This is a genomic window from Rhizobium sp. P2_G2 (assembly GCF_056403555.1).
In genome coordinates this window covers 1-107,192 of record NZ_JBFUFF010000016.1, presented here as the reverse complement: position 1 = coordinate 107,192, position 107,192 = coordinate 1, and the positions used below count along the sequence as shown (strand labels likewise).

The 107,192-nt window shown below is 58.5% G+C and carries 105 protein-coding genes, 1 tRNA gene and 2 pseudogenes; 55 read left to right on the top strand and 53 right to left on the bottom strand.

Features of this window, described 5'->3' with window-relative positions:
- Positions 1 to 157, bottom strand: a 157-nt coding sequence (locus tag AC1D06_RS14995; protein WP_477969758.1) for a transposase, incomplete at its 3' end; no start/stop codon positions are given.
- Positions 158 to 271: 114 nt separating this feature from the next.
- Between AC1D06_RS14995 and AC1D06_RS14990 the strand changes: the two genes are divergently transcribed.
- Together AC1D06_RS14990 and AC1D06_RS14985 are read left to right on the top strand one after the other, a co-directional pair.
- A complete protein-coding gene (locus AC1D06_RS14990) occupies positions 272 to 736 on the top strand; it encodes a hypothetical protein (protein WP_477986811.1) in 465 nt (154 codons plus the stop codon).
- On the top strand, positions 720 to 1,058 hold the full coding sequence (locus AC1D06_RS14985; protein ID WP_477986810.1) for a hypothetical protein: 339 nt from the start codon (positions 720 to 722) through the stop codon (positions 1,056 to 1,058). The genes AC1D06_RS14990 and AC1D06_RS14985 overlap by 17 nt, the downstream gene beginning before the upstream one ends.
- A gap of 6 nt (positions 1,059 to 1,064) precedes the next feature.
- Here AC1D06_RS14985 and AC1D06_RS14980 read toward each other — a convergent pair whose 3' ends face one another.
- From AC1D06_RS14980 to AC1D06_RS14970, 3 genes are all read right to left on the bottom strand, one after another.
- The gene (locus AC1D06_RS14980; protein WP_477986809.1) at positions 1,065 to 2,744 is read right to left on the bottom strand and encodes a GGDEF domain-containing protein; all 1,680 of its coding nucleotides are present in this window, start codon (positions 2,742 to 2,744) and stop codon (positions 1,065 to 1,067) included.
- 273 nt (positions 2,745 to 3,017) lie between these two features.
- The gene (locus AC1D06_RS14975; protein ID WP_477986808.1) at positions 3,018 to 5,177 is read right to left on the bottom strand and encodes a putative bifunctional diguanylate cyclase/phosphodiesterase; all 2,160 of its coding nucleotides are present in this window, start codon (positions 5,175 to 5,177) and stop codon (positions 3,018 to 3,020) included.
- Between the two features lie 251 nt (positions 5,178 to 5,428).
- Positions 5,429 to 6,805, bottom strand: a complete 1,377-nt coding sequence (locus tag AC1D06_RS14970) for a TadE/TadG family type IV pilus assembly protein (protein WP_477883230.1) — start codon at positions 6,803 to 6,805, stop codon at positions 5,429 to 5,431.
- Between the two features lie 667 nt (positions 6,806 to 7,472).
- Here AC1D06_RS14970 and AC1D06_RS14965 point away from each other — a divergent pair.
- From AC1D06_RS14965 to AC1D06_RS14955, 3 genes are all read left to right on the top strand, one after another.
- Complete coding sequence (locus tag AC1D06_RS14965; RefSeq protein WP_477986807.1) at positions 7,473 to 9,374, top strand: HAMP domain-containing methyl-accepting chemotaxis protein; 1,902 nt, start codon at positions 7,473 to 7,475, stop codon at positions 9,372 to 9,374.
- Positions 9,375 to 9,704: 330 nt separating this feature from the next.
- Positions 9,705 to 10,688, top strand: coding sequence for an AraC family transcriptional regulator (locus AC1D06_RS14960; protein WP_477986806.1), 984 nt, complete (start codon positions 9,705 to 9,707; stop codon positions 10,686 to 10,688).
- Positions 10,689 to 10,828: 140 nt separating this feature from the next.
- Complete coding sequence (locus AC1D06_RS14955; RefSeq protein ID WP_477883236.1) at positions 10,829 to 11,845, top strand: helix-turn-helix transcriptional regulator; 1,017 nt, start codon at positions 10,829 to 10,831, stop codon at positions 11,843 to 11,845.
- 36 nt (positions 11,846 to 11,881) lie between these two features.
- Here AC1D06_RS14955 and AC1D06_RS14950 read toward each other — a convergent pair whose 3' ends face one another.
- Both AC1D06_RS14950 and AC1D06_RS14945 read right to left on the bottom strand, forming a co-directional pair.
- Positions 11,882 to 12,304 (bottom strand): hypothetical protein, encoded by a 423-nt coding sequence (locus AC1D06_RS14950; protein ID WP_477883237.1) that lies wholly within the window; start codon positions 12,302 to 12,304, stop codon positions 11,882 to 11,884.
- A 107-nt stretch (positions 12,305 to 12,411) separates the two neighbouring features.
- Positions 12,412 to 16,767: a glycosyltransferase gene (locus tag AC1D06_RS14945; RefSeq protein ID WP_477986805.1), complete on the bottom strand. Its 4,356-nt coding sequence runs from the start codon at positions 16,765 to 16,767 to the stop codon at positions 12,412 to 12,414.
- A 291-nt stretch (positions 16,768 to 17,058) separates the two neighbouring features.
- On the opposite strand from AC1D06_RS14945, the gene AC1D06_RS14940 reads away from it, so the two are divergent.
- Genes AC1D06_RS14940 through AC1D06_RS14925 form a run of 4 tightly spaced genes read left to right on the top strand, consistent with a single transcriptional unit; the run spans position 17,059 to position 21,363 of the window.
- Complete coding sequence (locus AC1D06_RS14940) at positions 17,059 to 18,708, top strand: caspase family protein (RefSeq protein ID WP_477883241.1); 1,650 nt, start codon at positions 17,059 to 17,061, stop codon at positions 18,706 to 18,708.
- Entirely contained in the window at positions 18,705 to 19,427 is a 723-nt protein-coding gene (locus AC1D06_RS14935; RefSeq protein WP_477986804.1) for a formylglycine-generating enzyme family protein, read from the top strand. Before AC1D06_RS14940 ends, AC1D06_RS14935 begins: the two co-directional genes overlap by 4 nt.
- A 58-nt stretch (positions 19,428 to 19,485) precedes the next feature.
- On the top strand, positions 19,486 to 20,298 hold the full coding sequence (locus AC1D06_RS14930; RefSeq protein ID WP_477986803.1) for a formylglycine-generating enzyme family protein: 813 nt from the start codon (positions 19,486 to 19,488) through the stop codon (positions 20,296 to 20,298).
- Positions 20,299 to 21,363, top strand: coding sequence for an NAD-dependent epimerase/dehydratase family protein (locus AC1D06_RS14925; RefSeq protein ID WP_477986802.1), 1,065 nt, complete (start codon positions 20,299 to 20,301; stop codon positions 21,361 to 21,363).
- 148 nt (positions 21,364 to 21,511) lie between these two features.
- Here the strand turns inward: AC1D06_RS14925 and AC1D06_RS14920 are convergent, their stop codons facing one another.
- From AC1D06_RS14920 to AC1D06_RS14905, 4 genes are all read right to left on the bottom strand, one after another.
- Complete coding sequence (locus tag AC1D06_RS14920; RefSeq protein WP_477986801.1) at positions 21,512 to 22,003, bottom strand: GNAT family N-acetyltransferase; 492 nt, start codon at positions 22,001 to 22,003, stop codon at positions 21,512 to 21,514.
- Between the two features lies 1 nt (position 22,004).
- On the bottom strand, positions 22,005 to 22,277 hold the full coding sequence (locus AC1D06_RS14915) for a type II toxin-antitoxin system TacA family antitoxin (protein ID WP_477986800.1): 273 nt from the start codon (positions 22,275 to 22,277) through the stop codon (positions 22,005 to 22,007).
- Between the two features lie 93 nt (positions 22,278 to 22,370).
- Positions 22,371 to 22,991, bottom strand: coding sequence for a TetR/AcrR family transcriptional regulator (locus AC1D06_RS14910; protein ID WP_477986799.1), 621 nt, complete (start codon positions 22,989 to 22,991; stop codon positions 22,371 to 22,373).
- A gap of 84 nt (positions 22,992 to 23,075) precedes the next feature.
- The gene (locus AC1D06_RS14905; protein WP_477986798.1) at positions 23,076 to 24,020 is read right to left on the bottom strand and encodes a nucleoside hydrolase; all 945 of its coding nucleotides are present in this window, start codon (positions 24,018 to 24,020) and stop codon (positions 23,076 to 23,078) included.
- A 99-nt stretch (positions 24,021 to 24,119) separates the two neighbouring features.
- On the opposite strand from AC1D06_RS14905, the gene AC1D06_RS14900 reads away from it, so the two are divergent.
- From AC1D06_RS14900 to AC1D06_RS14885, 4 genes are all read left to right on the top strand, one after another.
- A complete protein-coding gene (locus tag AC1D06_RS14900; protein WP_477986797.1) occupies positions 24,120 to 25,139 on the top strand; it encodes an isopenicillin N synthase family dioxygenase in 1,020 nt (339 codons plus the stop codon).
- A 127-nt stretch (positions 25,140 to 25,266) separates the two neighbouring features.
- Complete coding sequence (locus tag AC1D06_RS14895; RefSeq protein WP_477883257.1) at positions 25,267 to 26,124, top strand: ABC transporter substrate-binding protein; 858 nt, start codon at positions 25,267 to 25,269, stop codon at positions 26,122 to 26,124.
- Between the two features lie 133 nt (positions 26,125 to 26,257).
- Positions 26,258 to 27,205 carry an amino acid ABC transporter permease gene (locus AC1D06_RS14890; protein ID WP_477986796.1) on the top strand — a complete coding sequence of 316 codons (948 nt, stop codon included), beginning with the start codon at positions 26,258 to 26,260 and terminating at the stop codon, positions 27,203 to 27,205.
- Positions 27,198 to 28,004 carry an amino acid ABC transporter ATP-binding protein gene (locus AC1D06_RS14885; RefSeq protein ID WP_477986795.1) on the top strand — a complete coding sequence of 269 codons (807 nt, stop codon included), beginning with the start codon at positions 27,198 to 27,200 and terminating at the stop codon, positions 28,002 to 28,004. The genes AC1D06_RS14890 and AC1D06_RS14885 overlap by 8 nt, the downstream gene beginning before the upstream one ends.
- Before the next feature lie 183 nt (positions 28,005 to 28,187).
- Here the strand turns inward: AC1D06_RS14885 and AC1D06_RS14880 are convergent, their stop codons facing one another.
- Together AC1D06_RS14880 and AC1D06_RS14875 are read right to left on the bottom strand one after the other, a co-directional pair.
- Complete coding sequence (locus AC1D06_RS14880) at positions 28,188 to 31,469, bottom strand: EAL domain-containing protein (RefSeq protein WP_477986794.1); 3,282 nt, start codon at positions 31,467 to 31,469, stop codon at positions 28,188 to 28,190.
- A 667-nt stretch (positions 31,470 to 32,136) separates the two neighbouring features.
- On the bottom strand, positions 32,137 to 34,947 hold the full coding sequence (locus AC1D06_RS14875; protein WP_477986793.1) for a BT4734/BF3469 family protein: 2,811 nt from the start codon (positions 34,945 to 34,947) through the stop codon (positions 32,137 to 32,139).
- A 667-nt stretch (positions 34,948 to 35,614) separates the two neighbouring features.
- Here AC1D06_RS14875 and AC1D06_RS14870 point away from each other — a divergent pair.
- The 3 genes from AC1D06_RS14870 (at position 35,615) to AC1D06_RS14860 (ending at position 37,441) form a co-directional block, all read left to right on the top strand.
- Complete coding sequence (locus tag AC1D06_RS14870) at positions 35,615 to 35,980, top strand: WYL domain-containing protein (RefSeq protein WP_477986792.1); 366 nt, start codon at positions 35,615 to 35,617, stop codon at positions 35,978 to 35,980.
- A gap of 77 nt (positions 35,981 to 36,057) precedes the next feature.
- Entirely contained in the window at positions 36,058 to 36,912 is an 855-nt protein-coding gene (locus AC1D06_RS14865) for a hypothetical protein (RefSeq protein WP_477884267.1), read from the top strand.
- A 142-nt stretch (positions 36,913 to 37,054) separates the two neighbouring features.
- A complete protein-coding gene (locus tag AC1D06_RS14860) occupies positions 37,055 to 37,441 on the top strand; it encodes a WYL domain-containing protein (RefSeq protein WP_477884265.1) in 387 nt (128 codons plus the stop codon).
- Here the strand turns inward: AC1D06_RS14860 and AC1D06_RS14855 are convergent.
- Both AC1D06_RS14855 and AC1D06_RS14850 read right to left on the bottom strand, forming a co-directional pair.
- Complete coding sequence (locus tag AC1D06_RS14855; protein ID WP_477884263.1) at positions 37,422 to 38,129, bottom strand: hypothetical protein; 708 nt, start codon at positions 38,127 to 38,129, stop codon at positions 37,422 to 37,424. The genes AC1D06_RS14860 and AC1D06_RS14855 overlap by 20 nt on opposite strands.
- Positions 38,130 to 38,187: 58 nt before the next feature.
- Positions 38,188 to 38,607, bottom strand: coding sequence for a hypothetical protein (locus tag AC1D06_RS14850; protein ID WP_477884261.1), 420 nt, complete (start codon positions 38,605 to 38,607; stop codon positions 38,188 to 38,190).
- A gap of 97 nt (positions 38,608 to 38,704) precedes the next feature.
- Here AC1D06_RS14850 and AC1D06_RS14845 point away from each other — a divergent pair, with 97 nt between their 5' ends.
- Entirely contained in the window at positions 38,705 to 39,127 is a 423-nt protein-coding gene (locus AC1D06_RS14845) for a hypothetical protein (RefSeq protein ID WP_477884259.1), read from the top strand.
- Between the two features lie 47 nt (positions 39,128 to 39,174).
- Here AC1D06_RS14845 and AC1D06_RS14840 read toward each other — a convergent pair whose 3' ends face one another.
- From AC1D06_RS14840 to AC1D06_RS14830, 3 genes are read right to left on the bottom strand one after another with little or no spacing between them, the layout of a single operon-like run.
- Positions 39,175 to 39,672 carry a hypothetical protein gene (locus AC1D06_RS14840; RefSeq protein WP_477884257.1) on the bottom strand — a complete coding sequence of 166 codons (498 nt, stop codon included), beginning with the start codon at positions 39,670 to 39,672 and terminating at the stop codon, positions 39,175 to 39,177.
- Positions 39,673 to 39,694: 22 nt separating this feature from the next.
- Complete coding sequence (locus tag AC1D06_RS14835) at positions 39,695 to 40,105, bottom strand: hypothetical protein (protein ID WP_477884256.1); 411 nt, start codon at positions 40,103 to 40,105, stop codon at positions 39,695 to 39,697.
- Positions 40,106 to 40,148: 43 nt separating this feature from the next.
- Complete coding sequence (locus AC1D06_RS14830; protein ID WP_477986791.1) at positions 40,149 to 40,610, bottom strand: hypothetical protein; 462 nt, start codon at positions 40,608 to 40,610, stop codon at positions 40,149 to 40,151.
- A 169-nt stretch (positions 40,611 to 40,779) separates the two neighbouring features.
- Here AC1D06_RS14830 and AC1D06_RS14825 point away from each other — a divergent pair, with 169 nt between their 5' ends.
- Together AC1D06_RS14825 and AC1D06_RS14820 are read left to right on the top strand one after the other, a co-directional pair.
- The gene (locus tag AC1D06_RS14825) at positions 40,780 to 41,142 is read left to right on the top strand and encodes a hypothetical protein (RefSeq protein WP_477884252.1); all 363 of its coding nucleotides are present in this window, start codon (positions 40,780 to 40,782) and stop codon (positions 41,140 to 41,142) included.
- A 167-nt stretch (positions 41,143 to 41,309) separates the two neighbouring features.
- Positions 41,310 to 41,828 (top strand): calcium-binding protein, encoded by a 519-nt coding sequence (locus tag AC1D06_RS14820; RefSeq protein WP_477884250.1) that lies wholly within the window; start codon positions 41,310 to 41,312, stop codon positions 41,826 to 41,828.
- Positions 41,829 to 41,944: 116 nt separating this feature from the next.
- Here the strand turns inward: AC1D06_RS14820 and AC1D06_RS14815 are convergent, their stop codons facing one another.
- Positions 41,945 to 42,556, bottom strand: a complete 612-nt coding sequence (locus AC1D06_RS14815; RefSeq protein ID WP_477884248.1) for a recombinase family protein — start codon at positions 42,554 to 42,556, stop codon at positions 41,945 to 41,947.
- Positions 42,557 to 42,762: 206 nt separating this feature from the next.
- On the opposite strand from AC1D06_RS14815, the gene AC1D06_RS14810 reads away from it, so the two are divergent.
- From AC1D06_RS14810 to AC1D06_RS14800, 3 genes are all read left to right on the top strand, one after another.
- Positions 42,763 to 44,145 (top strand): AAA family ATPase, encoded by a 1,383-nt coding sequence (locus tag AC1D06_RS14810; protein WP_477986790.1) that lies wholly within the window; start codon positions 42,763 to 42,765, stop codon positions 44,143 to 44,145.
- A 1-nt stretch (position 44,146) separates the two neighbouring features.
- Positions 44,147 to 44,998 carry a DUF4435 domain-containing protein gene (locus tag AC1D06_RS14805; RefSeq protein ID WP_477986789.1) on the top strand — a complete coding sequence of 284 codons (852 nt, stop codon included), beginning with the start codon at positions 44,147 to 44,149 and terminating at the stop codon, positions 44,996 to 44,998.
- A 547-nt stretch (positions 44,999 to 45,545) separates the two neighbouring features.
- Positions 45,546 to 46,739: a calcium-binding protein gene (locus AC1D06_RS14800; RefSeq protein ID WP_477986788.1), complete on the top strand. Its 1,194-nt coding sequence runs from the start codon at positions 45,546 to 45,548 to the stop codon at positions 46,737 to 46,739.
- 430 nt (positions 46,740 to 47,169) lie between these two features.
- On the opposite strand, the gene AC1D06_RS14795 is transcribed toward AC1D06_RS14800, so the two are convergent.
- Together AC1D06_RS14795 and AC1D06_RS14790 are read right to left on the bottom strand one after the other, a co-directional pair.
- Positions 47,170 to 47,310, bottom strand: coding sequence for a hypothetical protein (locus AC1D06_RS14795; protein ID WP_477884424.1), 141 nt, complete (start codon positions 47,308 to 47,310; stop codon positions 47,170 to 47,172).
- Positions 47,311 to 47,341: 31 nt separating this feature from the next.
- Entirely contained in the window at positions 47,342 to 48,640 is a 1,299-nt protein-coding gene (locus AC1D06_RS14790; protein ID WP_477884422.1) for a pilus assembly protein TadG-related protein, read from the bottom strand.
- A 538-nt stretch (positions 48,641 to 49,178) separates the two neighbouring features.
- Here AC1D06_RS14790 and AC1D06_RS14785 point away from each other — a divergent pair.
- Positions 49,179 to 49,499 (top strand): hypothetical protein, encoded by a 321-nt coding sequence (locus tag AC1D06_RS14785; RefSeq protein ID WP_477986787.1) that lies wholly within the window; start codon positions 49,179 to 49,181, stop codon positions 49,497 to 49,499.
- A 55-nt stretch (positions 49,500 to 49,554) separates the two neighbouring features.
- Here the strand turns inward: AC1D06_RS14785 and AC1D06_RS14780 are convergent, their stop codons facing one another.
- On the bottom strand, positions 49,555 to 49,770 hold the full coding sequence (locus tag AC1D06_RS14780) for a hypothetical protein (RefSeq protein ID WP_477986786.1): 216 nt from the start codon (positions 49,768 to 49,770) through the stop codon (positions 49,555 to 49,557).
- Between the two features lie 194 nt (positions 49,771 to 49,964).
- Complete coding sequence (locus AC1D06_RS14775) at positions 49,965 to 50,222, bottom strand: hypothetical protein (RefSeq protein ID WP_477986784.1); 258 nt, start codon at positions 50,220 to 50,222, stop codon at positions 49,965 to 49,967.
- Positions 50,223 to 50,438: 216 nt separating this feature from the next.
- Between AC1D06_RS14775 and AC1D06_RS14770 the strand changes: the two genes are divergently transcribed.
- Together AC1D06_RS14770 and AC1D06_RS14765 are read left to right on the top strand one after the other, a co-directional pair.
- Positions 50,439 to 50,882, top strand: coding sequence for a helix-turn-helix domain-containing protein (locus AC1D06_RS14770; RefSeq protein WP_477986783.1), 444 nt, complete (start codon positions 50,439 to 50,441; stop codon positions 50,880 to 50,882).
- A gap of 116 nt (positions 50,883 to 50,998) precedes the next feature.
- Positions 50,999 to 51,214: a hypothetical protein gene (locus AC1D06_RS14765; protein ID WP_477986782.1), complete on the top strand. Its 216-nt coding sequence runs from the start codon at positions 50,999 to 51,001 to the stop codon at positions 51,212 to 51,214.
- A 79-nt stretch (positions 51,215 to 51,293) separates the two neighbouring features.
- Here the strand turns inward: AC1D06_RS14765 and AC1D06_RS14760 are convergent, their stop codons facing one another.
- Together AC1D06_RS14760 and AC1D06_RS14755 are read right to left on the bottom strand one after the other, a co-directional pair.
- On the bottom strand, positions 51,294 to 52,190 hold the full coding sequence (locus AC1D06_RS14760; RefSeq protein WP_477986781.1) for a M10 family metallopeptidase C-terminal domain-containing protein: 897 nt from the start codon (positions 52,188 to 52,190) through the stop codon (positions 51,294 to 51,296).
- A gap of 33 nt (positions 52,191 to 52,223) precedes the next feature.
- Positions 52,224 to 52,691, bottom strand: a complete 468-nt coding sequence (locus AC1D06_RS14755; protein WP_477986780.1) for a superinfection immunity protein — start codon at positions 52,689 to 52,691, stop codon at positions 52,224 to 52,226.
- A 102-nt stretch (positions 52,692 to 52,793) separates the two neighbouring features.
- On the opposite strand from AC1D06_RS14755, the gene AC1D06_RS14750 reads away from it, so the two are divergent.
- Complete coding sequence (locus tag AC1D06_RS14750; RefSeq protein WP_477986779.1) at positions 52,794 to 53,054, top strand: helix-turn-helix domain-containing protein; 261 nt, start codon at positions 52,794 to 52,796, stop codon at positions 53,052 to 53,054.
- Between the two features lie 14 nt (positions 53,055 to 53,068).
- Here the strand turns inward: AC1D06_RS14750 and AC1D06_RS14745 are convergent, their stop codons facing one another.
- The 3 genes from AC1D06_RS14745 to cpdR1 form a co-directional block, all read right to left on the bottom strand.
- Positions 53,069 to 54,067, bottom strand: a complete 999-nt coding sequence (locus AC1D06_RS14745; protein ID WP_477986778.1) for a tyrosine-type recombinase/integrase — start codon at positions 54,065 to 54,067, stop codon at positions 53,069 to 53,071.
- A gap of 106 nt (positions 54,068 to 54,173) precedes the next feature.
- Positions 54,174 to 54,248, bottom strand: a tRNA-Val gene (locus tag AC1D06_RS14740).
- A gap of 112 nt (positions 54,249 to 54,360) precedes the next feature.
- Positions 54,361 to 54,726: a response regulator CpdR1 gene (cpdR1, locus tag AC1D06_RS14735; protein ID WP_477986777.1), complete on the bottom strand. Its 366-nt coding sequence runs from the start codon at positions 54,724 to 54,726 to the stop codon at positions 54,361 to 54,363.
- A gap of 445 nt (positions 54,727 to 55,171) precedes the next feature.
- On the opposite strand from cpdR1, the gene AC1D06_RS14730 reads away from it, so the two are divergent.
- The 3 genes from AC1D06_RS14730 to AC1D06_RS14720 all read left to right on the top strand — a co-directional run bounded on the left by AC1D06_RS14730 (position 55,172) and on the right by AC1D06_RS14720 (position 57,744).
- Positions 55,172 to 56,056 carry an N-formylglutamate amidohydrolase gene (locus AC1D06_RS14730; protein WP_477878176.1) on the top strand — a complete coding sequence of 295 codons (885 nt, stop codon included), beginning with the start codon at positions 55,172 to 55,174 and terminating at the stop codon, positions 56,054 to 56,056.
- 366 nt (positions 56,057 to 56,422) lie between these two features.
- Positions 56,423 to 57,196 (top strand): histidinol-phosphatase, encoded by a 774-nt coding sequence (gene hisN, locus AC1D06_RS14725; RefSeq protein WP_477986776.1) that lies wholly within the window; start codon positions 56,423 to 56,425, stop codon positions 57,194 to 57,196.
- 95 nt (positions 57,197 to 57,291) lie between these two features.
- Positions 57,292 to 57,744 carry a hypothetical protein gene (locus AC1D06_RS14720; RefSeq protein WP_477878174.1) on the top strand — a complete coding sequence of 151 codons (453 nt, stop codon included), beginning with the start codon at positions 57,292 to 57,294 and terminating at the stop codon, positions 57,742 to 57,744.
- A 110-nt stretch (positions 57,745 to 57,854) separates the two neighbouring features.
- Here the strand turns inward: AC1D06_RS14720 and AC1D06_RS14715 are convergent, their stop codons facing one another.
- The 5 genes from AC1D06_RS14715 to AC1D06_RS14695 all read right to left on the bottom strand — a co-directional run bounded on the left by AC1D06_RS14715 (position 57,855) and on the right by AC1D06_RS14695 (position 62,319).
- On the bottom strand, positions 57,855 to 58,103 hold the full coding sequence (locus AC1D06_RS14715; RefSeq protein WP_477878173.1) for a hypothetical protein: 249 nt from the start codon (positions 58,101 to 58,103) through the stop codon (positions 57,855 to 57,857).
- Positions 58,104 to 58,144: 41 nt separating this feature from the next.
- Positions 58,145 to 59,113, bottom strand: coding sequence for an alpha/beta fold hydrolase (locus AC1D06_RS14710; protein ID WP_477878172.1), 969 nt, complete (start codon positions 59,111 to 59,113; stop codon positions 58,145 to 58,147).
- A gap of 132 nt (positions 59,114 to 59,245) precedes the next feature.
- On the bottom strand, positions 59,246 to 59,509 hold the full coding sequence (locus AC1D06_RS14705) for a MafI2 family immunity protein (protein WP_477986820.1): 264 nt from the start codon (positions 59,507 to 59,509) through the stop codon (positions 59,246 to 59,248).
- Between the two features lie 257 nt (positions 59,510 to 59,766).
- A complete protein-coding gene (locus tag AC1D06_RS14700) occupies positions 59,767 to 60,786 on the bottom strand; it encodes an NAD(P)H-dependent flavin oxidoreductase (protein WP_477878171.1) in 1,020 nt (339 codons plus the stop codon).
- A 312-nt stretch (positions 60,787 to 61,098) separates the two neighbouring features.
- Complete coding sequence (locus AC1D06_RS14695) at positions 61,099 to 62,319, bottom strand: adenylate/guanylate cyclase domain-containing protein (RefSeq protein WP_477986819.1); 1,221 nt, start codon at positions 62,317 to 62,319, stop codon at positions 61,099 to 61,101.
- A 356-nt stretch (positions 62,320 to 62,675) separates the two neighbouring features.
- Here AC1D06_RS14695 and AC1D06_RS14690 point away from each other — a divergent pair, with 356 nt between their 5' ends.
- The gene (locus tag AC1D06_RS14690) at positions 62,676 to 63,845 is read left to right on the top strand and encodes a calcium-binding protein (protein WP_477878168.1); all 1,170 of its coding nucleotides are present in this window, start codon (positions 62,676 to 62,678) and stop codon (positions 63,843 to 63,845) included.
- A 177-nt stretch (positions 63,846 to 64,022) separates the two neighbouring features.
- Here the strand turns inward: AC1D06_RS14690 and AC1D06_RS14685 are convergent, their stop codons facing one another.
- On the bottom strand, positions 64,023 to 64,562 hold the full coding sequence (locus AC1D06_RS14685; protein ID WP_477878167.1) for a P-loop NTPase family protein: 540 nt from the start codon (positions 64,560 to 64,562) through the stop codon (positions 64,023 to 64,025).
- A 200-nt stretch (positions 64,563 to 64,762) separates the two neighbouring features.
- On the opposite strand from AC1D06_RS14685, the gene plsY reads away from it, so the two are divergent.
- Both plsY and AC1D06_RS14675 read left to right on the top strand, forming a co-directional pair.
- Positions 64,763 to 65,443: a glycerol-3-phosphate 1-O-acyltransferase PlsY gene (gene plsY, locus AC1D06_RS14680; protein ID WP_477986817.1), complete on the top strand. Its 681-nt coding sequence runs from the start codon at positions 64,763 to 64,765 to the stop codon at positions 65,441 to 65,443.
- A 321-nt stretch (positions 65,444 to 65,764) separates the two neighbouring features.
- Positions 65,765 to 67,318 carry a methionine--tRNA ligase gene (locus tag AC1D06_RS14675; protein ID WP_477986816.1) on the top strand — a complete coding sequence of 518 codons (1,554 nt, stop codon included), beginning with the start codon at positions 65,765 to 65,767 and terminating at the stop codon, positions 67,316 to 67,318.
- Positions 67,319 to 67,521: 203 nt separating this feature from the next.
- Here the strand turns inward: AC1D06_RS14675 and AC1D06_RS14670 are convergent, their stop codons facing one another.
- From AC1D06_RS14670 to AC1D06_RS14660, 3 genes are read right to left on the bottom strand one after another with little or no spacing between them, the layout of a single operon-like run.
- Positions 67,522 to 68,157 carry an HD domain-containing protein gene (locus AC1D06_RS14670; protein ID WP_477986775.1) on the bottom strand — a complete coding sequence of 212 codons (636 nt, stop codon included), beginning with the start codon at positions 68,155 to 68,157 and terminating at the stop codon, positions 67,522 to 67,524.
- 28 nt (positions 68,158 to 68,185) lie between these two features.
- The gene (locus AC1D06_RS14665) at positions 68,186 to 68,557 is read right to left on the bottom strand and encodes a Rieske (2Fe-2S) protein (protein ID WP_477986774.1); all 372 of its coding nucleotides are present in this window, start codon (positions 68,555 to 68,557) and stop codon (positions 68,186 to 68,188) included.
- Complete coding sequence (locus tag AC1D06_RS14660; RefSeq protein ID WP_477986773.1) at positions 68,557 to 69,642, bottom strand: amidohydrolase family protein; 1,086 nt, start codon at positions 69,640 to 69,642, stop codon at positions 68,557 to 68,559. Before AC1D06_RS14660 ends, AC1D06_RS14665 begins: the two co-directional genes overlap by 1 nt.
- Before the next feature lie 172 nt (positions 69,643 to 69,814).
- Between AC1D06_RS14660 and AC1D06_RS14655 the strand changes: the two genes are divergently transcribed.
- Positions 69,815 to 70,666: a LysR family transcriptional regulator gene (locus AC1D06_RS14655; protein WP_477986772.1), complete on the top strand. Its 852-nt coding sequence runs from the start codon at positions 69,815 to 69,817 to the stop codon at positions 70,664 to 70,666.
- A gap of 8 nt (positions 70,667 to 70,674) precedes the next feature.
- Here the strand turns inward: AC1D06_RS14655 and AC1D06_RS14650 are convergent, their stop codons facing one another.
- From AC1D06_RS14650 to AC1D06_RS14640, 3 genes are all read right to left on the bottom strand, one after another.
- Entirely contained in the window at positions 70,675 to 71,739 is a 1,065-nt protein-coding gene (locus AC1D06_RS14650; RefSeq protein ID WP_477986771.1) for an FAD-binding oxidoreductase, read from the bottom strand.
- A gap of 192 nt (positions 71,740 to 71,931) precedes the next feature.
- Positions 71,932 to 72,873: a choline ABC transporter substrate-binding protein gene (locus tag AC1D06_RS14645; RefSeq protein ID WP_477986770.1), complete on the bottom strand. Its 942-nt coding sequence runs from the start codon at positions 72,871 to 72,873 to the stop codon at positions 71,932 to 71,934.
- Between the two features lie 67 nt (positions 72,874 to 72,940).
- A complete protein-coding gene (locus AC1D06_RS14640; protein ID WP_477878160.1) occupies positions 72,941 to 74,611 on the bottom strand; it encodes a choline dehydrogenase in 1,671 nt (556 codons plus the stop codon).
- A 191-nt stretch (positions 74,612 to 74,802) separates the two neighbouring features.
- Here AC1D06_RS14640 and AC1D06_RS14635 point away from each other — a divergent pair, with 191 nt between their 5' ends.
- The gene (locus AC1D06_RS14635; RefSeq protein WP_477986769.1) at positions 74,803 to 75,402 is read left to right on the top strand and encodes a TetR/AcrR family transcriptional regulator; all 600 of its coding nucleotides are present in this window, start codon (positions 74,803 to 74,805) and stop codon (positions 75,400 to 75,402) included.
- 124 nt (positions 75,403 to 75,526) lie between these two features.
- On the top strand, positions 75,527 to 76,255 hold the full coding sequence (locus tag AC1D06_RS14630) for an SDR family oxidoreductase (protein ID WP_477986768.1): 729 nt from the start codon (positions 75,527 to 75,529) through the stop codon (positions 76,253 to 76,255).
- 42 nt (positions 76,256 to 76,297) lie between these two features.
- On the opposite strand, the gene AC1D06_RS14625 is transcribed toward AC1D06_RS14630, so the two are convergent.
- Entirely contained in the window at positions 76,298 to 76,726 is a 429-nt protein-coding gene (locus AC1D06_RS14625; RefSeq protein WP_477878157.1) for a cupin domain-containing protein, read from the bottom strand.
- A gap of 35 nt (positions 76,727 to 76,761) precedes the next feature.
- Between AC1D06_RS14625 and AC1D06_RS14620 the strand changes: the two genes are divergently transcribed.
- Together AC1D06_RS14620 and AC1D06_RS14615 are read left to right on the top strand one after the other, a co-directional pair.
- Entirely contained in the window at positions 76,762 to 77,610 is an 849-nt protein-coding gene (locus AC1D06_RS14620) for an AraC family transcriptional regulator (RefSeq protein ID WP_477986767.1), read from the top strand.
- Between the two features lie 112 nt (positions 77,611 to 77,722).
- Positions 77,723 to 78,391: a GNAT family N-acetyltransferase gene (locus AC1D06_RS14615; protein WP_477986766.1), complete on the top strand. Its 669-nt coding sequence runs from the start codon at positions 77,723 to 77,725 to the stop codon at positions 78,389 to 78,391.
- A gap of 142 nt (positions 78,392 to 78,533) precedes the next feature.
- Here the strand turns inward: AC1D06_RS14615 and AC1D06_RS14610 are convergent, their stop codons facing one another.
- Positions 78,534 to 79,079 carry a DUF6428 family protein gene (locus AC1D06_RS14610; RefSeq protein WP_477986765.1) on the bottom strand — a complete coding sequence of 182 codons (546 nt, stop codon included), beginning with the start codon at positions 79,077 to 79,079 and terminating at the stop codon, positions 78,534 to 78,536.
- A 42-nt stretch (positions 79,080 to 79,121) separates the two neighbouring features.
- Between AC1D06_RS14610 and AC1D06_RS14605 the strand changes: the two genes are divergently transcribed.
- The 6 genes from AC1D06_RS14605 to AC1D06_RS14580 all read left to right on the top strand — a co-directional run bounded on the left by AC1D06_RS14605 (position 79,122) and on the right by AC1D06_RS14580 (position 82,737).
- Positions 79,122 to 79,478, top strand: coding sequence for an ArsR/SmtB family transcription factor (locus tag AC1D06_RS14605; protein WP_477986764.1), 357 nt, complete (start codon positions 79,122 to 79,124; stop codon positions 79,476 to 79,478).
- Between the two features lie 77 nt (positions 79,479 to 79,555).
- Positions 79,556 to 79,996 (top strand): arsenic resistance N-acetyltransferase ArsN2, encoded by a 441-nt coding sequence (arsN2, locus tag AC1D06_RS14600; RefSeq protein WP_477986763.1) that lies wholly within the window; start codon positions 79,556 to 79,558, stop codon positions 79,994 to 79,996.
- The gene (locus tag AC1D06_RS14595) at positions 79,993 to 80,694 is read left to right on the top strand and encodes an aquaporin (protein WP_477986762.1); all 702 of its coding nucleotides are present in this window, start codon (positions 79,993 to 79,995) and stop codon (positions 80,692 to 80,694) included. Before arsN2 ends, AC1D06_RS14595 begins: the two co-directional genes overlap by 4 nt.
- Positions 80,691 to 81,122 carry an arsenate reductase (glutaredoxin) gene (gene arsC / locus AC1D06_RS14590; RefSeq protein WP_477986761.1) on the top strand — a complete coding sequence of 144 codons (432 nt, stop codon included), beginning with the start codon at positions 80,691 to 80,693 and terminating at the stop codon, positions 81,120 to 81,122. Before AC1D06_RS14595 ends, arsC begins: the two co-directional genes overlap by 4 nt.
- A gap of 3 nt (positions 81,123 to 81,125) precedes the next feature.
- Positions 81,126 to 82,340 (top strand): arsenite efflux MFS transporter ArsK, encoded by a 1,215-nt coding sequence (arsK, locus tag AC1D06_RS14585; protein ID WP_477986760.1) that lies wholly within the window; start codon positions 81,126 to 81,128, stop codon positions 82,338 to 82,340.
- A 259-nt stretch (positions 82,341 to 82,599) separates the two neighbouring features.
- Entirely contained in the window at positions 82,600 to 82,737 is a 138-nt protein-coding gene (locus tag AC1D06_RS14580) for a hypothetical protein (RefSeq protein WP_477986759.1), read from the top strand.
- Positions 82,738 to 82,787: 50 nt separating this feature from the next.
- On the opposite strand, the gene AC1D06_RS14575 is transcribed toward AC1D06_RS14580, so the two are convergent.
- Positions 82,788 to 83,429, bottom strand: coding sequence for a dihydrofolate reductase family protein (locus tag AC1D06_RS14575; RefSeq protein ID WP_477986758.1), 642 nt, complete (start codon positions 83,427 to 83,429; stop codon positions 82,788 to 82,790).
- A 146-nt stretch (positions 83,430 to 83,575) separates the two neighbouring features.
- Here AC1D06_RS14575 and AC1D06_RS14570 point away from each other — a divergent pair, with 146 nt between their 5' ends.
- Together AC1D06_RS14570 and AC1D06_RS14565 are read left to right on the top strand one after the other, a co-directional pair.
- Positions 83,576 to 83,932: an ArsR/SmtB family transcription factor gene (locus AC1D06_RS14570; RefSeq protein ID WP_477986757.1), complete on the top strand. Its 357-nt coding sequence runs from the start codon at positions 83,576 to 83,578 to the stop codon at positions 83,930 to 83,932.
- Positions 83,916 to 84,392: an SRPBCC family protein gene (locus tag AC1D06_RS14565; RefSeq protein WP_477986756.1), complete on the top strand. Its 477-nt coding sequence runs from the start codon at positions 83,916 to 83,918 to the stop codon at positions 84,390 to 84,392. The genes AC1D06_RS14570 and AC1D06_RS14565 overlap by 17 nt, the downstream gene beginning before the upstream one ends.
- 93 nt (positions 84,393 to 84,485) lie before the next feature.
- Here the strand turns inward: AC1D06_RS14565 and AC1D06_RS14560 are convergent, their stop codons facing one another.
- Entirely contained in the window at positions 84,486 to 85,031 is a 546-nt protein-coding gene (locus AC1D06_RS14560; protein ID WP_477986754.1) for an isochorismatase family protein, read from the bottom strand.
- 229 nt (positions 85,032 to 85,260) lie between these two features.
- A complete protein-coding gene (locus tag AC1D06_RS14555; protein ID WP_477986814.1) occupies positions 85,261 to 85,497 on the bottom strand; it encodes a hypothetical protein in 237 nt (78 codons plus the stop codon).
- 279 nt (positions 85,498 to 85,776) lie between these two features.
- On the opposite strand from AC1D06_RS14555, the gene AC1D06_RS14550 reads away from it, so the two are divergent.
- The gene (locus AC1D06_RS14550; RefSeq protein ID WP_477986753.1) at positions 85,777 to 86,346 is read left to right on the top strand and encodes a pyridoxamine 5'-phosphate oxidase family protein; all 570 of its coding nucleotides are present in this window, start codon (positions 85,777 to 85,779) and stop codon (positions 86,344 to 86,346) included.
- Between the two features lie 6 nt (positions 86,347 to 86,352).
- Here the strand turns inward: AC1D06_RS14550 and gcvA are convergent, their stop codons facing one another.
- On the bottom strand, positions 86,353 to 87,231 hold the full coding sequence (gene gcvA / locus AC1D06_RS14545; protein ID WP_477986752.1) for a transcriptional regulator GcvA: 879 nt from the start codon (positions 87,229 to 87,231) through the stop codon (positions 86,353 to 86,355).
- A 126-nt stretch (positions 87,232 to 87,357) separates the two neighbouring features.
- On the opposite strand from gcvA, the gene AC1D06_RS14540 reads away from it, so the two are divergent.
- Positions 87,358 to 88,062 carry an SDR family oxidoreductase gene (locus AC1D06_RS14540; RefSeq protein ID WP_477986751.1) on the top strand — a complete coding sequence of 235 codons (705 nt, stop codon included), beginning with the start codon at positions 87,358 to 87,360 and terminating at the stop codon, positions 88,060 to 88,062.
- 240 nt (positions 88,063 to 88,302) lie between these two features.
- Here the strand turns inward: AC1D06_RS14540 and AC1D06_RS14535 are convergent, their stop codons facing one another.
- Positions 88,303 to 89,241 (bottom strand): phytanoyl-CoA dioxygenase family protein, encoded by a 939-nt coding sequence (locus AC1D06_RS14535; protein WP_477986750.1) that lies wholly within the window; start codon positions 89,239 to 89,241, stop codon positions 88,303 to 88,305.
- 127 nt (positions 89,242 to 89,368) lie between these two features.
- Between AC1D06_RS14535 and AC1D06_RS14530 the strand changes: the two genes are divergently transcribed.
- The gene (locus AC1D06_RS14530; RefSeq protein WP_477986749.1) at positions 89,369 to 90,226 is read left to right on the top strand and encodes a helix-turn-helix domain-containing protein; all 858 of its coding nucleotides are present in this window, start codon (positions 89,369 to 89,371) and stop codon (positions 90,224 to 90,226) included.
- A gap of 91 nt (positions 90,227 to 90,317) precedes the next feature.
- Here AC1D06_RS14530 and AC1D06_RS14525 read toward each other — a convergent pair whose 3' ends face one another.
- Positions 90,318 to 90,911 (bottom strand): TetR/AcrR family transcriptional regulator, encoded by a 594-nt coding sequence (locus tag AC1D06_RS14525; RefSeq protein WP_477986748.1) that lies wholly within the window; start codon positions 90,909 to 90,911, stop codon positions 90,318 to 90,320.
- Positions 90,912 to 91,067: 156 nt separating this feature from the next.
- Here AC1D06_RS14525 and AC1D06_RS14520 point away from each other — a divergent pair, with 156 nt between their 5' ends.
- The 4 genes from AC1D06_RS14520 to AC1D06_RS14505 all read left to right on the top strand — a co-directional run bounded on the left by AC1D06_RS14520 (position 91,068) and on the right by AC1D06_RS14505 (position 94,938).
- Entirely contained in the window at positions 91,068 to 91,466 is a 399-nt protein-coding gene (locus AC1D06_RS14520) for a RidA family protein (RefSeq protein WP_477986747.1), read from the top strand.
- 191 nt (positions 91,467 to 91,657) lie between these two features.
- Complete coding sequence (gene gap, locus AC1D06_RS14515) at positions 91,658 to 92,692, top strand: type I glyceraldehyde-3-phosphate dehydrogenase (protein WP_477986746.1); 1,035 nt, start codon at positions 91,658 to 91,660, stop codon at positions 92,690 to 92,692.
- Positions 92,693 to 92,705: 13 nt separating this feature from the next.
- Complete coding sequence (locus AC1D06_RS14510) at positions 92,706 to 93,932, top strand: MFS transporter (RefSeq protein ID WP_477986745.1); 1,227 nt, start codon at positions 92,706 to 92,708, stop codon at positions 93,930 to 93,932.
- Positions 93,933 to 93,987: 55 nt separating this feature from the next.
- Positions 93,988 to 94,938, top strand: a complete 951-nt coding sequence (locus AC1D06_RS14505) for a GlxA family transcriptional regulator (RefSeq protein ID WP_477986744.1) — start codon at positions 93,988 to 93,990, stop codon at positions 94,936 to 94,938.
- A 78-nt stretch (positions 94,939 to 95,016) separates the two neighbouring features.
- Here the strand turns inward: AC1D06_RS14505 and AC1D06_RS14500 are convergent, their stop codons facing one another.
- The 5 genes from AC1D06_RS14500 to AC1D06_RS14480 form a co-directional block, all read right to left on the bottom strand.
- Entirely contained in the window at positions 95,017 to 95,775 is a 759-nt protein-coding gene (locus tag AC1D06_RS14500; protein ID WP_477986743.1) for an SDR family oxidoreductase, read from the bottom strand.
- A 152-nt stretch (positions 95,776 to 95,927) separates the two neighbouring features.
- Entirely contained in the window at positions 95,928 to 99,086 is a 3,159-nt protein-coding gene (locus AC1D06_RS14495; RefSeq protein WP_477986742.1) for an adenylate/guanylate cyclase domain-containing protein, read from the bottom strand.
- A gap of 233 nt (positions 99,087 to 99,319) precedes the next feature.
- Complete coding sequence (locus AC1D06_RS14490; RefSeq protein WP_477986741.1) at positions 99,320 to 101,482, bottom strand: hypothetical protein; 2,163 nt, start codon at positions 101,480 to 101,482, stop codon at positions 99,320 to 99,322.
- A complete protein-coding gene (locus AC1D06_RS14485; protein WP_477986739.1) occupies positions 101,419 to 102,024 on the bottom strand; it encodes a nuclear transport factor 2 family protein in 606 nt (201 codons plus the stop codon). Before AC1D06_RS14485 ends, AC1D06_RS14490 begins: the two co-directional genes overlap by 64 nt.
- 26 nt (positions 102,025 to 102,050) lie before the next feature.
- Positions 102,051 to 103,451 carry a gluzincin family metallopeptidase gene (locus AC1D06_RS14480; RefSeq protein WP_477986738.1) on the bottom strand — a complete coding sequence of 467 codons (1,401 nt, stop codon included), beginning with the start codon at positions 103,449 to 103,451 and terminating at the stop codon, positions 102,051 to 102,053.
- A 412-nt stretch (positions 103,452 to 103,863) separates the two neighbouring features.
- Here AC1D06_RS14480 and AC1D06_RS14475 point away from each other — a divergent pair, with 412 nt between their 5' ends.
- The 3 genes and pseudogenes from AC1D06_RS14475 to AC1D06_RS14465 all read left to right on the top strand — a co-directional run bounded on the left by AC1D06_RS14475 (position 103,864) and on the right by AC1D06_RS14465 (position 106,513).
- Positions 103,864 to 104,496, top strand: a complete 633-nt coding sequence (locus AC1D06_RS14475) for a CatB-related O-acetyltransferase (protein WP_477986737.1) — start codon at positions 103,864 to 103,866, stop codon at positions 104,494 to 104,496.
- A gap of 394 nt (positions 104,497 to 104,890) precedes the next feature.
- Positions 104,891 to 105,037, top strand: a pseudogene (locus tag AC1D06_RS14470) (DUF4236 domain-containing protein); the annotation flags it as partial.
- A gap of 108 nt (positions 105,038 to 105,145) precedes the next feature.
- The gene (locus AC1D06_RS14465; RefSeq protein WP_477986813.1) at positions 105,146 to 106,513 is read left to right on the top strand and encodes an SH3 domain-containing protein; all 1,368 of its coding nucleotides are present in this window, start codon (positions 105,146 to 105,148) and stop codon (positions 106,511 to 106,513) included.
- 448 nt (positions 106,514 to 106,961) lie between these two features.
- On the opposite strand, the pseudogene AC1D06_RS14460 reads toward AC1D06_RS14465, so the two are convergent.
- Positions 106,962 to 107,192, bottom strand: a pseudogene (locus AC1D06_RS14460) (IS630 family transposase); the annotation flags it as partial.

Below are 107,192 nucleotides of genomic sequence, written 5' to 3'. Positions count from 1 at the left end.
TTGCTATAACGTCATGACGACGCGCAACATCAACAACACGAACACCGGGCTGAAAGCTTTCCGCTACAATCCGAGCCTTAACGTCATCCGGCCAACGCCGATTTCCCCGGCGCGGCTCGACAACTTCGTAGCGACCCACAAATCCATCTTCTGCCATGCAAATCTCCAGTTAGTCCTGGAAACCTTCTCGCACACGCAGCAAGCCTCAAAATATAGCCAATCCAATGGGGCGGAGACGGCGCTTACTCCTCACCGGAGCGCATCGCACCAAATGACCGACTACCCCCTTCATACCACCCACCTCGTCCCCGGCATCTGGACTCGCATCCAGCACCGGTTCCGCACGCGCATGACCGAATGGCTCCTGGCCCTCATTACGGCGCTTTGGGGCGTGGTGATCCTGCTGCCCGGCGATGCCTTCAACGAGCCCGCCTTTTCCGGCTTTCGCTCGATCTTCGGCAGCGAAGCCTATCTCGGCTCCGGCATGCTGATCCTCGGGCTCATGCGCATTGCCGGACTGATCGTCAACGGCGCCCGGCAAAACGTCACGCCTCACATTCGCATGCTGTCGGCCGCCTGCGGCTGCCTGATCTTTTTCGGCATATCCTATTGCTACATGCTTTCCGGAATTGTGAGCACCTGGCTCGCCATCTACCCGCCCTTCGTGCTGGTCGAGCTCGTCAACGCCTATCGCGCCGCTCACGATGTCGGAGAAAATTATGGAAGAACTCATTGAGTTTGTCGGCCACCTGCCGGCGCCGGCGGCGGTCGCCTTTGCTGCCGTGCTCGCCGCCGTCATCGGCGTCTCCTGGCGCGGCATATTGAAGGGCAGGGAGGGCGATGCGGGGCGGGATGCGGTAGGAGCACAGGCGGCTGCCGTGGTGCTTGATCCCTCTGCGCTCAATGCGCTGACTGCGGCGGTGTCCAAGCAGACGAGTGTGATGGAAGAGATGCTGGAGACCGGCAAGGACCTGGCCAAGACCTTCGATCACATGGCAATCGAGCTCGACCGCGTGCGCGAGGAGATGCGCATCCAGCGCGAGGTGCGGCGGGGATAGGGTCCGTTACGCCACGACCCGATTGCGGCCGCTTTTTTTCGCCGTGTAGAGGTTCTGGTCGGCGATCTCCAAGATCGCGTTTGGGGAGCTGGCGGACGGGGTGCCGGCGATGCCTATGCTGATCGTGACCTTCAGTCCGTTGCAGATTTCCGACCAGTCCCAGTGCTCCACGGCCGAACGCAACCTCTCGCAGACATCGGCGGCGGCTCGCGGCGTGCCGGCCATGAGAACGACGAATTCCTCGCCGCCGAAGCGGATGGCCTGGTCGGTCGGCCGAACCTCGTTGCGCAATATGGTTCCGATGGCGCTGAGGACCTGGTCGCCGATCATGTGAGAGAAATTGTCGTTGATCGACTTGAAGTGATCCGCATCCAGCATGGCGATGCAATAGGGACGCTTTTCGGACGCCAGTTCCTTGAAGCGGCTGTCGAGGAATTTGCGGTTATAGAGCCCGGTCAGTGCATCCAGGTAAACGGCACTGGCGAGGATGTCGGTCTGCTCCTGCAGTTTCTGATAGGAGGCTTCCAGCGTATCGGCGCGCTTCGATTCCGTCTCGGCGACCTGCTTGAACCRCCTGGTTTCATAGTAGATCTCGGCGAGCCGGGCGCGTTGCTGGGTTTTCTCGGCACTGTGGCGCAGATAGGCCTGATGGTATTTCTTATGCGCCTCCAGCGCCAGATCGAAATACCCCAGACCCTCATGGGCTTGCGACAGGTAAAGATAGATCTGGATGCCGGAATCGAAACTGCCGCCCTCGTCGATCAGCGCCTCCGCCTCGATCAGCAGCACACGGGCTTCTTCGAATTTTCCGCAGCCATTGTAGATCTCGCCCATTGTATAGAGATATTGCTGCCTGTCGCGGAGATAGCTGTTCTCCTGAAACAGCTGGTAGCGCAGCATGCACTGCAGCGCCTCGTCATAGGCGCCGAGGTGATTGTGGTAATCGGCTTTGTTGCCGAGACAGAGACGGGCTGCCCAGTTGTCGCCGATCTCGATGGCGAGGTCGAGCGCCTGATCGGTCAGTTCCAGCGCTATGATCAGCTTCTGGTGGCCTTCCTCGGGCTGGCCGAGCGCCTGCGCGATATAGCCGCCTTCCGAATGCGCACCGCCGAGATTGATCAGCCACCAGCATTCAAAGGTCTTGTCGCCGATCGACCTGGCGAGCTCGACGGCCCTCTCGCACATGAAGATCGCCCGCTCCGGTTGCTTGTTGCACCAGAAGATGATGCCGATGACATTGGTGGCGAGGCTCTGTGCTTTCGGGTCTGCGCTCCGGTCCGCCAGATCGAGCGCACGGGTGGCCTCTTCGATGGCTTCGTCCGCCAGGCCCAGTTCCAGGAGCAGCCAGCCGAAATAGGCTCGGGCAAAAGCTTCCTCAGCAAGCTCTCCGCTCGCTTTCCAAAAATCCACCGCCCGGCGGACATGCGTCAGTCCAAGTTCGGCTTTGCCGATTTGGAAACAGTACCAGGCCATATCGGTGTCGCATCGCGCGGCGAGCCGGTCGTCGCCGCACGCCATGGCATGGCTGAGAATTTGGCCGGCAAGTGCGAGTGCCTCGACGGAGCGGCCTGTGCAACCAAGGCGCCACGCCTGTTCCAAGCTGAAATTTGACTTTTGAGAAATTGCCTCAGTATCAACAACTTGCATCGTGAGCGCCAACGTTGGTCTTTTGGATACCGATAGCATCAGAAGTTTAACAATGATGCAAACGGACAACAAAACGTCCGAAAAGCCGGTCCTTATTGTGTCTCGTCGGCGGGGCTGTCCCGACGTTTCTATCGGCGATGCCGAAGCACATCGCGATCTCCGGGATGCGCCGCCCAGTGCTTTTGCCATGTCTCCCGAAACCGCTGACCACTTTCGGGCGACACGCTTTTGCTCAAGCGAGCAGGATTGATTACGGCGGTGGCGGCCACCCGTGCGGATGAAGTCAAAGGTTCAGGGCGCTCGAAGGCGTCCCTATGCCGTGGTCACTTGCGCCGCCCTGGCAGCCTTGCCGCAGACCAGTTGGCCGGCTTCTTCCTGCGGCATCGGCCTGGCAAAGAAATAGCCCTGGCCCAGGTCGCATCCCATCCGAGCCAGTATCGCCAGCGTTTCCGCATCCTCGACGCCCTCGGCGACGGTCCGGATATTGAGGCTCCTCGCCAGGATCTGGATGGCATCGACGATCTTTTCGCTTTCCGGCTGCCGGGCCACCGAAGCAACGAAGGAGCGGTCGATTTTCAGGCAATCGAATTCAAGTTCGCGCAGGTAGCCGAGGCCGGAATAGCCGGTGCCGAAATCGTCGAGCAGGACTTTGATGCCGACGCCGCGGAGCGCCGAAACCACTTTTTTTGCCCGGGAGAAATCCTTGACCAGCGCCTGTTCGGTGATCTCGATACTGAGGCGCTCGGCCGGAAAATCGCTTTCGCACAGCACCGCCAGGATACGCAGCGGCAGCGCCGGATCGCAGACCTCGTCGGCCGAAATATTGACGGCGACCGGAATATGGGCGGGCCACTGAGCAGCCGCCAGGCAGGACCGGCGCAGCATATAGATGGAGAACTGGCTCATCATGCCCGCCTGTTCGATGATCGGCAGGAAACGATCGGGCGCGATCGGGCCGAATTGCGGATGCGTCCAGCGGGCCAGGACCTCGAAACTCGACACCGCGCCGGTTCTGATATCGACAATCGGCTGGAAATAGGGTTCGATCTGCTCCTCGGCGACGGCGCGCCGGACATCCGCCACCAGCCGTGCCCTTGCTTCCGCATCGCGCCCGACATCGGGGGAATAGATCTGGGCAAAGCCGCGGCCGTTCTGCTTGACATTGTACATGGCGATGTCGGCATGACGGACGAGCGTCTCGGCATCCGTGCCATGCTCGGGATAAAGCGCAATGCCGATGCTGGCGCCGACATCGGCGTCGATATCCCCCAGGGGAATCGGCACCCCGAGCGCCTCGATCAGCGCGCGCGCCTGGCGAACCGCCTGTTTTGCAGCCTCTCCCGCATCGGCAATCGGCATGACCAGCCCGAATTCGTCACCGCCCATGCGGGCGACCAGAGCGCCATCGAAGGCCGCTGCTTCCAGCCGCGCCGCCGCCTGCCGGATGACGAAATCGCCGACGGCGTGCCCCAGGCCGTCATTGATCGGCTTGAACCGGTCGAGATCGACAAGCAGGACGGCGCAGCCCTCGTCAGGCCCGGCCTCGACGCTGATCCGGCATGAGATTTCCTCGACAAACACCCGTCGGTTTGCCAGGCTGGTCAGCGGATCCTTGCGCGCCATGATATCGGCCACCTGATGCGCAGCTTCGGCGGCTGCATGTGCCTCGGCAAGTTCGGCCACATGCTGGCGGTGCGCCGCGGCAACCTCTTCCGCACGGCGCCTTTCCTCCTCCTTCATCTCGGTGATGTCGATATCGGTTCCGATCAGCCGCGTCGGCACGCCATTGCCGTCCCAGGCGACGGCTCGGCCGCGCGCGAGAATCCATATCCATCTGCCGTCGAGCCGCTGCCCCCGATATTCGAAGTCGAACCGGTCGATCTCGCCGGCATTGTGGGCACGGACATGCTCCATGACGTCAGCGATGTCATCGGGATGCACGCGCTCTTCCCAGACATCGATCGTGTCGCAGATTTCGCCCTCGGGCGGAAAGCCGCGGATCTTGCGCCATTCCTCCGAATAGAACCGCGCATCGGTCAGCGCATTATTTTCCCAGACGCCGTGGCCGGCCGCCTTCATGGCATGGCGCCAGATGCTTTCCTGGTATGCCAGCGTATCGCGCTCATGGATCAGTGCGCCGACATCGGTGATCTGGACGAAGCAGCCATCCTCTGCCGGACTCGTCTGCAATGTCAGCCAGAGACCAGCGCCATCCGCTTTGCGAAAGCTGCGCAGGCCGAGATCGAGAGGCGCGTCGCCGTTCATCACGCGCAGGCCCGGCAGTTCGAACACATCGTCGAGGTTTCTTCCGACGATCTCGTCCTGCCGGAAGCAAAGCAGCATTGCGAAGCCCTCGGTGATGTCGGTGATCCGCCACTGCCGGTCGCAGAGCGCCAGCGCCAGAGAGGATCGGCCGACGGATCGCCACGGATTTACGTCTAAGCCATTATGAATATTAGAAATTTCTATCATAAAATTCCCCTTTTACGGATAATAGGCGCCCGATCCGTTAAAATTGTTGCCATCGGCATCCCTGGAACGCCGATTGATCTCCGGGGGAGATCGATTGATGCGCAATCTGGATAAAAAACTGCGCCGGACGGATAGGTGCATGCCTCCGTAAGATCTTCAAATCGCAGATGAATCAGGCTTGTGTGATCCCGGTAGAGTGGCATCCGGCCCCGCTGACGGCAGATTATTGCGATAGCGCATGCTGTTCTTCATCACTGCGTCAGATGCACGCTTCCGGCATATTGGGTGAACAGGGATGACAGCCCCGATTCGATCTCGTCGGGGTCGTTTGCCATGAGGAACATGTCTTCGGTGGAGGCGCAGTCCTTAAGGGCATAGGGAATATAGGCCTGGCGGGTGGTGCTCGAAGAAACGCCGCTGCGCATGGTCGCATTCCAGGTCGATTTGTAATTGCTCGATGCCATGGTGGCGCCCACGGTGGCGTTATAGCCCCAGTCCGCCGTGACCGGCAGATATTCGGTATAGAGCACGCCGATCGTTGCGCCGTTGGTCTTCATGCCTTTGCACCAATTGGGGTTCAAGGGTGTCACGACATTCCAGATCTTCTTCTTCGTGGCGTCGGACTGGCTGGAGGTCCAGTTGAGGACATTGTAGTTCGGCTGCAGCCACCAGAGGACCCAGTTTCGCTCGGACTGGATGCCATCGGTGAGCAGCAGGACCAGCTTGAGCGGGGAGGCCGCCGAGGTGCCGTCGCCGGCCACGCCGACCTTCTTCTGCAATGCCGTCAGCGAGACGTCGAAATAGGTCCCGGCTTCCGATGTGGCGCTGGTCAGCCGCGTGTCGCTGCTGAGCGTGCTCTCGGCTTGAGAGATGGACGTCGTCGGGGCGAGAACCTCGGTGATGTTTTCCCCGAGCGTATAGAGGCCGACCTTGATCCTCCCGTTGGAAGTGTCGGCGGCATCGATGACATCGAGCACCTCGGAGACGGCACTCGCCGCGACATCGGCTCTGAGCGAAGCGCCATACTTCGCTTTGATATAGTCATAATAGCTGTTGGCGAGCTTGGTGGTGGTGCCCTTCTTATAGACCGGATCGGTTGTATCGTGGCAGGCGAACTCGCATGTGATGTTGGCGTCGGCGCGCAATTTGGTCTGGTAAGCCGTCGTCGAGGCCAGCAGCATCGACGCCGACTTATCGATGACGATATAGACTTCCATGTAGGCGGTGGCCGGGCCTGCAACGGCAGACGTCGCGGCGACATCGACCGTGTTGATATTGGCAATCTTCAGGAAGGAGGTTTCAATGGTGCCCGTCGCCGATGCCTGGATGGTCCTGTCGGTCTTGGTCACGGAAATGCTGACATTGGACAGGGAATAGGTCGCATCGCCGAGATTGGCTTGCGCGGCGAACCATTGGGCGACTTTTGCCTGAAGCTTGTCTTCGGTAAGCGAATCCACCTCTTTGACCGCCGCAATCAAGGCCGCATCGAGGTCGCTCTGCATTTTCAGCTTGGTGTTCCAGGCGCGAACGAAATCGACGCTGCAGCCAATGGCGATGATCATCGGGATCAGAAGGATTGCCGCCGTTATGGCGAAATTCCCTGATTTTTCCTTGATCAATGCAGACATCCGATTCCCGAACATCTTCATCGGCTTTGCTACCAAGAGAAAGACCTCGTGCATTCGCTTCCTACTTCCTTTTCGCGGTGCAGGGGGATTTGATGAGCGCTCGGAGCAATCCGTCGCGAGTGAAGCGCGTTGCGATCGCCGGGATCGCCCGGCACGTCCTGTGCCTTCGCGTTACGCAACGTTCATGCGGCGTGGTTAACGAAACGTGGATTCCGGAAAGGGGAAGCTTGCCGCGAACGGTTTGCTGCGGATTGTGGATAAGTCGCGCGGCTCTTGGATAGGAACAAGACCGGAGGCGTTTGAAATGCCGGTAAACGACTCATCCTTTGATATGTCGGYCAGGAGATGCACTGGTTGCGCGCCGCCGGTCTGTCGGAGGGAGGCGGTGATTCGCTTGTGCTTATCCTAAAAATTGATAAAACGCATTTAAGTTGTTGTCACCCGTTCACCAGAAGAATATTTCAGCCTCTCAAGACCAGTCTGCTGGCCTAGGCTATGAACAGCTGCTGTTTAAGCATCCCGTTGTGAATATCCATGATACGCAGGAATGTCCGCAATGCGCTTCTTCCTTGGCCGCGGGTGGGCAGGTTGTCGATCGATTTAGCGGTTATTAACCTCATTATTCGGAAACATACATTGGTATTCATTTTCTAATCGGAGATTTTACATGAAGCGCCCGTCAATCAAGGTCGCCCTCGTTTCATGCCTTCTGGGCATGTTCACCATGACTGGCGGACTTGCCTATATGTCCGTTTCATCGCTGATGACGATCGACTCCCATAATGACCAACTGGTCGATGACCTCATGCCATCAGCTCTGCTGATGAAGGAGATCAACGTCAATATGGGCGATATCAGGATTGCGCTGCGCAACCATGTGCTGGCCGTTACGGACGACGAACAGACGGCAGCGGAAGCGCAAATCACGGACGCGAAGAAGATATTCGAGACCAATATGGCCGTCTATAAAAGGGACCTCAAGCCGGGCGAGGAGCAGCAAAGGTTCGAACTGCTGGAGCAGGATTACGCCGCCTACGTGAAAGCCGCCGATGGCATGCTTGTCTTCTCCCGAAAGAACCAGGACGACCAGGCCAAGAAAGTCATCAATGGCGACATGAAGGCGCTTGCCGGTAAAATCGACGAGCAACTCGATGCACTGGTTGCCTTCAACGCAAACGGCGCGAAAGCCGCCGGCGCCGACAACCAGTTGACGTTGCAATACACGATCAATGGCACGTACACCATTGTCCTGGGTGCATTCTTCATTGGCATCGGTGTGATCGCCTTTGCCCTGACCCAGATCTCGCGGCCGATCAACCGTATTACCGACGCCATGCGCCGGCTCGCCGGCGGTGCCCTCGATCTTGAAATCCCCTATTCGGGACGCGCCGACGAGATCGGTGCGATGGCGGGAGCCGTCGATGTCTTCAAGCAGGCGGCGATTGCCAATCGCAGGCTGGAGGCGGAGACGGAAGCCACCCGCCGGCAGGCCGAGGCCGACCGCATCGCCGCCCAGGAACAGGCCGAAGCCCAGGCGACGGAACGGCTGCGTGTTGCCACTGCCGGCCTGGCGGACGGCCTGCAGAAATTGGCCGCCGGCGATCTCTCGTTCGAGCTCAGGGAGGCTTTCGCGCCGGATTTCGAAGCGCTGCGGCACAATTTCAACCAGTCCGTCGAGCAGCTCGGCGAGGCCCTTCGTGCGGTGACAGGCGGTTTCAGCACCATTGACAGCGGCACGAGCGAGATCGCGTCCAGCGCTGCCGACCTTTCCAAGCGCACCGAGCAACAGGCTGCGGCGCTGGAAGAGACGGCCGCGGCCCTGGATCAAATCACCGTCAATGTCAGCAATTCCACCCAACGCACCCAGGAAGCGCGATCGGTGGCCGTCAAGGCCAATCAATCGGCCCTGGAATCGGCCGAAGTGGTGTCGCAGGCCGAGAATGCGATGCAAAAAATCGAGACGAGCTCACAGCAGATCGCCAACATCATCAGTGTCATCGACGAGATCGCCTTCCAGACCAACCTGCTGGCGCTCAATGCCGGGGTCGAAGCGGCGCGTGCCGGTGAAGCGGGCAAGGGTTTCGCCGTGGTCGCCCAGGAGGTGCGCGAACTGGCGCAGCGATCCGCCAACGCCGCCAAGGAGATCAAGGCGCTCATCCAGAACTCCACGGCAGAGGTCAGCAGCGGCGTTCGCCTGGTGCGCGGCGCCGGTGTCGCACTCAAGACGATCGGCCAATACATCGCCGAGATGAACAACCATATGCAGGCCATCGCGGTGTCGGCGGCCGAGCAAGCCACCGGCCTGTCTCAGGTCAATGCCGCCGTCAATCAGATGGACCAGACGACGCAGCAGAACGCCGCGATGGTAGAGGAAACGACGGCCGCGAGCGCAAGTCTGGCAACCGAGGTCGACAGCCTCAAGCGCCTGCTGCAGCAATTTCAACTTGGCCGGGGCTCTGGGGCCACCTATCGGCCGACGCCTGCCGCATATGATGCCGCACCGGTCGCCTCACCGAGCCGGCAGATGATGGGCCGGATCGCGCAGGCCTTCGGCAGCGGCCGGCGATAGGCCGGATCTGCAATGCCGGACACCACGGCGATCCTGATGCCCGCGGTTTTCGCCGCGGGCGACGTGTCGGAAACTATGCCCGCAGCACGCATTTCGAAGGTGACGGGGCGTGGGTCTCGCAGGATGAGGCCGGTTCTCTGCAACTTTCTGCGGATTGTGGATATTTCACGCGCCTCCTGGATAGGAAACTCAGCGAAGATATTCGAAATGCCTGCGCAAACCCCTTATCGCTTGATAGGTAGGTCAGGAGATGCGATGGCCGCGTGCCGCCGGTCCTGTCAACGGCAGGCGGGGCGCGGCCAATAAATCCCCATCAGATGACAGAGGACAATGGCTACAAGACCGCTGGTTTCCCGCTATAAATTCGTCGAGACCGATATCGACCAGGTCGGAGCCAGCATGCCCAAGACCCGAACCTGTGTTCGGTTGAAGCCGATCGGCGATACATCCGTGCTCTCGATCGAAGGCTGTCAGTTCTCGGTGCCGGGCTTCGACATCTGGAGGACCGGATGCCGGACCGGCCTCGAGGCACGGTTCACTGATCCGCCGGACGCCTATGCGCTCTATCTCCCCCTCGATGGCGCCATGGAAGTCAGCTGTCACGGCAAGCCGCTGGTGTCGAATTCCGGCCGGTTGATCGTTTCCGAATTTGCCCGCACCGACTTGACGCGCAAGCATGGCGGCCGCTCGCATATCGGCATCAGCTTTGATCGAAATTCCGTCCGGCGCCAGCTCAGCGAACTTCTCGATGCGCAGATCGGCCCGGATATCGACCTGGCTCTGGAGGTCGAGAGCGGCACCCGGCCCTTCGAACAGCTGATGTCGCTTGGCGGTCTGCTCTGGACAATGCTCGCCAGAGACCCCGAGGAAGAATTGTCGCTGCACTCGACCGTGCAACTGTTCAAGACGATCCTGGTGACGGTGCTCGACAGTTTCCCGCATCGCTATTCCGCGGCGTTGGCCGGACCCGTTTCCGCCGCGACGCCACGTCACGTTAAACGGGCGATCGACTTCATGGTGGAAAATCTTGGCAGCCCGCTCGAAATGCAGGACATAGCCAGGGAGGCTGGTGTCAGCACGCGCGCCCTGCAAGCCGCATTCCGGCAATTCAAGGATATGACGCCGCAGCAGCATTTGCGCGAATTGAGGCTCAATGGCCTTCGGCGTGATCTCATCGAAGGCAAGGGTGAATCCATAGCGGAACTTGCCAGGCGGCAGGGTTTCAATCACATGGGCCGCCTTTCGGCGCTTTACCGTGAGGCTTTTGGCGAGTTTCCCGCCGAGACGCTGCGCAGACATCGCAGGGCGCCGTGAATGCGACGGGATAGGTCGCCGACTGACGTGTCGGAAAACCGGGCAGCGATCTCAATCCAGCGCCGCATTTCACCCGGTACACAAAATTGCTATGGATTGGCGATCCGAGTCTGCTGCGTTTTCACAGAGAACACCACGAGATGCGAAAATCCCGGTTCGAGGTCGTAGAGGCAGACGTCGAGCAATTGCGCGATCACTACAGGCGAACGCTAAAGCCCGTTCAGGTGTTTCCTATCGCTCGGGCCAGCAAGGTGTCGGTCGAGGACCTGCACTTCTCCGTCGGCGAATTCGATATCTGGTCCGGCCGCTGCCGATCGGGAATGGAGGTCAGTTTCACCGAACCTCCGGATGCCTTTGCGATCTATCTGCCAAGCTCAGGTGCGATGGAGCTGGCATCGGGCAACAAGTCGCTCGCCTCCACTTCCAAAAGCATATTGGCTGCCGATCTTGCGCGTTGTGAACGTCTGAAACTGCATCAGGAGCGTTCTCATATCGGCATCGCATTTTCACGCGCCGCGATGAAGCGCGAGCTCAGTGCGCTCCTGGATGGCCCGGCTGTGCATGACCTCGACATAAGTTTGGAAATTCCGCCGGGCCAGGCGGCGCATGACCGTCTGGCGGAACTCGGCCGGTTCCTCTGGAAGAATCTGCAGCAGGATGGCGACGACGCGCTGTCGTTGCGCTCGACCGAATATCTGTTCCGCACGATCATGATAGCCCTGCTCGAAAACGTGCCGCATCGCTATTCCGGCGTGCTGGAACGCCCGGTGATCGCTGCCGTGCCGCGGCAGGTCAAACGCGCCATCGACTATATGGCGGCCAATCTCAGCCGGCCGCTCGATGTCGACGACATCGCCCGCGAGGCCGGCGTCAGCGTACGGGCGCTACAAGTCGCCTTCCAGCAGTTCAAGGGCATGACGCCGCTCGAATTTCTACGCCTGCTTCGTCTCCAGGCGGTGCGCGAGGAGATCGCTTTCGGTGCGGCGGGCACCGTTTCGGAAATCGCCCGGCGCTGGGGTTTTGCCCATATGGGTCGTTTCTCGGCTTTGTATCGTCACGCATTCGGAGAGCTGCCGCTGGAGTCGCTGCACCGCAACAGACATTCCGGGCCGCCACGCCCACGCGGAAGAGCTCGCTCCGATGACGGGGAGCGATAAAGGGCCGATAAAGTATTCGGCTATTACTGACGGCCTTTAATACTGGCGCCCTTGGCCCGACTCGGTTCTTTTCGGCGGGGCAGACTCTGCCTGGCCGATTTGCGCCAGTATCGAGCGCGGAATGGCGTTGAGCTGCGCCGGCGGCAGCCGCATGACGAGATGCCGGTTGACGCGCGCCAGCACGTTCGGTGGAAGCGCCGACAGCATGGCCGGAATGCAGGGATCGTCGGGCGCATGGCGCAGGACCGAATTGACGGCGGCGGGGCTGTTGCTGGCAACAGCGGCCGAGCAGCGATCCCTGTCGGCCATCGGCGCATGTCTGGCCTCCTGGTCGGCATGCATATGTCTGGCTTCTGGGCCGGAATTCGTGGTGCACCCTGCCGTCAGCAGGCCGCCCACCGATACCGACAAAAGCAGCGATCTCAGCGCGCGCGCTTTGTTTTTATCCTGGTCACCCATGCCGCCACTACCTTTCGGCTCAAAACCGGTATGCCAACATCTGCCAAGTAGAGTTACGGCATTGCTTTGGGAAGTCAAGTCTGCAAGCGCAGCGCGGCAATTCAACATCACGTGTTGCCGGACTGTCCTTCGTCCGAAAATGGGGAAGGTGAGGCGTCAGGCGCGATATGCACGCCACGCTCCGCCGCAACCGACAGCAGCCGGTCGGCGAACGCGGTTGCGAATTCGGAATTGCCTCGGTGCCCTGGTCCGGCGGCAAGATAGGCTTCGATCCTGGCGCGGGCAGCGGCCCTGATATCATCGGATTTGCCCAGGCGTATGGCGGTTTCGACATAGTCGTCGACCGTCAAGGCAACCTCCAGACCGGCCTGCCTGACCCAGGCAGCGCCTTGCCTCGCCCTTTGGGTGGCCCCTTCCAGCGCGACCACCGGGCAGTTCTGCTCCAGCGCCTCGACGACCGTCGTCGCGCCGGCATAGGGGAAACTGTCGAGGTAGACATCGGCGCTGGCCAGGAGATCCGCGACCTCCTCTCGCGACAGCGGCGCCAGGATGCGGATGCGCTCCGCCGGGAGGTTTCGCGACGCCAGCGCCTCTCTGACGATGCGCCGGAAAGCGGCGGGCGAGAATTTCGTCAGCCAATTGGCTGCGAAAGGATAGAGGACGATTGTTGCGTCATCGACGTCCTGCAAGATCCTGGCAAAGGCATCGAGAAGGTCGGAGCCGATCTTCTGCACCATCGCGCCGCTGACATAGAGCGTGGCGTCCGGCGGCAGGCCATGCAGCGCTCTGATTTTTGTCCGGAAGTCCGGAGTTCGAAGGACCTCGGATGCCGGCTCATCCGGACCAGGCTGACCGAAGCGCTGAACCGGGCCGGGGAGCCGGATGATCCGCTCGCAATAGCCCGGCGGCGCCGAGCTTGGGTCCAGTTCCTCGCTGGTCAGCATGCCGTCGAAGGATGAAAACCCTGTCGATGTCGGTGAAATCGCCGCCATGGCCAGTTGCACCGGTGCCAATCTGTGGGCGGCGATGGTCGCCAATTGGTCGAGACCGAGGAAATAGGAGCCGAGCAGGACGACGTCCAGTCGTGCCGCGCGGATGGTGTCGACGGCTTCTCCCACAGCGAGCCCGTCGAGATTGATGACCGCGTCGAAATCGCCGCTGTCGAGCGTCGGATCGGGCGTCGTCAGCGTGATCCGCACTGTCTGCAGGCGCGGGTCGGCGGCGGTGAACAGTCCGGCAATGATCCGCGGTTCCGGCGCATGGTCCCAGGCGCGCATGACCACGCCGACACGCAGCCTGGAGCGCGCGCTATCGGGGACCGGCGAAAGCCAGGCGAGCGGATAGTTTTCCTGGAGCAACTGGCGCTCGATCGCTCGCCCCATGGTCGCGACGGTGGAAACCGCCGTGCCGGTGGAGAACAGAAGATGCCGGGGCTGAAGGCTGCGAATGATCTCGGTTGCCAGCAGGTGCAGCGCAGAATTTTCGGGTTGCCGTGCCAGGCATTCGTCGGCGCTGGCCACCAGGCGTTCGACGAAGCGGGCATAGGCCTCCCGGTCTTCCGGTTCCGGGATATGCGACGGCGATCGCGTCAGAAACCCGGCCAGCGCCGGAACGTGCCAGAGGAGTTGCGGCGGAAAGCCGGTGAGGTCGGCCAATGCGGCGCTTGCCCAGGCCGGGCCGCCGGCGAGCGCGATCAGGGCCCGTCCCAGCGCCTCGGTCGGCTCGCCCGGCCATTGGTCGAGTCCGTCCGCATGCACAGTGTCGCCGCAGACCATGTCGATCGATGACTGGAGGCGAAAAATCTGCCTCAGCGTCGTCTCACTGGTGAGAATGCCATTGAGGCCGATGTCTCCCAACCGGGAAAGTGCGGCAATCAGCTTGCTGCGAAATTTTATGAGCGTGTGCGCCGAGGCGTCGCTATCGGAGCCTTCGAATTCCCAGGCCGGCATATTGTCGATGAAGGCCACGGCCGCCGACAGGCAGGCTTCGACGCTTCCGGCCCACAGGGCGTGGTCTTCGCCGGCGGGCTGGGGCGCTGCGAAGATCGCCGATGCCGGATGGTCGGGCATTGCGCCTGCGAAGTGGATGCTTTCGAGACGGATCGGGCCGGGGCGGATGCTGTCATCGCCATCCGCCACCAGGAAGGAATGCAGCGACAGTTCGACGGCACCCTGCCTGCGTCCGACCAGACCGGCCAGCGGAACGTCGATTTCGGCGGCGCCTTCGAGCAGCGTCTGCACCAGCAGATGGCCGTCATGCGACACGCCGATCACATGCTTGAGCCCTTCCATCGGATCGAGAATAGGTGTCACTTCCATGACCGCGCTCGCGGGCCCGCCGCGTCCCGGCAGACGCAGGATGAGGTCGGCCGTGCCTTCGGTGGCGACAGGCATCATTTCGTGATCCTGGTGCCAGCCCTTGGCCAAAGCCGCCTGGGCCGGTGAATCTCGGAAGAAGTTGAAATGCTGGCCTGGATTGACCGAGGGCGCGGCAATTGTCGCGCCGGTCTGCAAGCCGAGATGATATTCGCTGCGCGTCTTGCGGAAGGCGATCGCCGCAATCACCGGCCGGCGCATGTCGAGCATGTCGCTGGGCTTGAAGGCGAATGTCAGCACTATCAGCCGATTGTCGACGCCGGCCATGGCTGGCAGGTCGATCTCCAGCCGATCCGCCACCCCCCATTGACCATAGTAAAATTCCCGCCCGTCACCGCTGATGCGCATGAGACCGGATGGTTGCTCCGGCGGCAGATGCAGGGTGAGGACGAAAGGCGCTTGCGTCGTGAGAAGCGACAGCCGCGCCTGGCCGCTGGGTTCGCTGAGTTCGCCCGATCCGGATGGGAGGGCGACAAATCCGGTTGACTGCCCGGCATCGAGCAGGTCGGCAAAAGGGCGCAGTGCGCCGTCTTCGATATAGGCCGAGCGCCAGAGGGTCTCGGCGCGCTCGACAGTGATGCTTTCGAGCGCGATGGTCGGCACGGCCGCCCTGAGACGGTGAAGCCGGTTGCCGCCGCGCGCGGCTTGTTTTTCAAGCTCCAGTTCCAGCAGAACCTCGCCGCCATGCGCCGTCGCCCGTTCCGGCAGCGGCACCTCGACCAAGCAAGCGCCTGAGATCTCCGAGGAGACCAGGACCTGGCCGTGCAATCTCACCAGCAGCCGCATCGATATGTCCGGCCGGGCATGATGGGGCAGGACCGAAAGCTTGACCACATGCGCCGCAGGCGAGGGGTTGAAGCAGATCGACAATTGCGCCCTGGTGCCGGTCATCGAGGCGAAATCCGGCAGCGAGTGCATGCGCCAGCCATGGCGCAGGATCGGCAGGCCTTCTGTCGTCTCGGTAAAGTTATAGCTCCGGCCGGGCACTTGCGGTGCGCGCCAGCGCGGAACGCCGGCGTCGCGTCGGAAGGCGGCAAAATCCTGGTAACCGAGACGATCGAGCACCCAGAGCACCGCGGCAGGCCTGTGGCCCGGTTCCACCAGCCAGCGCCGCAAGGTTGTGGAGCGTTCGGCCAGCAGCGACGTGGCGTAAAGCGCTGTGGGCAGGCCGAGCCTGGCGCGCAACGGCAGCGAGGCGCCGGCAATCCTGCGGCCCAATCGCCTCAGCGCTCCGCCGGTCGCATGCATGTGGTCGAAATTGGCGGCACGGCCGGCGCGGGCGCGAATGCCGGATGTCATCAGCACGATGGCATTGGCATCGCGCTCGTGCCGCTCGTCCTCAGCGGCGCCTGCCGAGCCGAAGTAGCGCGGCGCGCCGGCAAATCCCTCGGCCAGATCCGAGAGGTCGCGCATGCCGCGGCGGTCGCGCCAGAGATCGGATGCGCCCTGGATATAATAATTGTTGTTGGGGTGGATGCGGTAGGCGGCCAGTGTACGGCGAACCGGCATGATCCGGCCTTCGATCGCCGCGGCCCTGAGCAGGACCGCATCGGCGCAGATGCGCCAGCGCGCTTCTTCCATGGGCATCAGACGCTCGAGAACCCGTCTGGCAAAGACATTGCCTGATGTCGGGAGGAAATCGAAGCTGGCGGTGTTGAGGAAGATCTGGCGGTTGTCGATATCATGCGGCAGGATGTCATATGCGCCCATGTGGCGGCCGCCGGCATCGATCAATTCGAGGCCGAAGCACAGCGCCGCGAGGCTCTCGTGCCATAGACTGGTGACGGTTTCCACGAGCTCCGGCCTGGCAATGTCATCGGCATCGAGAAAGTAGACGAGATCGCCGCGCGCCGCCGCAAATCCGGCGTTGAAAGCCGACGCCTGACCGCCATTGGATTTGCCGATAACGTGAATGTGACTGCCGAACTCTTCGAGCACCTCCATGCTGCCATCGGTCGAGCCATCGTCGACGACGATGATTTCCAATGCCGGGCGCGTCTGGCGTAGCGCACTGCCGATGCACGCCCCTAAATAGTTGCCGTAATTATAGTTTGTGATGACTATGCTCAGGGATGGATGTTTGCGCATCGACTTGTCGGGGGCTCTCCTCGAAAGATTGCATGCGGAACGTCCGAGACAATCCCACCGACCTGAGCTGCCGCCGCTGTTCCCGATGTTACTTTATGCTTTCCCTGAACTGTGGTAAGAGTTACGTCCTAAAGTCAAGCCGGAAAACCGAGCAGAAAGACGAGAGTCGAGCAGGAAACGGCCATGCAAGATCGTCGGTTTTATCAGTTCAAACCTTGCGGCAGTGATGGGATTGGAGACGACTTGAGGCGCGATCACAGTGGTTTCCGATTTGCGGTTTGGAACGGCAGCTTGCTCAGAAGTCTATTAGCGCTGGTTGCTTTCACGCAATTGCTTTTCCTGTTTTTGGTCAGTCCTGCTCTCAGTGCTGTTCTGGACAAGCTTCCGCCCGGCTCGCGCGTCGCCCTCGTCATCGGCAACGGCGCCTATGAGCAGGTTCAGCATCTGCCAAATCCGCGCAATGATGCCGAGGCAATCGCCAAGGAATTGCGTTCGATGGGTTTTGTGGTCCAAACCGCGCTTGACGTCGATGCACAGGGCTTTCGCGGCGCGCTGCAGAAGTTCGAAACGGTTGCCGACAAGGCTGATATCGCCCTGTTCTTCTATGCCGGGCACGGCCTCGAAATGCATGGCGTCAACTATCTCATTCCGACGGATGCCCGGATTACGCGTGCCAGTTCGGTGCAGGACGAAGCGATCTCGCTGCCACGGGTGATTTCGGCCCTGGATGGTGCGCACAAGCTCAGACTGGTGATCCTCGACGCGTGCCGGAACAATCCGTTCCTGGCAAAAATGCAGGAGGACGGGGCGTCGCGATCGGTGACGCGCGGGCTTGCGCGGGTCGATCCCACGGGCGTGACGCTGGTGGCCTTTGCGGCGGATGCCGGTGCTGTCGCCATGGATGGCCAGGGCAATCATAGTCCTTACACGACCGCACTGCTGAAAACCCTGAACGAGCCGGGTCTCGAACTAAATTTCGTGTTCCGCAAGGTTGCCGCCCGGGTGCGGGAAGAGACCGACAACGAGCAGACGCCCGTCACCTATGGCACGCTCGGGGAAGACGAGATCTATCTGGTTCCCAAGCCCATCGAGACCGCGAAAGTGGAGGACCATGGCATATCGAAAGCCTGGGATGATGCCTCTCGCGCCGGGACCGAGACTGCGATCGTGGCGTTTCTGGGAGAATATCACGACACGTTCTACCGCTCGCTGGCGCTCGACCGGCTGGACTCGCTGCGCACATCCGACAAGCAGCGCGACATGTCCGCCGCCTCGCTCGACGATGTCTATTGGATGACGATTCGCACCAGCCGCAATCCGGAAGATTTCAGGGCCTATCTGCGCCGGATGCCGTCCGGTCCCAATGCCGACCTGGCGGAGGCGCGGATCAAGGCGCTTGAGCGGGCGGCCCAGATCAGGACCGAGCTCGACACGAATTCGGACACGCCGGAAGATCTGGCGAGCGCCATACAACACCGCGCCGACACGCTGCCGGTCAATATCATCCAATATGGATTGGATGCGCTGGGCTATCCGCCGCAGGACATCAACGGCGTGCTCGACCGCTCGACGAAACAGGCGATCAGGGCCTACCAGGCCAGCATCAATGAGCCCCAGACCGGGCGCCTGACCTCGCAGCAGGTGATTGATCTCGTGGTCGCCGCCGCCGCCACGGGCGAGACGCATGCACAGACGGCAGTCGGCGTCATGCTGGCGAGCGGCGACATCTGGGACAAGGACTATGTCGTGGCGCGCGCCTGGCTGGAGCGCGCCGCCGACAAGAACAATCCGACCGCTATCGTCAATCTTGCCATCTTCTATCGCGACGGCCTCGGCATCGGCAGAAATCTCGGACAGGCACGGCGGCTGCTGATCAAGGCGAAGTCGCTGGGCGCTTCCGAAGCGGATCCGATGCTGGCCAAGTTAGGGTCACCCTCATGAAATATGCATTCTGGCCCCTGGGGCTGCTGCTCTGTGCCATCGCACAAAGCTGGTTGGCGCCTGCCTTTGCCGACGACTTCGTGCTGCCACGCGCCAAGATCGTGACCAGCAGCGATTGCAATGATGTCTGCCCGGTCATGGTGACCTTGCCGAGCGGGCTGCGCATGAGCCAGACGCAGATCACCCGGGCGCAATACGGCTTTTTCATCCACGAGACGAACTACCAGCAGCAGGACTGGGGATGCCGGTGGAATTATCCGGGCATCGCCCAGACCGACAAGGACCCGGTCGTGTGCCTGAACCTGCCCGATGTCGAGGCCTATCTGAAATGGCTGAGCGCCAAGGCGGGCGTCACCTATCGCCTGCCGACCGTGGCCGAATATCGCTATGCCGCGATGGCGGGCGAGGATGGGCCCTACTGGTGGGGGCAAAGCATCGGCGAGGGGAGAGCCAATTGCCTCGCCTGCGGCTCGGCCTTCGATACCAAGGGGACGTCGCCGGTCGGCAGTTTCGAGCCGAACCCGTTCGGTCTGGAAGACGTTGTCGGCAATGCCTGGCAATGGACAGCGACCGCCGTCAACAATGGCGCCGACCACTATCTCATCGGCGGCAGCTGGGCCAGTCCGCCGGCCGACTTGCGTGTGTCGAGGGCGATCTGGAACAGTCCGAAAATTCGCTTCAACACCTATGGCCTGCGTGTCGTCACCGACCCGCAATGAGGTGCAGGGATCTCGCTAAAAATATATGATGCGCTTGGGTGCCGTGAGGGAGACGACTTTGAGACGTAAGACATCTGTGGCCCGCTCCGCCGGGCGGGGCCGGCCGTTTCGCACGGCAATGACGCTTCTGGCCATGGTCTCCTGGACGACAACCACCAGCGCCGCCGAGATCATCAAGGACTGCAGCGATTGTCCCGAATTGATTGCCCGCAAGGACGGCACGGCGATCGGCCAGACATTGGTGACCCGCAAGCAATTCGCAGCCTTCGCCCAGGACACCGACTTTGTCGCGAAAGGCGGCTGCCTGCTCAATGACGGCGTCAACTGGAACAATGATGACAAGGCAAGCTGGCAGTCTCCCGGTTTCGAGCAGACCGACGACCATCCCGTCGTCTGCATCAGCTGGCTCGATGCCGTCGCCTATGCCGACTGGCTGACGAAGAAGACCGGCAAGCCCTACCGGCTGCTGACCTTCGCCGAATCCGACGCCATGGCGCATCCGAACAAGACGAAATATCCCTGGGGGAAGAAACTCGGCAATGTCTGCGCCCGCGGCAACATCGCCGACGAGAGCTACAAGAAGGTGTTCGCCAAGGACCCGCGGCCTGTGGTCCGTTGCAGCGACAAGTATGTCTATACTTCGCCGGTCAAGGCTTTCCCGCCGACCTCCGAAGGCTTTTACGATGTGGCCGGCAATGTCTGGCAATGGACCAATGACTGCCTGAAGGGCGACTGCTCCAATGCCGTGTTCCGCGGCGGCGGCTGGAACGACCCGGAGACCAAGCGCTTCGGATTGGGCGACAGCTGGGCCGATCGCATAATACTCAAGAATTTCGTCATCGGCACGCGCGTGATGCGGGACAAGAACTGAGTGGCATCCTCGATTGCAGTCATCACGGGCTCAGCCGGCCTTGTGGGCGCCGCCGCCGCGCGCCGGTTTCACGCCGAAGGCTTCGATATTGTCGGCATCGACAGCGACCGGCGAAGCCACTTCTTCGGCGACGCCGCCAGCACCTTGCCGGAACGGCAGCGCCTCGAACGCGACCTCGCCCGATACCGCCACCATGACGTCGATATAAGGGATGCCGAGGGCATCGAGGCGATCTTCAAATCGCTCGGCAAGGACATTGCCGTCGTCATCCACGCCGCCGCCCAGCCGTCTCACGATTGGGCGGCCGGCGATCCCGTGCAGGATTTCGCCATCAATGCCGGCGGCACGCTGAACATGCTCGAAGCCACGCGCCGCCAGGCGCCGTCGGCCACCTTCGTCTTCCTCAGCACCAACAAGGTCTATGGCGATCACCCCAACCGGCTGCCGCTGCGGCCGCAGGGCCGGCGTCTCGTTCTCGACGAGGCGCATCCGTTCCACGCGCGCGGCATCGACGAGAGCATGTCGATCGACAATACCGCACATAGCTTGTTCGGCGTCTCCAAGACCGCGGCCGACCTCTATGTCCAGGAATATGCCTCGCGCTTCGGCCTGTTCACCGTCTGCCTCAGAGCCGGCTGCCTCACCGGCCCCGGCCACCGCGCCGCCGAACTGCACGGTTTCCTCGCCTATCTCACCAAGGTGGCGGTCAGCGCCGGCTGCTACCGGGTGATCGGCCACAATGGCTTCCAGGTGCGCGACAATCTCCACGCCGAAGACCTCGCCGACGCCCTCTGCCGCATCGCCAGCGAACGCGTGCGGCCCACGATCTACAATATGGGCGGCGGCGCTGCGCTCTCTTGTTCGGTCAACGAAGCCCTGGATACTGTCGGTGAGATGTTGGGCCGGCGGATCGACAGGGTCGAAGAACCTGTCGAGCGCTATGGTGATCATGCGTGGTGGATTTCCGATACGAGCCGGTTTCGGGCGGATTATCCGGGCTGGCGGTTGCGGCATGACCTCGATGGGATATTTGCGGAGCTGATCGAGGGGGCTCGGCGGGATTAGGCTCTCTCCCAGAGRAAGAATGAAATCCCGACAAAACGGGCGTGCTCTAAAGCGTGTCGCGTGAAATGGGATTCGGGCGACACGCTTTAGCTCTTTGTTTTAGCATGTCTTTATCCCGAAACCGGAGGCCACTTTCGGGAGACATGCTTTAGCTATCCAGCAGGCCGTCCATGGCTGTGATGGGCAAGACGAGCCGGTTCGCGGTGCCGGCCAGGCGGTGGAAACCAAAGCCCTGGTAAAATCTCGCGGCGTTCTCATCCTTAGCATCGACGACCATTCCGAGGATGCCGACAGCCTTGGCCGTGGTCCGCGTCGTCTCAAAGGCGTGGACGATCAGGGCGTCGCCATAGCCTTGACCCTGCCATTTGCTGGCGACCGCGAGGCGACCCGGCAGAAGAAAGGGGAGTTCCGTGTACGCGCCGACACGCATCGTCTCCGGCAGAGCATCGCGCGCCACTGCATGTGCACTGAGCGAATAGTAGCCGATGATCTCCGCGTCGTCGGCCAGCACATAGACCCGCGTCAGACCGCGGGCGATATCCTGGCCAGCGAAGCGCTGCAGATAGGTATTGAGCGCGGCGACGCCGCAATCGAAACCCTTGCGATCGTGGCGTTTCGGATCGAGCGCCAGGAATTCCATGTCAGGCCGAGATGTCGCGGAATTTTTTGGCCGCCTTGCGCATGCGCTCTGTCGGCGGCGCCGGTTGCTCCAGCGCTGCAAAGAAGGAAAGCCAATCCCCGCCGGTGAAGCGGGTGCGTTCGTGTTCGGCGATCACCGCAGCCGCCTTCTCTCGCACGCTTTCGCGGATGAATTTGCTTTTGTCGAGGTTGAGATAGGCGCGTGCGGCATCCATCATGGCAAGTGTCTCGCCATCCATCCGCACTTTCAGCGCATCGTCTCTACTCGTTTCCATCGGCTTGTTTCCAGATCCCATAAGATCAATATACCCACATTTGTGGGTCTTTCAACCGTTGCCCATCTCGGCGCACTGAACTTGTCTCACAGGTCAGGGGCTTTTCCCCAACGGTCCCAGCAGCACATCCCCGAATAGCGGCTGATAGCTTTGGCGGACAAGCGGATCTTCCTTGAACGACAAGGCGTATTGGCCGATCTGGTGGAAATAGGTGATGCGGGCCCTCACGACGCTTTCATCGTCCGGATAGCCCATCTTGAGGAAGGCGCGGACGAGAAGCGAGATGCGCAATTCGTCGATAGCGGTCACTTCGGCATTGAGCTCTTTCGAGCCCCGCGCCCAGTCCCGGACCGCCAGATCGAGCTTGGGGCTGAAGGGTTTTTCGTCGACCCAGACATGCACGATATCGCTGAAGAACTGCACCCCGTCGGCGACCTCGATGTCGACCATGGCCTGGAACGGCTGGCAATTCGTTCGTCTCCAGTCGTCCAGCAGAGCCTGTTGCAAGGCTTTGAGGCTCGAGAAGTGAAAATAGAAGCTGCCGCGGGTGATTTTGAAATGACGTGCGAGGCGATCTATCTTCACCTCGGCAATGCCGCGCTTCTCCAGCGCCTTGCGCGCGGCCGCGATCCAATCCTCGCGCGTCAGCGTTTGCCGGGGGGCGCTCTTCTTCGATTTTGCGGCAGCGTCACGTGACGGGTCTGATTTTGCCAAGGGTTCTTCTGCTCTCCAGCCTGCAACGTGGCTGATAACGGCGGATGTCTGTCCTACAGCCGTTATCAACAAGGGTAAGCGGAATCAAGGAAGTGCGCTGATCCGCTCCAGCATCAGTGCGAAGAACGGCGCCGGATCGATGCGGCGCAACACATTGCAATTTCTTGGTTGTTTGGTGACGTGCCACCAGTCGACCACCGTCATGCCGATCGTCACTGGCGACGAGATATCGACGGTGACATAGCACTGTTTCCTCTCGAAGATTTCGGGTGCGAGAAGATAGCCCGTGACGCAGGCATCGTGGATCGGCCGGGCTTCGGTGGGAAACTTGTGCGATCCATATTGGCGGTAGAAGTCGGCGAGGTTGGCGGCTTCGATCGCGGCCCGGCTGCCGGTCCGGCGCAGCGTGTCCAGCCATTCAGGCGTCATCTGCGCCGTATAGGTGCAGTCGATCCCCGCCATGGTCACCGGCACGCCCGAGGCGAACACCTTGTGTGCGGCATGCGGGTCGACATAGATGTTGAACTCCGCCGCCGGCGTGGCGTTGCCGCCTTCGAAAAAGCCGCCGCCCATGAGCACGACCTCGCGGATTCTCGGGATGATGCGCGGCTCCATCACCATTGCCATGGCCAGATTGGTCATCGGGCCGAGCGTGCAAATCGTGATTTCGCCTTCCGGCGCGGCCATGATCGCACGCACGATGTAGTTGACTGCGTGCTCGGCCTGCAGCGGCGTGACCGGATCCGGCAGATCGGCGCCGTCGAGGCCCGTTTCGCCATGCACATATTCCGCCGTCATCAGCGGCCGGACCATTGGCGCCGGGCAGCCGGCATAGACGGGGATATCGGGCCGGCCGGCCAGTTCGACCACTTTCAATGCATTCACCGCAGTTCGGGCAAGAGGCACGTTGCCGCCGACGGTCGTCACGCCAACCACCTCCAACTCCTTGGGAGAGCCGAGCGCGAACAGGATGGCGAAAGCGTCGTCCTGCCCGGGATCGGTGTCGATGATGATCTTGCGTGGGGTCATTGCGGTGGGCTTCCGATCATTGAATATTAGCTATTGCCGATATCATTTTCCTGTGTAGAAATACAATACAGTATCGTATGTTCAATAGAGGAGTTGGCGATGAACCCGAACGACCGAGGCGATTTTTCCGAGATCCCGATCCTCGATGTCTCCCCGCTCTATGGCCAGGACGAGGCCGCCATCCGCGCCACGGCTGCAACGCTGCGCACCTATCTGGAACAGATCGGTTTTCTCTATGTGGTCGGCCACCCGATTCCGCGCGCCGATGTCGAGGCGGTGCGCGACGCCAGCAAGCGTTTCTTCGCGCTTCCGGACGAGCAGAAGCTCAGGCTCAAGATCGACAGGAATTTCCGCGGCTTCCTGCCCTTTGCCGGCTCGACCATCGTCACGTCGTCGGTTGCCACCGTCAGCAAGCCGAACCAGAGCGAGTCGATCTTCTTCATGCACGAAGTGGATGCGAACGACCCCAAGGCGTTGGCCGAAAAGCCGCTCCAGGGGCCGAACCAATGGCCGGAGGAGGCTCTGCTGCCCGGCTTCCGCGACACGGTCGAGCATTATGTCGACGAAATGAGCACGCTGGCGCGCAAGATGGTCGGCGCGATCGCCCTTTCGCTCGGATTGCCGTCCGATGACCTCGACCGCTATTTCGACGACCCCACCACCTTCCTGCGCCTGCTGCACTATCCGACGCAGCCCCAGGAAGAAGGGCTGTTCGGCTCTGCGCCGCATACGGACTATGGCTTCATCACGCTTCTGGCGCAGGACGATGTCGGCGGCCTCGAGGTCAAGAACAAGGCCGGCGAATGGGTGCCGGCCCCGCCTGTGCCGGATTCCTTCGTGATGAATGTCGGCGATATCCTGGCCCGCTGGTCCAACGACCTGTTCGTGTCGACGCCGCATCGCGTCATCAATCGCACCGGTCGCGAACGCTATTCGCAGCCGTTCTTCTTCGACCCGTCCATGGACGAGATGATCGAGGCGCTGCCGGTCTGCGTGCAACCGGGCGCGACGGCCAAATATCCGCCGGTGCTCTATGGGGACTATCTCATGGAGCGGATCGACAAGAATTATCACTATCGCAAGCAGCAGGCGCAAGGCGCCATGGCCGCGCGACACTGATGCGCCGGCCGGCGGGCCGAGGTTTGGGAGGATTCGACCGGTGCGCCGGATCGGACATCGCGAGGGACGGGCAAAGCCAAAACCTTCGCAGCTGGGAGTGACAACAACAATGAGAGGAACGTCTGACATGAGAAGACATCTGGTAGTGGCAGGCATGACGCTTGGCGCGCTGCTTTCCGTATGGAGCGGCCCGGCGACTTCGGCGGAGGTCAAGCGTTCGCCCGATGTCGAAAGCTCCGGCAAGCTCTCCGTCGCCAACACGCTTGATTACGCTCCGTTCGAATATATCGACGCCGATGGCAACCAGGCCGGCATCATCATCGAACTGGCGGGCGAAGTGGCCAAGCTGGTCGACGCCAAGCTCGACATTCAGCGCACGCCCTTCCCGTCAATGATCCCGGGCCTTGCCGCGGGACGGTTCAAAATCGCCTGGGAGACTTTTTCGGCCAAGCCGGAGCGGCTGCAGCAGGTCGATTTCGTCATGTTCATGAAGGCCGGCGTGGCGGCGTCGACCACACCCGACAAGAAGGCCAGCTTCTCCGGCGACCTGCCGCTGTGTGGCAAGAAGATCGGCGTGTCGGCGGGCACTGCGTCCGATTTCCTCGTCGACACGCTCAGCAAGGAATGCACCGACAAGGGCAAGGCAGCGATCGCGAAATCGGTGTTCAATTCGTCGACCGACATCGTCCAGGCCGTGCTTTCCGACCGCATCGATGCGCGCATGGACGACGCCACGGCATCCAGCTATTTCGAAGTGACCAGCAAGGGCCAGCTCGTCGTCCTGCCGACGCTCTATGACGTCGCACCGCTCGGCATGGCGATCGCCAAGAACGACCCGGCTACCGCCGACATGATGGTCGCCGCTCTCGGCGAACTGTTCAAGAACGGCACCTACAAACAGATCCTCGACAAATACGGCATGGGCTCCTACGCGATCAAGGAACCCTATTTCGTCAACAGCATGCAGTCGCTGCGTGCCGATTGATGCAGTCGTTCGGCACATGCGTCCTATTCAGCGCGTCTTGAATGATACCGAGCGCCGTTGCATCCTCCGATGCAGCGGCGCTCGATGCTAAAATAGGCTCAGGCGTCGGTTTCGACGCTGCAGGGATTGAGACATGAGCATCGCAGATCCTCTCGGGGGCGGCGCCCACATGGCCGTCGCGGATCAGGTCTTGCGCCTGAAGGTCGTTCCCCGGCGACATTATGGCATCTGGGTCGGGACAGTGCTGGCGCTTGTCCTGGCCGGCCTGATCATCCGGGCATTCGCGGTCAATCCCGCCTTTGCCTGGGACACGGCCTTGCGCTACCTGCTCCATCCGCCGATCCTGCGCGGTCTTGAAACTACGCTTATACTGACCGTGCTGATCATGGCCGTCGCTATCGTCGTCGGCACGGTGATTGCCATCATGCGCGTGTCGCCGAGCCCTGTTCTCAGGGCCTTTGCCGGCCTCTATGTCTGGTTCTTCCGCGGCGTGCCGGCTTTGATCCAGCTGATCTTCTGGTTCAATCTGTCGCTGCTGGTGCGCGAGATTTCGCTGACGCTGCCGTTTTTCGGCACGATCTTCTCGGTGCGCACCAATGACCTGATGACACCCTTCCTCTCCGCCGTGGTGGCGCTGTCGCTGTGCGAGGCGGGCTATATGGCCGAGATCATCCGGGCCGGCATCAAGTCCGTGCCGAGCGGCCAGGCCGAGGCGGCGAGCGCGCTCGGCATGTCCTATCGCAAGATCCTCAGACGCATCATCTTGCCCCAGGCGATGCGCTTCGTCGTGCCGCCGACCGGCAATGATGCGATCAACGTGCTCAAGCTGACCTCGCTGGTGACCTTCATCGCCGTCGATGATCTCTTCTATTCGGCGCAGAGCATCTATGCCCGTACCTTCGAAACCATCCCGCTGCTGATCGTGGTGGCCTTCTGGTATCTCGCCGTTGTCAGCATCATGTCGGTCGGCCAGCATTTCCTCGAACGGCATTTCGGGCGAAGCGACAAGCGCGACGATTCCATGCTGCTGGACATCATGCGCAATGCCGTGGGCTGGCCGAGGAAGCAAAGCCATGTCTGACGCCAAGAGCGCCAACCGTGCCCGCTTCCAGATCCCGCGCGATTCCATGGTTTTCGCCCGTGGGGTGCGAAAGTCCTATGGCAGCCTCGAAGTGCTGAAGGGCGTGGATCTGGATGTACCCACGGGATCGGTGACCTGCATCATCGGACCTTCCGGCTCCGGCAAGAGCACCTTTCTGCGCTGCATCAACCACCTGGAGAAGCTCAGCGGCGGGCTGCTGCTGGTCGACGCCGAATTCGTCGGCTACGACCTGGCCGGCGACAATCTCTACGAAGTCCGGGACGACCTGCTCTGCCAGCGCAGGGCCGAGATCGGCATGCTCTTCCAGTCCTTCAACCTGTTCTCGCATATGACCGTCATGGAAAACATGATCGAGGCGCCGGTACAGGTCCGCCGCATTGCCGCGGAACAGGCCCGCGCCGAAGCGACCGTGCTCCTGGCGCGTGTCGGCCTGTCGGACAAGCACAACCGCTATCCAAGGGAACTCTCCGGCGGCCAGCAGCAGCGCGTGGCGATTGCCCGCGCCATGGCGATGAAGCCGAAAGTGCTGCTGTTCGACGAACCGACATCGGCGCTCGACCCGGAACTGGTCGGCGAGGTGCTGAGCGTCATGCGCGATCTGGCCGAAAGCGGCATGACCATGGTCGTCGTCACCCACGAGATCGGCTTTGCCCGCGAGATCGGTGATCAACTGATTTTCATGGACCAGGGCGTGATCGTCGAACGCGGCGAGCCCCGCGCCATGATCGCCAATCCGCAATCGGCACGCACGCGCGAATTCCTGTCACGGGTGCTGTAGCCGCTTGTGACAGGCTCTCTTTCGCCATCGCACCTGCACAACAGCTCAATCGTCCGGTTCCCGTTCAGGCGAACCGTTCGCGCTTCATGCACCGAATGGAAGGGCCGGTAGTTGCAAGTCGGCTCCCGAGGTCTGCTGGCCACCGAGTCAGGCGGAGCGGTGATGGCCCGCGTGACGTTGGCACTACACGTCAGTACCGGTCGCCACGCTTTTCTTCGGTTTCCGGCCTTGGCCGCTCGAACGCTCCGGCTTGGCCAGGCGCAGATTGGCTTGATTGAGATCCCGGACCTGGAGCCAGATTTCGGCGTCTTCGGGTGTGAGTGGTTTTGCGAACAGGTAGCCCTGTCCCCATTCGCAGCCCAGATCGGCGAGTTGCTGCGCCTGGGCTTCCTCTTCGATCCCCTCGGCGACGACGCTCATGCGCATGCCCTTCGCCATCGCAAGGATGGTGGTGACGAGCTGCAGGTTTTCGGCATTCTCCATCATGCGCGATATGAAGGAGCGGTCGATCTTCAGAATATCGATCGGGTATCGATGCAGGTAACTGAGCGATGAATAGCCGGTGCCGAAATCGTCAAGGCTGATCTGGACACCCAGTGCCTTCAACTGCTTCATGACGCTGACGGCGCGTTCGGGATTGTCGACGGTGCTGCTCTCGGTGAGTTCGAGTCTGATGAGCTTCGGATCGACCTCTGTTTCCGCCAGCACCCTCTGTACGCATTCGACCAGGTCGTGCTGAGCGAACTGGCGTGGCGAGAGGTTGACGCTCATCGTCAGGTGTTGATCGCTGCCGAACATATCGGTCCAGGACTTTGCCTTGAGGCAGGCCTCTCGCAACACCCAGAGCCCCAGCGGAACGATCAGGCCGGTATCTTCGGCCACATTTATGAAACCTCCGGGGTAGATCAGCGGTTCGTCCTTGCGCTGCCATCGGATCAGGGCTTCAAATCCGGAGACTTGTTGCGACTTCAACGACACGATCGGCTGGTAATGCAGAACGAATTCTTCATTTGCCAGGGCCAGGCGCAGGCGGTTTTCCAGGTGCATGCGCGCTGACGCCGCATCGTGCATCGACGGATCGTAGATGGCGGCCCGGGCCTTTCCAAGGGTCTTGGCCTGGTACATGGCAAGGTCGGCATCGCGCAGCAGATCGATTGGGTCGAGATAGGCTGAGCCATTGCCGGCGATGCCGATGCTGGCCGTGGTATGGACGAGTTCGCGTCCCAGGACGAAGGGCTCTGCCAGAACCTTCTGGATCTGCTCCGCCAGACGCCATGCCTTGCCCGCATTGTCGTCGTCGGCGATCAGCACGATGAACTCGTCACCGCCCAATCGCGCCAGCAGATTTCCGCGTATCGTGGAAACGAACGCCGATTGCTCTTTACTGCCGTCGCCGAGCAAAGCGCGCAAACGATCGGCGACGCTGATCAGCAGGTCATCGCCCACGATATGTCCCAAGCTGTCATTGATGATCTTGAAACGATCGAGGTCAATGAACAGGACCGAGAAATTGTAGCTTTCCCGTCCTTTTGCCTGTTCGATTGCTGCCTTTGCCCGGGTCATATAGAACGTCCGGTTCGGCAGGCCTGTCAGTGCGTCATGTGTCGCATCGCGCACCGCTGCTTCCTTGGCGACCAGAAGTTCGCCGGTCAATCGCTCCTGTTCGGCAACCGTCACCGCCAGCGTCTTGTTGGTTTCAACCAGATCCGAGCGCGCGTTGCTCAAACCGATGCGGGCCTGCTGCAGGCCGAGCGCCGCGTGTTTCACCCCATCCTGCATCAGGTTGAAGCTGTGCGCCATGGCGCCCAGTTCATCGCGTGAATTGACAATGACGGGCACGACATCGATCGAGGCGACGGCGGCATCCAGGCGTCCGGAGCCCAGCGCCTCCATGGCATTGGCCAGATCCTTGACGGTGCCGTTGGCCAGTCGACGCGCTGCGGCGCTGACCTGGTCGGCGGAATGCGCAATCATGCCCGGCAGGACAATTCCGACACTGATCGTCAGGAGTGCAACAGCAACGAAAATATCTTCGAGCACGGCGACGAAGCCGGCATCGCTCTTCGGTATGGCGCCGATCGCCAGCATATAGCCGCCGGCATCGAGCGCCAGCACCAGGAGCATGGCGCCGGTCAGTTTGACGTGCAGCGAGTTCCCGACGCCTTTCTGGCCGGTTTCGCGCCGGTCCTGCAGCTTTCGCCAACCGTAGAGCAGGGCTCCGGAATAGGCCATCAGCAGGCCGATCACCACGGTCGGCAGCCCGAATTGTTCGAAGCCGAGCATGGCGCTTGCGCCCCAGACCGCGGCGGCGCCCAGGCCGAGACTGATGGTGCCTTTCGGCGCGCGATAGGGTCGCTCGGCGTCGGGTGCGTCGCGGCGCAGCAGCCAGACGGCGACCGATGGCATGCATATGCCGATCAGATACGTGAAATTGGCCGCCGCGATCAACCAGATCGGGTCGCCGATCAGCAGAAATGCAATGGCGAAGCCGGCGGTCGCTAGTGTCGCGACATAGGGCGCGTCGGTCGACATGCGTTTCGACAGGAAGCGGGGCGCAAGGCCATCCTCGGAAATCTGTGCCAGTGTTCTGGCCGCGCCCGCCAATGGCTGGAGGGTGCCGTGGAACATGTTGAACATCATGAAGCCGATTGCCGCCGCCTTTGCGCCGCTGCCAAACGCCGGCGCGAAGGTCGGCCCGAGAACCTCGGAGAGATCATGGCCAAGCGCTTCGGGGCCGAGTGTTCCAAGCCAGACGATCGGCAGGATGACGAAAAACAGGCCCGCCATAAGGCCGCTGACGCGCATCGCACGCGGCACGTTCCTGACCGGATCGACGGTCTCTCCGACATGGCATGTCGCGGCCTCGAAGGCAGGCGCGCCGAAGCCCACCAGATAAAGGCCGGCCATCAACGATGTCATCGTGCCGAACCAGCCTGGGAAAGGAACGGTGATGTGCAGGTCGAACGACCTGTGCCAATCAACGGCACCACTCAATATCGGTATGATCGCGGACAGGAAGGCAAGCGTTGCCGATGCGCAGGCGATCGGGATGGCCAGACCCGCGACCCAGCGCACGCCCAGCAGGTTGACCACGGTGAAGGTGGAGACGATGGCAATGGCAATGATCGAAACCGGAACGCCAGGCAGGCACCATTGCTGGATTGCGACCCCGGAAAGGATCGCCGTGACGCCACAGGTCGGAACCCAGCCCCACCAATAACAGACACCCGTCAGTGCCGACAGGATTGGACTATAGGGTTTGAACGCCTCGGTGCAGGCGGCCGATATGCCACCCACCCGATTGGGCGACATGAGCACCAGCTCGGTCCAGCCGGGAGCGGACACGTAGCTCAGAACAAGACCAAGCGCCAACAGGACCAGCGACGCGCTCCCCTGGCCTGCAATGTCACCCTGGCCGACGAACAGGGCGGTGATCAGGAACAGCATCTGGTTGCTGCCGCCCATGGCCAAAGCCGACGTTCCCCGCCACCCAATCACCCTTGGATGCGCGAGGCCTCCATTGGGTGGCTTCGCATGCGATTGACTGTCTGAAACCTGCATGTCCGGGCGCCATACATGAGAGAAAGGTAATTAAGTAATCTGACAAATTACTGAAAAATATGTGAACCGATAAACTACAAGTAGACACTGCCGTCAGCTTCAGCCATTTCGAGCGACGTCGTGCCGGCTGTGCCGGACCTTGACTGTCTTGGACGCGCGTTGTCCTGAAACCGGTTCCCACTTTCAGGCGACACGCTCTAATCTCAGCCTCGTGCAACAGGCGATCTCAAGCGACATCCGGTCGAACTCTCCAGCGTCGGCGCAGCGGCGCGAACAGCTTCATGGGCAAAACTTGGGCGCGGTCAAAATGAAGAAGGCGGCCCTTTTTGAGGCCGCCTTAAACACTTGTAATCACAAGAAAAAGGATGGTGGGCGTGACAAGGATCGAACTTGTGACCCCTACGATGTCAACGAAAAAATGCTTATCGCTGCCCGTCCGCTTTCCAATGTAAATTCATAGCCAAATCAGCTGCATACCGCTTTATAACAGAGCGGCGAGGATCGAGCAACTGGCCGATTACTGTGGGCTGAGTGTGACCACAGTGTGCCCGTCGCCGGCTTAAAACCGAGATCAAATCGGCTTCTTTTCAGTGATGTTTCCCTTGATGAAATCGGCCAAGTTTTGGCCCGGCCTTGCGCACCATTCCTTGTCTTTCATCACCTTGTAATCTTTGGTTTTATAGGTGACGCTCCAAAACTCAAAGCCCGACCGTTTCAAAAAGTCTCGAATTTGGTCCTCGCAAGTTCTGATGCGATGGCTGGTGAAACCCAATCTCTTCAGTTCAGACTGCCGGAATTCGAAAGCCTTTTCGTTTTCGGAAATGACGAAATCCTCTGTAAAGTTTCCATAGTCGAAATCAAAAAAACCGGTAATTTCGACGTCTGCGCCAAGGCTTTCGTTGGTAAAAATGTAAACATCTTTTGCTTGCCCATGGATCAGCCTTGCCCGGCCAACGGCTTGTTTTGTCTCGGATTTCGCGAGTTGATCATGCATATGCCGCAGCCGATCATCTTTGAATACGTGATTAGACAATGACATCGCAGACCCGGCTTTCATTCGAACCGGTACGTTTTGGTCCCATTTCTCTGTCGAAATACTCTCCCCAAAAAACGCCTTTCCGCGCCTCTTCAAATCCTTCTCGTCAAGGTAATTGCGGCCTAGGATGATTAGACAATCGACATTCTCGAACTCATTGGTCCCGCGAAGATTCCCAAAATGGCGGACCAGCTTGACGCCAACCTGCTCGGCGACATCTAGCGCAAAGTCAGGGCATCCACGAATACTCTTGTAAGTAATTAGCCCGGCTGTCCTGCCGCCCAATTGGTCCCGTTCCACAAGGGCTTTTATCTGCGCAATCGCGCGGTTCCGGACGTCCTCATTCTCAAAGAGTATTTTCTTCGATCCGCAAAAATTCGGGGTCTGGTACACGTTTATGTCGGGTTTAGATTTCACGCTGATGTCGACGTAACGGACGCTTGGGAACATCTCTTTCATGAAATGCTCGTCGGCTGTCGCATCGAGATGGAGGATAGGTGTGGTTTGATACCGATCGGCGATCGTCCGATAGCGGCATAAATGAAGCTCACCACCGGAACATGAAATATCGCGATGCAGTTCCTTCGCGCTTACGCAGTTGGAGACGTAATCAGCAAGATACCGAAGCGTCTTTGATCCAGACGCTGCGTTTTTTTCAGGCGAAAGCGTTTTGAAATCCGAAAGAATTTTCGATCTGTGTTCATCAATGGCGTCGCTAAGCAACTTTTGCTGTTCCATCGATGACAGCACCGCGCGCAGACTTGCAAATTTGCACTCGGGAGAAACCTTTTCAGTATCAAACCGCAAGCAGGTTTCATCAACGACTATGAAATCTGGTTCCCATGTCCGATCTGCTGGTTCGGCGTTATCGTAAGCATCAAGCTTAATGCCACACCAAAAGGCGCCCGGCGCATTGTAAAGCTCTTCAGTCGCGGCAAGACGGATATTAGCCAGCGGATTGATATGCGTCGTGTAATCACAGACAGCGCCACGCATGCAGCCTGTCATGCAAAAATCGGTCGGAATCGATCCGTGGAATTTTTCGTATGCATCACCATTCTCACACATCCGGTGACCATTGGCGTCTACGTAGCCTTTGCCTCGAACGACCGTTGCGCTCGTCATATGCTTAAATCCGGTTTTTTTCCGATGCTGCCCAATAAGTCTGTTTAATTTCTTGTAATTTTCATCCACCAACTTATGCGTCGAACAGAGGATTAGAACGTTGACTGAGTAGGGCAATTTCGCGATCTCTTGCAATGCAAGGGTGGTCTTCCCGAACCCCATGGATGCGCGAATGACGGTTGACTCTCCGGTCTTGAAAAAATTTGAAACCGTTTCCCTCATGAGCTTCTCGCCATCCGGAACAGACAGCATGGGCGCGAAAACATGGTCGCTAAGTTCAGCTTTTAGCTTTCTCGTATCCCATCCCCGAACGTGCTTCTTTTCGGGCTTCTTGTCCGGTCGCCAACCAAAGCTCATTGCAATTTTGCAGAGATTTGCGGTGAAATCCCTTTTCGCTGCACGCAACTGACCACGAAGGTCCGAACTCAGCTTCGCTTTGTCGTCAACGATCCAATGAAATTCGAGCAAACCAATTCCGGGTTCACCGAGGATATAAAGCACGGCAAAATTGATTGGGCGACGCTCATGCCAGGTTAGATCACGTGGAATGAACGACAGCATTTCGGTGACTTCCCGAGAATCCAACGTATCGCTTTTCCCGCCAGAGTTGGTCGGAAGAACCGGATCTGCAGCAGCCTCCACGACACAAAGTTCGTTGACTTCAAATGTCTCGCAATCGGGATTGAAATAGGCATCCGGATCATGACAAAGGAAGCTGGCTTGTGAAATGCTGTCGGCAGAATCGTCAAATTCGACTTCAAGCCACTGATGCAGATAGTCAGCACCACGATCATAGGCTCGGACAAATCGGAGTTTGTTCTCTTCTAATGACAGGCTCGGATCGAATGCGAAATCCGATTTAAGAGCGAGCTTCATTTTGTTGCTCGGCGACCGATGGACATAGAGCACGCATGGAATCGTCTTGGCCACTGCAATCCAATGGTCATAATCGGTCTGTTCGACGGCCGTATCGACATCGTACTGAATAACACCAGTCGCAACGGAATTTTCATTCAATATTTTCCCAGAGCCGATGAAGCCGGGATAAATGGCGGGGAATAGTTTAACCTTCAGCTTTGCCCTTTTCGCCTTGTCAGGTTCAGCACGGACCTGTTCCGTCTTCCCTTTCAATTTTCCGCCACGAATAAATTTAAAAACTTCTTCAGATTCAACGAGATAAGCTTCACTTTCATGGACGTCTTCGACAATCAAGAACTGCATAATTTTCCTCTTCAATATTTCAAAATGACAATGATGACGCACGCTTCGCGCGCGCGTCTTCGACCGATATTTGTTGATAATTGGAATCCGCTAGAAAAAGCGCCGGGCATCTTAAGCTAATAGAGAGATCGCGCCAAAGGGCGGGCCAATGAAGTACAAGAACCAATTTCAAATATATTCACTGTTATGAGCCAAATCAGTGCAGGTGTCAAGCGCATTCGAAAATTTTTTGATATATAACTTCGTATATCATAAGGAGAAATCAGAAGTTTAATTGCTAAATCAAATGTAATATTAAGTTCTATATTTTTAATTTTTATCGTTTCCGCCGACTATAGTTTTTAAAATCATAGATTCAAGAACTTTCTTTGTGATCACGCATTTTTCTCCTTGCAATTCCGGAATATTCCTGTATATTATGATCTACGGTCGAGGCTGAAGAAACGGCAATGACTGATCCATAAAAATCAAAATATTTTTTAGATGGTCGAATGATTTAATTCGACATTCATAACGTTTTTATTAGGAGTTTGAAATGGAATAACGGTGTTCATCTTAGCATATGTGTAAACTGATACTTTAATTCAAGTTGTCGATCAAATTTAATAATTTCTATCTCCTTTTACATTGAAGGAATGTATTATATTTATTGGCGTTATGGAGAATAATGAATAACAGCAATCTAAGTCCCAACAATTATGCCGTCTGCGAAGAATGGTATGAGGGCAATTCTCGAGATCTAACCGCAGAAGATAAGTCACCGATCGGCAATTACGGCCATCGCCTGATTCAAGATTCTATTGGTGAACGGCGCTCCATCGAAATCCGCTACAAGGATGACGACAAGCCAAGGCATTTTGATCCGTATGTGTTCTACCAACACACGGGAACCGGCAATTACCTGATCCACGGGCTGCAAACCCTTGATCCAAACAAGCCGGAATTTCAGCCCAAGCGGCGAACTTTCAATCTTGCTGAAATTCAATCGGTTGAAATGTCCGAGAGGCATTTTGAGCCGGAAAACCAATTTTGATGCCGACCAAATGAAGGAAGTCGAAGGCATCATTGCAATTATTACAACAAAAACATCAATTTAAAAGGAAAAATATTATGGAAAATACATCGAATAACACTGTCAATTCCGCCGAATTCGCAAGCGCCAAGCGCGAGCCTTTTATGCACGCCGACAATCAGAATGAGATCACATCGAAGCTTACCGACCTACCTGTGCGCGAAGAAAATCAAATAGCCGCGAAGGTTTTCGCGGCCACCTCTGCCAGAAAGGTAATCTCCATCCTTCTCGAAGGAGAGAGCGATTATATAACCGTCCACCCATATTTAATTTATGGTCTATTTCCAGACGAGTTGTTCCTGCTTTGCTATGGAGTCGATGAAACCGGTAGGGTATCGCAAGACAGCGGTTATCGTGATTTCGACCTATATGCGATCAACGAAATGGTGGAAACCGGCGAAGAGTTCGAATGCCGGGATGATTTCGATGTAGAGAATCGCGATTTGCATCCCGACTGCGACCCAGATTTCCACGAAATTGTTGCCGCTTGCCAGCCCAATTGGATCAATTCGGAAGATATTTGCTATTTCCATGAAGATGGAATGCCAATTTGCGAGCTGCGACCACGCAAGATCGATGAAATGGCTGATGCGGAAAGCCGCCTGCGCGACATTGTTTGGTATAATCGCTGCTACCTTCGCAACAAATATGCAATCGAAGATGGTTCAATGAAAATCATCAACTCCAAGCAAGCATCTTGGGCGTACGGTCAAACAGAAGTTATGGTCGACACCATCTGGCAGGGAGCGTGCAGGTCGGCGGCACGGATCGAAGCCGAAATTCCGATGGACGAATTGCTCATCGAAGACGAATTCGAATGGGGAATGATCAACGGGAAGCTTTCTGCTTTGCGGTGGGCGCTCGGTTGGGAATGGGATTTCTTGGACACCTAAGCCGGGATTATCGACCATTCGACGCCAGCTTGCCAGCTGCCTGTCGGCCTAACTACTCAAAATTTTCATTGGAGAAGGCGCAGCGCGGCATGCGCCTTTCTCCGAATTTGCGAAATAATTATTTGAAGCATTAAGGAATAAAATGACAAACCAAGACGAACTCAAAACGGAAAATATCCGGATCATTAGAGAGGCAATGGACCGCAAACGTATTATCCAGTTTTCATATTACGGAACGCGCATTACGCATCGCTTCGCGCCGCATGAAATCAAATCTTCTTCTGCCGGGCTATATGTCGCTGGAACGTATTACGACGACAGCGCCAAACGCTCACCGCGAAACTACACAATCGCGAAGATGTCGGACATTCGAATAACGTCTCAAACTTTCCAGCCACCAAAAACCTTCAATCCGCGAAAATCCGACCGCAACAAGCAGGTGGTCGCACGGGTGAAGACGGCGGACGAGAAGGAAATGGAGAAATTGTCGATCTTCGATTTCATGCCGCTCACCCGGCAATCGCGGTAGTGGGTGAGAATGCCGGTTCGCCGGCGATATTTACCCTGGCTCTGGCGGCGGCATCGCGGGCCATCGGATGCGAGTGTTCCTCACCTAATGCAGCAATTGGCAGAAGGAGCGGTGAAGGGCGACTAGCGATCTCCCGGCACACGGCTTCGGCCACATACATATCCTCGTTGGTGACCAGCGTAGTGAGGAAATCTAAGTCTGACAGGTCAAGCGAGGGAATAAGGATGGGCAAGATGATGTCTTTGTCCGGCTCAGAGCTTAAGGAAGATATCAGTTCCCTCAACGTCGCTTGATCGGCTGCGATCCATGCATGGTCCGGATGTTGGTCGTAGACATATCCTCCAATCTCAAAGGCGCGTTGAACCGCCTTTATGAAGCTGTCGACACTATCGAAGACAATGCGACTTTCCCCATCGTGCGCAAGATGTAGCACCGCGCCGCCAAAGGGAGCGCGGCAAAGAACAACGTGGTGATCGCTCGTGCCGGGGTCATCAATGATTACGCCTTCAAGATCGCGCACAACGGGATGGAAGGCTCGGAACTCTTCAGTCCGATTGAGTGAATCTGCTATTGTGAGTAGACCGAGACCATCCCGCATGAGCCGTTGTTTATCGACAAACCGGAAATGGTCCTGAAGTTGCTCGGCAATGCCGACGTCGCCAGTTAACGCGATCAATCTAGGGTTCATTCCATTTAGACCCTTATCTTGTCGTCAGACTCGGTCAGTAGCTTGCTGTGATCAACGACTAAAATTCTCGCGTATATTCGCCGTGAGACTCCATAAAGTATCCCTTAGAGACCAGCCATTTATTAATATTCTCGCCATCAGAATAGAAAATTGCCGCTTTTTCGTCGCCCTTTACGCAAATCTGAAGAGGCTTATTGCCAATTTTCATTGCAAGCGCGGCTTTAACTTCTTTAAACCACTGAAGGAAAGACTGTACCGATTGTGACGGGACCCCGAGATCTTTGAAGGCAAGCACGGTATTGTATCTCAATTCGAACCCGAGATCGACGTCCACGCGTACGGCTTTCGGAAAGAACTCGATTGCAGTCGCGGGATAGAGCCTTCCAAGGCAATCGGATTTATCCTCGGCTGCATTGACGGCAGTTACGCACAAATAGCCGAAGGCGGCGATGGAAAAGATTGTGGTCACATGTTTCATGCTTCGGAAATACTGCAGAATTCAGGCGAATTGCGGGCGATCGATGTCGCGGGTTTAGTCGTCACGGAAAAGACACGAATATTTCCTTGGTTCAACCATGCAGATGTTTAAAATTAAAATTGCGCTTACGGTCTTGGGTTCGCTGGTTCTCGCCATCCCGGCGACAGCCCAAAGCAAAATTCCGTGTTTCGGGCGAGAGTATCCGGCCAAGGTGATCACCGTTTTCGCCAGATCGGCACGGCTGGACGTGGATTTGGGATTTGGCCTTAGCTATCAAGGCATTGTGGAATTGGACGGCACAAAAGAACCCAACAAGCCCGTTGCCGAATGGTATGGCAAGGCAAGCGAAGCGCTTAGTCAGAAAATCTATGGCAAGCTCCTGACTATTTGCGTTGTGAACGGTGAAGGGAAAGAGGCGTACTTTTACGTTGATGGCAATGAAATAAACAGAGGGATGATCAAGGAAGGCTTCCTTGACGCTATGCCGACTCCGCCGTTCGGCGTGAGAACGGATTTTTGATTGCTGTCTCGTTTGCACATAGGTTTTGGTGAAAGCCGGAAACGGTTTCATGGCATCCGCATCGGTTCCGTTTTGCGCCAAAAGTTCTTTCCATGCTTTGCCTTCAGCACGCGAACGGCGCGCACTGCTTGTCTGTTGCTTTCGGAATCTTCAATAATTGCCGATGCGCCACAACTAACGTCGCCAAATTCAAACACGCGTTGACCGTCCGGTTCAATCTGGTCATGGACGGCAACAATGATCTTCGCCGGTCCGTTCCATTTGGCCGGGACTTTGAAATTCGGCCACATCGCGTACGCTGTGATATTTTTAGCTGAAACGGGTTTCCCATCGAGATTTGCGGTGATTGCCAGTTCAAACCTTGCAACTTCATGGTTCGGAAATTTTGGTATTGGATAAGCAATCTTGTCATATTGGGTGACGGTTGCTTCGAAAGCTTCGCCATCGCCCAAACCGCGCAAGTCAGGTGGAAGTCCAAGGGAACACGGAAACGCCATTGTTGTTTGGGCGGCAATCACTACCGCAAGGATTGACGCTTTCATCATCTTCGTTTCGCCGGTGAAATTATCATAGTATGGGAACATTCTTCATGTAGAAGTGATTAAGAAAAATACCATTTGGCTCTTCGTTCGCGAAGTCGTCGAGTTGCATGGCTGAATAGCAAGAAATTTTTTCAATATAAATCGAACATCGATTTATCCGAGTGAGATTGCCGTTCTGAATTATACGAAAAACGATTGAAACGCCAAGCAAGCCTTCTAAAAGGTTTCCTTTTGAACAACTTTCAGCAATGTTTTGGAATGCGTTAAACACGCTAGTTTTTGAAAGATTCTCTTTCGGGATATCGACGCCAACTAATAGGAAACAACCGGGTTCATCCGGATAGCCACTTTCACGAATGGCTGTGTAGATCGAAAAAGGGAATTGTGCGTTTTTGGAACCGTCCCTTAATCGGGCGCATATATCGTCATTGTCCATGTCAGGTTCTCTGATCGGCACCATTCACGGCCTGTAGAATGCGCTAATTCTCTTGGATCGCATATCCTTCATGGATGACGTGAGCGTTGCGTTGATAAATTTTGGGCAACCGGTTGATATCGACATTTTGCACGCCGCGAGAAAAGATGTCGTATCTTTCCCATTCAGTCAGTCCATCCATACTTAGAATTTCGTCAATCCCGCCAGGAAGTTCCTCTTGCATGATCAGCAAGCTGTCTGGCCCGTCTATTTCATAGAAAATATTCGTGCGAAGCTTATATGCAATCATCTTATAGATAAATGTTCTACCTTCCCAATTATTTTCGTCATAGGGCGCTTCGATAAGGGCCATCATTTGGGGGAGAATGTCCTGGCCGATCTGTTTCGAAAGATAATGACAGCATTCGACCAAGACCGAATGCACGATCCTTACATTTTCAACGCCGCGGGTATCCGAGATTTCCAACACAAGTTCGCGAAGCTTTTCGGTTATGTCGATTGTCATAGAGCCGCCGATTGAAGTGGTTGTATTTGATGATTGCGCTTTGAAAATTGGGCATCAAGCGATCCCATCGCTATCGAAAGGAAGTAGGTTTTCATGTGTCCCTTCACAGAGCTTACTCTTCACACAAGGTAATTGCCTTCTTTAGGCCGAAATCGATTGGAGCAAGCACATGCCTATCAGCGCAAGATCAATATTCGCTTTCGCCTTCATGTGCCTCACCATTTGCACGGCACACGCTTCAGACGATCAAAAAATGCAATTTTTTTCTCGCTATGCTGACCTTCTGAACGAAACGTGTAGAGACGGGTATGTCTTACATAGCAATGAAGCCCACGAAAAGAAGTCGTTCTGTATTGGCTTTCTATATGCCGTCATGTTGCGGTTGGAATTGGATAAAGAGGCATGTTTCGGTGCTGATATCGGACCAATGATCGAAGCCGCATCAAGAATTCTGATGTCTGCAAAGCCACGCGACGATGCATGGGTTGTTTTACGCAATGGATTTCGAAAGCAATTTCCGTGCAAGTCTTAATCGGTAGGTTGTAAGCATTCGCCCTAAATATACACGTCTAACGAAAATTTTTTTACCTGCATTATTGAAGGATAAGACGCGACAAATCGAGGCGATAGCTTCTTTGTACTTGTCAAAGCACTGATGTAGTGTAGTCTAATGTCCGCCAAAATTCAGGGAGTGGATCAATGACAAAGATTATCACGAACGGAGATAAGGGTGGGTTATTACAGGGAACGCCCGGTGACGACATCATAAATGGTGCCGGTGGCAATGACATCATAGGCGGGTTTCCCGGCGATGATACAATCAACGGCGGCACCGGAAACGATCATATTAACGGTGGCATTGGCCACGACGTGTTGACCGGCGGCGCGGGTTCCGACGTGTTTGTTTTCAAAGCCTTCACGCCTGCAGACAGCGACGAAATAACCGACTTTACTGTTGCCACCAAGGCGCACCGGCACGGCGACTTCATAGGTATCGACGGCTACTACTTGACCGCATTCAGCAGTGGTCAATTCTCGCCAGACGAATTCACGACACACTCACACGCGCAAGATTCCAATGACTACCTGATTTATACCCACCACAAACTGTTTTATGACGCCGATGGCAGTGGCGACGGGGAACAGGTTTTGCTGGCCACTTTCGACGGCAAGCCAAATATCACCGCGCACTCGATCCATGTCTTCGTAGAAATGTAGGCGAAATCTCGTTGTCACAGAATCGGTGCGATATGGCATGCGTTGAAGTACGTCGCCAGAAAATTGGCTTGCAGTTCAGGAGTCAGGTTAGTTGGCCTGACTTCCTTCACTCGGTGTTAAACTGGCTTGGCCAGCCGCGAAAGCGTTGACCGGCTACATCCGGTCGCATCAATAATCTTATTCCACGACATGCCGCTTGCAAGCATCTGCCGAATCCCGGCATTCCGTGCTTTGTCTTCGGGCCTTCCTTTATAGCGACCATCGGCTTTGGCTTTGACTATTCCTTGCGATTGCCGCCGACGCCGATCGTCATAATCCTTCCGCGCGATGGCCGCTAAAAGATCAAGCATCATGCCGTTGATCGCATCGAAAATTCGGCTTTGGATGTCATCGGAATTTCCCGTTGCCATCATCCAAGACGTTGGAAGGTCCAAGGCGACAACCTTTATTTTCTTCGCCTGAAGCTCGCTCTTGAGCTTTTGCCAGTCATCGGCATTCAGTCGAGAAAGCCTGTCAATTTGCTCGACAAGCAAAATGTCGCCGGGTGTGCTGTCGTTCAGGAGTCGGAATAATTCAGGACGCTTCAGAGAAGCGCCACTTTCGTTCTCGGTATAGGTTGCGGCGATTTTCAAATTCCGCTCAGCCGCAAACTGGAAAAGATCGTCCTTGGCGCGGTTGGCATCTTGATCTTTGGTCGAAGCGCGAAGATATGCACGGACGAATGTCATTTTGGAACCGCCTAGTTCGTTTTATGTGGTTCGCTTATAAACGGTTCGCTTTAAGTAGTCAAATTGGATTTATCGAACCAGATTTATGCCGGTTCGCAAAAGGCATACGCATAGAGTTATTCGCGTTTCTCGTCCGCGCTAATAGGAAACTATAGCGGCGTTGACACAATTGCCAATACGCCACATGATAGAGTTGTGAGGGGAAAATGCGCCTTTTAAGATTTATTGCTCGCAAGGTTCATGGGTTTTTGAATTTCGATCTGGAATTCAATATTGGCGTGACATTTCTTACCGGCATTAACGGCAGTGGAAAAACGAGCGCATTGAACGGCATCATCGCACTCACCACTCCCGATTTGGCGATGCTCGCCAGTCTGGATTACGAACAAATCGCCGTCTTTCTTGAATATTCCGGCCAAATTTATTCGATACAAGCCACGTCGCAGGGCGGAGAAGTCAACCTTTCAGCCAATGGAGTTCAAACTACATTTAAATATCTTCGGTATATTCCGGACTCAGATGCGTCGCCCACCCGACAGGAAACAGCCGAGGCGGAATTCTACAGGGATTTGCTTTCGAGTAAAGCAAACCACCCGGTCTTTAAAGTGATCGCCAATCTGCCGACTCCAATGTTTCTCGGCATCGATAGGCGCGCGACTTTGGTGCGGGCTTCCGTTCCCGTCTTCGTCGGGAACCGCTTTAGATATGGAAAAAACGTTTTCAATCGTTCGCTACTTGGCGGGCTACATGCCGCCGCACGTTTAGCGGAAGAAAGCTATCGGGATGCCCTGATCCAAGGCGGACGCTACAGCGAACTGTTGCAACAAGAGATGTTGCTTGGACTACTCGGTTCCGACGTGGTGGACGAGCCTAAACCATTTAATCCAGAAAGTATCTCGACACGTGCCGAACTTAAAGAAGTTGGAAGGGTCCGTAAGGGTGTCGACAATMTTTCAAGAATAATGGGACTTCCCACAGAAGAGGTGCGCCGCCGTCTTTTTCCTGTTTTAGATAAACTTGAGGAGTTAGCGTCTAAGATTCCCGTTGAAGTCCAAATGCGTGACCTATACACTGAAAGCGAAAGGCGTGACGCCATAATTCGAGCTTATATCGATTGGAACACGAACCAGCATCATCTAAGGCGAATAAAGTTTATTTCTGAAACTGTCGAGAAGTATAACGATCTTAGGGCTTCGTCACTTGCGCCAACACGCCGTTATCAGAAGCTGGTCAACCAGTTCTTGAAGGACAGCGGAAAGGAAATATGGTTTAATGAAGAAGGGTACATATCTGTTAAGTTGGCTGGCGTGGGGGAAGAGCGGCCAATATCATCTTTGTCCTCGGGTGAGGCGCAAATATTTACTATACTAACTCACTTATCATTCAATCCGTTGGCGGAAAGAGACAACGTGTTCATTATCGATGAACCAGAACTGTCTCTACATGTGCAGTGGCAAGAAATGTTCGTTGACAGCGTTATGTCGGCCAATCCAAACATTCAATATATAATGGCCACACACTCTCCATCGATAATACTGGAAAGGGTAGCAAATTGCATTGATATTGTCCGGCAAACGCGGAAAAACTGATATGATTAAATATCATGCGCGCGCTGCACGAGCGTTAGGTTTCTTAAAAAATTCGTACAATGATATTGAAATTTACGTGGAGGATACTGCAAACCAGAACATTTGGTTAAGGCTATTGCGGCGACTTATACCAGATGACGTCAATCTAAGTAGCGTCAATATGCTTGGTGGACGACAAAACGTGATCAAGGCGTGCCGGTTGGACCAAGCGACAGACGCGCGCAAGAGGCTTTACATAATCGATGGCGATTTTGACCATGTCTTAGGACGCCGGAAGCCAAGTTTGAAGCATTTGCACCGTTTGGACGCATACTGCCTTGAAAATATTCTTATAAATGAGGACTATCTAAGGGAGATTGTAATCGATTTTTGCTCGAACACATCTGCAAGTGTCGCGGATTCTTTGCTGGACTATCACGGTGTTCTTGAACAATTTGAAACGCCATTGCGAGCGCTATTTTTAGTATACGCTATTGCCACGAAGCTGAAAGCAAAAGTCAAAAGCGTTGGGCTTGGCTCTGGCTTGCTTTTGGATAGCACGCCTGAAAAGATAAGATTTTCGGCCCAAAAAATTCTTTCTCGGGCAAAGGAAATACTCAAGAAACTTGTGAAGCAACATGGCTATTCATCGGTGAAGAAGGTTGCAAGGGAACTTCAAGGCCGTGCCATGAACTTACCGGTCCGAAAGGTTGTATCGGGCAAGGAGTATCTTTTTCAGCCAATGTTTCTGCATTTGAGAAGAGCGTGTCGATTTAACGGCTCTGAAGATAATCTAAAAGTTTTACTCGCAAAAGAGGTCCAAGCACATCGCGAGTCGGTACTATCCCATGCACTCAAAGCCGCTTTGGCATAATGCGTAAATTCGGGCTATAGCATGGCGTGCGCGAAATAAGGCTTGCCGAAATAGGTGGGCGGCGCGATCGTGTTCGATCGGTTTCGCGATAGATATAGATGGCTGCATAAAGAAAACCGGCACATTGCAAGCGACATCCGGTCTAAATGCGCTGATTTATTGGTTTTTCTGAATTTTAATGTCCAAGCCCGCCGCGTGGCAGGCAAATGATCTGAATTACTGAAACTTAGCAATCGTCAAAGGTTGAAGAGATTGCATATCGTTCTTGGACGAAAGACGGCCAGTTACGACACGCGTCATTCAAAGGCTTTCGGGAACCGGAAGATGAAGCAACAATTTTCAAGGTGCCAGAGTGATCTGTCGTTCGCTTTTCCTTGCATCGGCACGTTAATGAACAGCTTTTGACTGCACCTTTGCAGAACATGTACTTGCCCAAGTTTTGGATTAGATGGCTTCCAAATAATGTCGGTCTACTTTTTTAGACTTGACTAAAGTCTTTGCCATGGCAGGTTGGAAACAACCGTTATTTGGCCTTTGGGGAGACGAAATGACCACCATTACTGAATATCAGACCGATATTGAGACAATGTCTGGCAGCAATCTCAATCTAATCATCGCTCAAACCGGCACAATATCCGTTATCCAGTCGTCGGGAATGCAAATCGCGGCTGTTGACGAGAGTGGCTCGGATAATAGTCTTACCGTGATGGGTAGCATTTGGCAATTTCCCGGCTCCAACCATGGCGGTTTCGGYGTTAGATCAAGTGGTGCCAACTTCACTCTGGCTGTAGCAAAGGGCGGATTCATACAAGGCAATTCAGGAGCCGAGATCGACGGTTCAAACGCACAGGTTATCAATAACGGCACCATCAGTGGTTTTGGATTTTCCTCGTTTGGCGTGTCTATAGGTGGTGGTAGCATTGAAAATCACGGCACCATCAGCGGATTGAGTTCGGCAATCGACGTAACGCGTGCCACGGCCATTGTGAATGACGGTTCCATTTTGTCCAGCAACGACGGCATTCAAATGAATGTTCTCACCACGGACGCTTTGACCGTCACCAATCACGGCGTGATCCATGCAAACGCCGCAATCTCGTCGTCGGATGGTAATGACAAGATCGTCAATGAGGGCGTGATCATTGGCGGTATCTTCCTGAATGACGGCAAAGACGTTGTCGATACACGCGGTGGTACGATCAAGGGCGAGATATTTACAGGTGACGGCAACGACACGCTGATCACGGATAATGCAAAAATTACGCTGTCAGAGGATGATACAAGTCAGGGCGGATTGGACACGGTGAAATCCACTGTCAATTATACTCTGAATGCGAACGTTGAAGTGCTTCAACTGATCGGGAAATCCAACATCAATGGTACCGGAACCGACACCAACGTTGGACGGGAATATCTCAATGGCAATAGTGACAACAACACTCTTAGCGGCCTTGGCGGTAACGATGTGTTAGATGGTGGCGCTGGCAAAGACACTCTTTTCGGTGGCACGGGACTCGATCTTTTTGTGTTCAAAAAAGGCTATGGCGTCGATACCGTTCAGGACTTCCATCACAACGACGGCGACCTTATCATCGTGGACGGTGTGAGCGATTACAGCCAGATCGAAAACAAATTGGAGAAGCATGGGAAGGATACCTGGCTGAACATGGGCCATGGCGACATCCTTGTCTTGCACCACATCAACATCAACAATCTCGACCATACCGACTTCGGTCTGTGACAGCCTAAATTCTCCAGCGCGGTGACGATATGCGCCACTATCCAAAGCGGAAGAAATGGCAATGCCAAGAGGATGGCCATCCCAACTGTCCAAAGAAAATATCAACGAGACATACTCTGTATGTGAACACGTGCGTCCTTTTGAAAATTCCAGCCAGCCATGGTGATCGACTCCGCCACAACCGGGAGAAGCTGTATTATGTACACATCACCGGTTAGTAGCTCAATATCTTTTGCGTGACGGTAAAGCTTGGCCGTTGGCAGATGCGCTGGCGCGCATCAGTTGGATATTTGCAAATAGCTTTATCCGCCGAAATAGGCGCCGGCATATGGACATTATAGAGAAATCGCCCGAAATGGCGGAAAGACAAATCAATCCCAATGGTCACATGGCGCTTCGTCATCACGTTGCGATGAGCGCTTTGAGCCATCTAAATACGCTCAACCGCCCTTGCGATGACGTTGTGAACAACAGGTTGTTCTAAAGCAATAAACCCGCGGTACATGGTAGCAAAGAAAAATAATCCGCCAATCCACACGACAGCGACAACAATCTTCTGCGATTTCGGCATCACTTACCTCTAAAGTTCGCGCCGCTTCAAGTTATCCCGTCAATTTCGGCAAGTTGATCACCTTTAGAAACAATGCGTTCATTGCTTCTTCGATGCCGTCGGAAGGGCTGACTTCGAAGAACAAGCCATCCGACGCACAAGCTTTCATTGCCGGATTGATTTCGTCGCGGAACGGTTTGATATAGGTGTTGTACCAAGAGTTTTTCGTAATCGGTTGGTAGGTCGTGTAGAGAACGGCAATTTCCACACCGTTCTTTTTGATCTTGTCACACGTATCGTAATCCAGCGGCTGCTGGCATCTGCCGGCACTTGCACCGCTCGTGGTCTTCTTCTTGCAGCCGCCGTTCTTGTAACTGTCGTTTACCCCATCAGAGACGAGGAACAGCACCTTCTGGCGGTCGGATGCTGTCAGGCCGGTGCCACCCTTGCCAACTTCGGTTTTCACGTCACCAAGGAATTTGTCGAAATCCGTTTGTTGGTCATCGTTGTAACCCTGATAAGGAATCGTCATCAAATCCATCAGTGCCGTTTGGTCTGACACCTGATCGAGATTCGACGACATGCTGGCGACATTAGTCAATTGCACATTTCGAGCGGAAGCACCCATGGAATACACTGCCATCCGATATTGATCCGAATATCTTCGCGTTTGTTGTGCAGTGTCCATCATGGCTTGTGCGGCTTTTCGAACCAATTGAACACGCAACGTAATGCCGAGCCTTTTGGCGAGTGCGTAATAGTCGGTAGTACTGTTTTCGATGTGGCACGCAAATGCGCACGTGTCAGAGGTATTCGCTTCAAGCGTAGAAATGTCTGTCGTGGTGGCCGCCAAACCCATCGATGGCGAATTGTCGAGCATCAGATAGAAATCCACATAGGTTGCCGCCACATAGCTTCCTTGCGCGGTTCCTCCCACGACGATGCTGTTTATGCCAAGCACTCCCAAGAATGAGGTTGGCACGTTTGCACTGAACGCGGCTTCCGACGTAAATTGGTTGCCGACGCGTTTCACCTTTATGGAAGACGATTTCAGATAGGCCGCATATTTCGGATCAAGATTGGCAGTAAAGAACGCCTGTGCATCTTTCGTTCCAACATCGACTTCACCGTCTGTCACGTTTTGCAATCCGGCAATGACGCCGACCGACTGTTCGGCAAGCGCGCTTATCGCGGCGGCATCGGCGGAATTCTGAAGGTGGCTTTTCACTGCCAATGCATAGCCATAATCGGTGACCGTGCCTAAGCCAACAACGATCGGCAGAGCTAGCAATCCGGCCATTAGACCAAAGTTGCCGGATCGGCTCGACCACAAATTTTTTAGCGTAATCATTGCTATCCCCAGCATTTTCAGGGATTCAAGCAAAGCTTTATTGAGAGTTTCCTAATTGAAGGTCATCGAATGCAAACCCGACCTGTCCGCCCAAGACAAATCCGATCGGATGGTTATGGCAAGGTTAGTCACTGCCCGCTTGCAGTTGTGTGCATCCAGYGACGACGAACCGAGGCGTGAAGTGCGACGTAACGCGCTTTCGGTCAGAGGCTTGATCTTACGGAAGGCGAGTTGGCAATATGACTTGCGGTCCAACTGTGGATCGTCCCTTAAACCCAAAAGTGCTGCTTGCGTCCGTTCGTCTTTCGATTGCCTTAGGCCGCTGGCTATCAGGATTCCGGAAGACACGTACAAAGTCGTGCCATAGGCCACGGACGACCGCGGCGCATGCGGGTGTGTCCTTGCAGTTGCGCCAGAACTTGACGACGATCAAGTAAAATATGTTTAGCTGTATGGAACCAAAGTAGGCGTCGGCGCTTTCGGCGTCGGCGAGAATAGGCACGGCCATCGAATTGCAGTTATGGGCGGGAACTTTCCAATGATGTATCGCGCTGTGGGAATGTATCTCAAGGAATTGCATGTGCAATCACCTATCCAGTACCGATTTCCCGTGCGGATTTTGCGATCCGACATATCCGCAAGCGCGATAATCACGACAGTTGGGACATCGGAAATCGGCACCGCTACCGAAATTGAATTCCAATTCCTTCTGCCAAATGCACCCGATATCATTCGAGGCGACCAGATCGAAGTTGAACCCGGATACTTCATTGGGGTTGTTACAAGAGCCGCTGTCTTGGCGCAACAAAGCAAAAGAGCGCGCTTGAGTGTCGCGGCAACGGCGAGCCGCAAAGCCTGAAAACTATTCGGCGTCACGAACGCCGCTTCCGATGCCTTGCCGAAACTCGCGGCATTCAGCGACTAAGACGCTCTTGTGCTATGGCCTTACAACGTCCTAAAAGCTCGGTTTCGTCGAGGGTTCCATGTTCGAACTCGCGCACGATCATGGATGCAAAAGTGAATTCATTGTCTTGGTTCTTGCTGAACCAAGATTCCCTAACAATGCTGTCAAACACCCGCCGAACCAACGCGAGTTGGTCGGGCTGCAACACGACATTCGAGAACGGCATAGGACACTTCCTAATTTAGAAAGGGCAAACGCAATACCAGCCGAAACGTGGCTGTCACATGAACGGAACCGCCTTACAATTATGCCATAAGTGCTTCCGGTTCAAAGGAATGAGTTTCCGCGTGTTCCGAAAACTTGACCTTTGCAGCCGCCAAACAAATCAGGCGAAATTCGTCGATTGATCGCGTTACAGTTTCACGATCGCGGTTGGCCGCATGTTGATCCCAAACGAAATCGCTCTTTCGCAACAGCCTCACCGGCCAGCCTAAGCATATCGCGGGAAAGCTGATCACGCCGGTACATTTCGATCAATGTTTTTGCAAGCCGCTTAGGATTGTCGCCGGACCTGTCAAACCACGGTTCCGCAATCACTTCTTTGAAGACAGCTTGCACCAAAGCAATTTGATCAGGACGAAAAACGCCAGCACCAACCAACTCTGTCTCCATCCGCATTGGCTTCTCCTTAGAGCGCCTTTCAATACGATTTATTTTATCGCAAAACGGAAATCCGGCTACTGAAATGTGGCATAAAATGCCGTTTTGTACGATATCGCACCGGAACTTTTGGGCGGCCTATTTTGCGGATAAAACCGGGAAAAGGATTCCGGGCTTTGCATTTTTGGGCTACCAATTTGCAGAATCGTTGACTTGCATTGGAAGGAAACCACTATGCCAGAAACACCCAATCCGGCAGACGTTTATGCGGGATCGAAGCTTCGGCTGCAGAGACAACTTCGAAATATGAGTCAGACAGCGCTGGCAGATGCATTGGGCATCACGTTTCAACAGGTGCAAAAATACGAAAAAGGCAAAAACCGCATCAGCGCCAGCCGTCTTCAAACGATCTGCAAGATTTTAGGCGTCCAAATCAGCTTCTTCTTCGAAGATGGCGACAATCAGCCAACCGGTGCGACGAATGGTGAACCGGAAAATTCGAGCATTGCACCATTTTTGCGATCGAAAGACAGCGTTGCCTTAAACAAGCACTTCATCGCGATCAAGGATGCCGGCAAACGTCGTGCCGTTCTGGAGTTGGTGAAGGCGTTGGCGGAAGCGGAACAGAACGGCAAGTCGGAATTGGTTACTGAAGCTGCCGAGATTGAATTGGCTTAAGAAAGTTCCGGCAGAGGACAGTCTTTTGGTGCACAATTCCGCACAGAAATCTGAATTTTCTCTAATATTAGGAACATTGCACATACGTCGGCATTCCGGTGTCAAGGAGCCGGAAAATGCAAATCGACAGGAAACATTATCAGATAATTTTCGATCCAGTCGCCAAAGGCGCGGTCATTCTTCGAAAGGACAAAACCGCCTATCTGAATGGACCGTTTGCAACATTCGCCGAAGCTGAAGCGGCTGCATTTGAGTATCTGGAGTCGAACCACGGGCTACCAAATGAGAATGGCGAAGCCGAACAAAAATCCCGGCCAAAGAACCGGGATTGAAGTTTGAATGGATGGATGTGCAATAAACCGATCGGATGCAAAAAAGTTCCCATTCGCACCATCGGGATTAATACTATCTTCACAGCAAGAAATCAGCAGCCTGCAAATGAATAGCGCCTTCCAAATGGATAACCATGTTGGCCTTTCCATTGCCGTCGGTGTCAATGAAAACCGTTGTTGAAGCATGGGCAATTTCATACCGGACTTCCGGCACATGATCAGAAAAGGCCTTGGTGCCGACGAATTCGAATTGGCTTTTGATCAAGTCGGAAAGGTCGATCCTGTCGTGTTGCTTTTGGGAGAAGTCGTGGATCGTATCGGAAACGGCGGAAGTGGATTCGCTGCCGAATTCGTAAACGAAGAAATCGGCGCCAGAGCCACCAAAAAGGCTGTCGGCACCATTGCCACCTTGAATGTGATCCGAGCCGCCTAAGCCTTTTAGGGTGTCATTGCCGCCGCTTCCAAAGAAGATGTTGGCCTTGTTTGTGCCGGTGATTTCGTCTTTTCCCGATGTGCCTAATAGCTGATCAGCTTCAATCAGCGAATAAAGGCCGTTATTGACAGCCACGTCGTTCCACTGTCCAGCTTTTCCTAATCCGCCGCCGGGCGACGGCCAATCGTCCAGACCAAACGCCATGCCGTCTTGATCGTGAAAATTGTCCGGTTCGCCACCATATCCCCAATTTGTGTATGTGACTTTGGAACCGTCCGACCAAACCCATTTGCCTTCTGTGGCGATATCGTTGCCGCCGATCCACACGTATTCGGCATTTCCGCCATCTGGAGCGACATAATGTTGCGGCCAACTCTTCATGTCTTGCTGAAGAAATTTGAAGATTGCAGCGTTCTCGCCCTTGGATGAAATTTCAGCCAAGTAGCCRCCATTCGCGACCGCGTTCGAATTCGCATCCGACCAGTTCAAAGGCGCTTTGATAACCTCATACGAATGGCCGCCGAAGTAGAGAATTCCCGACATAATTTCCTCTCTCAATTTAGATGCTATTTCGATTTAAGAGATGCTTTTCAGAGCATCAGCTTTGAGAAGCGCAAATTCCGCTTCAGTGATGACGCCACTGTCGAGCATGGCCTTCAGATCGGCGATGCGTTCCGAAACGCTCTTGCTTGCCACGGAATTGGCCGCTGGCGCGTTGTGAGCCTTCATCGCGGCTCCAGTGGCGGATTTGTCGGAAACGATCATGACGGGCTGTGTGGTTTTACCGCATGCCCAAATCAAGGCCCAAAACCAGCCGATCAGAGTCCAACCGAAAAGTAAATCAATGAGAATGATTGCCGGTTTGCTTGGATGCTTGCGCCAATAGGCGATTAGAGACGGCAAGATGTAGAGAAAAATCAGCACCGCAACCGCTTCGCGATTTTGTTCGAGGAACGTCGGGGAAGCCGATTGAGCATAGGCAATGGCCGGAACGACAGTGAGGAGTCCGGTAAAATGAACAGTTTTCAAGGTATCCGATTGCACCGCCGAATCTCCCGTTGTTAGGCGCATACTTAATTATGGTCCTATCTAACGTCGTTCAGTTTGACGTAGATTGTCAAGGCTAATTTCTTCCAGTTGCTTCGTATGGAAGCACAGAAGATTTTGGCGTGGAACATCAGGAAGCAGCGAGGTTTGCGCGGTATCTCGCAAGAAAAGCTCGCTATGGAAGCAGGCGTCGAACGTGCCTATTTTGGCAAATTGGAACGCGGGTCCGAAAATGTGACCGTGGCAATTGTTGATGCAATAGCCACGGCTCTTGGTATTCCCGTTGCTGAACTGTTCCGATTACCGTTGCCGGGTGAGGAGCCTCCAAAAGCTCTGAAGGCCGGCCGAAAGCGTGATTGACAGTCTGGTTGTCGCTAAAGCGAAACCTTCTCAAACTTTGCGAGAATAGATCTTTGCGTTGCGTGAGCATACCGGAACAGCATCCGAACGTCCTTGTGACCGCTGACTAGCGCCACTTCCGGCGTTGTTAGCCCTAGCTCGAAAAGTCGGCTGATTGCTTCATGCCGGAGATCATGAAAGTGAAGGTTCAGAACATTTGCTTTTCGGCATAGCCTGACCCATGAAAGGCGCAAAGCAGTTTCTGTGACAGTAAACAGACGTTCATTTTTAGACTGGCGAAGCCGGTCCGCCAAAATCTGTTTGGCTTTTGCAGTCAGAGGGATTGTGCGTTTTTCTCCATTCTTGGTCTCTGGCACAATCAGCAGGGAGCGAGTGAAATCGATATGCTCGCGGCGAATGCGAAGTAGCTCACCACGACGCATGGCGGTTTCGACAGCGAGAGAGAAAAGTGGTTTGATATAGTCAATTCGCATTTCCTCGCTCTCGGAAGCGAGACGTAATTCCTCGAATAGCTCCAGCCTTCTTTCTCGCCTTTGGTCGTGGGGCTTCAGCTTCAATTTTGCAACTGGATTTTGTGAAATGGGAATATCCCAAACATCTCGCGCCACTTCGAACATATTCTGTAAGGGTGACAACTGTCGAGAAAGTGACTTGGGCGAAATCTTCGATAATCGTTCATCGCGATAGCTGGTCCAGTCGTTTTGCGTGATCCTCGCGATGAGTTTCTCGCACAGCGAATGCCTTAGGAATGCCTTTAAGATTGCGGTTTCGATCTTTGCGGATTTCTTGCGGCAAACAATTTCGTCTAAGTACCGCTGAACCAAAACTCCTAGTGTCAGAGTTTCGAGGATTTTTGGATCACTCGGCATGTCTCTTCGATCGGCTTTAGCCTCCATTGAACGCGCCCATTCGGCCGCATCAGATTTTTTCGTGAATGTTCTCGATATTGCAGGGAAGCCTTTGCGGCGTATCTGAACCTGCCATTTTCCATTTTTCTTCCGAATTGTTGCCATCGCTGTAATCCACTGTGACCAGAGTGTGACCAGCAGCCGATTTGCATGACCAAGGCCCCAGATCGGGCCTTGCCGCAAACTATTGAATTTAAAGGAAGAAAAAGGATGGTGGGCGTGACAAGGATCGAACTTGTGACCCCTACGATGTCAACGTAGTGCTCTCCCGCTGAGCTACACGCCCATCCGATGGCGGCGCATATCCCACAGAAGCCTGGAGCGGTCAACAGCTTTTTTGGGCTTCTGTGAAAACTTTGCGACAGGCGCTGGATTGCAGCGCCTTGCCAGGGCTGTGGTCAGGCGGCAGCCAGCATCTTGTTGACCTCGTCGACGAGGTCGCGCAGGTGGAAGGGCTTGGACAGCACCTTGGCATCCTTCGGCGCCTGCGAATCGGGGTTCAGCGCCACGGCGGCGAAGCCGGTGATGAACATCACCTTGAGGTCGGGATCGAGCTCGGTGGCGCGGCGCGCCAGCTCGATGCCGTCCATTTCCGGCATGACGATGTCGGTGAGGAGCAGCGAGAACGGCTCCTCACGCAAGCGGTCATAGGCGCTGGCGCCATTGTCATAGGAGATGACCTTGTAACCGGCCTTTTCCAGCGCCTTGACCAGAAAACGGCGCATGTCGTTATCGTCTTCGGCGAGAAGTATTTTTTGACTCATCTTTACGTCGTGACCTGTGTGGACCAGAAGGAGGTTTCCAGCGAATGTACGGATGCCGGGGTAAAAATCCAGTGAATCCATTCGCTGATCCCGGACAAATGTCAATTTGCCGGGCGGAATTATCGATTAACATGCTTTACGCCGGACTGCCGCGCTTGTCGAGCGGGCGTTCACCGGTGCCAGCGCATGCCGCCCGAAAGTGGTTTCCGGCTTCGGGATAACGGCATGCGCAAAATAAAAAGCATGCCGCCCGAAAGTGGTTTGCGGTTTCGGGACAACGGCATGCACAAAAATAAAAGAGATAAAGCGCGTCACTCTAATCCAAAAACAGGCGTCGCGCCTTGGAATTGACGTGGGTGGGGCATTCAAGACTCTGGACTTGCGCTGCGGCTACTGGCAACATGGCAAATCAACGATATGTCGCGGGTAGAGCCCGGGGAGCCGGATGGTCTGGGATTTCAGGGAAGGGGAACTGTTCGACATCTGGGAGCCGCCACAGCAGCATATCCCTCTGGTTCTCAATTCCCCTCATAGCGGCCGCATCTATCCGCGCATCTTTGTCGAGAATTCCCGGCTCGACCAGAGCGGCATCCGCCGTTCGGAAGATTTTTTCGTCGATGAGCTGTTCTCTTCCGGGGTGGGGCTCGGTGCGCCGATGCTCTGTGCCAATTTCCCGCGCGCCTATGTCGACGTCAACCGCGAGCCCTATGAACTCGACCCGAAAATGTTCGACGGCCTGTTGCCGCCGTTTGCCAATACCAGCTCGATACGCGTCGCCGGCGGGCTCGGCACGGTGCCGCGCATCGTGGCGGAGAACATGGAGATCTATAAGCAGAAGCTGCCGGTCGATGAGGCCTTGCAGCGCGTCGAGCAGATCTACAAGCCCTATCATGCGGCTCTGAGGAGGCTGATTGCCCGCACGCATGCGCAGTTCGGCCGGGCGGTGCTGATCGATTGCCATTCCATGCCCGGCAATATCCGGCTTTCCGGCAGCGGCATCCGGCCGGATTTCATCATCGGCGACCGCTACGGCACCTCGGCTTCATCCGATCTGTCGCGCCTGGCGCTGCGGCTGCTGGAGGATATGGGTTTTGCCGCGGTGCGCAACAAGCCCTATGCCGGCGGCTTCATCACCGAGCATTACGGCCGGCCGGCGCGCAACCTGCATGCGCTGCAGATCGAGATCAACCGCTCGCTCTATATCGACGAGACGACGCTGAAGAAGAAATCCGACTTCATGCGGGTGGTGCTGGCCGTGCAGCACTTTCTCGAAAGTTTTGCGGCGGAAATCGGTGCCGGCGGCGAAAGCCTGCCCTTCGCGGCAGAATAGAGCTGCTGCTTCCGTAAAAACGCCGCCAAGCGCTTGCGCACATCCTTGACCAAAGACCGGCGGCGTTCATGAGATATGCACCAGCCAAAAAAGAACCGCGCTCAAAAGCGCGGTCAAGTCTAGGGAGGAAACACCCAAGGAGGGCATTTACAGCCGGTAAGGACTGTAAGGAAAAAGTTACTGCTGCATTGCGGAATAGTCAAGCGGAATGACGAAATAAACCGCCTAAAAAATAGCATATTGGAATATCTGTACTTTTTTTGTGCGATGGGCGAAATTTTCGCCAGCCGAATGGCCGTACCTGTCTTGAAAATGATCGGACCGGTCTCGTATGACAGGATTGTTTTTGAGAGATAGGGTCACTCCATGCTGCCAGACCGTGCTTTTTTCGACAGGCTCGCCGATGCGGCGAAGGCTGAGACGTTGCCGCGCTTCCGTTCAGGCCTCCGGGTGGTGGACAAGGGCGGGCAATATTACGATCCGGTGACCGAAGGCGACCAGGCGGCGGAAACGGCGATCCGCTCGCTGATCGAAGCGTCCTTTCCGGATCACGGCATTCTGGGCGAGGAGCATGGGTCGGTCGGGCTCGATCGGGAATTCGTCTGGGTGATCGATCCGATCGACGGCACGCGTGCCTTCATTTCCGGCGTGCCGGTCTGGGGCACGCTGATCGGCCTCTGGCAGGAGGGTAGGGCGCGGATGGGACTGATCGACCAGCCGTTTACCGGCGAGCGCTATTTCGCCGATGGCGAGCGCTCGCACTATCGCGGCCCGGGCGGCGATCGGGTGCTGCAGACTTCGACCTGCAGAACCGTCACCGACGCGATCATGTTCACCACGTCGCCGCATCTGTTCAAGGACGAGGACGACCGGCGCTATCGTAGCGTCGAGAGCCGGTCGAGGCTTTTTCGCTACGGCACCGATTGTTATGCCTATGCGCTGCTGGCGGCCGGCCATGTCGACCTGGTGGTGGAGAATTCGCTGAAACCTTACGATGTCGGCGGCATCATCCCCGTGGTCGAACAAGCCGGCGGCGTCATGACCGGCTGGGACGGCGGCCGGCCGGAAATGGGCGGTTATATCGTGGCGGCGGCGACGCCTGAACTGCATGCGGAGGTGCTGGAGTTGCTAAACGGGTGATCCCGGCGTTTTGGCGCTCGCGAGTACGTCTATTCCGAAACCGGTTGCCACTTTCGGAGGGCATGCTCCATTGTGCAATCTTAATGAAGAGAGCAATGATGGGCCACTATATTCTGCGATACATTCCAGCCGATCCATTCTGGCAACCATCTCCGGAGGATGCAGCGAAGGCGGTTTCCGTGTTGGCGGCGATTGCCCCAGAGGCGGAAGATGTGCAGCCGATCTTCGAAGACAAGGTTGTGTTTTACGATTCCGGTGAAAACTGGTCTGGAGTGGAATGCAGTGCTTGCGGTGCAGACGCTGAGGACTGGTGGGCAGAGGCTATGGACACTGCCTTTGCCGATGAGTTCAAAAACCTTAGCGTCAAGACTCCTTGCTGCGACGCCATCGTTTCTTTGAACGACTTGCGCTATATCTGGCCAGTCGGATTTGGTCGCTTTGCACTGGAGGCGCATAACCCCAACATTGGCGATACGTCAGAGGAACAGGACCAGCGTATCGCGGAAAGCCTTGGAAATCCGGTACGCAAAATATGGGTAAGCATTTAAGCGTCAACGCTTTCGGCTTTCGGCAACCTCTCAATTCCCATAGACACCATCGGCTGTGCATCCGAGCTTACAAGGGCCGAATTCTGTCTGGTGAAGTGCTCCTTGACGGACTATGCAAGCCCAAAAGCTTCGGGAAGACCTTCTACGAACACGCGCTGTGGCTGCTCATAAGCGATGGACAATCCGACAATCTGCTTTGCCAGTTGYTGCTGGTCACCTTCTGTCATCTGTCGTAGCTCAGCCGCGAGCTGTTCCATCGCTTCGACGGCCGCGTCTTCATCGAGAAGCTCGGCGGCACTGTATTCAAGGAACACGGCCATATCGACGATGGCTTTGACGAGATGTGCATCGATATTCATTGTGTTTTCTCCAAGAACCGCTTCGCCTTTCTGCGGGCCTCTCAATCCCCCGTAAACACCATCGGCTCCGCGTCCGAGCCCGGAATGAACGCCTCGATGGCGCCTAGCGTCTGGGCGCGAAAAACGTCGCGTTCGTTGAACAGTTCGTGCTTGGCGCCGGAAATGGTGATCAGCTTGCCCGCGCGGAAGATCCGCGACAATTGCTCGAAATAGTAATAGGGCACGACCTCGTCGTTGGATGGCGCCAGCACGAGGCAGGGGATTTCGATCTTGCGCAGGAAATCCATCGTCACCACCCGCTCGATCATGTCCATCATCACGGCGATCCAGCGCGCCGTGGGCGGGCCGAGGCCGAGTTCGGGAAATTGCTTGACGATCGTCTGGTTGCGCTCGAAGCGGACGCGGTCGGAGGTGAGATTGTTGCCGTCGAACTTCCGGTCGCGCAGCGTATCCTTGATGAATTGCGCCCAGCCGAAGCCGGTCAGCGTGGCGGCATTGGCGAGGAATTTGAGCAACCAAAGCGGCACGCCATAGCCCTTGCCGCCGACGAAGGGCGCTGTCAGCACCATGCGCTCGATGCGGTTGGCAAGCCGCGGCGCCGATTTCATCGCCACCAGCGCACCCATGGAATGGGCGATGATGAAGAAGGGCAGCTTGGCGTCGGGCAGGACCACGGTTTCGATGAAGGTGTCGAGGTCGCGTTCGAGATCGGAGAAGCGGCGCACATGGCCGCGGCGCGAATCTTTGAGGAGCCGCGCCGAGCCGCCTTGGCCGCGCCAGTCGAAGGTTGCGACCCAGAGCCCCATGGCGGTGAGATCGTTGATCGTCTCGAAATATTTCTCGATCGATTCATTGCGGCCCTGCAAGAGTATGATCGTGCCCTTGGGCACCTGGGAGCCCGAGCGGAACACGGCATAGCGCAGCTTGCGGCCATCGAAGGCTTTGAAATAACCGGCGAAAAAGCTTGATGGCAGGGGATTGCCCGGCGTGGCGTGCAGGATGTCCGTCATGGGAACCGAATTCTTGTGTCCGGTGGCACTATTACGATTCGGCAGGGGGATGACAAGGTTATTGGTGGGGGATGAGGGAGCGCTTTGCCCAGGAAACAGACTTGGGAATGCCGTTGCGCGGATTGCCGACAGTCAGCCGGAGGCCGCATCTCGTTCTCGACGCCAGTACAGAACCCGCGCCGGCGATGTCGGATGCATGAGGTCTTCAGACGTAATTACAATCCGAATGCTGCGCGGTTCCGGGCCGCTTTGCAGCGCGTCCCATTCGTATGCGAAGTCTTCGATCTCCTCTCGATCCTCAGCGTCCTCGCGTTCCAGATCGAATGTGATGACCCACTCTCTGCCATCGTGATCCAAAGTGACTCTGCGAAAATTCGGAGACACCATACCGAGCATGGCTTGCACGGTTACAAATGATTGGTAATTCCAGTCTTCAAGAACAGGTCCCGTTGGCATGCTGAACGATTAGACGCGCCAGCATGCAACGGCAAGCATGATCGATTGGGATCAAGAGCGGCCGAGATCGTCCGAGCCGCTTTGCGCCATGAGCAGACATCGTCGCAGAGCGACGGCTCCACATAGCAAGGCGCCAAAACCACCACAGGTGTTGCCAATCGCGGCGTGGCCGGGTTCGATAGGCCTGGCCTCGCGCACTATCCCAGCGAATGCAAGCGGGTGAGCACGCGTCCAGCTTCGTCGATCATGTCGCGCACAACGTCACCCGCCGGACGAATCTCCTTGATCGCACCGCCGACCTGGCCGGCATAGAGCGCCAACGCTTCCATGTCTCCCGTCATGTTCTTGAGCGGTGAATACGTGCTGTAGCGGTAGACAGGCTCACCCTGATCCTCCGCGATCGCCTCAAGCGTAAAATCGTCAGGCCCATGCCCGAGAAGATTGCCGGCGTACTCTTTGGTGACGCTGTTTTCGATCGTCCTGACGGGCGACTGCGGCGGCCAGCCAATCGCGAAGACATCGGAATAGATCGCATCCTCCGAACTGGCATCGATCACACGCTGCTTGTGATAGTCATGTGCATAGGATTCGTGGGTCGCCAGAAACGCGGTTCCGCAGTGAATTCCCTCGGCACCCAGGGCAAGCGCCGCGACGAGGCTGGCACCCGACCCGAAACCGCCGGCCCCCGCGACAGGCACGGAGACGGCGGCGGTCACTTGCGGAAGCAGCACCATGGAGGTCACCTTGCCGCGCACATGCCCGCCGGCTTCGAACCCCTGGCAAATGATCGCGTCAGCACCCGCTCGTTCGGCCGCGATCGCATCGGCGACGCTCCCGACCTGATAGAGAACCAGGCTCCCCGCCTTATGGGCGCGCTCGATCATGTCCGGTCGCACATCCCAGAAAAACACCATGGCTTTGACTTGCGCGGAGAAGCAGACGTCGAGTTGCTCTTCAAGAAGATGCGGGTCGGTGACGGAAGGAACAATGTTGACGCCGAAAGGCCGATTGGTTCTGGTTCTGACCGAGTCGATCTCGCGATGGATCAGGTCCGGCTTCTCCTTCACCATGCCGATGCAGCCAAAAGCGCCGGCGGCGCTGACGGCAGCACAAAGCTCGGAGCGACCCGGGCCGCCCATACCGGACTGGATGATCGGATAATCACAACCGAGCAAATCTGTCAGACGCGTACGCAATCCTGAAGAGGAATTGGTCATCGGGAACCTCCGCCGAAAGCCTGCTGCACCATAAGACGCATCAAAACGGAGAAAGGCAATGATCTTGGTTGGCCAATGTCCGCAATGGCCAATAGCGGTCAGGTCGCCCGCGTCGCTTGGCGCCATTTGCAGACATGGCTGAGTAGCGCCGCCCTTACATGATGGCGTCGTGCACCGGTGTCCCAAGTGTCAAAGTAAGCCTCGCACAAATGGCGGTCATCCAAGCTGTCCAAAGATCGGGCTCGACATTGCCTCCGAAGAGAAGGCCGCCTGGTTCGATCGATGCCCGGATATGCCTGGCCGCAGAGATGTTCAGTGCAGGGACCAGGGCACGGACGTCCCGGCCAGTGCGCTTTTCAAGCGCTCGTTTGCCTCCACGCCGGCCGTGTCCGCCGCATATTCCGGCTTCAAGCGCTCAAGGAAATACATCGTCATTTTGCCCCTGTTTTTCACCTCAAGGGCACCCCGGGCTGTGCATTCAAAATACGGTTTCACCTGTTGATACGTGCTTTCGGACATGTTGACATGGTCGGCTTCGTCGGTGCTCTCCATCCGCGATGCAATATTCACCGCGTCGCCCCAGACATCGTAGGTGAACTTCTTCTTTCCCACGACGCCGGACATCACGCTGCCGCTGTGCAGGCCGACGCGCAGGTGCCAGGGCCGCTCGCCGGCGGCGACCCAGCGCTTGTTCGAGCCCATCACGAAGCGCCTGATCTCAAGCGCGGCGAGGCAGCTGCCGACAGCGTGGTGCTTCTGGCCCTGCGTCAGACCGCCGATGCACATATAGGAATCGCCGATGGTCTTCAGTTTCTCCAGCCCATGCCGCGCGACAATGTTGTCGAACTCCGAAAAGTACATATCGAGGTCGTCGACCAATTCCCGCGGGGAGAGTTCGGCGGCGGATGTGGTGAAGTCGACGAAATCGGTGAACAGGATCGTCGCGGACGGATGGTGGCGTGGTTCGACCGAACCCTTCTCGGTCAATTCCGCGGCGATGTTGCGGGGCAGGATGTTGAGGAGGAGGTCATCAGAGCGCTGCTTCTCGGCCGCCAGATCCTGCTGCGACCGCACAAGCTCGGCGATCTTCAGGCGCAGTTCGAGCTGGGCGGTGGTCTGGCGCGCGATGCGCCGGATGCCTTCGGCGGCCTCGAAGCCGAGTTCGCGCGGCGTGACATCCATGATGCAAAGCGTTCCCAGCGCGCGGCCGCCCGAGTCTATCAGCGGCATGCCGGCATAAAAGCGGATGAAAGGTTCGGTTGCGATGAACGGCATCCAGCTGAAGCGATTGTCTGCGATGGTGTCGGGCACCACCAAGAGGTCGCTGCGGCAGACCGCATGGCTGCAGCAGACGCCGGCGCGAGGGACTTCCGCCAAATCGGGAGGAACACCGTGACGGGATTTCAGCCATATCTTGGTGTCGCCGACGATGTTGACGATCGCAATCGGTACATTGGCAATCGAGGCGGCGAGATCGGTCAGATCGTCGAATCCGGCTTCAGGGTCTGTGCCGTAGACGTTATATGCGCGCACCGCGGCCAAGCGTTCAACTTCGTTGTCGGGTACGGGAAAGTCTATGCCGGCACTCCCATCGCACAAAGGTCCAAAGCGCCCGACGGCTCAGATCGGTCCCGCTCCTGCCTCTCACAACATGAGGCCTGATGTCGGCCTCACCTGCGCAAGCAGCCCACCGTTCCTCGGGAGTCTTCCGCCTCTAGAAAGATACTCCAACTTTGCCGGTTGAGCAACGCCGCGGCAGAGGATGCGGGATATCCGGAAGCCGGGCCTTCTGAAACAATTGAAACAAAGAAGGCAGCGAGGGGAAGTTTCGGCGAAACAGTCGATGAATAGAGGTTCGTCCACAGCAGGCTCATACACGGAGAACAGACGTGGCCACCGAATATCTCGACTACTCGGACCTTCCGATGACCACCGCAACCGCCAATACGACCTATGTGCTTGATGACGCTTCGAACAGATATATTAACAGCGGCTACATGTTCGACCTCGACGCAACGGAGGGCCTGACGTTTGAGTTGGGCGGCGCTCTTTATTCGGAGGATTCGATATTCCGCTATGGTCAACAGGGGCAGCCGGCCCCTGCGATTCAGGTCCATATCGGCGCAACAGGCTTTATGCGCGGCGGGTCCGCCGGGTTCATGATCGCCGGTGACGGGAGCCTGTTCCACAACGACGGCATGGTCGCGGCCGGTGAGGGTCAAGCGGTGGAAATGGATGGAGACCACATCACCCTCGAGAATACGGGTGTCCTGACCACCATGGGCGGGAATGGCGTCTCCCTGCAAGGCTCCGATCTCAGGCTGGAGAATTCCGGCACGATCAACGGCACGGTACACATGTACAGCGATGCCGGGTCGACATCCACGCTCGTCAACAAGGGGCAGCTCAACAGTTCGAGTTCAGCGATATCGAGCGGCCAGGGCGATGACAGCGTCATCAATTTCGGGCAGATCCGGTCGAACATCAACATGGGACTGGGCGAAGATCGCTTCATCGACAAAGGAGGCCATGTCAGCGGCGCGATACAGGGCGGCGGCGATGACGATCTCTACGTGATCAAATCCGCGGACTATGATCTCCGGGAGTCGGCTGGCGGCGGCTTCGACACGGTCAAGACATTCGTCTCCTGGACCCTCGATCAGGAGTTCGAATCGGGCCGGCTGATGGGCAAGGGCAACATCAATCTCACCGGAAACCAAGGCGGCGAATTCCTCTACGGCAATGCCGGCAACAACAAGATCGACGGTGCAAGCGGCGCGGACTGGCTGGACGGCGGCCATGGCCGGGATCGCCTGACGGGTGGCTCGGACGCGGACCATTTCGTTTTCCATGCCGGTGGCGGCAAGGACGTGATCACCGATTTCGAGGACGGCAGCGACCAAATCGTGCTGCAAACCTATAAGGGCATCGACTCCTTCAAGGATATCGCGGTGAAACAGTCCGGCGACGATCTCGTGGTAAAACTGCTGGGCGGCGATGAGATCACGATCCACAACATGCACAAGGCCGACCTGACCGCCGGGGATTTCGCGTTCTGAACCCTGCGCTAAAAGTGACGCGCGACCGATCCAGTCCAAGCCGAGTTTCATCGCTCTGTTCATGGAGCGCTGAACCTCGGCAGCCGCTTCAGCCGCCTGCAATGGCCGCGAGGCTGTATGCTGAAAGGTTTCCGTTTCGCGCCGATTTCCGATGTCGCCAAAGATTTCCGGGGTTCCCTACCGGCGCGCCGGCAAATCCCAATCCCGGTAAAGGTCGTCGAGCGCTTCCGCCGTGCGGCATTCGATCATCGGCAAGCCGGAATCCTCGAGAATCTTTGCATATTCGACGCCGCTGTTGCGGGTCTTCACCAGGATCCAGTGGACCATCTCCCATTTGATGCTGTCCTGGGCGCCTTCGAGATGTCCGGCACGATCCGTGCGATTGATGAGCGTGCGCTTGAGGTAGCGGAAAAACCGCAGCCAATGGTGCGAACTGATCAGGATGGCGCCGGTCGCACGCGCGAAACGCTGCGGCATCAGGCGCGAATAATTGCCCTCCATCACCCATCGCTCACCCAGAATTGCCGCATCATGGAGTGCTGCGAACTCTGCTTCCGGACGCTGCTGCCAATCCGTATGCGGCAGATGGTGAAGCTGATCGAGATGGACGGCCGGAAAACCGAGTTTTTCGGCAAGGGCGACCGCCAGGGTTGACTTGCCGGCATTGGACGGGCCGAGAACGACGATGCGCTCGCCAAGCGCGTGCAAAGGCAGCATGGGACACCGTTCGSTATGTTGAGGTGGTTTCCCTTGGCCGGACTGAGTGGCGTTGTCAACGCTCAATGATGGGAAGCCGTTGGAGTTCTCCGTCAGAGCGAGCAATTTGCGGTAAAGCAGAGGCGCTTGACTTTGAAAAAGCTTGGGTGCGTCTGGCAGAGTGCAAGGTCGATGACGGTCCGTGGGGAAAAGTAAGCGCGATGATGTTTTGGATAGCAAGTGCGGTTGGACTGCTGATTGCCTATCTCCTCGGCTCCACGCCGACCGGCTACCTGGCCGGCAAGCTGCTTGGCGGCATCGATATCCGTGAGCACGGCTCCAAATCGACCGGGGCGACCAACGTGCTGCGCATTCTGGGCAAATGGCCTGCACTTTTCGTGCTGCTTGTCGATGTGTCGAAAGGTGCGGCGGCGATCGTCTTTGCGCGCTGGTATTTTCCCTGGCTCTCTGCACAGCCCGCGTTCACGCCGCCGCAGAATCTCGATCTGCAAAACCTGGTGCCTTGGACGGTCTGCTTGTCTGGGCTGGCGGTGTTGCTGGGGCATGGTCGTTCGATCTGGCTGAAGTTCACAGGCGGGAAATCCGCAGCCACGGGACTCGGCGTCCTATTGGCCATGTCGCCGCCCCTCGGGTTGGGCGCCGCGGTGGTCTGGGGCGTTATGCTGGCAGTTTTCCGCATCGTCTCGCTTGGCTCGATTCTCGCGGCCTTGACTGCGGTCGCCTTGGTCTTCGGCCTCGATCACCCGCCGGCCTATCGGTTGCTGGTGGTTGTCGGCGCCCTGTACGTCATCGTACGCCATCGCGCCAACATTCAGCGGCTGCTGGCTGGGGCGGAACCGCGGCTGGGACAGAGCGGTCCGGGATCGCGGTTGAGCCAATAATTCCAGGCGACCGTTGACTTCGGGCCAATGAACAACAAGCGAGAATGTCCTGTTCGCGCCGAAAGCGACCAAGATCTTGCGGCAGCCCTGCACCGAGAGCCGGACAGAAACCTGTTTGAAAAGGCGCGCTTGATCGAAGCGAACTTGGGTGCTACCAAAAGTCATGGACAGGAACCTGATCAACACCTCCGTGATGATGATGCCGCGCAGATAGCGTGGCGGGTTTCGTGCATCCATACTGCACCAAGCGACCGCCCTCGAGGCGGTCTTTTCATGGGTCGATCCGCCTCGTGGGCACTTTGCCTTCGAAAGGAGAAGCCGATGAGCAAGTCAGACATCTACATCACGACCTCGATCCCCTACGTCAATGCGCGGCCCCATGTGGGATTCGCGCTCGAGCTTGTCCAGGCGGACGCCTATGCGCGTCACTTCCGTCTTCTCGGGCATGGCGTCCGGTTCCAGTGTGGAACCGATGACAACAGCCTGAAGAATGTCAGGTCGGCGGACGCGGCTAGCCTGCCTGTCAGAGATTTCGTCAATGCCAATGCGGACAGGTTCGAACGGCTTGGCGACGAGCTCGATATCTCCAACGACGCGTTCGTGCGTACCTCGCGCGATCCGAGGCACGTGCCCAGCGTCCACGCATTGTGGCAGGCATGCGCCGCAAACGGTGACCTCTATCGCAAGGCTTACGAGGGGCTCTATTGCGTCGGCTGCGAGCAGTTCTACGAGCCATCGGAGCTCGATCATGGGCGATGCCCGGAGCATGGAGCGGCTCTCGAAAGCGTGAAAGAGGAGAACTGGTTTTTCCGGTTGTCGCGTTACGGCGAGCGGATATGTGCGCTGGTGGAGACAGGCGAGCTTCGGATCGTTCCGGCGCATCGGCGCAACGAAATACTCGCCTTTCTGAGGCGCGGATTGTCGGATATCAGCGTGTCACGCAGCGCCGAGCGCGCCCGCGGCTGGAGTGTTCCCGTGCCGGACGGAGAAGACGTCGTTTATGTCTGGTTCGACGCCCTCGCCAACTATCTGACGGGGCTGGGCTATGCCACGGATGATCAGCTCTTCCGGCGTTGCTGGCAGGGGGAGGGCGAGCGCATTCATGTGGTCGGGAAAGGCATTTCAAAGTTCCACGCCATTTACTGGCCAGCCATTCTGCTCTCGGCAGGCCTGCCTCTTCCGACGTCGATCCTCGTGCATGGCTATGTCACGGTGGACGGGAAGAAAATCGGCAAATCATCGGGCAATGGCATCGATCCAGACCGCATCATACAAGCCTACAAGACGCCGGATGCGCTCCGCTACTACCTGCTCCGCCACATCCGCTCCGGAGACGATGGCGATTTTTCGGAAGCGCGTCTCGACGCCGCATGGTCAGGAGAACTCGGGGGACAGCTCGGCAACCTTGCCAACCGGGTGCTCGTCTTGCTCTCGACGACCCTTGGAGGGAGCGTTCCGCAACTGCCGGACAGCGCGTTTGTCCGCGAGGCGGCAGAACTTCCTGCAAAAGTGGCGAAAGCCTTCGAGACCTTTGAGCTTCATGTCGGCCTCTCCGACATTTTCGCGTTCGTCGGTCACGCCAACAGACAATTTGCGCGGCTTACACCCTGGCTGGATGCCGCGGCGCTGCTTGGCGATCTGCCATCCGCAGATCGGCAAGCGACCGCCGATCGTCTCGGATCAACGCTTTCCGAACAGGTCTTCGGCCTGGCGACCGTCGCGCGTTGTCTGCTTCCCTTCCTGCCGAGGTCAGCCGCTGAACTGCACGAGAAACTTGGAATTCCGTTGCCGGAGCTCTACCGGGAGCCGCTGATTGTGGACGGGGCAAAAACGGCACCCGAGGCGGTTTTGTTTCCGCGAAGAGTGTCCGCCTGAGAAGCATGGAACGTGGCCGGTGTGACGTGGTTCATCTTCGCGACCAAGAGCGGCCGAGAACCCGGCAGCTTCGCGCCATCAAAGGTGGTCATGCCTGAACGCAGTCAAGTCTGCTATCCGGCGTGGAACGCCCACGAAGCCTGCCCCAGGGGTGGGGCAAGCAAGCGCCGCGTGAAGGAAGACCGGGCGGAAAGATGGTTTCGTCAAGCCATGTTGACGGGTGATCTCCGGGCCGCGGCAACCGAGGCGTCGGAGAGCGCCTGCCTTTGCCCGGTCCGCACGACGTCCGGATCATAGCTTTTGCGCGCAAACACCTCGCGCACCATCGGTGCGAAGAAGTCCAGTGGCCGTGTCGTGAAGGTGGGGTCGAAACTGGATTGGTCCCATTTCTCGCAGAATGTCGCGCAGTCGTCGAAATACTGGCTGTCCTGATAGCTGTCGCGCTTGTTCGGATTGGCTCCGACATGCGCGCCATAATAGAGGAGCTGGAAGTCGCCATGCTTTTCGACCACCCAGGAACATTGTTCGCGCACGAACGGACGCAGGATGGCGGCAGCATATTCGTCGTGATTGTACGGGGCGTAGATATCGCCGATGTCGTGCAGCAGCGCGCAAACGATCCAATCCACGTCGGCGCCGTCGTTCCAGGCGCGCGTTGCCGCCTGAAGCGAATGGCCGAGGCGGGTGATCTTGTAGCCCGAGAGCGACGTGTCGAGTTCGACCATGGCGTCCAGCAGCCGGTCGGCCGTGCCCGCGGCATATTCGACCTCGTGGGTGGTGAGGAAGGCATAGTCCTCGGCGTCACCGTCCTTCATCTGGGTAAATTTGACAGTTTGCATTCAACTTCTCCGTTGATCGGGGCTCGCGTCAGCGCGCGAGCTCGACATAGATTTCATCGTGTTCGACATGGACGGGAAAGGTCCGCGCCTTGAGCTTGCCGTCGACGAGGCAGGTGCCCGATTTGATGTCGAACTCCCATCCATGCCAGGCGCAGCGGACGATCTGTCCGGGGCGATCGTAGACGAACTCGGTCCGGTCGGTTTCGCGCGCCGTTCCGCAGACCGGCCCCTCGCACAACTGGCCGGCCCGGTGGGGACAGACGTTGAGCATCGCGGCGTAGCCGTCCTCGAGCTCGAAAATGCCGATGCTCATCGGGCCGACCTTGACGATCTTGGGGTTGGAGGGACCGACCTCTCCTATCTTGCAGGCGAATGCCCGTTTGCTGGTGTCGACCGACATCACGCGGCCCTCCCGATGGAGGCCGGAGCCTTGATGCGCTTGTACACTTCAAGTGCGTTCAGGCCGAGGACCTTCTCGCGCCAAGCCGGCGGAATGTGGAGGTTCGTCGGGGCGTCGAAATCCCAATGCGGATAGTCCGAGGCGAAGAGCAACGTGTTCTGGCCGTCCATCTGCTCGAGCGTTTCCCACAGGTGTTTGACGTTGGCGGGCTGCTCGAGCGGCTGGGTGCTGAAGCGGATGTTCCTGCGGCAATATTCTGAGGGAAGCATTTTCAGCCAGGGCGTCTCCTTACGGAGTGCCTTGAAGTTGGCATCGAGCCGCCACATGAGCGACGGCACCCAACAGACCCCGCATTCGATCACGACCATGTAGAGGTCGGGATATTTTTCAAACACGCCGTGCGAAATCATGCTGGCGACATGGGTCATTGCGGGCTGGCTCAGCAGCGCATGCGTCTCCCAATAAAAGGTGGTGAAGCCGCTAGCGACGGCGTTGTAATTGACGCCGCCCTGGCCGCCGAGATGAATGGCGAAGGGCAGACCGACCTCGGCACAGGCCTCGAAGATCGGATGGTAGAATGGATCGCCATAGGGCCGCTGGGAGCCATGGCTCGCAAGCACCTGGACGATATCGGGATGGTGGCCGAGCCTGCGGATTTCGGCGGCGGCGCCATGCGGATCGGTGGGCGAGATGACGATCGATCCCTTGAACCGGCTGTCCTTGGGGAGCCACCAGTCGATCATGTAATCGTTATAGGCTTTCACCAAGGCGTTTGCATAATAGGGATTGGCGAGCGTCGAGGCTTCGAGCGGTTCGTCGGACGTCAGGATCGCGACGTCGATGCCGTAGTGATCGAGGTGCTTCTGCTTCATGACGAGATAGTTGTCCTCCTCGGTCTCCGGCTTGATGTCGTGGCGCGAGAAGCCTTCGGGATGCAGGAAGGGACGATGGCCGTGCGGGAAGCTGCCGGTGGGGCCGGGTTTCTCGCCGCGGACGAGGAAGTCCTTCCAATAGGGCTCCAGGTAGGGGAGGAGAACCTCGGCGGTTGACCAGTAATTGTGAACGTCTGTGTCGACTATGAACATCGAATGCCATCCTCCTCGGGATCATGCAAGAATACGGGAGAAGAATGCACGGTCCGTCCCGCTCCGGCTACGCGACGGACGACCCGACATTGATCGAAAAACCCGATGACGGATTGCGGAGAATGAACCCTCAGGACAAGGTGGCGACTGAGACCAACAAGCGACGACGACCATGCAGATCGAACTTCTCGATACCTTTCTCGACCTCATCGAAACCCGCAGCTTCAACAAGACGGCGGAGCGGCTGGGCATTACCCAATCCACGGTGTCGAGCCGCATTCGGGCGCTCGAGGGCCTTCTGGAAAAGCAATTGTTCGTCCGCAACAAGAGCGGCACCGAGCCGACCGCGGCGGGCATCCGGTTCGAAGCCCATGCCAGGGCGGTGAAGCTCAGATGGCTCGACGCGCGGCGGGAAATCCAGGCTGTGGGGAAATTCGATCGCCTGATCCGGATTGGCGTCCATGTCGAGATATACGAGGACCTGCTGACCAAATGGCTGGACTGGGCGCGCACGGCAATGCCGAAACTGGCGATCTATGTCGAGATCGATTATTCCAACCAGATGATCCTGGACCTGACGACCGGGAGCCTCGACCTCGCGGTGCTCTATTCCCCGCAGCACTTTCCCGACATGCATTACGAGCAGGTGGCGGAGGAACGCTTCCTGATGGTGAGCACGCGGCGGATCGCACTCGCCGACGTCAGGTCTTCGGACTATATCCGGGCGAACTATTCCGCTGCCTTCGACCAAGCCCACAAGCAGATGCTGCCGGAACTGGATGCGAGCCCAATTTCGACAGGCCATGGGGGCGCGATCAGTTCCCTTCTCAGAACCCGCGGGGGAACTGCCTTCGTCACGGCGTCAATCGCGCAAAAGCTCAAGCAGGAAGGGGTCGTGGAGGTCGTGGAGGACGCGCCGATCATCTCGCATCCGATCTACTCTGCTGTGCATGTGCGGAACCGTCATTCGCACACGCATCTTCGGCTGCTCAAGGCGCTCAAAAGTCTGACGGCCTCGCAATAGGTGCCGCTTCAGGCCTCCACCGTCACCGGACCCAAGGGCCTGCTGCAGCAGGCGAGCGCATAGCCTTCCGCCGTCTCGTCATCCGAAATTCCGCCCAGGTGGTTCATGCTGACCTGGCCCTCAGTTATCTTGATCCGGCAACTGCCGCAAACACCCTGCTGACAGGAACTGTTGATCCATACCCCGGCATTCAGCGCCGCCTCGAGAACGGTCTCGCCCGGCTGGCACTGTCCCGTCATCCCCGAAAGCGAAAAGCTGACCGCGCCGCCCTCATCGCCCTTGTCCTCGATCACCACCTTTTCGCCAAAACTCTCTTCATGAACTGCAATGACGCCGAGTTCCGGGGCAATGGCTCGAGCGGCCTTCATGAAGCCTTCCGGACCGCACATGAAGATTTCACGCTGGTCGAGGTCGGAGACCAACGCGCGCATGAGCGAAGCGCTGATTTCGCCCCTGGCTCCGGTGAAACCAGCGTCATTGCAATCATCAGCGACCACCAGATGCACCGCCACATTGGCAAAGCGCCTGGCGACGAATTCCAACTGATCCCGGAAAATGATGTCTTTCGGGGTACGGGCGAAATGGACGAAGGCCACGTCGGCATCGTCAGCTGTGTCCATGATGAACTGCAGCATCGACATGACGGGCGTGATGCCCGAGCCGCCGGAGAGGAACAGCGGCTTGCGGGCCGGAATGTCCAGGGCGTTGAAGCGTCCGCCGATATCGAGGATGTCGATCTCCATGCCGGGGCGGACAGTGTCGTTGAGCCAATTCGATACCGTACCACCGGGGGCACGTTTGACGGTGATGGAGACATTGTGCGGCCGGGTCGGCGTCGAGGAGAGAGAATAGGCGCGGGGATAGGTCTTCCCGTCGATCTGGAACTTGAATGTGGCGTACTGGCCGGGCTTGAAATCGAAGCCCCGGTTCCTGCTGTCCTCGAAAACGAACGTCTTCGTATCATGCGTCTCGGCGATGACCGTCTTGCAGACCAGCGTCGCCGAGCCTCCACGATGGAAGGGCTGCCGGTTGGCGGTCGGGAGGTCGTATCGAAAAGGGGACTTGGTGAGCATCGTGGGTTCTCCTGCCGAGGCTCCATCCATAGCAAAACCCGCCGGACCAGGTGATCCCGTTGCATCGGCCTGATAGATCGGAAATCCCGATCAGAAGAGTGCGAGGCGACGCGCTTGGGTCTGCGCCTTCGCGGTCACAGCGAAGGAACTGGCGCTCACCAAATCTCCGAGCGCCAGTTCCCATGTTCGACATCAGCCCTTCACGGCGCTCTCGACGGGGTCAAGTGCGGGTTTGCCGTCGAATGTCGTCACGCCGTCGAGCCATGGTTTGACGACATCCGGATGCGCCTTGAGCCAGGCCGCGGCGGCTTTCCTCGGCTCTGCGTCGTGGTTGAGGATGGCGTCCATGATCTCGTTTTCCATCGTGAGTGTGAATTTCAGGTTCTGCAGGAAACGGGTCGCATTCGGGCATTGTGTGACGAAGTCGGAGCGGATGTTGGTGTAAACAGTCGCGCCACCGTAATTCGGGCCGAAAGTGGCGTCCCCGCCTGAGAGGTATGACATCTTATATTTCGTGTTCATCGGATGCGGTTCCCATCCGAGGAACACGATCCATCCATCCTGCCTGATCTCGCGGTCGACCTGCGTCAGCATGGCCTGTTCGGAGGATTCGATCAGTCTCCATCCCTTCAGGCCGAACTGGTTTTTGTCGATCATCGCCTGGATCATGTTGTTGCCCGTGCTTCCGGGCTCGATGCCGTAAATCTTCCGGTCGAATTTGTCGGCGAATTTCTGCAGGTCGGCAAAATCCTTGACGCCGGCATCGAACGCAGCCTTCGGCACCGCAAGCGTGTATTTCGCGCCTTCGAGATTGGGGCCGACCACGGTGATCGACTTGTCCTCGATATAGGGCTTGCGGTCCTGCACCATGGCAGGCTCCCAGTCACCGAGATAGACGTCGATGCCCTTGCGCTTGAGGCTTGCATAGGTCACCGGGATGGAGAGCATGATGCTGCGCGGCTCGTATCCCAGCGCCCCGAGTATGATCGACGAGATCGACGTCGTCGACGTGATGTCCGTCCAGCCGACGTCCGAAAAGCGGACCTGTTTGCAGCTTGCGGGCTCGGCAGCCTGAGCAAGCGATGGTGCAATGGAAAGCAGGCTTACGCCCGCGGCGAGGAGATATTTCAGCATTTCGGTTCCCTTTTTGTTGAGCTTGGCATGCGCAGCGATGGGAAGCCGGGTCCGAGACCTCGCGGTCTCAGGCGACGTGCTTCTCGTCGAAGAAGAAGCGCGGACGTTCCGGTTTGAGGGCCGGAATCCCGCTTATGCTGTCGGCGGCCTTTTCGGCCATCATGATCACGGTGGCGTTGAGGTTCGAGCTGATCACGTTCGGCATGACCGAGGCGTCGACGACCCGAAGTCCGTCCACGCCCCTGACCTTGAGATCAGTGTCGACCACGGCGAGATCGTCTGTGCCCATCCGGCAAGAGCAGCTCGGATGGAACTCCGTCTCGCTCAAGCTCTGGACGAAGCGCAGGATGTCCTCCCGGGTCTCCGCGGACGGGCCGGGAACCAGTTCCTTGCCCAGGAATTCACGCAGCGCCGGTTGGTTGACGATATGGCGCGCCATCAAGACACCGTCGACGAGCTCTCGCTTGTCCTTCTCCGTCCGCAGGAAATTGAAGACGATGCGTGGTGGCCTCGACGGATCGGCGCTCGCCAGTTCGATGTGACCGCGGGCGTCCTGCCTGAGCTGGCTCACATGCATCTGGAAACCCTGCTCGAGCCGGATGGCATTGCCGACATAGCGCATTGCCACGGGGGCGAAATGGTATTGGATGTTCGGAGCCGGCAGGCCACTCTCGGTCCGCACGAGCCCGCCAGCCTCCCAGATGTTTGACGCGACCGGGCCGCTTCTGTTGAGCAGCCAGCGCGCGCCGACGAAGGCCTTGATCAACGGATTGGCGAGGTGCTTCAGCGTGACCGCCTTGGGGCAACTCCATTGCATCACCAGATCGATATGGTCCTGGAGGTTCTGCCCGACACCCGGGACGTCGGCATGGACCTCGATGCCAATGCGCCGAAGCGATTGAGCCGGACCGATCCCGGACAACATCAGCAATTGCGGCGAGTTGATCGCTCCCCCGCTCAGCACGATCTCGCGGTCCGCACGAACGATGTACTGCCCGCCGCCGTGACGGACGATGATCGATCGCGCGCGCCCGGCTTCGATGACAACTTTCTCGACCAGTGCTTCGGTGACGATCGTCAGATTCGGCCGCGCGGCCGCGGGATGGAGGTAAGCGACCGCGGCGGAACAGCGGCGGCCGTTCCATTTCGTGCTGTCGTAATGGCCGAGCCCTTCGGGCTTATAGCCATTGAGGTCGTCGGAAGTGCCGATGCCGGCCTCGTCGCCAGCGGCGACGAAGGCATCGTACAATATGCTCGCCGAGGAGCCCTTGCTGACGCCAAGCGGACCGGAGCCGCCGTGCCAGGGGTTCTCTCCGCGCTGGTTGCGCTCGGCCTTCTTGAAATAGGGGAGACAGTGGGCGTAATCCCAGGCCGGCAGACCGAACTCGCTCGCCCAGCGATCGTAGTCGGATGGGTGCCCTCTCAGATAGACCATGGAGTTGATCGACGAGCTGCCGCCGAGGACCTTGCCGCGCGGCACCGGGATTTCCCGGCCATCCATCTCGCCTTCCGGCGCGCTCGCATAGTTCCAGTTGAGTTTCGGGTCGTTCCAGACTTTGTAGACGCCGGCGGGCATGTGGATGAAAAGGCTGCGGTCGCGGACGCCCGCTTCGAGCACCAGGACCCTGGCATCAGGGTCTGCCGACAGACGATTGGCGATCACGCAACCTGCGGAGCCGGCACCCACGACGATGTAATCGTAGGACTGTTCCAGCGGATGCTTCGACGCGTTCGGCATGTCATCACTCCTCGAAACCGCCCGGCGGCAGGATCGCCATAACAATTGCTATGATGCTAGATAACGATCGTTATCTAATTGCGTAACAAGTGTTATGTGCGTGGTCAACTGGCTGAGCGGATCATTATCGCTTTGCCTGCGGACGCCGGGAAAGTTATTGAGGGATGGAAACGGGGACTTTTGGACAGGTGATGCTGCAGAAGAAGGCGAACGCGAAGCTGCAAGAGGATGATCCGATCAGGCGCATCGTCGATGCCGTCTGCGACGTCATCGCCGACGAAGGCGTCGCCAATGTGAGCATGCGCAAGGTGGCCGAGCGTGCAGGTGCGACCATCGGCCTGATCACGCACCACTTTCCGAGCCGGGCGGCCATGGTGCAGGCCGCCGTCGAATACGCCTGGGACAAATCCAAGAAGGAAATCCGCTGGCCGACGACACTGGACCGCGACGCGATAACCGCGTGCCTCGAGGCGTTCCTGCCCATCGACCCGTCTCGTCGCCGCCAGCTTTCCGTCTGGCTCGCTTTCTGGGCATTGACTCAGACGTCACCGGAACTCCAGGCGATCCACCAGAATATCCACACCTTCATGCGCGACAAGCACGTGAAGTGGATAAAGCTGCTGGGACATTCGCTCAAGGACGCCCGCCGGATCRCCGATGCCTTGCTGGTGCAGTGCGACGGAATTCTGGTCTATGCACTGCTGGACGAGAAATATTGGACGCCGGAGCATCAACGGGCGATCGTCGCCGACGCGGTCGACAAGGTGTTGAACGACGGGCGACCGGCCTAGATATCCGAAGCGGCTATCGCGTCTATCTTGACCGCACAGACATTCATTTCCAACAACCGGGTTGTGCGTCCGGGCGGCAGGACTTACCGTCATGCCCGCGAGCGAAGCATGGGAGGAAATCGAAATGGCGAAGCAGCTGGAAGGCAAGGTCGCGGCCGTTACGGGAGCGGCGTCGGGCATTGGGCTTGCGAGCACCGAGGCGATGCTGGCCGCCGGTGCGCAAGTGGTTATGATCGATCGCGACAAGGCGGCGCTGGACCGGGCTCGCGAGAAGCATGGCCCAGCCATCATCCCGCTGGTGATCGACCTTCTCGACGCTGGGGATTGCGCCACTTTGGCGCCGAAGATACTGGAAGCGGCGGGCCGGCTCGACATTTTCCACGCCAATGCGGGGTCTTATGTCGGCGGTGACCTGGTCGACAACGACACTGCGGCGATGGATAGGATGCTGACCCTCAATGTCAACGTCGTCATGAAGAACGTCCATGACGTGCTTCCGCATATGATCGAGAGAAGGTCCGGCGATATCATCGTCACCAGTTCGCTCGCCGCGCACTACCCGACCCCTTGGGAACCGGTTTATGCGTCATCGAAATGGGCGATCAATTGCTTTGTCCAGACGACGCGGCGTCAGGTGTTCAAGCACGGCATCCGCGTCGGCTCGATCTCACCGGGGCCGGTGATCACCTCGCTGCTGGCGGACTGGCCTGCCGAAAAGCTTCAGGAGGCCAAGGATTCCGGCAGCCTGCTGGAGGCCGCCGAGGTCGCCGAAGTGATCCTGTTCATGCTGACGCGGCCGCGTGGCATGACGATCCGGGACGTCGTGATGATGCCGACCAATTTCGATCTCTAGCCCGAAGCCGCCAGAAGGCCGGCCCATCGGGCCTCCTCGTTCTCAGGCGACCTTGGATTGCGGTGTGACCTCTGGCGCGAAAGCGCCGGGGCCGTCGACATTGACGACCGTCTCGCCTTCACCCACCCGCACGAAGACATAGTGGACGTCGTCTCCGCCTTCGATGATCTGGCAGCGGTGGATGGCGCGGCGGGGGAAATAGGCATAATCGCCTTTGCCGATCTCGAAGGACTTTTCGCCATTCTCGCCGAAGTCGACGCGAATGCGGCCGGAGAGCATATACATGACGCTGTCGAATTCCTGGTGATGATGCCATTGGCTGGGCGCCGCCAGCGCCGTGACATGGCATTGGCCGACCCAGAGGTTCCCGGCCTCGAGCGCCTTGCGGCGGTTTTGTCCTGGTGTGATCGGTCCGTCCACCAGTTGATCCGCCGTCACATATCCGATTTCCTTGAAAAGCCCGGTGCTCATCTTTCCCACCTCGTTTGGAACCGCATCCTTGAAAGATGCAGACAAAAGCCTACACTTGCCGGATGGAAACATCTGGACAATTCCTGTCGCCAACCAGACAGGCCGAGATCCTGCCATTCGAGACGGCCGAGCGGCCGATCGTCGGTTTTGCGCATGACTATCCGTCCGGCCTGGCGACCGGCTTCCACAGCCATCCGCGGGCGCAATTGGTCTATGCGATTTCCGGCGTCATGCGCGTCGAAACCCGTGGCTCGAACTATGTGGTGCCGCCGACGACGGCGCTGCTGCTGCCGGCCGATGTGGAACATGCGGTGCGGATGGACGGACCTGTGGCGATGCGTGAACTCTTCCTGCGGGAGGATGCGACGGAGCGGCTCGGCAGCCGGTCCAGGGTCATCGTCGTGACGCCGCTGCTTCGGGAATTGATCGTCGCCGTCTGTGCGGAGCCGCTGGACTGGAACCCGAATGGGCGCGGCCATCATCTCGCCGAACTGGTGATCAGCGAGATCGAACAATCCACCACCATGCCGCTCGATCTGCCTCTTCCCCGGGATGCCAGGCTCAGACGCGTCGTGACCGTTCTGCGCGATCGGCCCAACGACAATCGCGGCCTGGAGGAATGGACCGAGGTCGGCAATGCGTCGAGCCGGACATTGGTGCGGCTCTTTCGTGCCGAAACCGGCCTCAGCTTTCGCCAATGGCGGCAGCAGGCGCGCCTGACGGAGGCGCTGAGCGCCTTGAGCGTTGGAGCAACACCGTCCAAAGCCGCGGCGATCGCTGGGTTCAACAGTGTGCCTGCCTTTGGCGTGGCATTCCGGGAATTTTTCGGCATGACGCCCGGCCAGGCGCGGTCGTTGGGCGCCGGAGCAGCTGCAAGCCAATAATCCTGTCTGATTGGCGACAACAGTTGGCAAGACCGAACGGACTGATCGGCCTCATATGCAGATGCGCAAATCTGCTTGCGATGATTTCTATCTGCATGAGGTGAACAGCAATATGGATCTTTCGACCTGGACAGGCGTGGCAAAGCCGTCGCGAAAACCCCTGGAAGGGCGTTACGCGCGCCTGGAGCCCTTGAATCCGGCGCAACACGGCGAGCAATTGCTGCGATCGGCAAAGGCGCCCGGCGCGGATGATCGTTTTCGCTATCTGTTCGAATCGACGCCATCCAGCGACCGGGATTTTTACGACTGGCTCGAGAAAGCGTCTTCTGCGGATGATCCGATGTTCTTTGCCGTCATCGACAAGAGAACCAACACCGCCGAGGGTCGTCAGGCCTTGATGCGGATCGATGCCACCCATGGCGTGATCGAGATCGGCAACATTTTGTGGGGTCCGGCGATAGCGAGAAGCACCGTCTGCACCGAGGCGCTCTTCCTCTTCGCCCAATATGTGTTCGACGACCTTGGCTATCGCCGCTTCGAATGGAAATGCAACAACCTGAACGAACCCTCCAAGAAGGCGGCGATCCGGTTTGGATTCCGCTTCGAGGGCGTGTTTCGCAACCACATGGTGGCCAAGGGACAAAATCGCGACACGGCATGGTTCGCGATGACCAGCGAGGATTGGCCGGAGATCCGGCAGGAATATCTGCGCTGGCTCGCTCCGGAGAATTTCGACGGTGAAGGATGCCAGAAGACGAGACTGTCAATCCCTGGTGCTTAGCGCGGAGAGCGGATGCGACGATCGCGCGCGGACCGTCGGTCGGCGGCAGGATGGAGCAAGACCCGGGAATGGGGACGGTGCTGCGTGCGACCACGCCGGCCATGGTGGACCATGCACATCCTGGCGCCAACAGCAGGCACTCTCAGCCGCAGCACCTCGCTCCCGCCACCGATGGCCCGCAGCAGGCCGATGCCTGCTGAGCCGTCTCGGCCAGCCAGCGGTCGCGCGGCTTGCAGCTCGCCGGCCGCGCATCGAGGGCCACGTGCAGGACGCCGTCGCTGAGGGTGGGCGAAGCCGCCTTGTGCAGCTGCATCGGTGCCACGCCGTCGCTGACCTCGAAGGTCAGCCTGGCGGAACCGTCGAGTGCAACATGCTCCGATACCTTGCGGACGATCGACGCGAACTTTTTCGCGGCCATATGGCTGCGGCCCCCCTCGTCTATGTCCCAGAGCTGCACGAAAATCTCCGACCACGCTTCCGGATTGGCACCGCAGTCGAGTGCCGAGAACTGCCCGGCCTTGACCTCGGTGATGTGGTAGCCCGGCCTGATGTCGCTGCCGTCATAGGAGAAGACCAGCGGGGCATCGGGATTGGCGTCCAGCGCCGCGAGCAGGAGGCCGAGATCGATGCCGTCAGGCGCCGATTGGCTGCCGTCAGGTGCCGATTGGCTATTGAGAACTGTTTCCATTTGCGCTATTCCTCATTTCGATACTTTTAGGATTGTTGAAATATGGAAGAACGTCAAGCCCTCTTGTCATTCGGCGCATTGTCGCAGGAAACGAGGCTCAGGATTGTCCGGGCGCTGGTGATCGCCGGGCCGGATGGAATGGCAGCGGGGTCAATCGCAGAAAAAGTCGGTGTCTCCGCCACCAATGTCTCGTTCCACCTCAAGGAGCTCGAACGGGCCGGTCTGGTCACGCAACAGCGGGCCTCCCGCTCGATCATATATACCGCGAGCTTCGACGCGCTCGGCGCGCTGGTCCGCTTTCTGATGGAGGACTGCTGCGCCGGCCATCCGGGGATCTGCGCGCCGGCCCGCGAAGTATCCGCCTGCTGTTCACCTGCCACGAAGGAACTGACCCCATGAACGACCGCTTCACCGGCGAGACCCAGGGGCCAGGTGCCCCGGATGGCACCAGCCGCCGAACCCCCGAGGTGGCCTGAATGGTTGCGCTCCTGCTCGAACCCATCACCGGCACCGAGCCGGATTTCCGCGCGGCCCTGGCGGCGGAAGGCCTGCCGGTCGATGACCTCGGTGAGGGCGGCCGGACCTTCTTCCGCATCGTCGACGGGCCGGAAACCGTTGGCTTCGGCGGCTTTGAACTCTATGGCGCAAACATGTTGCTGCGCTCGCTGGTCATCCATCCGGACCGGCGTCGCCACGGCGATGGGCAAGCCGCCACATCGATGTTGCTGGGCAAGGCCTATGCCGCAGGGGCACGGCAGGCTTACCTGCTGACCACGAGTGCTGCATCGTTCTTCGAGCGGCTGGGCTTCGCCCGGATCGACCGAACCGATGCGCCCGCGGCGATCCTGCAAACGCGCCAGGCGGCGGGTCTGTGCCCGTCCTCGGCCGCGCTGATGGGCCGGGAGCTGGCAGGATGAACACATTCGATCTCTCGCGCCGGCTGGGCGCGGAATTCCTCGGCACCGCCACGCTCGTTGCCACTGTGGTCGGCTCGGGCGTCATGGCCGCCAGGCTCAGCCACGACACCGCCGTCTCGCTGCTCGGCAACACCATCCCCACCGGCGCCATGCTGGTGGTCCTGATCACCCTGTTGGGGCCGATTTCGGGCGCGCATTTCAATCCCGTCGTGACGCTGGTCTTCTGCCTTCGACGCCAGCTGACGGCCGCCGATGCCGGCGCCTATATGCTGGCACAGGTCCTCGGCGGCATTGTCGGTACCTGGCTGGCGCATGCCATGTTCGAGCTGCCGCTGCTGCAGCTCTCGCTGACAGCCCGCACCGGAACGGGCCAATGGCTCGCGGAAGCAGTCGCCACTTTTGGCCTTTTGATGACCATCCTTTTGGGGCTGCGGTTCAGGGGCGAGGCCATTCCGTGGCTCGTCGGCCTCTACATCACCGCCGCCTACTGGTTCACCGCCTCGACCTCGTTCGCCAACCCGGCCGTGGCCATCGCCCGCGCCTTCTCCAACACATTCGCCGGCATTCGCCCGCTCGACCTGCCGGGCTTCATCGTCGCGGAAACCCTCGGCGCCCTGCTGGCCATGGTGGTGGCGGGCTGGCTGCTGGCCGAATCCGCCTCCCCATCCTCCCTCAAAAACCTCGAAAGCGCCCCATGAGCTTCCCCGTCACCATCTACCACAATCCCGATTGCGGCACGTCGCGCAACACGCTGGCGATCATCCGCCATGCCGGCATCGAGCCGACCGTGATTGAGTATCTGCAACGTCCGCCCTCGCGCGGAGAGCTGGCGAAGATGATCGCCGATGCCGGGCTGACGGTGCGCGAGGCGATCCGTGAAAAGGGCACGCCCTACGCCGAGCTCGGCCTCGACAACCCGGCTTTGACCGATGGCGAGCTCATGGATGCCATGCTGGCGACGCCCATTCTGATCAACCGGCCGTTCGTCGTCACGCCCCTGGGCACGCGCCTGTCGCGGCCGTCCGAGGCCGTGCTCGAGATCATCCCGGCCGAGATGCTCACCTCGGAATTCATCAAGGAGGATGGCGAGCGCGTGCTCGACGCCCAAGGCAAGCGGGTCGCCTGAGGGATGGATCGCAAGCTTCCGCTCTGGGCGCTGGCCGGGCTGGGCGCGACCCAGATCGTCGGCTACGGTACGCTCTATTATGCCTTCAGCATCCTCGCCGCCGATATGGCGCGGGATCTCGGCAAATCGAACGCATGGGTGTTCGGAGCCTTCTCTTTGGCGCTTCTGATCGGCAGCTTCCTGGCGCCGGCCGCGGGGCGCCTGGCTGACCGGTTCGGCGCCGGCCGGATGATGGCCGGCGGATCGGCCGCCGCCGCGCTGACACTCGCCTTGGCCGCCGCATCCCCAGGCCCGATCACCTTCGCGCTGTCGCTGATCGCCATGCAGGCCGTGGCGGCGACCGTGCTCTATGCCACGGCTTTCACGGCGATCGTGCAGGCCGGCGGCAGGACCGCAAGTGCCTCCATCGTCCACCTGACGCTGATCGCGGGCTTCGCCTCGACCTTGTTCTGGCCGCTGACCGCATGGCTGCACACCTTCCTCACATGGCGCGCGATATTCATGGCCTTCGCCGCCGCCAACCTTGTCATCTGTTTTCCGCTGCATCTGGCGCTCTCCCGCCTTACGATCCCGGCAGCCGCAGGAAAGCCGGAACCGGCAACGGAGGGCGAGCTGCCGCCGCCGGGCAATATGCTCCTGTTCGGCCTGATGCTTGCCGGCTTCGCCATCGAGGGCTACGCGCTTTCCGCCGTGCTGGCGCAACTGGTGCCGCTGACCCAGGCGCTGGGCCTCGGCGCGTCGGGACTCATTGTCGCGACACTCTTCGGCCCGGCGCAGGTGGCGAGCCGCCTCGTCAACCTGTTCTTCGGGCGCGGACTGTCGCAGGCATGGCTCGCGGTGATCGCGGCGTCGCTGCTGCCGATCGGCCTGGCCATTCTGCTCTGGACCTCGCCATGGTTTGCCGGGGCCGTGTTGTTTGCGGTCGCAGCCGGTCTCGGCTCCGGACTGACCAGCATTGTCGGCGGCACGCTGCCGCTGGAACTGTTCGGTCGGCGGGGTTACGGCCAGCTGATCGGATGGTCGACTTTCGCCAAGCAGGTGCCGGCGGCGGTTGCGCCGTTTGCGATGTCGGCATCGCTGTCGTCGGTCGGTGTCGTATTGTCGCTCTGGCTCGTTGCGGCCGTCGGTATGGCCGCGGTGGCGGCCTTTATGGCCATCCCCGTGGCGCTCAGGCTGTCGCAGCCTCGAGCCAGCGCATCCTATACACCGACGACCTGAACCCGCCCCAGGGGTCGATGAAATGTTTCGGCCCGACGTGAATCTCAATCCATCCGAGATCGGCTGCCCGGCCGCGCGCAACAGCCGCCCCTGCTTGATCTCGACCCGCGCCATCAGCATCGACATGCTCAGGACCGCGTGTCGTCGGCGACACCCTGTCCATCCTCGGCGTTTACGGTCTCACATATCCCGAGGGGGCGCCGCCGTTCAGCCCCTGGTCGTGACGACGCTTTTCTTCGATTACCTGCGCCGGGGGCGAATGAACGTAGCGCGCCAGACCTCGCGTACCGTCTCTCCCGTCGATGCCGTGCATGTCTACGAAACGCTGCTCGCCGGCCCGACCGGCGACATCGGCATCGTCTTCGATTGGACTGAAATCGGAGACCCGCGCATCTGAGGCACCGGTAGCTGAAACACAGCCGCCGCAGATGCGCTGTCTCCTGTGCTTTACCGCTGGAACGTCAGGTGGATCGTCCCACTCTCCGCCGTCTCCGACTTGACCGTGTGGCCAGCCTCCAGGCCGCGCAGATCGTCCCACAGGCGGATGCCGCGCCCGAGCAGGATCGGCGTGATGGCGACATGGAGGCGATCGACAAGGCCCGCCTTGAGGAAGTCGCGCACGACGGTCGGACCGCCGCCCACCCGCACATCCTTGCTGCCGGCCACGGCGACAGCGCGCTCGAGCGCATCGGCCGGCGAGGTGTCGAGGAAATGGAACGTCGTGCCGCCGGCCATGTCCAGCGAGGGCCGTGGTTTGTGGGTCAGTACGAAGACCGGGCAGCGGAATGGCGGCTCGTCGCCCCACCAGCCGCGCCAGTTCGGATCGTCGGGAAAATTGTGCAGGCCGAACATGCCGGCGCCCATGATCTCCGCGCCGATATTTTCGAAATATTCCCGGGCGTAATCATCGTCGATGCCTGTCGTGCCTGCACCGGTCGTATCCTTGAACACGCGCTCGCGGAACGTTTTGGTGGCAACATAGGCGCCGACGAGACGCGACCAATCCTCGCCGAACGGGTTTTCCGGCGTCTGGTCCGTCGTTGTCGCGAAACCGTCGAGCGAGAGTATCAGATCGACACGAACAGCCATGGCAGTCCTCCTTGTGTGTGGTTGCATAACCGCCTCGATGTCGGGCGGCCGGATAGTAAGGCAAGTACCTTCATATCTGGAGCGAAACACTAAGGCAAGTGCCTTTCTTTCCTTGACCTGCGCCAAAATGCGTTTTAATAAGTCCCATGCCTTACCATTCGACCCCGCTCGATCTTGCCTTTCATGCGCTCAGCGACCCGACCCGCCGCGCCGTGGTGTCGCGGTTGGCTGACGGCGAAGTGCCGGTCAGCGTGCTCGCCGAACCTTTCGGCATGGCGCTGCCCTCCTTCGCTCAGCATCTGAAGGTGCTGGAAGATTGCGGACTGATCGCCAGCGAAAAGCGCGGGCGCAGCCGCTGGTGCCGGCTGGTCGAGACGCGCTTCGACGAGGCGGCGGACTGGATGGAAGCGGAGCGCCGGCGCTGGACCGCGCGGCTCGATCGCCTGGAAGTCTATTTGGATAGGGCCGAGGAGGACGGTGAAGGACATGGCGAACCTGTTTGATTGGTCGCTCGATCGCGAAATCGTGCTGGTCAAGCTCTTGAACCACCCGCGCGCAAAAGTCTTTGCCGCCTGGATGGACCCACGCGCGCTGGCCGAATGGTACGGTCCGGCCGGCCTCACGATCGAGAGCCACGAGGCCGATATCCGCGAGGGCGGCATCTGGCGGTTCGACATGGTGGGCGTGTTCGAGGGCAAGGAACAGCGCTTCCCCAACCTCATGCGCTTCCTGGAAATCGTGCCGAACGAGCGGATCGTCATGGATTATGGCACGCCCGACCCTGACGACCCCCATCGCTTCCGCGCCACGGTGACCTTTGATGAACAGGCCGACGGCAAGACCGTGCTGACGCTACGCCAGCTTCACCCCAGCCGCGAACGGCGCCAGGAGGTCATCGGCTTCGGCGCGGTGGAATACGGCCTGCAGACGCTGGCCGGGCTGGAGGCATGGCTGGATCGGTAAGAGATCGGCCGAGCGTGGGCTCACTCGATGTGCCAGTGGCCTCGATCGGCCGGAAGCTGCGGTTCGTCCTATTCGCAATGCGCCATTCCGGACTCAGCGCCATTCATCGATGACGGAGGAACTGTCGACAATCTCGGCGAAATCAGACTTCAGATGCGCCATCGTGACATCGAAAATGGTGCGCGCCGACAGGTTTTCAGACGGCATGTCGAATCCCAGGACGGCGTCGCGGACGACGATCATCTTGAAGCCGAGGTCACACCCGACGCGAACGGTCGTATTGACGCAGAAGCCGGCGACCGCGCCTGTCACAATGAGCGTGTCGATGCCGCTGTCGCGGAGGTGTTTTTCCAGGTCGGTGGAGGCAAAGGGCGATGACGTCCGCTTGACGAAAATGGGTTCATCGCCAATCGCTTCCGCGCAGGGCATGACCTTTTGATCCGGTGCGCCATCGTGCATGGGCGATGCCGGATCGGGCTCGGCGTGGCGCACATGGATCACGCTTCGGCCTGTCTTGCGGGCCGCAGCAGCCAAAGCGGCAACCACCTCAGGCGCTTCACCGTTGACATGATCTCTTCCGGCATCGAGGCGATGCTGCATCAACATCTGCATATCGATAATGACAAGCGCCGCTTTCATGTTTTCCCGTGCCTCACGATGTCTGTTTGTCAGGCGCGACGCGTATCATGGGCAGGAATGACCGCATAGGGCCACCGTCGGCCGAACGCCTTCAGTTGCAATGTGTCAATTGCAGACTTCATTTACCCCTGGCTGCCGAATGCTCCGGGACGCGCTGATCGCCTCGGCGAGCATTCCCGGCGTGTTCCCTGCCGTCATGCAGCAGCCTGTTTGACGTCCGAGGAAGGCTTCAAGTAGCCGAGAATTTCACCGTCACGCCGCGCTGCCGAAAGTAGGCCTGCATCAGCTTCCGGCCGGACCGGTTGTTCTGCACGAGCCTGGCCGGGTCGAATACGGCCTCTTTCAAACCCGCTTGCGTCAACGCTGCCTTGAGAGTCGCGATATGCATATCGATGTCGGCATTGTCCGTCTGGAGCGATTCATAAATGCGGTTTGTTGCATCGGCTACGGTCGGTTCGCTCACTATGACACTCCTGTTGTTGTTCGGCTGGCGGTTAGCACATTTTTCGGCTTGACCCTATTGTGCTGAAAAATGCCCACGTCAATGGGTGACGATGGATTGGAGCATTGCGTCCGCCTTCAAAGATGCGGCACCACAAGCAGAACAGCGGGAGCCGGCCTCTTCCGGTCGAGACGCCACGGCAGCTTCGCGCCGACAGCGGACGACCCGCAAGCCACGATGCCGCGGCTCACGGACCTTGACTTCATCGACATCTCGGAACAGTGAGGGGTTATGGAGCGAGTGATGACAACAACCCTTCTTCAGCATGCCTGGTCGCAACTCGAAGCCGCAGCGCGGAGCCGCTCGCCATTCAATTTTCTGCAACTGGCGACCATCGGGCTGGACGGCGCTCCCGAGCTCCGCACGGTGGTGCTCAGAAGATGCGACGTCCGCGCCGGCACGCTGTCCTTCGTCACCGACCTGCGCTCGCCAAAAGTCGCCGAGATACGGCGCGACCCCCGGGTCTCGCTGGTGGGATTCGACGGTGCCGGCTCGACGCAACTACGCCTTTCCGGGACGGCTGCCATCGTCGAAGACGAGGCCGAGAAGCGAAGCGTTTGGGAAGCGCTGCGAAACAGGACGTTGGTCCTGTTCGACGCGCCGCTCGCGCCGGGCACTGGGCTCGATGAGCACGGCGCTCCCTTGGGCGGCAATGCGACAGCGGGCGCGTCGGCCGATCCATACGACCGTTTCGCGCTTGTTGCCGTCACGCTGAACCGTATCGAGTGGCTTGATCTCTCGGCCGAGCCACATCGCAGACATGCCTTCGTCCGCTTGTCCGAGGGCTGGCAGGGAACCCGACTCGCGCCATGAATGGCGTCACGCCGCGACACGTGACCGCATCCATTCCCGGAGCCTCTCCACCGCCTCCGATTTCCGGTACCGCGGCCACACGCAATAGAAGTCCGCGCGTGCATGCAGCGACTGATCGAACACCTGGCTCAGCCGTCCCTGCTGGATGTCGAGCGACACGAAACTCCTTGTCGCGAGCGCGATGCCCTGTCCGGCGATGGCCGCCTCGATGGCATGCGATGTGTGGCTGAAGCTGATCCCCTTGAACCACGCCTGTTCGCCGCCGCCGAGATATTTGTCGATGAATTCCGGCCAGAAGTTATGGGTGTCGTGGAGAAGCGTGTATCGGGCCAGGGCCTCCGTATTCTCCGGCTCCTGACCTTCCGGAACCAGGTGCGGGCTGCACACGGCGACGATCTCCTGCTCGAACAGCAGTTCGGCGGCGAGGCCGGGTCCGAAGGGCGGCTTGCCATACCGTATCGCCAGATCGACGCCATCCGCCTGGAAATTGGAAATGCGGTCCGTGGCGAGGATATGGAGATCGACGCCGGGATTCCGTTCGGTGAAGTCCGGCAAGCGCGGGATCAGCCATTTCGATGCGAATGTCGGGGTGGTGCTGACCGTCAGCTTGACGGGCTGGGGCTTGAGATTCGCCGTCGCGTTCGAGATCAGCTCGAATGCCCGGCTGATATCGGCGATGTAGCTCCGGCCTTCTCCGGTCAGCGCCAGCGCCTTCGGCAGACGTTCGAACAGCTTGACGCCCAGTTCCGCCTCCAGACCCCGCACATGCTGGGCGACCGCGCCCTGGGTGACGCCGAGTTCCTCGGCCGCCAGCCTGAAGCTCAGGTGACGGGCCGCGGCGTCGAAGGCCTTGAGGCCGTTCAGTGAAGGAAGGTTTCCGGTCATCGGACACTTGGCAATAGTTTTTCTACAGGCAGACGAAAGCAGAACTCATTCGACCCTCGCGCGACGGCCATGATATTTGAATGATCACAATCGATCAATCGAGACAACACCGAAGAGGAAACGACCGTGGCAGTAGAAAAAGTTGCGATCATCACGGCTGGCGGCAGCGGCATGGGCGCGGAAGCCGCCAGGCGCCTTGCGACGGATGGCTACAAGGTCGCGATCCTGTCCTCGTCGGGCAAAGGCGAGGCGCTCGCCAGGGAATTGGGCGGTATCGGCGTGACCGGGTCCAACCAGTCGAACGACGATCTCAAGCGCCTTGTCGATGCGACGGTCGAGAAATGGGGCCGCGTCGATGTCCTCGTCAACAGCGCCGGCCACGGACCGCGCGCGCCGATCATCGAGATCACCGACGAGCAGTGGCACACGGGCATGGATGTCTATCTGATGAACGTCGTCCGCCCGGTGCGCCTGGTGACGCCGATCATGCAGGCGCAGAAGTCCGGTTCGATCGTCAATATCTCGACGGCCTGGGTGTTCGAACCGACGCCGATGTTCCCGACCTCGGCGGTCTTCCGCGCCGGCCTCGCCGCCTACACCAAGGTCTATGCCGACACCTATGCGGGCGACAATATCCGCATCAACAACGTCCTGCCGGGCTGGATCGACAGCCTGCCACAGACCGACGCGCGGCGCGATAGCGTGCCGATGAAACGCTACGGCACCAGCGCCGAGGTGGCCGCCACGATCGCCTTCCTCGCGTCCGATGGCGCAAGCTACATCACCGGACAAAGCCTCAAGGTCGATGGCGGCCTGATGCGCTCCGTCTGACACAGCAGGACATTCTTCGCGCGGGTCCATGCTTGTCGGTTAAGGGTCGTCTTGCGCGCGTAAGAGAACGAGACCATGTACCGCGCCCATGCCGCACTCGCCGCGCCAAGGTCGGGGATGTCCGACCGGCTGACGGTTGACCGCCGAAACACACGCCATTGCGGAAGACTCGCTCGTCCGCAATGGGCCAATATCGGCCCGATGGATGCTGCCTCTCCGCGGACGTCTCGATCCGCCCAATCACCAGGCCTTCAGCCCAAGCAGTTTCTCGCCCAGCGGCGAAAGCTCCGCCACCCCAGCATTCTTCTTCTCCCACTCCCGCGGATCGCCCGGAAAGGCATCGCGCTGCGGATGGTCGCGTTCGCGCCATAGCCGGATGCGCTCCAACCGCTCGGCTTCATTGTCGAACTCGGCCGGATGCATGGAGATATATTGCGCCATGCGCACCCGGCTGTCGGAATGGTTCGGGCGGACGCCGTGGGCCAGCAGCGAGTTGAAGATCATCAGGTCGCCCGGCTCCATGTCGATATTGACGACGGAGAGGCCGGTCATATCCGGATGCATCGGGTCGCGGTCATCGGGCTGGGTTTTGACCCATTCGTCGAAATGCTCGAACAGATACGGCACGCATTGGAAGCCGCCGACATCGCCATCCTGTTTCTTCAGGCTCAGCACGCCCTGCACGCCGATCGGCAGCGGCCGGATCGAGGTGTCGACGTCCCAATGGATGAAGCCGTTGGGATTGCCCTTGACCTTCTTCGGCGGATTGAGGTTGGCGCGGTCGATGGTCACCCAGAGGTCTTCGCGATCCCAGATGTCGACGAAGGTGTCGTAGACGCGGCGCTCCATCCTGTTGTCCCAGAGATATTGGTGGTTATAGATTTCCAGCATCCCGGTGTTGTTGAGCTCTTTCATCTTGTGCTCGCGGCGCTGCGGCGCATACCAGGTCGAGGCGTCCTCGGGGTCCTTCTCGTCGAAGGCCCAGAGCAGGTCGACGAGCCGCTCGACATTGGCTGACGGCACCACCTGGCGGACGATGACATAGCCCTTGGTCACCCAATGCTGCCAGTCGGCCTGGGACAGCACGCGCATCGGTAATGCTTTCTGGAGGTCCTTCAATTGCGTGGCAGCTTTGGYGGTCGGATGACTGTCGCGAAGGATGGTGCGCGCGGCGTCCATGGTGCTCTCCCGTTGAGGTCTACCTGTCGGTCAGGCGATGGTGGAAGGATAGAACTTTTGCGCCGCCATTCTTGCCTTCTCCGGGATAAAACTGATACTATTCTAGCGTTTCTCGGGCCAAGTGAGCATGCTGAGACCCTATCTCGAAAAACTGCCGGTGACGCCGGATTCGTCGCTGTCGACGCTCAACCGCCGGCTCGACGCGGCGATCCCGTTCGAATGGCACCATCATCCCGAATATGAACTGACGCTGACGCTCAATTCCCGCGGCCAGCGCTTCATCGGCGACCATGTCGGCGCCTATGAGCATGGCGACCTCGTGCTCGTCGGCCCGAACCTGCCGCACACCTGGTCGTCGCGCATGAAGCTGGACGACAGCGAGCCGCATCGGGCGCTGGTTTTCTGGTTCCGCCAGGACTGGATCGATGGTTTTCTCAGCAGTGCGGTGGAATTTGCCCCGATCCAGAAACTCTTCGCCCGGGCCGCGCCAGGATTGTCCTTCGGGCCGGAGGTCGGGCGCATGCTGGCGGCGCGGTTCGAGCAAGCGTTCACACTGGAGCCAGCGGCCCGGCTGATGAGCGTGCTCGGCGTGCTTCTCGATCTTGCTGAGCGGAAGAATGCTGAGCCTCTGTCGAGTGTTGCACCGCCGGCAACGACAGACAGCCGCTCGCGCATCGACCGCGTACTGTTGCATCTGCACCAGCACTATGCCCGGCCGATACGGATGCGCGATCTCGCCGACCTCGCGGCGCTGAGCCAATCCGGCCTGCACCGGATGTTTGCCAAGCACACGAACACGACCGTTTCCGCCTATGTCACGCGGTTGCGCATCGGCGATGCCTGCGCCCGCCTGTCCGGAACCGAGCAGCCGATCACCCGGATCGCAGCGGATGTCGGCTACGACAATCTCGCCAACTTCAATCGACAGTTTCGTGCCTTGAGAGGCATGGCGCCGCGCGACTACAGGGCATCTTTCAGGACGTAGGCATGCCTCCGTGTTGGTGAAGGGTGTCGCTTCAACGCGTATGCAGCGACGCTGTAGTCTCAGTCTGGAAGTGTCACTTTGGCCTGGTGGATCACAAACGCTGTAAAAGGAAACCTGCCGCCAAGGCATGAAAAGCCTCGACAGCCTTCGGCAGCACGCTTTGCGGGTTTTCGCTCGCCGCAATCCAGAGAGCAGCATTGAGAGCCGCGCCGCTCAGCAGTCGGGCCACCGCCTCGACGTCAAGCGGTTTGAGGACGCCGTGTGCTATAAGGCGCTCCACAGTGCTCTTGGTCACCTGTAGACAACTGTTCTGGCTGGGCCACTGCGATGGGTCCCCCAATACCGCAGGTCCATCGAGCAGAACGATGCGTTGGACTTCCGGATTTAGCGCCATCTCGATATAGGCCGCACCCTCGGCCAGCAGGCCCAGCCATTCGTTACCCGCCCGCGCACCAATCTCTTTGGCACGTGCTGCCATTTCGGTGTCGATCTGCTCGACAACCGCGGCCAGGAGCCCGCTTTTGTCGCCGAAGTTGTGGTAAAGCGCGCCTCGCGTCAGACCGGCGTCAGCTGTCAGCTCGTCCATTGACGCCGCGGAATACCCTTTTTCGGCAAAAGCCTTTCGTGCAGCCGCTATCAACTTGCCGCGGTTTTCCTGCGTCGTTTCGCTGCGTGTCTTCGCCATTCAATCCTTCAAATTCACATACGGTGCGTATATGGGATTGACATACGGTACGTATGTCGAGTAATCCACATACGTACCGTATATCAACTTGAGGCGAGCTTGTGAAGCATTACTCCGCTTCTCATCGCTCGTTGCTCATGACAAAGAGAGATCAAAATGACCCAGCGCGAAGCAATCTTTCCCGCCAACAGGCACATTCTTTACGAAGAGCACGGCTATTCCGCGGCTATTAGATCTGGTGATCTGCTGTTTGTGTCCGGACAGGTTGGCAGCCGTTCCGATGGAACACCCGAGCCCGATTTCGAACGCCAAGTACGGCTGGCTTTTGAAAATCTGAACGCGACGCTGAGCGCAGGGGGGTGCACGATGGACGATATCGTCGACATCACCACTTTCCACACCGACCCTGAAAACCAGTTCGGAACGATCATGGTTGTCAAGGAAGAGATTTTCGGTAAGCCGCCCTACCCGAATTGGACTGCGCTTGGCGTAAACTGGCTCGCCGGCTTTGACTTTGAAATAAAAGTCATCGCCCGCATTCCGGCAATAAATTGAGATCGCCAAATCCTGCCGTGAGAGATCGCCATAGCCTGCCGCGCGAGCCGCCTATAAGCCAAGCTGAGGAACAGCCTTGCGAAGATGGAGTATCCTCCGCGACCAGGGATGTCTGAAAACGAGGGAATAATGTCGTTTACGCCATGACCGTAAAACCCTAAACCCCTTTCATCATCTGAAAGGGAACTCCCATGGTTTTGCGAGTGGCGATCAACGGCTATGGCCGCATTGGAAGAAACGCGCTTCGAGCCCTCTATGAGACCGGCAGGCGAGGGGAGATCGAGGTCGTGGCCGTCAACGATCTTGCCAGCGCCGAGATCAACGCCCATCTGACTGCCTTCGACACAACCCACGGCAAGTTCGGAGGCGAGGTTGCCGTGCGGGGCGATGCGCTTGTCGTCAACGGCGATGCGATCCGGGTCCTGGCGGAGCGCGATCCGTCGAAATTGCCCTGGGCCGAGATGGACATCGACATGGTCCTCGAATGCACCGGGCGGTTTGCCAGCCGCGACAGCGCGTCCGCCCATCTTGTCGCCGGCGCCAAGCGCGTGATCATCTCCGCCCCGGCAGGTTCCGATGTCGATGCGACGATCGTCCGCGGCGTGAACGATCACGTATTGCAGGCGGATCACCGCGTCATCGCAATCGGGTCGTGCACGACCAACTGCCTGGCTGTGGTCGCCAAGCCGCTGCACGAGCGGATCGGTATTGTTGCCGGAACCATGACCACGGTGCACGCCGTCACCAACGACCAGGTGCTGACCGATGTCTATCATGCCGATCCGCGTCGGGCACGGTCGGCGATGGCGTCGATCATTCCAACGAAGACCGGGGCGGCGTCGGCGATCGGGCTTGTGTTGCCGGAATTGGAAGGCCGGATGGATGGTTTCTCGATCCGGGTGCCGACGATGGATGTCTGCCTGCTGATCGTCAGCTTCACCACCGCGCGCCCGACCTCGGTGGAGGAGATCAACACCATGATGCGCGAGGCATCCGACGGGCCACTCAGGCGCATGCTCAAGATCAACGACCTGCCGCTGGTTTCGAGCGACTTCATCCACGACGATGCGTCCGCCATTTTCGACACGACCCTGACCAAGGTCATCGGCGGCTCGCATGCGACCGTCTACGCCTGGTACGACAATGAATGGGGTTTCGCCAACCGGCTGCTGGACAATGCGGTGGCGTTCGGCCGCATGCCGGCCGCCGCATTGCAGTCTGCATGAGAAGGGGCCGGATATGCGTTGGCTGTCTCGCGACCTCACCCTGCCGAACCGAAGCACGTTGGTCCTGTCGGTATGCCAGGGCCTCTACACGGCTGCCCTTTCCATCGACCTCACGCTGACAGGCCTGACCGGATATCAGCTGGCGCCGATAAAATCCCTGGCGACCCTGCCATTCGCGCTGATCACGGTTGCCGGCGCGGTGGTGACGCTGTTTGCGTCACTGCTGATGCAGCGCATCGGCCGTCGCGCAGGCTTCCTGCTCGGTGCGCTGACCTGCGCCCTAGGCGGGGCGATTTCCGTCTGGTCGGTCATGCATGACAATTTCTGGGTATTCTGTCTCGGAACGGCCTGTGTCGGCGTGTTTCAGGCTTTCGCCCAATATTATCGCCTCGCCGCCGCCGACACGGTTGCGCTTGAAGACAAGGCCAGGGCGATTTCCTTCGTCCTTGCCGGCGGCGTGCTCGCAGCCATTCTGGGTCCGGCCCTGGCCGCATGGAGCAAGGACCTTCTCTCGGCAATGTTTGCCGGTTCCTATGTGATGGTTTCCGTGCTCGGAATCGCTTCGGCATTGGTGTTCGTCTTCGCTTTCACGGATCACGCTCCCGACGCGACAGGGGTCGGCGCCGCTGAAGAGAAACCGCGCGCCGTAGCGGCCGTATTGATGCAGCCGATTTCATGGGCGGCGGTCGCCAACAATGTGATCGGCGGCGTGGTGATGATGCTTTTGATGACGGCGGCGCCACTCGCAGCCGTCAGCTGTGGGCACAGCATCGAGGACGGCGCCGGCATGATTCAATGGCACCTCGTCGGCATGTATGCGCCGTCGCTGTTCGCCGGCGCGTTGATCAAGCGTTTTGGGCTGGCGTCGATCCTGATGTCGGGCATGGTGCTCACGGCGATGTGCGCGGTCATGGCGGTGACGTCGACCGGCGTGACCGCGTTCTATGCGGCGCTCTTCTGTCTCGGTATCGGCTGGAATTTCATGTTCGTTGGCGGCACGACGCTTCTCGCCCGCTCCTATCGGCCAAGCGAGAGAGCCAAGGTCCAGGGCGTGGCGGAACTGATACGCTCTGCGGCCACGGCGCTCGCTTCGCTTGCCGCCGGCCCGATGCTGGAATGGTTCGGCTGGGCGCAATTGAACCTGCTTTCCCTTCCCCTGATCGTCATTGCGGTGGCATTGACCCTATATTGGATCATGGATGAGCGGAAAGCGCGGGGCACCGTRCCCGCACTTTCCTGAGGTCAACAGATCGGCGGTCGTGATGCTGAGCGCGGTCGCCGGAAGGATGGCGGATATGGCCAGAACGATCGGAATTTTCGTTTTCCCCGGCTTTCAGATGCTCGATCTCGCCGGCCCGCTGGCAGCGTTTCAGGCCGCCGGCCGGGTGTCAGGCAGCGAGAGCTATCACATATGCGTGGTCTCGCAGCATGGCGGTCTGGTCCGCAGTTCCGTGGGCGTGGATGTCATGACGATGCCGGTCGATCAATTCACATTCGATACCCTGATCTTCGCCGGCGGCCGATGCGTGCCGCCCGAGCCGATCGGTGATGTGGCGGAGATCGCCGCCCGGCACGCGAAATCCGCGCGGCGGATCGCAAGCGTCTGCACCGGCGCTTTCATCCTCGCGGCGGCGGGCTTGCTCGACCAGCGGCCGGCGACGACCCATTGGCGCTATGCGGCGACGCTGCAGCGGCTTTTCCCCCGCATTCGCGTCGAAGGCGACCGGATATTCGTCAGGTCCGGCGCCGTATGGACATCGGCGGGCATCTCTTCCGGCATCGATCTGTCGCTCGCCCTGATCGAGGACGATCTCGGCAGGGAGGTTTCCCGTGCGGTGGCGCGCGATCTCGTCGTCTATCACCGGCGCCAGGGCGGACAATCGCAATTTTCCGCCCTGCTCGACATAGAGCCATCCTCCGACCGCATCAGGGCGGCGCTCAGCTATGCGCGCGAGCATCTCGAGGAGAGGCTGTCCGTCGACCGGCTGGCGGACATTGCCTGCCTCAGTCCGCGTCAGTTCGGGCGCAGTTTCCTGCTCGAAACCGGCGAAACGCCCGCCAAGGCGGTCGAGCGCTTGCGTGCGGAGGCGGCCCGCGCCCGGATTGAAGATGGCAACGAACCGATCGAACTGATCGCAAGAGAGGTCGGATTTGCCGACCCGGAACGCATGCGGCGTGCCTTCGTCCGTATTTTTGGCCAGCCGCCGCAGAATGTCAGACGCCAGGCGCGTGCAGTCACGGCATAGTGCAAGGCGCGTCGCCGTTTCGCCCCACGCCGGCCGAAACGGGCCGCCCGCAAGCCGCCCGTCACCGGTCCTCTCGCCCTACAGAAGCCGTACGGACATGCCGCCATCGACGATCATCGGGCTGCCGGTCATGAATTGCGAGCGGTCGGAGAGGAGGAAGAGCGCTGCCTGGGCGATTTCTACGGCGGACGCCATTCTTTTCATCGGGTGCAGGCCGGCGATGAATTCCAGAACCGCAGGATTTCCCTCGCCGCTTGCCGGCGTGATCGTGCCGCCGGGCAGAAGCGCGTTGATGCGGATGCCATCGGCGGCATGTTCGGCGGCCAGCGATTGCACCAGGCCGTTCAGCCCCGCCTTCGACGCCGCATAGGCGCCCATGCCGGGCATGCCGCCATTGCTGAAGCCGACGAAGGAGGAGGTGAAGACGATCGAGCCGCCGCCCTGTTGCTTCATCACCGGCACCTGCGCCTTTGCCGCCCAGAAGGCGCTTGTCAGATTGGTCGAGAGCACGCTGTTCCAGTTGTCGATCGACATATCCGGGATCGTGCCCATCTCGCCCACCGAGCCGACATTGTTGAACGCGCCGTCCAGGCGTCCGAAGGTGTCGATGGCGAGCGCGGTCAGCGCCTGCGCATAGCCGTCCTCCCGGACATCGCCGGCGAGGAAGACGGCGTGGCCGCCCCCGGTGGCGATCTCCTCGGCGAGCGTGCGCAGTTCCTCAGAACGCCGCGCGCCCAGAACGACATTTGCGCCCTCCTCGGCGAAAAGCCTTGCCGCTGCGGCGCCAATGCCGCTCGAGGCTCCGGTGACGATGATCGTTTTGCTTTCGAGTTCCATATCCATCTCCTGATCTGTGATGGGAGAGGGGTAGAGCGATCACCGGGTGGCTGCCACCCGATTCCTGGAGGAGGGGGCTTTGCGCGTCAGCGGTCGTGGTTGGCTGATGCCACACTCACATGGTGGCATCTTGCACGGCATTCCCGTTCATTTCACTTGAGCGCCGCTGCGTCCAATGCGCCAAGCGTTTGCAGCGCCCGAACCTCCCAGGTCTTCGCGCCCTGTTTGCGCGCGATGGCAACCGCCTTGCGCAGCATCGGCCGGGCCTCCGATATCTCGGCAGTCGACTTCAGTTCCCCTCTCAATCGCAAGAGCTCGGCGAGGAAGTAGCCCTCTCCGGTCTTCTCTGCCAGAGCGAGCGCGCCATCCACGGTCTGCAATGCTTCCGACACGCGCCCCATGCGCAGATAACTCTCCGCAAGCACCCCCAGGTAACAGGTCTTGTCGATCTCTTGTTCACCCATATTGTCGCAGATGTTGCGCATCTGCTGCAGGCCGGATGCATCCTGGCGTGTCATGACCAGCATCCAGCCCTGGAAGAACGACGCCATATTGAGCCAGAGCTGGAATCCGTTTCTTTTCGCCACCAGCATCAGCTCGACGATCATCTCCTCGAGCATTCTCGTATCGTGCCGCAGAGCCATGAGGATACAGCCGTTGCCGAGACAGGCCGCAAGGCGATAGTCCGTCTGCAAGCGCGCCTCCGCCAAGGCATCCAGATAGAGCGCCAGCGCCTCGTCTTCTTCGCCCAGGAGCTGCAGCGTCCACGACATGTAGATCATCGACATGCTGGGAAAATCACTTCCCACCTCGTCCGCATGCGATTGATGCGCCAGCGCCTCATTCAGATACGATCTGGCCTCCTTGAACCGCCCGCGAGAGAAGGAGCACATGCCGAGGAACTGCGTCCCGAGAACCAGAGCCTTGATATTTTGCCGTTCCTTGCCGATGCTGAGGAGCTGATTGCTCGCCCATTCCGCATCGCTGAAGCGGGCAGAATTGAATGCCGTGCCGAACAAGCCGTCGAGTGCGCGAATAGCAGCTTCGGCATCGCCCAATGCTTCGCTGAGCCTCATCACGTTTCGGTAGGCGTCACTTCCCTCGCGCGTCACATATCCGTAAGTCGCATAGAGCACGTCGCCCCGTTCGAGCTCCAGCCGCAGTTCCTTGCGGTCGCGATGGGGCGACGGCGGCAGCTTGGCGAGGCATTCCAGGCCCTTGGCGAACATGTTCGCCGCCTCGACCTTCGCCCAGGTCTGTCCGACCTTGATGCCGGCAGCGAGCCAATGATCCGCGGCACGCTCGAACTGCCCAGCTTCATCCAGGTGCTGCGCCAATACTTCCGGGTGTTCATGTGCCGTCTTCGGCTCGGTTTCCTCGATCATGTCGGCGACACGCGCATGCAGTTGCCGGCGGCTGTGCCGCAGCATTGCCCCGCAGGCGGCCTCCTGCAACAGCACGTGGGTGAAAGCGTATCTCGGCCAGTCCGCGAACGGCTGCGGGGCGATCAGTCCCACTTCCGTCAGGCGTTCCAGCTGCGGCCTCAATGCGTCGACGGAAATATCGGTAACCCGCGCGAGTGTGTTGACGTCGAATTCCCGACCGATGACGGCGGCCACCTGGGCGATTTTCTTGCCTTCACCCAATTTGTCGAGCCTGGCAAGCAGCGCCGATTGCAGGTTGTTGGGAACCTCTATCGGAAGATCGTGCGCGCTCTGGGAAGCGTCGCGTGCGCTTGTCAACTCCACGGCATATTTTACCAACTCTTCCACATAGAGCGGCACCCCCTCCGCTTTTCCCAGCAGAGACCGTGCCACGTCCGATGCGAGCTTGACACCTGGAGCGACGCTTTCAGCCAGGGCGCTCGCCTGTTCACGCGTCAGACGCCCAATCCGCATCACATCCATATGTGGTCGCTGAGCGCCGAATTTGAGCTTTTCCTGGCGCGATGTGACCAGGACAAGAACAGCAAAATCCTCACTTTCCTCGTTCAGCGCCCTGAGGAGGCTGCTGGTGGAAGGATCCATCCATTGCGCGTCTTCGATCGCAAGCAGCAGCGGACCCTGGCGGGTGAGATGGCGCAGCCATTCGACGAACACCTTGCGTATGGTCGTCTGCTGCTCGGTCGATGTCAGTTCCGAAGGCGGATAATCCGTCTGATGGACGGCCAGCAACCGTGCCAGGATGGGCACGGCGTGAGACAGCGGCACCGTGCTGGCGGTCAGAAATGCCTCTAACCTCTGCATTGCTTCGGCCATCGGCAGTGCATCCGATATGGCACACTCTTGCCTGAGAAGCTGCAGGAAAGGGAAAAGAGCGCTGTTGGCGTGCGCCAGGGAGCATTGCGCTGTCATCGTCTTTGCCATCGGCAGCTTGCCGGCAACTTCGAACAAGAGCCGCGACTTGCCGATCCCCGGCTCTCCGCAAACCAGCAGCCAGCGCGGGCAACGGTCCGCAGCGACCTGTTGGCTGAGCGCGAGAACTTTTCGGATTTCATCCTCACGCCCGACAAGCGGCGTAAGGCCCGTCCTCGTGAACCTGCCGCCGCGCGGCAGCGCCTTGGTGGCGCATCGAATATGAACCGGCTCCTTGAAGCCCTTCAAGGCGATGAGGCCGAGATCTAGGAACTCGAAGGCACGATAGGCGGACGCGTAGGTGTTCGGGTCGACAAGGATCGCTTTCGGTTCCGCCACTGTCTCCAGCCGCTGCGCGAGATTGGGTATGGGACCGAAAGCCACGGTGGAGACGCCCTCCGGCGCCCCTTTGACATCACCGACGACGACGAGCCCGGTGGCAATTCCGATCCGGACATTCGGCCGGCTGCCATCAGGCGCCTCTATCTGTGGGACCGCCTCGACAAGATCGAGCGCGAGCGTTATCGCCCGCTCCGCGTCGTTTTCTTCGGCGACCGGATAGCCGAACAGGACCTGCAGCGAGTCTCCGATATAGTTCGCGACGAAGCCGCCGTGAGATCTGGCAAGCCCGCTGCATCGATTGAGATATCTTTGGGTGAGCTCGCTGAAGTCTTCCGGATCCAGTCGCGTTGCATATTCGGTGGAGCCCACCATGTCGCAGAACAGAATTGTCAGTTGACGGCGCTCGGGTTGCTGCATCAGATCATCGGCCGGCGTCGGCGTCATCGCCGCGACGGCGGCAAGCAGTTTGCGCCTGGGGCCCAGCGGTATCCGCAACTCGCGCAGGTCTTCATTGGTAAGGAGCTTGAGGCTGTCGACATCAATCTGGGCGCGAGCGAAAGTTTGCGCCAGCTGCGCAAGTCCTATCTCCGTCAGCCACTTGCCGATGTCACTCATGCTGCTCCTTCACGGGGCAACGAAGGTTCTAGAGCATGCTTTCGTATTTTCATAGGCTACATTAGAAGCAGGAAATATCCAGAAAATTGTCGGCTATGGGTTCTTCTCGCCGTGCTTTTGCTGGCTCCGGGCGCCAAAATGGCTTTTAGGCCAGCAAGATAGTGCAAGCTTTTCACGCGACCTTCGCTTGTGTGCCGTTTGAACACCGGAGGGCACCACCTCCAGGCCTCCACTCAACGGCACGAAACATCTGCGTAGCGCAGGTAGTCCGTTCGTCCATAGGCGATGAGATTCTGGTCGAAGCAAAACCGCTTGGGGAGCAAGCGAACCAGGTAGCGGCGGTTGCATTTCGCGGGCAGATCAAGCTGGAACGCCCGCAAGTCGGTCGTTGGCATGGGGTCGGTGAATCTCTTGTGTCCGAAGTAGGACACGTCGCGAATGAGCATGGCGGTACCGGAGGTGCCGACGTCATCCGCAATGGCGACGAAATTCGTATCCTTGGCGTCCTCCAGGCCCGGATAGGCCTTGGCCGGCGGAACTGCTCGCGAGATTGGAATATCCGTGGATGTCACGGCAACATTGAAGCGGACATCATCTCGTTGCGCAACAGCGCCGTAAGCGTTGAGATACTTCCAGTTCAGCCGAACCACCCGATCCGCCTGCAAATCCGCGCGCGCGGTCGACAGCACCCTGACAGAGAAATCGACAGGTTCGGAGATATCGCCCTGTTGCGCCAGGCCAGGTACGGGGCAGGGGGTGTAAAGGGGTTCGTAGTCACATTCAGGTCCGCCCGCACCCCAAAGGCAGTTGCTCAGCACGCGCCAGTCGTCAGGACTGATCTCCGGCGCCGGCGTCGACAGGCTGTTGCCTTCAATCGGCACCATCCAGGGATGGATTTTCCCGCGGCCGGCGCGGCTTGCCCATGCTGTCCGGTGCGCGGCAATGTCCTGCAATTTGTCCTGTTCCGCCCTCAGCCGAAGGAGCTGCGACCTGCTGGGTTGCTCGATTGTCGGAGCCTGTGCCACCGCATCGGCAGCAAAGCGCTGGCCGGTGACCTGTGTCGTCAGCGTGTGGCACTCGGTGCAGTTGCCGGTCGGGTCGCGTACCGTCCTGGCCCGTTCGAGGCTGACCCGGTACGTGCCGGTATAGGCCGACCCGATGATGCGAAACGGTGTCGCCCTATGTCGCTGCGTTTCCGGCAGGAAAGCGCCAAGGCTGAAACCCGGGGCCTGCGGATTCTGATTGCCGGCGAAACCCACGCGCGCCTGCTGGATGCTGGGCGTGATCACGAATGCGCTCTTATCATCATGGCATGCGGAACACTCGATGCGGAAAGTGGGGTCATAGAGCGCCTCGGCGGCCTCGCGGCCCTTGCGATCGTCGTAGGAGGCCCCTCCGGGGGCCACGAACTTCTCAGACCAATCGAATTCGTCACGATCCTTGCGGCCGTCAAAAAAGGCCGTCTCGCCGGTTTGCCTGTTGAAGCCCATGACCCCCAGCAGGGCAAATCTGGGATTTGAACGCTGCCAGTAGGGCGTCGGAGCGACGTCGCCGCTGGCGTTCGATTTGCGGCAGAAGAACAGCCATTCCACATTGCCCCTCTCGACACGGCTCAGACGGGAATTAAACCCGCAATATGTCGCGCTTCCGGCCAGGGAAGGCTTGTCGCATTGCGCAATCGCTCGCGTCCATTTGACGACATTGCCTGCTGCATCCCGATGCTCGAACTCAAGCGGATGACCTTGCTTGCCGGGGTTCGGCTTCAGGTCGACAAGATTGCCGTCGACCTGCAAGGTCAGGGTTCGGGCGTCGTCGTTCGAACAATCACCCTCGGGGATTGGGCCCAGGGTGGCGCGGACCTCGTCTCCAAATCTGGTGATCGTGTCGATACTCGCCGACGCCGGTGCCCAGAGAAAGGCACCGTTCCAGCGCTGGGCGATCTCGGCAAAGTTGAACCTCTCGAGCCCGGGAGCACGAAAGTCAATCAGACGGAGATCATCGCCTTTCGCCGTTGCCGACAATTGCGACAATTGCCGGCATCGCCGGAAAATCTCCAGATCGCGCGCATACCGGCTGTGCGCCTCGTCATCGGGCAGCACCTCCGTGACGATCCCCTGTGGGCGTATCGGCGCAAGGCAGCCGGTCGTCCTGTCACAACGGGGTTCCTTGTCACAGGCCGGTCCGCTGATCCGCCGGATCGCAGCCAGGGGATAGGGTTCGGCTGCCTGGCCAGCCAATTGCTCCCCCGGGATCGGAGCGCCCGCGGGAGCAAGAACCATGATCATCATCGCGAAGAGCCGGCCAATGGTCCTCATGGCCGTGCTCCAGGTCGTTATCGCGCCCGCAATAGGAGCCGGGGACCATCGGTGATGAGGGTGATTTTCGAGAACTTCCACACATTGTCCACCTTCGTGAACTCGGTTCTCAACACACCGGTGTAATCCAGCACAGGCGTCTCTATATCGGGATGTTGAAGGGTCACGACAACAGTCGTTTTGCCCCGCACGGTATTTGCGTCCACCAGATCGAGCAACGTGTTGCTCTCGATGTGCCGCGCCTGGGTCCCATCGCGCACAAATGCGTTGAAATAACCGTTCAGATAGATGCTCAGCTGTTCCTCGCCGATTTCCTGTACGAGCTGATCGCCGGCGGCATTGCACAGCTCATAGTAGACGTTGCCGGCGAAAAGCCCCTCCAGTTGCTGTGCCTTGTGATCGTCCAGTGCCCAGTCATATGTGCTTATCAATTTCCTGATGGCACGCTCGTCCGCGGCATCCGGGTCGTTCGCGGTCGCCAGCCAGGTTATGTCGGGGTTGTTCACGCACTGGACCGCCCAGGATTGCTGTGCAGACGCGAATGCGATGCAAATGCCGACGCCAATCACCGAGGCCATGGATTTGGCGCGGCAGACAAGAAGCTTCCAGCTTTCAGGCGACATGGGATCCTCCCTCTTTGACAATGACGTCAGACAGCCATGCATCGGCTGCAATGAATGAGAACTCTCTTCAGGCGAAGCTGGCCGTGGATACGTTCGATGCGATGGGTCGCTTGCAACGGCGGGGGCCTGTCAGGGACCTTGCCGACCTTGCCATCCTTCACATCGGCATCGCCGTAATCGACGAGGCCTCGCAGGAACAGTCGATCCACGAATGTCCTGGCCGCCTCCTCGGGGCTCGGCGGGGTGAATGAATTCTTGTCGGCGGCCGCGCTCCTTGCAATGGTTGCGTCCACAGCGACCGGCATTTCGACAAAGAGCGGCTCGGTCAGGCCATAAGCATCGGCATCGAGCGGGGCGACTGTCGGCGCGCCATCGTCTTCCACGATCTCTTCGGCAAAGCCTGTGTCTTCCTCCGGCGTCGGCGACGACAAAATGGCATTCGCCGATGCGGATGAGAGGATCGAACGTCCGACGAATATGTCCCGGAAGACCAAGGCATAGGCCACATTGAGCTCTCGCCCGGCCAGCATCATTTTTGCTGCGACCGACGCATAATATTGCGGAACCGGAGGTGCAGATCTCGCCGCCGCGACAATGATGTCACGCAGCTCCATCGTGACATCGCGCAAATCATCTCCTGTCGCCGGAGCATGAACGGCCAGCATGCCGGCGAGAATTTCGAAGACGGCGCCGGTGAAGATCCGTGAGAAGGAATGAGGTTCGGAGGTCAGGCCCGGCGAGCCCAGGCTTCCAGGCGGCGTGTAGTGGAATAAATTATATGCATTGCGCAGGCAGTCGGGAGCCGCATCCGCGGGAGACAGTGGGTGGAGGGCTGTTCCGAACTGCTCGGCAATACGCGACAGTGCTGAATCGCTGAATATTGCTCCCCCCGTGCTCGCCATGATCGAGTTTCGAAATGTCGGGACCTGGAGCGCGCACAGGATCGCGCTTATGTCTCCGAACGATTCGTGAAAGGCGTCGACCTCTTGATTGGCAGTGTGCCAAAGTTGCTGTTGGACGACGTCAAGCATTGCATGGCCGAGTTCATGGCATAGCAGGTCGGCGCTGCCTGATGCATAGATCAGATGTTCCTGATCCACTTCCCCGTGGTAAAAGTTGAGTGCCTGCCTGTCATAGTCCGAGTTCCAATCGAGGCCGACATCCAGTCTGACTTCGAGAACCGGACCGGTAAACCACGTCGTCCCGGGCGCCACGACGACCGCCGGCTGCCAGAAATCGGCGCCACGACGCAGTGCTTCCGCAGCATTCCAGTATCTGAAATTCGGCGTTGCCGGATCGGGGTCGGGAATGAAATGCGGCGGCGGAAAAAAGAACTTGAACGGCGGCTGGTCAATTTTCGGCTTGTCCGCAACAACCAGCCCGCTCGAAGCAGGATCGTTCTCCCAGATCATGATTTGCTCTGCCAAGACACCCTCCTGTGCGCTGCGCGGATGGAGGCACAATTACGCCTCTCGGTCCGACCGTCGTCCACATGTTCGATGCATGAATGGCATGAAGGCGATGCTGAAATCAGGGTGCTGCAGGATTACCGGCGAAAGGAATCGAGCAGGTCATTCACTCATTCCGCTATCGGGCACTTGTCTACACAAAGAAGACCCAACCCCTGCTGAAAGCCTATCATAGTTTTGCGCAACTTTAAATGGGTTTGTCGAATCCGCTGTGCGGGGCTTTGGTCATCAGCATTATTCATGCAACCGATGAATGAGACGCACTGGATTTCATGGCTCCGCATCCGTAGTTTCGTCCACATGAAGTCCGGCCGCTGGAATACGACAAGACCTTCCTTCTGCGCTGCCTTCTGCTGTGGAAAGGTTTTCGATGTCTCTTCTCGATGCAGCCGCAATTCATCCGATTACCCTGCCCGATGGGAGAGTCTATTCCGATACGGTGTATCTGAAGAACGTGATCGACCACCCGCGTATCGAAGTCGGTGACTTCAGCTACTACACGCATTCCGGCCCACCTGAGCAGACCGCCCAGATCCTGGCGCCTTATCTTGGTCATGGGGTTCGCGAGCGGCTGGTGATCGGCAAGTTTGTCCAGATTGCGCGGGGAAGTTACTTCATAACCAGTTCGGCCAATCATCCGATGACCGGCTTCACAACCTATCCATTCCGCATCTTCAAGCCGGATACCTTTGGCTACAAAGACCTGCCGGTCAAAGATACGATTGTCGGTCACGACGTATGGATTGGCCACGATGCGGCGATCATGCCGGGCGTTCATATTGGCGCGGGCGCAATTGTCGCCGCCGCCTCCGTCGTGGCGCGCGACGTACCATCTTACGCAGTGGTCGGAGGCAACCCGGCGATGATCATTCGAATGCGTTATCCCGACGAGATCATCAACGAACTGCTCGAAATTGCCTGGTGGGATTGGCCGATCGACAAGATCGAGGCGAACTTGACATCCCTGAACAATGGTGACCTGAGCGCCCTCAAGAAGGCCTAGCGACAGATCCGGCTTCCGCTTCGGGCCGAGAAGCGGACCGTCGGTTGCCGGGCGGTGCAACGAAAAAGCGGACGTACCGCCACCATGTGCCACAATTTGCAATCGGTCCTAACCGGATACATGGGTTGCTGATCGCCTCGTTCGAGGCCCAAAGTGCGACTCTGCCGCTGCTACTCCGAGCCGACGACGCATCCGCCCGCGCACTGCGCACAGTCACCACAAGGGGCCGTCGTTGTTCTAGAGGGTGCCTACGGGGACCGCTCCTTCCGATTGCAGCCAACGACACAAATACACTTGCTTGTTCTGGCATCTTATTCAATAGTCAAGTTCACCCTCTGCAACAGAGACGCAGGTTCTCGCGGGAGTAAGGGGAGGCTTTGGTGCGGGGGCGCGATTGCCATTCTATATTAGAAAATCGGTTACGGCGGGGCCGTTCCGCTTCAATTTCTCAAAGTCCGGGGTCGGTGTTTCCGTTGGTGTGAAAGGCCTGCGGATTGGGACTGGCCCCCGTGGGCACTACATCCATGCGGGTCGCGGCGGCCTCTACTATCGGGCGACGCTTGGCAATGCTGGTCGAGGTCGGCAATCGGCGGTTTCGCCGCAACAATCGCCATTGCCGAGGGCGACGTTCGACAATGATGACGTCGCAATGATCGAGATCGAATCCGGCGATGTCATGCACATGCGCGACGCGTCCTTTTCAGAACTCCTCAACGAGATAAACTCGAAAGCCAGCCAGACGCGCATGTCTGTGGCGTTTTCCTTGACTGCTCTCACAATCGGTGTGATGGCTGGCCTCGCGACAGGCGGACCTGGACTGCTTCTTTGCGCCGTTGCGCTGCCAGCGGGGGCGATCGGCAAGTGGCTGGATTCCTATCGCAGGACAACGGTGCTCTATTATGATCTCGAAGGGGACGCAGAGACAGCCTATGGTCGCCTTGTAGAAGGGTTTGACGGGCTCAGCGGGTGTGCCGCCAAGTGGCATATCGAATCCGGAGGCTCCGTGCAAAGTCTCACGGCCTGGAAGCGCAACGCGGGAGCTTCATACCTTGTAAACAGGAAGTCGACCGCCCTTGCTTATGATCTCCCGGCGGTAATCAAGAGCAACGTGACACCTCCTGCCCTTCATGTGGGCAAGCAGGTCATGTTCTTTATGCCCGACATTGTGCTTGTGCTGGACGGCAGCTGCGTAGGGGCGGTGAGCTACGCTGACTTAAACGTGCGGTGGCAGGATTCTAGGTTCATCGAGGCCGAACGTGTGCCAGGCGACGCTGTGGTCGTAGATCACACTTGGAAACACCCCAATAAGAGCGGCGGACCCGACCGACGCTTCAAAGACAACAGGCAGATTCCAATCTGCCTGTATGAGACGATGCACTTCACGAGCAATAGTGGCGTGAACGAGCTCATCGAGTTTTCCAAGACCGGGGTGGTGGCCGCTTTCGTGGATGGATGCCGGATGCTTGCGGCGCTGCCGCGGGAACGCGCGGTCGCGTTGCCATCGGCACCTGCAAACGACGCCGTGGATGTTGCCCCCGTCACCGCGACCGAAAGGAAGCGCAGCCCCCGCAGAGCCGTAATGTTGACTGTTCTCGGCGTCCTTGTGGGCATTCCCTTACTTGCGATCGTGTTCGGATCCGGCAGCAAGAAGGCGGATACTGGATTGCCGCCTGCTTTGGCTGCGGAGATATCCGACACGCTGGCCGCAGCACAGAAGGGTTCGGCCCTGACGGAAAAAATAGAAACCGAACCCACGCCTCAAGTGACGACGGTCGTCAAACCCGAAGTGGTTCAATCGGAGCCGAGTACCAAGGAAGAGGCGGAACAGGCCACGATCCGCTACACGAAGACCGCTGTGAACCTACGCGAAGGCCCCGGCACCAAGTTCGCTGTAATTACCGTCGTCCCAAAAGGGGTCCAGCTCTCGGTTATGGAAACCAAGGGAGAATGGAGCCGTGTCCGGGTAAACGAGAATACGTCCGGATGGATGGCGAATTCTACGATCGCGGTGCGCTGATCGTCGCTCTGTCGGAACTCCTCGTTGTTTAGGCCCACCAGAAGTGGCGCTAACGCCTCGGTGATCGTTCGAGTACTTGACCCAATGTATGGCAGCTTCCAGGATCGACGTTTCGCCGGCTTGCGGGCTTGAGTGGCGGCGCAAAGGTGAATCGGTTAAATTGGGCGAGAAAAGCGCAAATCTTGAGACGAGTTCGGCCATTCCTTGCGTGCAGCCCTGTTATCGAGTGCAGAAATGGGCTTTTCTCTTGTGTCGACAGAAAAATAAAGTGATGATTGTACTTTAATATATGACAAGCGGGGCATGTATGTCTGTTCTGGATATTCCTCTCCGAAAGGCGCTGCAATTGTTCTATGCGCCGCAGTCGTTGCGGCGTACAATTTTGAAGGACGATATTCGGCTTGACCGCAGAAAAGAAGCAGGCGGCACTAGTACCTCTGCACAGAGATTATGACTCTTTGGCGATTGGGTTTGGGTATGCTTTGGCAAGTTTGGCGCGGGCTTGCTCGGTTGAGAACATCCATTTGATGCGGGCTCCACTTTGATTGCGTCGGTGTTCCCAAGCGGCGACTTCGGCGATGAGGCGATCGTGGCTTTCGATGCGGCGGTTAAGACATTGGCCGCGCAACACGCCGATTTCGATCTCGACCATGTTGAGCCAACTGGCATGCTTGGGGGG

Excerpts from the sequence above, each read along its gene's own strand:
- AC1D06_RS14990 (WP_477986811.1), top strand. The coding sequence starts at position 272 with ATGACCGACTACCCCCTTCATACCACCCACCTCGTCCCCGGCATCTGG.
- AC1D06_RS14985 (WP_477986810.1), top strand. The coding sequence starts at position 720 with ATGGAAGAACTCATTGAGTTTGTCGGCCACCTGCCGGCGCCGGCGGCG.
- AC1D06_RS14975 (WP_477986808.1), bottom strand. The coding sequence starts at position 5,177 with ATGATAGAAATTTCTAATATTCATAATGGCTTAGACGTAAATCCGTGG.
- AC1D06_RS14970 (WP_477883230.1), bottom strand. The coding sequence starts at position 6,805 with ATGTCTGCATTGATCAAGGAAAAATCAGGGAATTTCGCCATAACGGCG.
- AC1D06_RS14965 (WP_477986807.1), top strand. The coding sequence starts at position 7,473 with ATGAAGCGCCCGTCAATCAAGGTCGCCCTCGTTTCATGCCTTCTGGGC.
- AC1D06_RS14960 (WP_477986806.1), top strand. The coding sequence starts at position 9,705 with ATGGCTACAAGACCGCTGGTTTCCCGCTATAAATTCGTCGAGACCGAT.
- AC1D06_RS14955 (WP_477883236.1), top strand. The coding sequence starts at position 10,829 with ATGCGAAAATCCCGGTTCGAGGTCGTAGAGGCAGACGTCGAGCAATTG.
- AC1D06_RS14950 (WP_477883237.1), bottom strand. The coding sequence starts at position 12,304 with ATGGGTGACCAGGATAAAAACAAAGCGCGCGCGCTGAGATCGCTGCTT.
- AC1D06_RS14945 (WP_477986805.1), bottom strand. The coding sequence starts at position 16,767 with ATGCGCAAACATCCATCCCTGAGCATAGTCATCACAAACTATAATTAC.
- AC1D06_RS14935 (WP_477986804.1), top strand. The coding sequence starts at position 18,705 with ATGAAATATGCATTCTGGCCCCTGGGGCTGCTGCTCTGTGCCATCGCA.
- AC1D06_RS14920 (WP_477986801.1), bottom strand. The coding sequence starts at position 22,003 with ATGGAATTCCTGGCGCTCGATCCGAAACGCCACGATCGCAAGGGTTTC.
- AC1D06_RS14915 (WP_477986800.1), bottom strand. The coding sequence starts at position 22,277 with ATGGAAACGAGTAGAGACGATGCGCTGAAAGTGCGGATGGATGGCGAG.
- AC1D06_RS14905 (WP_477986798.1), bottom strand. The coding sequence starts at position 24,020 with ATGACCCCACGCAAGATCATCATCGACACCGATCCCGGGCAGGACGAC.
- AC1D06_RS14900 (WP_477986797.1), top strand. The coding sequence starts at position 24,120 with ATGAACCCGAACGACCGAGGCGATTTTTCCGAGATCCCGATCCTCGAT.
- AC1D06_RS14895 (WP_477883257.1), top strand. The coding sequence starts at position 25,267 with ATGAGAAGACATCTGGTAGTGGCAGGCATGACGCTTGGCGCGCTGCTT.
- AC1D06_RS14890 (WP_477986796.1), top strand. The coding sequence starts at position 26,258 with ATGAGCATCGCAGATCCTCTCGGGGGCGGCGCCCACATGGCCGTCGCG.
- AC1D06_RS14885 (WP_477986795.1), top strand. The coding sequence starts at position 27,198 with ATGTCTGACGCCAAGAGCGCCAACCGTGCCCGCTTCCAGATCCCGCGC.
- AC1D06_RS14880 (WP_477986794.1), bottom strand. The coding sequence starts at position 31,469 with ATGGGCGGCAGCAACCAGATGCTGTTCCTGATCACCGCCCTGTTCGTC.
- AC1D06_RS14875 (WP_477986793.1), bottom strand. The coding sequence starts at position 34,947 with ATGCAGTTCTTGATTGTCGAAGACGTCCATGAAAGTGAAGCTTATCTC.
- AC1D06_RS14870 (WP_477986792.1), top strand. The coding sequence starts at position 35,615 with ATGAATAACAGCAATCTAAGTCCCAACAATTATGCCGTCTGCGAAGAA.
- AC1D06_RS14865 (WP_477884267.1), top strand. The coding sequence starts at position 36,058 with ATGGAAAATACATCGAATAACACTGTCAATTCCGCCGAATTCGCAAGC.
- AC1D06_RS14860 (WP_477884265.1), top strand. The coding sequence starts at position 37,055 with ATGACAAACCAAGACGAACTCAAAACGGAAAATATCCGGATCATTAGA.
- AC1D06_RS14855 (WP_477884263.1), bottom strand. The coding sequence starts at position 38,129 with ATGAACCCTAGATTGATCGCGTTAACTGGCGACGTCGGCATTGCCGAG.
- AC1D06_RS14850 (WP_477884261.1), bottom strand. The coding sequence starts at position 38,607 with ATGAAACATGTGACCACAATCTTTTCCATCGCCGCCTTCGGCTATTTG.
- AC1D06_RS14845 (WP_477884259.1), top strand. The coding sequence starts at position 38,705 with ATGCAGATGTTTAAAATTAAAATTGCGCTTACGGTCTTGGGTTCGCTG.
- AC1D06_RS14840 (WP_477884257.1), bottom strand. The coding sequence starts at position 39,672 with ATGATGAAAGCGTCAATCCTTGCGGTAGTGATTGCCGCCCAAACAACA.
- AC1D06_RS14835 (WP_477884256.1), bottom strand. The coding sequence starts at position 40,105 with ATGGACAATGACGATATATGCGCCCGATTAAGGGACGGTTCCAAAAAC.
- AC1D06_RS14830 (WP_477986791.1), bottom strand. The coding sequence starts at position 40,610 with ATGACAATCGACATAACCGAAAAGCTTCGCGAACTTGTGTTGGAAATC.
- AC1D06_RS14825 (WP_477884252.1), top strand. The coding sequence starts at position 40,780 with ATGCCTATCAGCGCAAGATCAATATTCGCTTTCGCCTTCATGTGCCTC.
- AC1D06_RS14820 (WP_477884250.1), top strand. The coding sequence starts at position 41,310 with ATGACAAAGATTATCACGAACGGAGATAAGGGTGGGTTATTACAGGGA.
- AC1D06_RS14815 (WP_477884248.1), bottom strand. The coding sequence starts at position 42,556 with ATGACATTCGTCCGTGCATATCTTCGCGCTTCGACCAAAGATCAAGAT.
- AC1D06_RS14805 (WP_477986789.1), top strand. The coding sequence starts at position 44,147 with ATGATTAAATATCATGCGCGCGCTGCACGAGCGTTAGGTTTCTTAAAA.
- AC1D06_RS14795 (WP_477884424.1), bottom strand. The coding sequence starts at position 47,310 with ATGCCGAAATCGCAGAAGATTGTTGTCGCTGTCGTGTGGATTGGCGGA.
- AC1D06_RS14790 (WP_477884422.1), bottom strand. The coding sequence starts at position 48,640 with ATGATTACGCTAAAAAATTTGTGGTCGAGCCGATCCGGCAACTTTGGT.
- AC1D06_RS14785 (WP_477986787.1), top strand. The coding sequence starts at position 49,179 with ATGATGTATCGCGCTGTGGGAATGTATCTCAAGGAATTGCATGTGCAA.
- AC1D06_RS14780 (WP_477986786.1), bottom strand. The coding sequence starts at position 49,770 with ATGCCGTTCTCGAATGTCGTGTTGCAGCCCGACCAACTCGCGTTGGTT.
- AC1D06_RS14775 (WP_477986784.1), bottom strand. The coding sequence starts at position 50,222 with ATGCGGATGGAGACAGAGTTGGTTGGTGCTGGCGTTTTTCGTCCTGAT.
- AC1D06_RS14770 (WP_477986783.1), top strand. The coding sequence starts at position 50,439 with ATGCCAGAAACACCCAATCCGGCAGACGTTTATGCGGGATCGAAGCTT.
- AC1D06_RS14765 (WP_477986782.1), top strand. The coding sequence starts at position 50,999 with ATGCAAATCGACAGGAAACATTATCAGATAATTTTCGATCCAGTCGCC.
- AC1D06_RS14750 (WP_477986779.1), top strand. The coding sequence starts at position 52,794 with ATGGAAGCACAGAAGATTTTGGCGTGGAACATCAGGAAGCAGCGAGGT.
- AC1D06_RS14745 (WP_477986778.1), bottom strand. The coding sequence starts at position 54,067 with ATGGCAACAATTCGGAAGAAAAATGGAAAATGGCAGGTTCAGATACGC.
- cpdR1 (WP_477986777.1), bottom strand. The coding sequence starts at position 54,726 with ATGAGTCAAAAAATACTTCTCGCCGAAGACGATAACGACATGCGCCGT.
- AC1D06_RS14730 (WP_477878176.1), top strand. The coding sequence starts at position 55,172 with ATGGTCTGGGATTTCAGGGAAGGGGAACTGTTCGACATCTGGGAGCCG.
- hisN (WP_477986776.1), top strand. The coding sequence starts at position 56,423 with ATGCTGCCAGACCGTGCTTTTTTCGACAGGCTCGCCGATGCGGCGAAG.
- AC1D06_RS14720 (WP_477878174.1), top strand. The coding sequence starts at position 57,292 with ATGATGGGCCACTATATTCTGCGATACATTCCAGCCGATCCATTCTGG.
- AC1D06_RS14710 (WP_477878172.1), bottom strand. The coding sequence starts at position 59,113 with ATGACGGACATCCTGCACGCCACGCCGGGCAATCCCCTGCCATCAAGC.
- AC1D06_RS14705 (WP_477986820.1), bottom strand. The coding sequence starts at position 59,509 with ATGCTCGGTATGGTGTCTCCGAATTTTCGCAGAGTCACTTTGGATCAC.
- AC1D06_RS14700 (WP_477878171.1), bottom strand. The coding sequence starts at position 60,786 with ATGACCAATTCCTCTTCAGGATTGCGTACGCGTCTGACAGATTTGCTC.
- AC1D06_RS14685 (WP_477878167.1), bottom strand. The coding sequence starts at position 64,562 with ATGCTGCCTTTGCACGCGCTTGGCGAGCGCATCGTCGTTCTCGGCCCG.
- plsY (WP_477986817.1), top strand. The coding sequence starts at position 64,763 with ATGATGTTTTGGATAGCAAGTGCGGTTGGACTGCTGATTGCCTATCTC.
- AC1D06_RS14675 (WP_477986816.1), top strand. The coding sequence starts at position 65,765 with ATGAGCAAGTCAGACATCTACATCACGACCTCGATCCCCTACGTCAAT.
- AC1D06_RS14670 (WP_477986775.1), bottom strand. The coding sequence starts at position 68,157 with ATGCAAACTGTCAAATTTACCCAGATGAAGGACGGTGACGCCGAGGAC.
- AC1D06_RS14665 (WP_477986774.1), bottom strand. The coding sequence starts at position 68,557 with ATGTCGGTCGACACCAGCAAACGGGCATTCGCCTGCAAGATAGGAGAG.
- AC1D06_RS14660 (WP_477986773.1), bottom strand. The coding sequence starts at position 69,642 with ATGTTCATAGTCGACACAGACGTTCACAATTACTGGTCAACCGCCGAG.
- AC1D06_RS14655 (WP_477986772.1), top strand. The coding sequence starts at position 69,815 with ATGCAGATCGAACTTCTCGATACCTTTCTCGACCTCATCGAAACCCGC.
- AC1D06_RS14650 (WP_477986771.1), bottom strand. The coding sequence starts at position 71,739 with ATGCTCACCAAGTCCCCTTTTCGATACGACCTCCCGACCGCCAACCGG.
- AC1D06_RS14645 (WP_477986770.1), bottom strand. The coding sequence starts at position 72,873 with ATGCTGAAATATCTCCTCGCCGCGGGCGTAAGCCTGCTTTCCATTGCA.
- AC1D06_RS14640 (WP_477878160.1), bottom strand. The coding sequence starts at position 74,611 with ATGCCGAACGCGTCGAAGCATCCGCTGGAACAGTCCTACGATTACATC.
- AC1D06_RS14630 (WP_477986768.1), top strand. The coding sequence starts at position 75,527 with ATGGCGAAGCAGCTGGAAGGCAAGGTCGCGGCCGTTACGGGAGCGGCG.
- AC1D06_RS14625 (WP_477878157.1), bottom strand. The coding sequence starts at position 76,726 with ATGAGCACCGGGCTTTTCAAGGAAATCGGATATGTGACGGCGGATCAA.
- AC1D06_RS14620 (WP_477986767.1), top strand. The coding sequence starts at position 76,762 with ATGCAGACAAAAGCCTACACTTGCCGGATGGAAACATCTGGACAATTC.
- AC1D06_RS14615 (WP_477986766.1), top strand. The coding sequence starts at position 77,723 with ATGGATCTTTCGACCTGGACAGGCGTGGCAAAGCCGTCGCGAAAACCC.
- AC1D06_RS14610 (WP_477986765.1), bottom strand. The coding sequence starts at position 79,079 with ATGGAAACAGTTCTCAATAGCCAATCGGCACCTGACGGCAGCCAATCG.
- AC1D06_RS14605 (WP_477986764.1), top strand. The coding sequence starts at position 79,122 with ATGGAAGAACGTCAAGCCCTCTTGTCATTCGGCGCATTGTCGCAGGAA.
- arsN2 (WP_477986763.1), top strand. The coding sequence starts at position 79,556 with ATGGTTGCGCTCCTGCTCGAACCCATCACCGGCACCGAGCCGGATTTC.
- AC1D06_RS14595 (WP_477986762.1), top strand. The coding sequence starts at position 79,993 with ATGAACACATTCGATCTCTCGCGCCGGCTGGGCGCGGAATTCCTCGGC.
- arsC (WP_477986761.1), top strand. The coding sequence starts at position 80,691 with ATGAGCTTCCCCGTCACCATCTACCACAATCCCGATTGCGGCACGTCG.
- arsK (WP_477986760.1), top strand. The coding sequence starts at position 81,126 with ATGGATCGCAAGCTTCCGCTCTGGGCGCTGGCCGGGCTGGGCGCGACC.
- AC1D06_RS14580 (WP_477986759.1), top strand. The coding sequence starts at position 82,600 with ATGAACGTAGCGCGCCAGACCTCGCGTACCGTCTCTCCCGTCGATGCC.
- AC1D06_RS14575 (WP_477986758.1), bottom strand. The coding sequence starts at position 83,429 with ATGGCTGTTCGTGTCGATCTGATACTCTCGCTCGACGGTTTCGCGACA.
- AC1D06_RS14570 (WP_477986757.1), top strand. The coding sequence starts at position 83,576 with ATGCCTTACCATTCGACCCCGCTCGATCTTGCCTTTCATGCGCTCAGC.
- AC1D06_RS14565 (WP_477986756.1), top strand. The coding sequence starts at position 83,916 with ATGGCGAACCTGTTTGATTGGTCGCTCGATCGCGAAATCGTGCTGGTC.
- AC1D06_RS14560 (WP_477986754.1), bottom strand. The coding sequence starts at position 85,031 with ATGAAAGCGGCGCTTGTCATTATCGATATGCAGATGTTGATGCAGCAT.
- AC1D06_RS14550 (WP_477986753.1), top strand. The coding sequence starts at position 85,777 with ATGACAACAACCCTTCTTCAGCATGCCTGGTCGCAACTCGAAGCCGCA.
- gcvA (WP_477986752.1), bottom strand. The coding sequence starts at position 87,231 with ATGACCGGAAACCTTCCTTCACTGAACGGCCTCAAGGCCTTCGACGCC.
- AC1D06_RS14530 (WP_477986749.1), top strand. The coding sequence starts at position 89,369 with ATGCTGAGACCCTATCTCGAAAAACTGCCGGTGACGCCGGATTCGTCG.
- AC1D06_RS14525 (WP_477986748.1), bottom strand. The coding sequence starts at position 90,911 with ATGGCGAAGACACGCAGCGAAACGACGCAGGAAAACCGCGGCAAGTTG.
- AC1D06_RS14520 (WP_477986747.1), top strand. The coding sequence starts at position 91,068 with ATGACCCAGCGCGAAGCAATCTTTCCCGCCAACAGGCACATTCTTTAC.
- gap (WP_477986746.1), top strand. The coding sequence starts at position 91,658 with ATGGTTTTGCGAGTGGCGATCAACGGCTATGGCCGCATTGGAAGAAAC.
- AC1D06_RS14505 (WP_477986744.1), top strand. The coding sequence starts at position 93,988 with ATGGCCAGAACGATCGGAATTTTCGTTTTCCCCGGCTTTCAGATGCTC.
- AC1D06_RS14500 (WP_477986743.1), bottom strand. The coding sequence starts at position 95,775 with ATGGAACTCGAAAGCAAAACGATCATCGTCACCGGAGCCTCGAGCGGC.
- AC1D06_RS14495 (WP_477986742.1), bottom strand. The coding sequence starts at position 99,086 with ATGAGTGACATCGGCAAGTGGCTGACGGAGATAGGACTTGCGCAGCTG.
- AC1D06_RS14485 (WP_477986739.1), bottom strand. The coding sequence starts at position 102,024 with ATGTCGCCTGAAAGCTGGAAGCTTCTTGTCTGCCGCGCCAAATCCATG.
- AC1D06_RS14475 (WP_477986737.1), top strand. The coding sequence starts at position 103,864 with ATGTCTCTTCTCGATGCAGCCGCAATTCATCCGATTACCCTGCCCGAT.
- AC1D06_RS14465 (WP_477986813.1), top strand. The coding sequence starts at position 105,146 with ATGATCGAGATCGAATCCGGCGATGTCATGCACATGCGCGACGCGTCC.